The 86,880-nt window shown below is 50.1% G+C and carries 84 protein-coding genes, 1 tRNA gene and 1 pseudogene; 42 read left to right on the top strand and 44 right to left on the bottom strand.

Features of this window, described 5'->3' with window-relative positions; translation table 11 throughout:
• The first annotated feature begins 188 nt into the window (after positions 1-188).
• The 5 genes from CFERDRAFT_RS06050 (at position 189) to CFERDRAFT_RS06030 (ending at position 5,400) form a co-directional block, all read left to right on the top strand.
• Positions 189-1,421: a TRC40/GET3/ArsA family transport-energizing ATPase gene (locus CFERDRAFT_RS06050; RefSeq protein ID WP_006366304.1), complete on the top strand. Its 1,233-nt coding sequence runs from the start codon at positions 189-191 to the stop codon at positions 1,419-1,421.
• 123 nt (positions 1,422-1,544) lie between these two features.
• Complete coding sequence (locus CFERDRAFT_RS06045) at positions 1,545-1,964, top strand: chlorosome protein C (protein WP_006366303.1); 420 nt, start codon at positions 1,545-1,547, stop codon at positions 1,962-1,964.
• 143 nt (positions 1,965-2,107) lie between these two features.
• Entirely contained in the window at positions 2,108-2,350 is a 243-nt protein-coding gene (locus CFERDRAFT_RS06040; protein ID WP_006366302.1) for a bacteriochlorophyll c-binding family protein, read from the top strand.
• 276 nt (positions 2,351-2,626) lie between these two features.
• On the top strand, positions 2,627-4,177 hold the full coding sequence (locus tag CFERDRAFT_RS06035) for a hypothetical protein (protein WP_006366301.1): 1,551 nt from the start codon (positions 2,627-2,629) through the stop codon (positions 4,175-4,177).
• A gap of 68 nt (positions 4,178-4,245) precedes the next feature.
• A complete protein-coding gene (locus CFERDRAFT_RS06030) occupies positions 4,246-5,400 on the top strand; it encodes an ArsA family ATPase (protein ID WP_006366300.1) in 1,155 nt (384 codons plus the stop codon).
• A gap of 76 nt (positions 5,401-5,476) precedes the next feature.
• Here the strand turns inward: CFERDRAFT_RS06030 and folK are convergent, their stop codons facing one another.
• Both folK and folB read right to left on the bottom strand, forming a co-directional pair.
• The gene (gene folK, locus CFERDRAFT_RS06025; protein WP_040433289.1) at positions 5,477-5,983 is read right to left on the bottom strand and encodes a 2-amino-4-hydroxy-6-hydroxymethyldihydropteridine diphosphokinase; all 507 of its coding nucleotides are present in this window, start codon (positions 5,981-5,983) and stop codon (positions 5,477-5,479) included.
• A gap of 4 nt (positions 5,984-5,987) precedes the next feature.
• Positions 5,988-6,365, bottom strand: coding sequence for a dihydroneopterin aldolase (gene folB / locus CFERDRAFT_RS06020; RefSeq protein ID WP_006366298.1), 378 nt, complete (start codon positions 6,363-6,365; stop codon positions 5,988-5,990).
• Positions 6,366-6,619: 254 nt separating this feature from the next.
• Here folB and nadC point away from each other — a divergent pair, with 254 nt between their 5' ends.
• Both nadC and CFERDRAFT_RS06010 read left to right on the top strand, forming a co-directional pair.
• Positions 6,620-7,495, top strand: coding sequence for a carboxylating nicotinate-nucleotide diphosphorylase (nadC, locus tag CFERDRAFT_RS06015; RefSeq protein ID WP_006366297.1), 876 nt, complete (start codon positions 6,620-6,622; stop codon positions 7,493-7,495).
• Positions 7,496-7,507: 12 nt separating this feature from the next.
• Positions 7,508-7,870 carry a holo-[acyl-carrier-protein] synthase gene (locus tag CFERDRAFT_RS06010; RefSeq protein ID WP_040433304.1) on the top strand — a complete coding sequence of 121 codons (363 nt, stop codon included), beginning with the start codon at positions 7,508-7,510 and terminating at the stop codon, positions 7,868-7,870.
• 108 nt (positions 7,871-7,978) lie between these two features.
• Here the strand turns inward: CFERDRAFT_RS06010 and tig are convergent, their stop codons facing one another.
• Complete coding sequence (gene tig, locus CFERDRAFT_RS06005; RefSeq protein WP_006366295.1) at positions 7,979-9,262, bottom strand: trigger factor; 1,284 nt, start codon at positions 9,260-9,262, stop codon at positions 7,979-7,981.
• Between the two features lie 96 nt (positions 9,263-9,358).
• Entirely contained in the window at positions 9,359-10,624 is a 1,266-nt protein-coding gene (locus tag CFERDRAFT_RS06000) for a M16 family metallopeptidase (protein ID WP_006366294.1), read from the bottom strand.
• Between the two features lie 237 nt (positions 10,625-10,861).
• On the opposite strand from CFERDRAFT_RS06000, the gene CFERDRAFT_RS05995 reads away from it, so the two are divergent.
• Genes CFERDRAFT_RS05995 through CFERDRAFT_RS05980 form a run of 4 tightly spaced genes read left to right on the top strand, consistent with a single transcriptional unit; the run spans position 10,862 to position 15,035 of the window.
• Positions 10,862-11,851 carry an NAD-dependent epimerase/dehydratase family protein gene (locus tag CFERDRAFT_RS05995; protein ID WP_006366293.1) on the top strand — a complete coding sequence of 330 codons (990 nt, stop codon included), beginning with the start codon at positions 10,862-10,864 and terminating at the stop codon, positions 11,849-11,851.
• Positions 11,852-11,888: 37 nt separating this feature from the next.
• Positions 11,889-12,950: a recombinase RecA gene (gene recA, locus CFERDRAFT_RS05990; RefSeq protein ID WP_006366292.1), complete on the top strand. Its 1,062-nt coding sequence runs from the start codon at positions 11,889-11,891 to the stop codon at positions 12,948-12,950.
• Entirely contained in the window at positions 12,947-13,990 is a 1,044-nt protein-coding gene (gene dusB, locus CFERDRAFT_RS05985) for a tRNA dihydrouridine synthase DusB (RefSeq protein WP_006366291.1), read from the top strand. Before recA ends, dusB begins: the two co-directional genes overlap by 4 nt.
• Positions 13,991-14,012: 22 nt before the next feature.
• Positions 14,013-15,035, top strand: a complete 1,023-nt coding sequence (locus tag CFERDRAFT_RS05980) for an aspartate-semialdehyde dehydrogenase (RefSeq protein WP_006366290.1) — start codon at positions 14,013-14,015, stop codon at positions 15,033-15,035.
• 1 nt (position 15,036) lies between these two features.
• Here the strand turns inward: CFERDRAFT_RS05980 and CFERDRAFT_RS05975 are convergent, their stop codons facing one another.
• The 3 genes from CFERDRAFT_RS05975 to alr are packed head-to-tail and all read right to left on the bottom strand — an operon-like array spanning position 15,037 to position 17,603.
• On the bottom strand, positions 15,037-15,906 hold the full coding sequence (locus CFERDRAFT_RS05975; RefSeq protein WP_006366289.1) for a hypothetical protein: 870 nt from the start codon (positions 15,904-15,906) through the stop codon (positions 15,037-15,039).
• A complete protein-coding gene (locus CFERDRAFT_RS05970) occupies positions 15,906-16,421 on the bottom strand; it encodes a ComEA family DNA-binding protein (protein ID WP_006366288.1) in 516 nt (171 codons plus the stop codon). Before CFERDRAFT_RS05970 ends, CFERDRAFT_RS05975 begins: the two co-directional genes overlap by 1 nt.
• A 30-nt stretch (positions 16,422-16,451) precedes the next feature.
• Positions 16,452-17,603, bottom strand: coding sequence for an alanine racemase (gene alr, locus CFERDRAFT_RS05965; RefSeq protein ID WP_006366287.1), 1,152 nt, complete (start codon positions 17,601-17,603; stop codon positions 16,452-16,454).
• Between the two features lie 244 nt (positions 17,604-17,847).
• Between alr and CFERDRAFT_RS05960 the strand changes: the two genes are divergently transcribed.
• The 4 genes from CFERDRAFT_RS05960 to aroA all read left to right on the top strand — a co-directional run bounded on the left by CFERDRAFT_RS05960 (position 17,848) and on the right by aroA (position 21,600).
• A complete protein-coding gene (locus CFERDRAFT_RS05960) occupies positions 17,848-19,221 on the top strand; it encodes a pyridoxal-phosphate dependent enzyme (protein WP_040433298.1) in 1,374 nt (457 codons plus the stop codon).
• 214 nt (positions 19,222-19,435) lie between these two features.
• Complete coding sequence (locus CFERDRAFT_RS05955; RefSeq protein WP_006366285.1) at positions 19,436-19,996, top strand: hypothetical protein; 561 nt, start codon at positions 19,436-19,438, stop codon at positions 19,994-19,996.
• Positions 19,997-20,020: 24 nt separating this feature from the next.
• On the top strand, positions 20,021-20,218 hold the full coding sequence (gene rpsU / locus CFERDRAFT_RS05950; protein WP_006366284.1) for a 30S ribosomal protein S21: 198 nt from the start codon (positions 20,021-20,023) through the stop codon (positions 20,216-20,218).
• A gap of 80 nt (positions 20,219-20,298) precedes the next feature.
• Positions 20,299-21,600 carry a 3-phosphoshikimate 1-carboxyvinyltransferase gene (gene aroA, locus CFERDRAFT_RS05945; RefSeq protein WP_006366283.1) on the top strand — a complete coding sequence of 434 codons (1,302 nt, stop codon included), beginning with the start codon at positions 20,299-20,301 and terminating at the stop codon, positions 21,598-21,600.
• A gap of 99 nt (positions 21,601-21,699) precedes the next feature.
• Here aroA and CFERDRAFT_RS05940 read toward each other — a convergent pair whose 3' ends face one another.
• A complete protein-coding gene (locus tag CFERDRAFT_RS05940; protein WP_006366282.1) occupies positions 21,700-22,494 on the bottom strand; it encodes an alpha/beta fold hydrolase in 795 nt (264 codons plus the stop codon).
• 3 nt (positions 22,495-22,497) lie between these two features.
• Entirely contained in the window at positions 22,498-22,821 is a 324-nt protein-coding gene (locus tag CFERDRAFT_RS05935) for a YtxH domain-containing protein (RefSeq protein ID WP_040433286.1), read from the bottom strand.
• Between the two features lie 282 nt (positions 22,822-23,103).
• Here CFERDRAFT_RS05935 and CFERDRAFT_RS05930 point away from each other — a divergent pair, with 282 nt between their 5' ends.
• The gene (locus CFERDRAFT_RS05930; protein WP_040433297.1) at positions 23,104-23,295 is read left to right on the top strand and encodes a hypothetical protein; all 192 of its coding nucleotides are present in this window, start codon (positions 23,104-23,106) and stop codon (positions 23,293-23,295) included.
• Positions 23,296-23,365: 70 nt separating this feature from the next.
• Here the strand turns inward: CFERDRAFT_RS05930 and CFERDRAFT_RS05925 are convergent, their stop codons facing one another.
• The 6 genes from CFERDRAFT_RS05925 to CFERDRAFT_RS05900 all read right to left on the bottom strand — a co-directional run bounded on the left by CFERDRAFT_RS05925 (position 23,366) and on the right by CFERDRAFT_RS05900 (position 30,360).
• On the bottom strand, positions 23,366-24,811 hold the full coding sequence (locus CFERDRAFT_RS05925) for an HD domain-containing protein (RefSeq protein ID WP_006366280.1): 1,446 nt from the start codon (positions 24,809-24,811) through the stop codon (positions 23,366-23,368).
• Between the two features lie 216 nt (positions 24,812-25,027).
• A complete protein-coding gene (locus CFERDRAFT_RS05920) occupies positions 25,028-25,300 on the bottom strand; it encodes an RNA recognition motif domain-containing protein (protein WP_006366279.1) in 273 nt (90 codons plus the stop codon).
• 187 nt (positions 25,301-25,487) lie between these two features.
• A complete protein-coding gene (locus CFERDRAFT_RS05915; RefSeq protein ID WP_006366278.1) occupies positions 25,488-26,990 on the bottom strand; it encodes a B12-binding domain-containing radical SAM protein in 1,503 nt (500 codons plus the stop codon).
• Positions 26,991-27,308: 318 nt separating this feature from the next.
• Positions 27,309-28,043, bottom strand: a complete 735-nt coding sequence (lptB, locus tag CFERDRAFT_RS05910; protein WP_006366277.1) for an LPS export ABC transporter ATP-binding protein — start codon at positions 28,041-28,043, stop codon at positions 27,309-27,311.
• 150 nt (positions 28,044-28,193) lie between these two features.
• Entirely contained in the window at positions 28,194-28,445 is a 252-nt protein-coding gene (locus tag CFERDRAFT_RS05905; protein WP_006366276.1) for a bacteriochlorophyll c-binding family protein, read from the bottom strand.
• A 136-nt stretch (positions 28,446-28,581) separates the two neighbouring features.
• A complete protein-coding gene (locus tag CFERDRAFT_RS05900; RefSeq protein WP_006366275.1) occupies positions 28,582-30,360 on the bottom strand; it encodes a tetratricopeptide repeat protein in 1,779 nt (592 codons plus the stop codon).
• A 350-nt stretch (positions 30,361-30,710) separates the two neighbouring features.
• Here CFERDRAFT_RS05900 and CFERDRAFT_RS05895 point away from each other — a divergent pair, with 350 nt between their 5' ends.
• From CFERDRAFT_RS05895 to CFERDRAFT_RS05875, 5 genes are all read left to right on the top strand, one after another.
• A complete protein-coding gene (locus CFERDRAFT_RS05895; RefSeq protein WP_040433284.1) occupies positions 30,711-31,238 on the top strand; it encodes a gamma carbonic anhydrase family protein in 528 nt (175 codons plus the stop codon).
• A gap of 210 nt (positions 31,239-31,448) precedes the next feature.
• On the top strand, positions 31,449-32,645 hold the full coding sequence (locus tag CFERDRAFT_RS05890; RefSeq protein ID WP_006366273.1) for a protoporphyrinogen/coproporphyrinogen oxidase: 1,197 nt from the start codon (positions 31,449-31,451) through the stop codon (positions 32,643-32,645).
• A gap of 54 nt (positions 32,646-32,699) precedes the next feature.
• Positions 32,700-33,776 carry a mechanosensitive ion channel family protein gene (locus CFERDRAFT_RS05885; protein WP_006366272.1) on the top strand — a complete coding sequence of 359 codons (1,077 nt, stop codon included), beginning with the start codon at positions 32,700-32,702 and terminating at the stop codon, positions 33,774-33,776.
• A 230-nt stretch (positions 33,777-34,006) separates the two neighbouring features.
• Entirely contained in the window at positions 34,007-34,435 is a 429-nt protein-coding gene (locus CFERDRAFT_RS05880; RefSeq protein ID WP_006366271.1) for an FKBP-type peptidyl-prolyl cis-trans isomerase, read from the top strand.
• A gap of 244 nt (positions 34,436-34,679) precedes the next feature.
• A complete protein-coding gene (locus CFERDRAFT_RS05875) occupies positions 34,680-35,453 on the top strand; it encodes a four helix bundle suffix domain-containing protein (RefSeq protein ID WP_006366270.1) in 774 nt (257 codons plus the stop codon).
• Positions 35,454-35,502: 49 nt separating this feature from the next.
• Here the strand turns inward: CFERDRAFT_RS05875 and CFERDRAFT_RS05870 are convergent, their stop codons facing one another.
• The 10 genes from CFERDRAFT_RS05870 to ychF form a co-directional block, all read right to left on the bottom strand.
• Entirely contained in the window at positions 35,503-36,777 is a 1,275-nt protein-coding gene (locus CFERDRAFT_RS05870) for a Ni/Fe hydrogenase subunit alpha (protein ID WP_006366269.1), read from the bottom strand.
• Entirely contained in the window at positions 36,774-37,529 is a 756-nt protein-coding gene (locus CFERDRAFT_RS05865; RefSeq protein WP_006366268.1) for an NADH-quinone oxidoreductase subunit B family protein, read from the bottom strand. The genes CFERDRAFT_RS05870 and CFERDRAFT_RS05865 overlap by 4 nt, the downstream gene beginning before the upstream one ends.
• Positions 37,530-37,540: 11 nt before the next feature.
• Positions 37,541-38,365, bottom strand: a complete 825-nt coding sequence (locus CFERDRAFT_RS05860; protein ID WP_040433294.1) for an FAD/NAD(P)-binding protein — start codon at positions 38,363-38,365, stop codon at positions 37,541-37,543.
• A gap of 53 nt (positions 38,366-38,418) precedes the next feature.
• On the bottom strand, positions 38,419-39,498 hold the full coding sequence (locus CFERDRAFT_RS05855) for a 4Fe-4S dicluster domain-containing protein (RefSeq protein ID WP_006366266.1): 1,080 nt from the start codon (positions 39,496-39,498) through the stop codon (positions 38,419-38,421).
• Between the two features lie 194 nt (positions 39,499-39,692).
• The gene (locus CFERDRAFT_RS05850; RefSeq protein ID WP_040433281.1) at positions 39,693-39,917 is read right to left on the bottom strand and encodes an addiction module protein; all 225 of its coding nucleotides are present in this window, start codon (positions 39,915-39,917) and stop codon (positions 39,693-39,695) included.
• Positions 39,918-40,117: 200 nt separating this feature from the next.
• A complete protein-coding gene (locus CFERDRAFT_RS05845; protein ID WP_006366265.1) occupies positions 40,118-41,374 on the bottom strand; it encodes a peptidase U32 family protein in 1,257 nt (418 codons plus the stop codon).
• A 209-nt stretch (positions 41,375-41,583) separates the two neighbouring features.
• The gene (locus tag CFERDRAFT_RS05840; protein WP_040433279.1) at positions 41,584-43,548 is read right to left on the bottom strand and encodes an FAD-dependent oxidoreductase; all 1,965 of its coding nucleotides are present in this window, start codon (positions 43,546-43,548) and stop codon (positions 41,584-41,586) included.
• Between the two features lie 10 nt (positions 43,549-43,558).
• Positions 43,559-44,512 (bottom strand): 4-hydroxy-3-methylbut-2-enyl diphosphate reductase, encoded by a 954-nt coding sequence (locus tag CFERDRAFT_RS05835; RefSeq protein ID WP_040433292.1) that lies wholly within the window; start codon positions 44,510-44,512, stop codon positions 43,559-43,561.
• Between the two features lie 240 nt (positions 44,513-44,752).
• Positions 44,753-45,571 carry a glutamate racemase gene (gene murI / locus CFERDRAFT_RS05830; protein WP_006366262.1) on the bottom strand — a complete coding sequence of 273 codons (819 nt, stop codon included), beginning with the start codon at positions 45,569-45,571 and terminating at the stop codon, positions 44,753-44,755.
• Between the two features lie 96 nt (positions 45,572-45,667).
• On the bottom strand, positions 45,668-46,759 hold the full coding sequence (ychF, locus tag CFERDRAFT_RS05825; RefSeq protein ID WP_006366261.1) for a redox-regulated ATPase YchF: 1,092 nt from the start codon (positions 46,757-46,759) through the stop codon (positions 45,668-45,670).
• Between the two features lie 123 nt (positions 46,760-46,882).
• On the opposite strand from ychF, the gene cmk reads away from it, so the two are divergent.
• Both cmk and rpsA read left to right on the top strand, forming a co-directional pair.
• Positions 46,883-47,584 carry a (d)CMP kinase gene (gene cmk / locus CFERDRAFT_RS05820; protein WP_006366260.1) on the top strand — a complete coding sequence of 234 codons (702 nt, stop codon included), beginning with the start codon at positions 46,883-46,885 and terminating at the stop codon, positions 47,582-47,584.
• Between the two features lie 84 nt (positions 47,585-47,668).
• Positions 47,669-49,459: a 30S ribosomal protein S1 gene (rpsA, locus tag CFERDRAFT_RS05815; RefSeq protein ID WP_006366259.1), complete on the top strand. Its 1,791-nt coding sequence runs from the start codon at positions 47,669-47,671 to the stop codon at positions 49,457-49,459.
• 94 nt (positions 49,460-49,553) lie between these two features.
• On the opposite strand, the gene era is transcribed toward rpsA, so the two are convergent.
• Positions 49,554-50,471 carry a GTPase Era gene (gene era / locus CFERDRAFT_RS05810; RefSeq protein ID WP_006366258.1) on the bottom strand — a complete coding sequence of 306 codons (918 nt, stop codon included), beginning with the start codon at positions 50,469-50,471 and terminating at the stop codon, positions 49,554-49,556.
• Positions 50,472-50,563: 92 nt separating this feature from the next.
• Between era and rodA the strand changes: the two genes are divergently transcribed.
• Entirely contained in the window at positions 50,564-51,787 is a 1,224-nt protein-coding gene (gene rodA / locus CFERDRAFT_RS05805; RefSeq protein ID WP_006366256.1) for a rod shape-determining protein RodA, read from the top strand.
• A gap of 72 nt (positions 51,788-51,859) precedes the next feature.
• Here the strand turns inward: rodA and CFERDRAFT_RS05800 are convergent, their stop codons facing one another.
• Positions 51,860-52,315 carry a hypothetical protein gene (locus CFERDRAFT_RS05800; RefSeq protein WP_006366255.1) on the bottom strand — a complete coding sequence of 152 codons (456 nt, stop codon included), beginning with the start codon at positions 52,313-52,315 and terminating at the stop codon, positions 51,860-51,862.
• 178 nt (positions 52,316-52,493) lie between these two features.
• On the opposite strand from CFERDRAFT_RS05800, the gene mtaB reads away from it, so the two are divergent.
• Both mtaB and CFERDRAFT_RS05790 read left to right on the top strand, forming a co-directional pair.
• Complete coding sequence (mtaB, locus tag CFERDRAFT_RS05795) at positions 52,494-53,855, top strand: tRNA (N(6)-L-threonylcarbamoyladenosine(37)-C(2))-methylthiotransferase MtaB (protein ID WP_040433277.1); 1,362 nt, start codon at positions 52,494-52,496, stop codon at positions 53,853-53,855.
• A 58-nt stretch (positions 53,856-53,913) separates the two neighbouring features.
• Positions 53,914-54,447 (top strand): adenine phosphoribosyltransferase, encoded by a 534-nt coding sequence (locus CFERDRAFT_RS05790; protein WP_006366253.1) that lies wholly within the window; start codon positions 53,914-53,916, stop codon positions 54,445-54,447.
• A gap of 274 nt (positions 54,448-54,721) precedes the next feature.
• On the opposite strand, the gene CFERDRAFT_RS05785 is transcribed toward CFERDRAFT_RS05790, so the two are convergent.
• From CFERDRAFT_RS05785 to ftsH, 3 genes are read right to left on the bottom strand one after another with little or no spacing between them, the layout of a single operon-like run.
• Positions 54,722-55,030 (bottom strand): HU family DNA-binding protein, encoded by a 309-nt coding sequence (locus CFERDRAFT_RS05785; RefSeq protein ID WP_006366252.1) that lies wholly within the window; start codon positions 55,028-55,030, stop codon positions 54,722-54,724.
• Between the two features lie 36 nt (positions 55,031-55,066).
• Positions 55,067-55,471: a sulfite exporter TauE/SafE family protein gene (locus tag CFERDRAFT_RS05780; protein WP_269479152.1), complete on the bottom strand. Its 405-nt coding sequence runs from the start codon at positions 55,469-55,471 to the stop codon at positions 55,067-55,069.
• Complete coding sequence (ftsH, locus tag CFERDRAFT_RS05775) at positions 55,468-57,453, bottom strand: ATP-dependent zinc metalloprotease FtsH (protein ID WP_006366250.1); 1,986 nt, start codon at positions 57,451-57,453, stop codon at positions 55,468-55,470. The genes CFERDRAFT_RS05780 and ftsH overlap by 4 nt, the downstream gene beginning before the upstream one ends.
• Before the next feature lie 249 nt (positions 57,454-57,702).
• Here ftsH and gltX point away from each other — a divergent pair, with 249 nt between their 5' ends.
• The 5 genes from gltX (at position 57,703) to CFERDRAFT_RS05750 (ending at position 62,680) form a co-directional block, all read left to right on the top strand.
• Positions 57,703-59,223, top strand: a complete 1,521-nt coding sequence (gltX, locus tag CFERDRAFT_RS05770; RefSeq protein ID WP_006366249.1) for a glutamate--tRNA ligase — start codon at positions 57,703-57,705, stop codon at positions 59,221-59,223.
• 85 nt (positions 59,224-59,308) lie between these two features.
• Positions 59,309-59,381 (top strand) — tRNA-Phe (locus CFERDRAFT_RS05765).
• A 149-nt stretch (positions 59,382-59,530) separates the two neighbouring features.
• Positions 59,531-60,661: a carotenoid 1,2-hydratase gene (locus tag CFERDRAFT_RS05760; protein WP_006366248.1), complete on the top strand. Its 1,131-nt coding sequence runs from the start codon at positions 59,531-59,533 to the stop codon at positions 60,659-60,661.
• 174 nt (positions 60,662-60,835) lie between these two features.
• Positions 60,836-61,381, top strand: coding sequence for a QcrA and Rieske domain-containing protein (locus tag CFERDRAFT_RS05755; protein ID WP_006366247.1), 546 nt, complete (start codon positions 60,836-60,838; stop codon positions 61,379-61,381).
• A gap of 36 nt (positions 61,382-61,417) precedes the next feature.
• The gene (locus CFERDRAFT_RS05750; RefSeq protein ID WP_006366342.1) at positions 61,418-62,680 is read left to right on the top strand and encodes a cytochrome b; all 1,263 of its coding nucleotides are present in this window, start codon (positions 61,418-61,420) and stop codon (positions 62,678-62,680) included.
• Positions 62,681-62,785: 105 nt separating this feature from the next.
• On the opposite strand, the gene CFERDRAFT_RS05745 is transcribed toward CFERDRAFT_RS05750, so the two are convergent.
• From CFERDRAFT_RS05745 to CFERDRAFT_RS05725, 5 genes are all read right to left on the bottom strand, one after another.
• Entirely contained in the window at positions 62,786-66,295 is a 3,510-nt protein-coding gene (locus tag CFERDRAFT_RS05745) for an alpha-amylase family glycosyl hydrolase (RefSeq protein ID WP_040433275.1), read from the bottom strand.
• Between the two features lie 211 nt (positions 66,296-66,506).
• Positions 66,507-66,896 (bottom strand): hypothetical protein, encoded by a 390-nt coding sequence (locus CFERDRAFT_RS05740; protein ID WP_006366338.1) that lies wholly within the window; start codon positions 66,894-66,896, stop codon positions 66,507-66,509.
• The gene (locus CFERDRAFT_RS05735; protein ID WP_156778012.1) at positions 66,880-67,281 is read right to left on the bottom strand and encodes a phage holin family protein; all 402 of its coding nucleotides are present in this window, start codon (positions 67,279-67,281) and stop codon (positions 66,880-66,882) included. Before CFERDRAFT_RS05735 ends, CFERDRAFT_RS05740 begins: the two co-directional genes overlap by 17 nt.
• A 22-nt stretch (positions 67,282-67,303) precedes the next feature.
• Positions 67,304-67,579 (bottom strand): hypothetical protein, encoded by a 276-nt coding sequence (locus CFERDRAFT_RS05730; RefSeq protein WP_006366333.1) that lies wholly within the window; start codon positions 67,577-67,579, stop codon positions 67,304-67,306.
• A gap of 113 nt (positions 67,580-67,692) precedes the next feature.
• On the bottom strand, positions 67,693-68,430 hold the full coding sequence (locus CFERDRAFT_RS05725) for an SDR family NAD(P)-dependent oxidoreductase (RefSeq protein WP_006366331.1): 738 nt from the start codon (positions 68,428-68,430) through the stop codon (positions 67,693-67,695).
• Positions 68,431-68,743: 313 nt separating this feature from the next.
• Between CFERDRAFT_RS05725 and CFERDRAFT_RS05715 the strand changes: the two genes are divergently transcribed.
• From CFERDRAFT_RS05715 to CFERDRAFT_RS05695, 5 genes are read left to right on the top strand one after another with little or no spacing between them, the layout of a single operon-like run.
• Positions 68,744-69,469 (top strand): ABC transporter ATP-binding protein, encoded by a 726-nt coding sequence (locus tag CFERDRAFT_RS05715; RefSeq protein ID WP_006366329.1) that lies wholly within the window; start codon positions 68,744-68,746, stop codon positions 69,467-69,469.
• A 29-nt stretch (positions 69,470-69,498) separates the two neighbouring features.
• A complete protein-coding gene (locus tag CFERDRAFT_RS05710; protein WP_006366328.1) occupies positions 69,499-71,037 on the top strand; it encodes a hypothetical protein in 1,539 nt (512 codons plus the stop codon).
• A 13-nt stretch (positions 71,038-71,050) separates the two neighbouring features.
• Positions 71,051-73,075, top strand: coding sequence for an NAD-dependent DNA ligase LigA (gene ligA, locus CFERDRAFT_RS05705; RefSeq protein ID WP_006366326.1), 2,025 nt, complete (start codon positions 71,051-71,053; stop codon positions 73,073-73,075).
• Between the two features lie 18 nt (positions 73,076-73,093).
• Positions 73,094-73,720, top strand: coding sequence for an LOG family protein (locus tag CFERDRAFT_RS05700; protein WP_040433290.1), 627 nt, complete (start codon positions 73,094-73,096; stop codon positions 73,718-73,720).
• Positions 73,721-73,731: 11 nt separating this feature from the next.
• Positions 73,732-74,112: a VanZ family protein gene (locus tag CFERDRAFT_RS05695; RefSeq protein WP_232209767.1), complete on the top strand. Its 381-nt coding sequence runs from the start codon at positions 73,732-73,734 to the stop codon at positions 74,110-74,112.
• A 168-nt stretch (positions 74,113-74,280) separates the two neighbouring features.
• Here CFERDRAFT_RS05695 and ubiE read toward each other — a convergent pair whose 3' ends face one another.
• Positions 74,281-75,030 (bottom strand): bifunctional demethylmenaquinone methyltransferase/2-methoxy-6-polyprenyl-1,4-benzoquinol methylase UbiE, encoded by a 750-nt coding sequence (gene ubiE / locus CFERDRAFT_RS05690; RefSeq protein ID WP_006366320.1) that lies wholly within the window; start codon positions 75,028-75,030, stop codon positions 74,281-74,283.
• Entirely contained in the window at positions 75,014-75,427 is a 414-nt protein-coding gene (gene hisI / locus CFERDRAFT_RS05685) for a phosphoribosyl-AMP cyclohydrolase (protein WP_006366319.1), read from the bottom strand. Before hisI ends, ubiE begins: the two co-directional genes overlap by 17 nt.
• A gap of 165 nt (positions 75,428-75,592) precedes the next feature.
• Here hisI and CFERDRAFT_RS05680 point away from each other — a divergent pair, with 165 nt between their 5' ends.
• From CFERDRAFT_RS05680 to CFERDRAFT_RS05665, 4 genes are all read left to right on the top strand, one after another.
• Complete coding sequence (locus CFERDRAFT_RS05680) at positions 75,593-76,675, top strand: efflux RND transporter periplasmic adaptor subunit (protein ID WP_006366318.1); 1,083 nt, start codon at positions 75,593-75,595, stop codon at positions 76,673-76,675.
• A gap of 18 nt (positions 76,676-76,693) precedes the next feature.
• The gene (locus CFERDRAFT_RS05675; protein WP_006366317.1) at positions 76,694-77,713 is read left to right on the top strand and encodes a ferrochelatase; all 1,020 of its coding nucleotides are present in this window, start codon (positions 76,694-76,696) and stop codon (positions 77,711-77,713) included.
• A gap of 155 nt (positions 77,714-77,868) precedes the next feature.
• Positions 77,869-78,711, top strand: a complete 843-nt coding sequence (locus tag CFERDRAFT_RS05670) for an NYN domain-containing protein (protein WP_006366316.1) — start codon at positions 77,869-77,871, stop codon at positions 78,709-78,711.
• Positions 78,712-78,947: 236 nt separating this feature from the next.
• Positions 78,948-79,379, top strand: coding sequence for a DUF1499 domain-containing protein (locus CFERDRAFT_RS05665; protein ID WP_006366315.1), 432 nt, complete (start codon positions 78,948-78,950; stop codon positions 79,377-79,379).
• A 152-nt stretch (positions 79,380-79,531) separates the two neighbouring features.
• On the opposite strand, the gene CFERDRAFT_RS05660 is transcribed toward CFERDRAFT_RS05665, so the two are convergent.
• The 7 genes and pseudogenes from CFERDRAFT_RS05660 to CFERDRAFT_RS05630 all read right to left on the bottom strand — a co-directional run bounded on the left by CFERDRAFT_RS05660 (position 79,532) and on the right by CFERDRAFT_RS05630 (position 85,914).
• Positions 79,532-80,254: an energy-coupling factor ABC transporter ATP-binding protein gene (locus tag CFERDRAFT_RS05660; RefSeq protein ID WP_006366314.1), complete on the bottom strand. Its 723-nt coding sequence runs from the start codon at positions 80,252-80,254 to the stop codon at positions 79,532-79,534.
• Between the two features lie 11 nt (positions 80,255-80,265).
• Positions 80,266-81,033, bottom strand: a complete 768-nt coding sequence (locus CFERDRAFT_RS05655; RefSeq protein ID WP_006366313.1) for an energy-coupling factor transporter transmembrane component T — start codon at positions 81,031-81,033, stop codon at positions 80,266-80,268.
• On the bottom strand, positions 81,033-82,046 hold the full coding sequence (locus tag CFERDRAFT_RS05650) for an energy-coupling factor ABC transporter permease (protein WP_006366312.1): 1,014 nt from the start codon (positions 82,044-82,046) through the stop codon (positions 81,033-81,035). The genes CFERDRAFT_RS05655 and CFERDRAFT_RS05650 overlap by 1 nt, the downstream gene beginning before the upstream one ends.
• 100 nt (positions 82,047-82,146) lie before the next feature.
• Positions 82,147-82,920, bottom strand: coding sequence for a transporter (locus CFERDRAFT_RS05645; protein ID WP_006366311.1), 774 nt, complete (start codon positions 82,918-82,920; stop codon positions 82,147-82,149).
• Between the two features lie 126 nt (positions 82,921-83,046).
• A complete protein-coding gene (nikR, locus tag CFERDRAFT_RS05640; RefSeq protein ID WP_006366310.1) occupies positions 83,047-83,454 on the bottom strand; it encodes a nickel-responsive transcriptional regulator NikR in 408 nt (135 codons plus the stop codon).
• Positions 83,455-83,537: 83 nt separating this feature from the next.
• Positions 83,538-84,963: pseudogene (gltA, locus tag CFERDRAFT_RS05635) on the bottom strand (NADPH-dependent glutamate synthase).
• Between the two features lie 105 nt (positions 84,964-85,068).
• A complete protein-coding gene (locus CFERDRAFT_RS05630) occupies positions 85,069-85,914 on the bottom strand; it encodes a sulfide/dihydroorotate dehydrogenase-like FAD/NAD-binding protein (RefSeq protein WP_006366308.1) in 846 nt (281 codons plus the stop codon).
• A 159-nt stretch (positions 85,915-86,073) separates the two neighbouring features.
• Here CFERDRAFT_RS05630 and hisH point away from each other — a divergent pair, with 159 nt between their 5' ends.
• Complete coding sequence (gene hisH / locus CFERDRAFT_RS05625) at positions 86,074-86,679, top strand: imidazole glycerol phosphate synthase subunit HisH (RefSeq protein ID WP_006366307.1); 606 nt, start codon at positions 86,074-86,076, stop codon at positions 86,677-86,679.
• Between the two features lie 43 nt (positions 86,680-86,722).
• Positions 86,723-86,880, top strand: a 158-nt coding sequence (locus CFERDRAFT_RS05620; RefSeq protein WP_040433269.1) for a HisA/HisF-related TIM barrel protein, incomplete at its 3' end; no start/stop codon positions are given.

Below are 86,880 nucleotides of genomic sequence, written 5' to 3'. Positions count from 1 at the left end.
GTAGATTTACGCATAATGCACCATAAGTACTCTGTGCCGGCCGGACTTGATAAAACGGGTATAAAACAGCCGGAATAATATTTTTAAACATCGATTGAACTGTGTATGTTTGATCTTTTGCAGAATAAGCTCAGAGTTATATCTTGAACTCTCTGCCCGTATTCTTTAAATATTCCAAACTTCGGTTCATGCGTATTTTAACATTTACAGGTAAAGGCGGGGTAGGAAAAACCAGTGTATCTGCAGCTACGGCGGTCCGTTTGTCAGACATGGGTTATCGAACCCTGATTCTTTCGACCGATCCGGCGCACAGTCTCTCGGACTCCTTTAACCTTCCTCTTGGACCTGAACCGACAAAGATCCGGGAGAACCTGCATGCCATCGAGGTCAACCCCTATGTGGATCTCAAACAGAACTGGCAGTCCGTTCAGAAGTACTATGCAAAGGTGTTTATGGCCCAGGGTGTTTCAGGGGTCATGACCGATGAGATGACCATTCTTCCGGGTATGGAAGAGCTTTTTTCCCTTTTGAGAATAAAGCGCTATAAAGCCTCCGGCCTTTATGATGTACTGGTGCTTGATACGGCCCCGACCGGAGAGACCCTCCGGCTGCTCTCTCTTCCCGATACCCTTGCATGGGGAATGAAAGCCATCAAAAATGTCAATAAATATATAATCCGCCCGCTCAGCAAGCCGCTTTCAAAAATGTCCGACAAGATTGCGCACTTTGTACCTCCTGAAGATGCCATAGAGTCGGTTGACCAGGTTTTTGATGAACTTGAGGATATTCGCGACATCCTTACCGATAATGTGAAATCAACGGTGCGTCTTGTCATGAATGCGGAGAAGATGTCCATCAAGGAGACCATGAGGGCTCTGACCTATCTGAATCTTTACGGATTCAAGGTCGATATGGTGCTTGTCAACAGGTTGCTTGACACAGAAGAGGATAGTGGCTATCTTGAGAAGTGGAAAACTATTCAGCAGAAGTATCTGGGCGAGATTGAGGAGGGTTTTGCTCCGCTACCGGTTAAAAAACTCAGGATGTATGAACGGGAAATTGTCGGTCTGGAGGCGCTTGACCGCTTTGCCAGGGATATGTATGGTGATACTGATCCTTCGGACATGATGTATGATGAACCGCCGATCAAGTTTGTCAGAATCAAGGATGTGTATGAGGTTCAGCTGAAGCTGATGTTTGCCAATCCTGTTGATATTGATGTCTGGGTTACCGGTGATGAGCTCTATGTCCAGATCGGTAATCAGCGGAAAATCATCACGCTTCCAATCAGTCTTACCGGGCTTGAGCCGGGCAATGCTGTTTTCAAGGATAAATGGCTCCATATTCCTTTTGATCTTGACCGGAATGAGCAGAACCGTCTGCAAAATGAGTCTAAAAGTAATCACAATCAGCGTGCTTGACGGGGTAGTACGAGAGTGCTTGCTTCGGATGATTTTTATGTTTAACTTGTTTTCACATAATCTTGTTAGCTATATATCATAACAGGGGCTCAGCTTTGCGGCCTCATTTCCAAGGAGGGAAATATGTCGGAATCGTACCAGAAACTGCGTAAGGATTTCAAGGAACTTGAATTTACTGATCGCCTGACTTTTCTTGCCGAAAGTGTTCTCTTGACCGGACAGAGCGCAGTAGTGGGGGGGTTGAACCTTGCCGGAAGCCTTTTTGACACCGTAACCGGTACCGTTGGTGCTGTTATTGATGCTTCGGGCATTGGTAATCTGCTTGGCAATACCGGTGGAGTTGTCGGGGAGACTATTGACCGTGTAGCCATTACCGTCAAGGATGCCTCAAGAACAGCCAATGAACTTTACGCTAACGCCGTTGAAACGGTGGAGAATGCTACGAGCAATGCAGCAACTGCAGTTGGTGATGTAGGGGTTTCAGCCTCGACTGCAGTCAAGAATTTTACCGGCTCATTTCAGAAAGGACCGGTAAAAAAATAGAATCGTTTGATTGCTGATCAGATGATTGCGTTTTGGTCCCTGTAATTTTTTTTGTGTTTTTTCGTTTATTACTGTAAATTGATTACAGAATACTGTTTTAAATATCTGTTAACTTTCCAATAATTTAATTCCAAGGAGGAATTATGAGTGGTGGTGGCGTTTTTACTGATATCCTGGCTGCAGCCGGCCGCATTTTTGAAGTAATGGTTGAAGGCCATTGGGAAACCGTTGGTATGCTGTTTGATTCACTGGGCAAAGGCACCATGAGAATCAACCGCAATGCATATGGCAGCATGGGCGGAGGCACAAGCCTTCGTGGCGGATCACCTGAGGTTACAGGTTATGCTGTTCCTTCAAAAGAAGTTGCTTCAAAGTTTGCGAAGTAAGCAGATAAAGATCCTCTTTCTTCAAGGCAGTGAAAAGTTTAATGTTTCACTGCCTTTTTTTATTTGTGTCAAGCCTTAGCAGAAGCTGAAAACAAAGTCAGCTCTTTCCATGAGCTTTTTCCTGGCGGCTTTCCGGCCGTAAATCTCTTTTGAGTTCCATTACTGATCACGAGGGCTTACAGGCTCTGTGGATCAGTAATTTCTGTTTATTCTAAAATTTTAATAGATTTCGCTTCAACGTCCCATTAAGAGTTAAGTGAACGGGTAGAGGGGTTAATGGCTAATATATCTTTGTATGTTTCAGGGCAGACCGAGCAGAGTGATATAACCGAGTTTTTTCAGAAAGGCCTTATGAATGCAGGGGAGAATGCCATTGCATTTTTTGACGGGGTCTTTTATGAATCACATCAGGAACGTGTCGGTAATATTGCATTTCAGGACTATCTGATCTATACCGACAAGGCGGTTTATCTTTGGGCACGGGGTTCTGCAAAAGACTTCCTCGACAGATTTGATCTTGGTACGGTTTCAGTCAACAGCCGCAATAAAGATCATGATTTTGCAACGCTCAATCTGAAAATCCGCAGGGAGGACAAAGATCCTGTCTATGTGATTTTTGACATGGTTGAACTGCGTGAAGCCGAACAGATCTCAAAACTGCATACGGTGATTGAGTCGATCATTGAAGAGCATCTCGGCCTTAATTTCCGTAAAAACCTGCCGGACGAAGTTGCTGATGAAGTCCTGAGAGCAGCTCGCAGTGTTTGTATTCCCCAGATTATTACGCTTCGATTAGCAGCACCGGATCCGGCCCAGCAGGAGAGCCATATCGGCTATGGTCAGGATCTGCTTGAACAGTACAAGGCAAATATGGGTTATCCTCCCTCCGAGCGCGCTCAGCAGCCCGGAATGCCCCCTTTAGGTGTATCGCATGGTCAGGAACATGGGCAGGGAGGGTTTTCTCCGGCTGACGCACTCAAGGGGCTTGAAAACATTCTTCCCACGGATCCGGCTTCACTGAAACGAGTTGTTGAATCCCTGAAGGATCTGGTTGGAGATGCACCCTTCAAGCTTCGTGATCAGCTGCGCAGTGACCTGCAGCATGTGCCGGGAATGCTTTCGGCTATCACCGAACTGCTTACCAGTATATCGGATAATCCCCAGGCCGAGCGTTTCATCATGAATATCGTCAAGACAGCTGTCCGCAATGACGGCATGATCGGTTCGGTAAGCAAGCTTATGAAGCTCTCTTCCAGTTTTGGCGGTTCACCGAAGAAAAATTCTCAAAAGGGCAGTTCCAATTCTGGATCTTCCAGAGACTCTTCACGCTCAGATCGTCGCGATCCTTTTGATGATGACGAGGCAACCGGTCAAAGAAAGAAGATCAAGATCAGCAGTGAAGATGGTGCTACCCGGAATGATGACTGTTTCGGCCGGGACACTTCATCGGGAAAAGTAACTACCGTTTCATCAGCATCCGGCACCAAGAGCGGCCGCTCTTTTGCCGATCTCGATGATGATGATGCTATGCCGAAACGCAAGAGCATATCCATTCAAACTCTTGACGAAAACCAGCCGGCTATTGTCAGGCACATGTTGCATACCGATGACTCTGTTCAGGGAAACGCCACGCCTGAACGTGTTGCTCCAAAGCTTTCAGGAGAGAATGGTGCCGGTACGGCAAGAAAAAAAATCAGTATTGTTCCCGAAGAGGGGAAAAAAGAGGGGAAATCTCCGGAACAACCGGGCGCTGAAAATATGCCGGATCCTGATGAGATAGCCGCAGCTTTTGCTGCTATTCGCCTCCCTGATGAGGATGACGGGTAACAGAGGTCTGAACATCGATAACAAGCATTCAATCAAGATCAACTCCACTCAATAGTTTTATTACCAACATGAGAATTATTCTTTACTTGGGTAAAGGAGGGGTAGGGAAAACCACCGTTTCAGCCTCAACTGCGACTGCAATTGCCCGAAGAGGACAACGGGTTTTGATTATGAGCACCGATGTTGCTCACAGCCTTGCCGATGCGTTCAGTGTTGAGCTCTCCTCTACACCATTGGAAGTTGAAAAGAACCTCTTTGCCATGGAGGTTAATGTTCTTGCCGAAATCAGGGAGAACTGGAATGAACTCTACTCTTATTTCTCTTCTATTTTAATGCATGACGGTGCCAATGAGGTGGTCGCTGAAGAGCTTGCTATCATGCCTGGAATGGAGGAGATGATCAGTCTTCGTTATATCTGGAAGGCGGCCAAGTCAGGAGATTATGATGTTGTTGTTGTTGATGCTGCGCCGACTGGCGAGACCATGAGACTGCTTGGCATGCCGGAATCCTATGGCTGGTATTCCGACAAGATCGGCGGCTGGCACTCGAAGGCCATCGGTTTTGCCGCACCGCTTCTGAGCAAGTTTATGCCGAAGAAAAATATCTTCAAACTCATGCCTGAGGTAAACGAGCATATGAAAGAGCTTCATGCCATGCTTCAGGATAAGTCCATAACCACTTTTCGGGTTGTGCTTAATCCTGAAAATATGGTTATCAAGGAGGCCTTGCGTGTACAGACATACCTCAATCTTTTCGGTTACAAGCTTGATGCTGCTGTAGTCAACAAGATTCTTCCCTCAAGCTCCACAGACTCATACCTTCAGAGTCTGATTGACATCCAGACCAAATATCTCGGTGTGATCGATAACTGCTTCTATCCGGTGCCGATTTTCAAGGTGAAACAGTCTACAGCCGAAATTATCAATACCGACCGCCTTCATGTGCTGAGTCAGGAGATGTTCGGTGATAAAAATCCGGCGGATATTCTCTACTCCAATGAGAGAACCCAGGTTCTGGAGAAAGTCAATGGTAAATATGTGCTGAGTCTCTATCTGCCCAACGTGGAGGTAACGAAGCTCAATGTCAATATCAAGGGTGACGAGCTGCTGGTCGATATCAACAACTTCCGCAAGAGCATTATTCTTCCGAATGTTCTGGTCGGGCGCAAGACCGAAGGCGCTGATTTTGCAGGAGGCAACCTCAATATCACCTTTGCCAACTGAGAGCAGTTTCAGCTCTGTTCTCTGAAAAAGAGCGTTAGATAAGGACGGACGGCTTCTCGGCGGTCCGTCCTTTTTTTTACACTCTGATGGACTCTCTTACCCTTATCAGAACCGACCGGTCGATGCATCGGTCGAGAAGCTGCAGGGTGTTTTCACCGGTTGCAGGATAGAGGGGATTGGCGATATCGAGCATGGGTAGAAGTACGAACTTCCTGCAATGCAGTTCGGGGTGAGGAATGGTTAGTGCAGGTGTGCTGATCACCAGATCATCATAGAGCAGAATATCAAGGTCGATAACCCTCGGGCTCCAGCGTGGATAGGTTTCAGGCCGGCCGAGCTCCTGCTCGATAATTTTGCACTGCCGGCGAAGCTCTTCAGGTGCAAGGGCAGTGTCAAGAAGAACAACCCCGTTGTAAAACCGGTTCTGGCCGGCCTCTCCTACCGGTTCAGTCATATATACATGCGAGACTTTTACCACGGCTGTGTTCTCAAGAAGGCTCACCCGGTCAACCGCTTCCTGAAGATGGTGCAGACGATCTCCGATATTGGATCCGATTCCGATAAATACCTTGTGCGGCGTCATAGTATCAGTGACGGGATGTCGTGTAATCAGCCTCGGCATAGTCGCAGATACCGTCAACAGGCGGATTCCGCTTGCGTACCCTTATGGAGAGGCGTTCAATCACCGGAAAGTCGAGCAGGAGCTCGTGAGCAATCTCATAGGCGACAGCCTCGATGAGAAAGAATTTTCTGAGGGTCAGCGCTGCCCTGATTTTGCGGTAGACCGCACCGTAATCGATGGTTTTGGTGATATCGTCGTTTTTGGCTGCATCGGTATAGTCAAAAAAGAGTTCCGCATCGACTTCATATTTCGCACCGACCGTATGCTCTTCCCTGAGGACTCCGTGGTGTGCATAGAAGACCATGTTTACCAGCCGGACGCATGAGAGGGAGTGCTGTGTCATAAATAAGGTTCAGATGATCAATGTCATGCAAGCTAATAATGTTAATGACAAAACCCGTAAATCAAAACCTGAAAAAGTAAATTCTCCGCTCTTCCTCTCCGGAGTGTAAAGGGCGGGAAAACACCGGACGGAGATGACCGGATTGCAGGTGAGAGGGTCGTGGGCTCTCTGGTAAAAAAGTGTTACCTTTAAATCGCCCGGAGAGTCAGCCGGGGAGAGAACAATTATTTAATAATGTATCAGGTGCGGCAATTATGATGAAGGCGCGGAACGATTTTTATGAGGGATGCCGCTCAAGGGCCATTATGCTGGCCCTTGAGGAAGATCGCTATACCGGTGATATTACAACGCTTGCCACAATTGAGCCCGGCCAGGAGGGTAGTGCGCAGATAAAAGCTAAAGAGGATGGTATTATAGGTGGTGTTGACGTTGCCAGGCAGGTTTTTAACGCCTGTGATCCCGAACTGTCGGTTGTGCTGCATCGAAATGATGGTGAAGAGGTTCACCGTGGTGATCTGATATTTGAAATCAATGGGAAGGTTGCTCCATTGATGGTCGGTGAACGGACCGCACTTAATTTTATGCAGCGCATGTCGGGTATTGCGACCAGAACGAGAGCCTATGTTGACCGGATCAGCCATACGGCAGCCAGGATTCTCGACACACGAAAAACGGTGCCGGGTTTGCGCTATTTTGACAAGGAGGCGGTAAGAATAGGCGGAGGAGTTAACCACCGTTTCGGCCTGTTTGACATGATTCTTATCAAGGATAACCATATTGATGCTTCAGGCGGGATTGCCCAGGCAATTCGCCGGGCCCAGAAATACCGTGAAAAACAGAACCTTGAGGTAAAGATTGAAACCGAAGTGCGCAGTATGGATGAGTTGAGCCGGGCGCTGGTCTGTATGCCGGATATTATCCTGCTTGATAACTTTACTGCGGATCTTATGAAAGAGGCGGTTGATTATGTCAGGAGCGCATGCAGTACGGTTCAGCTTGAAGCATCGGGCAATATCGGCATGCTCAATGTTCTCGAGGTTGCCGAAACAGGTGTTGATTATATCTCTATCGGTGAACTGACCCACAGCGTCAGGGCTCTTGACCTTTCAATGACGATCAATCTGGCCTGAATGGAAGGGAAAATGGAGATTGGAGTGGACATAGTCGATCTGGAGCGGATCGAAAAGGTATACAGCCGGTATGGCATGAAGTTTCTCCGAAAGTTTCTTTCCGGGGAGGAGATCAATCTTTGCCTCCATAAACCGCAGGTTATTGCAAGTCTTGCCGGAAGATTTGCGGCTAAAGAGGCTGTTGTCAAAGCACTTGGTACAGGATTTTCAGGCAAAGTGCACTGGAAGAGCTTTGAAATTCTCAATGACCGTCGTGGCCGTCCTTTTGTGAGGCTTGTTGATTCCGATTGTTTTCCTGCAGGGTGTTCAATCAAAATCTCAATTGCCCATGATCGTCATGCTGCGGTAGCTACGGCGCTGCTTGAGCGCGCATAAGGGTTGTTCGGCGCCAGAGGTGAAGAAAACCGTGAACGGAGAGCAGAAACAAAAAAAGGCAGGAGTCCCTCCCGGAACTCCTGCCTTTTTTATGGTAATTGGTGCTGATCAGGCGTGGTGAACCGGAACTGGAGTTACTTCCTCGGTAATCGTTATTTTCGACTTGATGATCTCATAGATCTTCTCTTTGAGAATGGTGTCGGTGATGTAATCCCTGAACTCTGCCGAGAGGTAGGTGCCCAGCAGATCTTCAGCATTCATCGATGCATTTTTGCCTGCCTCTTTTTCTGCATAGGCCTTTATGTCATCGTCCGTCACGGTAAGCTTGTCAAGTTCGGCGATTTTCTGGCTGATAAGAAGCCATTGGGCATGTTTCTCCGCATTCGGCTTCATGGCCAGACGGAACTGGGCATCATCAAAGGATTTCGGGAAGTTTCCGCCCATCTGTCGTTTGGCGTTTTCAACCAGCATATTTGAAAACGATTCGACCATAGATTTGGGTGCAGGTACCGGATTCTCCTCAATCAGCTTTGCAGAGATTGATTCAAGCAGCTCCTCTTCGGATTTTGCTTCAAAGTGCTGCGTGAGCTGAATGCGGACATCGCCGGTAAAGTCGGTAACTGACTCAAACCGTCCACCGGTGATCTCTTTGACCAGTTCATCGGTCAGTTCAGGAAGTTCGAGGCGCTTGATTTCACTGATGGTTACCCGGAACCTGGTTGGCTCTATATCGGCATCCTTCTGATCGGCAGTAACCTCAACGACATCACCTGCCTTTTTCCCTGTCAGCTCTTTGCGGAAGGGGTTATCCTCGGGTAGATACTCAAGGTTGAAGTGATGGTTGTCGGTTTTCTGTTCTTCGTCGGGTTCGCCTGCTGCGTTGATATGGATGACATCACCGATTACGGTGTCAGTCGCTGCTGCGGGTTCATCCACGGTGATCATGGTGCCGTGACCCTTGAGAATGAGATTTATTTCACGCTGTACATCCTCATCGGTAATCGAGTAGCTTTTCCGGGTGAAGGGGTAGGCGCTGTAATCCTTGAGCTCAAATTCAGGATGGATATCATAGGAGAGCCGGATGGTCAGAAGATCAGGCGTAAAGGTGAAATCAATCAGCTGGGCGCGGCTTGCCGGCTTGATGTTTTCGGCTTCGACAATCTCACCGAAATGTTTTGATGCCAGTTTTTCAGCTATGTTTGCCTCAATCGACGGACCTGCGAGTTTTTTGATCAGGCTTGCAGGAGCATGTCCTTTTCTGAATCCCTTGATCTGGATGGTTCTTTTAGCTTCTTCCAGTTCCTGGTTATAATCGGCACCGAACTCTTCTGCGGAAAGGATTATTTCCACTTCCTGTTCGGTTTCGCTGACGTTCTTGATATTCTTTTGCAAGGCTCTCTGTGGTTAATTGGAATTGTGCAAAATGTAAAGTTCAGAAGATACGAATTATTCCTCTTTAATAAAAGAGAACCGCCGGTAGAGACCTGCTTACCGTTTCGGTTTATAGACCAGTGTCGACAGGGGCGGAGCGAGCAGTATTGCCGAGGCGGCATTTGCAATATCGTCAGCAGTTACCGCTTTGATCGATGCGGTTTTTTCTTCCGGACCAATAAATCGGCCAAAATAGGCGATGTCTGATGATGTTTGCGACATTCTTCGTGTCATCTTTTCCTGCCCCATGATATGAGCGCCAAGCAGTTTTGTTTTTGCCGCATCGACCTCTTCCGGGTCAGGATGCTTCAGCGCATCGCTTTGGAGCAGCTCCCTGATGAGCTCAATGGTGAGTTTTGTTTTGTTGCTCTCAGTTCCGGCATAGATGTTCAGAGCGGTCAGATCATCAAAAAAAGTCAGGGATGAATAGACATTATAGGCCAGCCCCCGTTTTTCACGAAGCTCCAGGTTGAGCAGGGAGCTCATGCCGTTACCAAGCATGGAGTTGAGCACCATAAGGCTGTAAAAGATCGGGTCGTGTCGCGCAACAGCGGTTCCAAGCACAATCTGTGCCTGAAAGAGTTGTTTTTTCAGAGTCAGCTCAAACGGTGTATAGTGCTCTGCGAGGAAAGGCTGGCGATGGTATTGCTCGCCTTTTGCCTCTCCAAGCTTGCCGAGAAAGCGTTCGGAGAGTCTCACGATATCGTCATGCGGAACGTTGCCGGTTGCGGTGAGCATCATATTTCGGGGGACATAGTGCTGGCGCATGAACTGCTTCAGGTCACTATCCGAAAATTCACTGACGCTTTTTTCGCTGCCGAGAATTGGTCTGCCGAGCGGATGCAGGGGAAAGGAGCGCAGATCAAACTCTTCGAAAATCAGCTCTTCCGGTGTATCGTTGACACTGCTTATCTCCTCGATGACCACCTCTTTTTCCTTCTCTATCTCTTCGGGGGGGAAGGTAGGGTCACAGACCAGATCGGCAAGCAGTTCAAAGGAGGGCTCAAGGTGTTCGCAAAGGCAGCGCAGGTAGATGCAGGTCTGTTCCTTTGTTGTATAAGCATCAAGGTAACCGCCATGCTTTTCAATATTTCGAGCGATATCAAGATAGCTTCGCTTTTTTGTTCCCTTGAACAGTGCATGTTCAATGAAGTGGGCCAGACCCGGAGCACTCTCCGGGTCATCGCGCGAGCCTGCATTGATCTGTATGCCGAGTGTAATGCTTTCAACGTGTGAAACTGAATCAGTAACAACCTGTAATCCGTTCGTCAGAAGCTCCTGCTGAACCGGTGCTGTCTGAAACAGCCTGTTTTCATTTGTCATTACCGAAATTTTTTCTGATGCTTATGAGCGGAATTGAATGCAATGTAGTTTTAATTCTTATTTTTATAAACAGTGAAGCTTTGCTGTCAAACTTACCCTGCCGGTCTGGGCGCATTTCTCAGGCAGTGAATATCGAGCAGATCGGACATTTTGCCCCGCTATCAGTAAAGAGGGTTGTTCCCGGAGTTTCACCGGGGGTAGGTAAGGGAGCAGAAAGAGGGAAATATTCAGCATTTCATGCCCAACTCATCAATTGTCATAACCGGGGCTACCGGCTATATCGGCTCCCAGATTCTTCTTGCGCTTCTCTCCCGGTTCTCCGGGCAGCTCAGCATCAGGGTAATAGCCCGCCAAAGCTCGGACTGCTCCTTTCTTGAATCACTTCCGGTTGACGTTGTCCGGGCGGATATTCTTGATCCTCTCGCGCTCAATGAAGCGTTCAGGGGTGCTGACACCGTTTTTCACTGCGCCGGACTGATCTCCTACACCGGTAATTTCCGTAACGCGCTTTATGAAAACAATGTCGTAGGAACCAGAAACGTAGTTAATGCATGCATTTTGAACAATGTGCGAAGGCTTGTACTGACCAGCTCCATCGCTGCTGTCGGTTCCACAGAGGACGGTTCGCCTGCCAGCGAGTTGACAACGTTTCAGGAGTGGCAGCGCAGGAATGGATACATGGAGGCAAAGCATCTGGCAGAGCTTGAGGGACTTCGCGGTGTGGCCGAAGGGCTTGATGTCGTGCTGGTCAATCCCGGAGTTGTTATCGGTGTTGATCAGAACAATTCGGCTTCTCTCAGCTCCTCAAACGAAGTACTTCGTCTGATATACCAGGGCCGGTTGCCGCTCTGTCCTTCAGGAGGTACCGGTTTTGTTGACGTTCGCGATGTGGCTGACGCGCATATTGCTGCATGGCAGAAAGGACGGACAGGTGAGCGATATCTGGTTGTCGGTCATAACCTGCTCTTCCGGGAGCTTTTCGATCGCATCGGCAGCCTTGCCGGTAGCAGTATGGGCCCGGTTTTCATGGTCCCCGACACCTTCGGGTTTCTGGCCGGTCTCGGAGGGGAGATCTGGTCGATTGTTACCAATTCGCCCTCATTTATCAGTCTGGAAAGCATACGTATTTCATCACGACCGCTCTCATACAGCAACAGCCGTTCAGTGCAGGAGTTGAACCTGCGTTACCGGGAACTTTCGGAAACGCTTATGACTATTGTAACCTGAAGGAGCCGCACTTCTCCAATTTTCTAACACTTGTACCATGGATACCCAAAAAATAGAACAGAGTGTGCCGCCGGTTGTCGATCCGGCAAAACTCAAACAACTCAATCTTGCTGTTGATGCTCTTGAAAAACAGTTCGGGAAGGGTGCTATCATGCGTCTCGGTGACAGTTCGGCGGTTATGCAGGTACTCTCCATTTCAACCGGATCGATGACCCTTGATTTTGCTCTCGGTGTCGGAGGCCTTCCCCGCGGCAGGGTTACAGAAATATATGGTCCTGAATCTTCAGGAAAAACCACCCTTGCCCTTCATGTGATTGCCGAGGCCCAGAAAGAGGGTGGCATTGCCGCACTTGTTGATGCTGAACATGCGTTTGATCCGAGCTATGCCCGCAGGCTCGGTGTTGATATCAACTCCATGCTCATCAGTCAGCCGGAGTCCGGTGAACAGGCCCTCTCCATTGTGGAGACACTCGTCAGAAGCGGTGCGGTTGATGTTGTCGTCGTTGATTCCGTTGCAGCGCTTGTTCCCCAGGCTGAACTTGAAGGGGAGATGGGTGACAGTGTTGTAGGTCTTCAGGCCCGGCTTATGAGCCAGGCCCTGCGCAAGTTGACCGGTGCCATTTCGAAATCAAGCTGTGTCTGTATCTTCATCAACCAGCTTCGGGATAAAATCGGTGTCATGTACGGCAGTCCTGAGACAACAACCGGCGGCAAGGCGCTGAAATTCTATTCCTCCATTCGTCTCGATATCCGCCGCATTGCCCAGCTCAAGGATGGCGATGAGATTATCGGCAACCGGACCAAGGTCAAGGTGGTTAAAAACAAGGTAGCTCCTCCCTTCAGGACTGCAGAGTTTGATATTCTTTACGGAGAGGGTATTTCGGTCATCGGTGAACTGATCGATCTGGCTGTTGAGTTCGGAGTTGTCAAAAAATCCGGATCATGGTTCAGTTACGGTCCGGACAAGCTCGGCCAGGGACGTGAAACCGTCAAGAAAGCGCTTCGTGAGGATCCGGTGCTGTTCAAAAAAATTCATGCACAGGTAAAAGAGTTGATGAAGGTGCCTGCGGAGATCGTCAAAGATAAAGAGCAGGCATGAAGATCGGACCGATAGCTATTGACCGTCCTGTTATTCTTGCGCCGATGGAAGATGTTACCGACAGGGCATTCAGACAGCTCTGCAAGCAGCATGGGGCGGATATTGTCTATACGGAGTTTATCAGTGCAGAGGCTTTGCGCAGGGGCGCGGAAAAGACCGTAAGGAAACTCAGGGCCGATACTGTTGAACGGCCGCTTGCCGTGCAGATTTTCGGCAGTACCGTCGAGTCGATGATTGAGGCTGCCGTTATTGCTGAAGAGTTCAGGCCGGACTATCTCGACATCAATTTCGGATGTCCGACCAAAAAGGTTGCCGGCAAGGGAGCCGGTGCGGCCCTGCTCAGGGAGCCGGAAAAGATGACCCTCATTGCCGAGGCGGTGGTGAAGGCGGTAAGCATTCCGGTAACAGCCAAAACAAGGATCGGGTGGGACCGGGAGTCAATCAACATCATTGATGTGCTGCACCGTCTTGAAGGTGCCGGCATTCAGGCGCTCGCCGTTCATGGACGCACACGGAGTGAGATGTACAAAGGCAGAGCGGACTGGAACTGGATACGTGAAGTCAAAGAGCAAGCCAGCATACCAATCATCGCCAATGGTGATATCTGGTCGGCTGAAGATGCTGTTCGTATGTTTGCCGAAACCGGAGCCGACGGGGTGATGATCGGCCGCGGTTCCATTGGCAATCCCTTTATCTTTGCTGCTGCAAAACAGCTGCTGCATACCGGAATCCCGCTTCCTCCACCGGACTTTCGCCAGAGGATCGATGCGGCTGTGGAGCACCTGAAACTATCCGTTGAGTTCAAGGGTGATAAGTACGGCGTGCTTGAGATGCGCCGGCACTACTCAACCTACCTCAAAGGGTTGCCGATGGTTTCACAGGTGCGCAACAAACTGGTTCGTGAGGATAACTGGGAGCTGGTTATTGATATGCTCTGCTCCTACAGCGAGGAGTGTGAAGGGTATGCAAGGGAGGGAAAGATTCGTGACCATGCGGAGTACCTCAACGATCATTCAAAAAAATTGATTTTAAATTATTAAACTAACAATATTACAACAAGATATGAGTAGTTCGGATTCCCGCTGCAGGGTCGCGGTACTGGGTGCAACCGGCCTTGTCGGCCGCACCATGATTCAGGTTCTCGAAGAGCGGAATTTTCCTGCCACAGAGATTATTCCCCTTGCCTCATCGCGGAGTGCCGGTCAGGTTGTCAAGTTTCAGGGCAAGGAGTTCATTACACAGCTGCCTTCAAGAGAGGTGTTCCGGGGTGTTGATATTGCACTTTTCTCTGCCGGTGCAACCGCCAGCAAGGAGTGGGCTAAAGTAGCTGCCGAAGAGGGCGCTATTGTCATTGACAACTCTTCGGCGTTTCGTATGGACCCCGAGGTTCCTCTCGTTGTGCCCGAGGTTAACCCTGAAGCCATTTTCAAAGCGGATGGTACTCCTGAACTCATTATAGCCAACCCCAACTGTTCAACCATCCAGATGGTTGTGGTGCTCAAGCCGCTTCATGACCGGTTCGGCCTGAAACGCGTTGTGGTCTCCACCTATCAGTCGGTTACCGGAAAAGGAAAGGCAGGGCGCGACGCCCTTGAGAGCGAGCTGGCCGGAGAGAAGCAGGAGAAGTTTACCCATTTTCACCAGATAGCCTTCAATGCCGTGCCGCAGATCGATGTTTTTACCGATAACGGCTATACCAAGGAGGAGATGAAGATGGTTAACGAGACCCGCAAGATCATGGGTGACGACACCATAAGCGTCTCTCCGACTACCGTACGCATTCCGGTTTATGGCGGTCATGGTGAGTCGCTCAATATCGAGCTTGATCGTGACTTTGAGATCGATGAGGTGCGTGAGCTTCTTCGTACTGCACCCGGTATTATTTTGCAGGACGATCCTTCGGCGAGCCTCTACCCGATGCCGCTCACCTCATACGAGCGTGACGAGGTCTTTGTCGGCCGGCTCCGCCGCGACTACTGGCACCCCCGGACCCTCAACATGTGGATTGTGGCCGACAACCTCCGCAAGGGCGCGGCCACCAATGCTGTGCAGATTGCTGAAGTGGTTATCGCCAAAAAAGGGTAGGTCATCTCTTGCCATCCAGAGCCATCAGTGCCGTGCTGATGGCTTTAACGGCAGAAGCGGAAGAGAAGCGGCATTTATCAGGATTACTGATGGAGATTGACGATGGAATGCCGAGCGGCTTCATGCTAACTGAGCTCTCTTTGCGGATCAGCTTTGTCATGGCCCTGTCGGCCAGTTTCCCTGTAACCTGAACCTCGGTTTCGCGGCAGACCGGGTTATCGACCAGCTCCTTCATCGAGAAGTATCTTGATTCCTCACGGTTTTTCACCTTCCGGTACGAAAATCTTTCCATTTGTCCACTCTTCGCGATGGCAAAGAGTATATGGTTCTCTTCAAGCTCAAGGATCACCTGTGTTTTGCCGGTAAGCTTTGAGAGGTAGAGAAGTGGGGGCTGCGTCGAACCGCTGAAGTTGATCGGGTGATTTGGCGCAAAATACCCGGTTACCTTGCGGCAGGGTTCTGCAGGGTAAAAGAGCAGCAGCTGTTTTGCAAGCGCTGCGTTGGTAATGTTCCCGTCAGCATAACCCGTAATGTCACAGAGATACTCTTCGGGGCGGGTTAAAAAGTACGCCGCCTCAATCCGGCAATACGCTCTTGCAGCTTCAGGGGTTGCTTCCAGCGGAAAGCTGGCGGGAAGAGGGAGATAGGCTTGAGGCTCAACAGAGAGCGCGAGATCTTCACCCGGCCACCTGGCCGCCTCTTCCGAGAGCTTTATCCAGAGCCGCTCGCTTTTCGGTGAAGCAAGCGTGTTACTGCCAAACGAAAAGGTTTTACACCCGCTGAGGCAGTATCCGTCACTGCCGGAGGTTTTCACTCTTACTATGGAGCACTCTTCCGGATCAATAGTACATGCTATCTGACTCTTGCTCATTATTCGAGGGTAAAATGTTTTTTCAGAACTTCCAGTTTTTTTTTGCCTATCCCTTTGACATCGAGAAAATCCTGAAACTGCGTTACTTTTCCCCCTTTTGAAGCTCTGAAGGCAATCAGGCGTCCGGCCATGACCGGACCTATTCCGGAGATTTTCTGCAACTCTGCTTTGCCGGCTTTATTGAAGGCGATCGTGCCGCTGAAGGTTTTTTTCCCTGCAGAGCGGTGCGCGGCAGGCTTTTCAGAAGACTCGTCACGCTCGGCATCCGTAACCTCCTGAAGTACATCCTCCCTGACGGTTGTCTGATCGATTGCTGCAAGCCGGATAAGGCTGTCAACTTCAGCTTCACGCAGTCGGGCCGTTTCAGCTTTTTTTACAAGCTGATCGGTCTCCTCCATTGACCGGAAATTTTTCAGGATTCCACCCAGCACGAGAAAGCCGAGAAGCATTGAGATCAGCGAAATCTCTGCTTTCGTCAGGCTGAGCTTTCGAGCAAGATTTTCCAGATGCTTCATGACAGGCGTTTGACTATTATTAATCCGTTTTTATATGAAAATACGCTTTACCCTCGACGAAACCGAACAGAGCGTCTCATAGCTTATGGTGCCGGCAATCTCTGAAAGCGCTTCAGCCGAAGGACCATCCCACCCGAACAGGGTTGCCCTGTCTCCTTTTTTGACATCATGTTCAGTGCCGAGATCAACCATAATCTGATCCATGGTGACCGTTCCGACCTGGGGATAGGGTTTGCCGTTGATCATTACCGTTGCCTTGCCGGAGAGTACTCTTGCATAACCGTCAGCATACCCTGCTGCTATGGTGGCGATAGAGCGGAGGGTCGGCGCACTCCATGTCCGGTTGTAGCTGAGAGTGGTTCCTGCCTCTACGGTTTTAATGAAAATGACTTTTGCCTCAACCTGCATGACCGGTTTCACTTCAAGTCGCAGGGGGGTGTGCTTCGCCGGGTGGTAACCATAGAGCAGAATTCCCGGGCGTACCATGTCGAGCCAGGATCCGGGTGCGGTAAGGATAGCTCCGCTGTTGGCTGCGTGTTTGCAGACAGTCCGCGATACAGCATGTTCGTATTCAGAGGTGAGCCTTTTGAACTCCGCAAGTTGCTGTGCGGTAAATCCTCCGGGTGAAGAGCTGTCGGCAAAGTGCGTATAGATTCCCTTGAGCTGCAGGTGCTCTGCATTTTCCATACAACGGAGCAACTCCATGGCCATTGAGGGGTGAGTGCCGAGCCGTCCCATCCCCGTATCGACCTTGAGCTGAACAGAGAGGGTTTTGTTGTGTGCCGCCGCGATCTCCTCCGCAGCTTGCAGGGTTTCGCTGTCACAGAGCGTCATGTCGATATCGTGTTGCAGGAAACACTCGATATGAGAGGTGAGCGGTGATGAAAAAGCGAGAATGGAGGCCGGATTTTTCAGCGCACCTCCTGTTTTAAGTTCAATGGCTTCATGGATATTAGCCACACCGAAATCCGTTATGCCAATTGTTTCAAGAGCTGCCGAGACCTTGTGGACGTTATGACCGTAAGCATTTGCCTTTACGATGCCCATGATACGGGGAGTTTCGCCGACCTGTTTTCGGATCAGGCGGGTATTCCACAAAAGGTGATCGATACAAACAAGGGCCTCCGTCATGTTTTCCGGCGGAGTGATTCCTGCACCGGAGCCCGGCTCTTTTTCAGTCATATCGGGTGAAGAATTTGAAGTTATAAGGTCGCAGCCTTAACACACCGCATAAATCCTGACGAATCGGGAAATTGCGCAACAAATATACGGGTGTCCTTCTGTTAAAGAACATATTTTACACCTGATTATCAAACCATCGATTGCTCATATTCAGCCGGTATCGTGAATTGTACAATTAATGTATATTTTCCCTTGAACAGGTGATCAGACGAACTTGCCACGTTAAACCATTTCAGCCATTATGATGCCGAACAACGATATATTCGGGCTTGCAGCAGAGACGCCGCTTATTCTGATCAAGCAAATGGCGCGCCATATCAGACCGAAAGTTATGGCTAAACTCGAATATATGAACCCGGCCTGTTCCCACTACTACAGGGTGGCATCAGCGATTGTAAGTGATGCTGAAAAGCGCGACCTGATTCATCCTGGAATGACCCTTGTTGACTGGACTTACGGCAACAGCGGCATTGCCCTTGCCATGGCCGGTGTCAGTCGTGGTTACAAGCTTCTGCTTGCCGCGCCTGATAAAATTTCGCGGGAGAAGCGCGATATGCTCAAGGCTATCGGTGCTGAACTGGTTATTACTCCTTCAGATGCCCTTCCGGGTGCTCCCCGCAGTTGCAAGAATGTGGCCGAGAGTCTGGTTAACAATATGTCCAATGCATTTTTTGCGGGGATGTATGAGAACCCTGTCAGTCTCAAGGTTCACTTTGAAGCTACCGGCAGCGAGATTTTCCGCCAAACGGATGGCAGGGTAACCCATGTTTTTGTGCCCATGATTTCCGGTGCAATGGTTTTCGGCCTTGGCCGTTACCTTAAAGCGAAGAATCCGGCAATTAAAGTGATCGGTGTGGAGCCGCAGGGCTCAATCTATGCTGCTCTTTTCAGAAATGGAAACCCTGGAGCACCTCAGTTTTCGGAGCTTGAGGAGATCGGTTCCCAGCACCCGTCAGCCTATTGGGATCCAACGGTAATCGATGATGTCATACAGGTAAGCGATTACGCTGCGTTCAACTGCGGCAGGGAGCTCCTGCGGATGGAGGCCGTTTTTGCCGGGGGAGCATCGGGAGCGGTTATGTCGGCTGCGCTGCAGAGCGGAGCAGGCTACACGGAGAGTGACTGCGTTGTTGTCATGATGAATGATTTCGGTGGTTACTATCTCAGCAAGATGTACCGGGACGAGTGGATGCGCAAGCGTGGATTTTACCGCAAGCAGAAATCAGCACTTGACCAGATTACCGCCGAGGATATTTTGCAGCTCAAAGCCCGCAGGGATCTTATTTTCGCCTATCCCGAAAATACCCTGGCCGAAGTGTTCGAGATGATGAAACAGAATGATGTGTCGCAGTTGCCGATTGTCTCCTACAACGCGCCGATTGGCAGTATCAGTGAAAACAAGATTCTTTCCATACTGATTGAAAACGATGAGGCGATGAATTCCAAGGTAGTCGGGTTCATGGAACAGCCGTTTCCGGTCTGCCCGCCGGATGCTGCAATCTCCGAATTATCCGAAAAATTGCAGCAAAGCGCTTCCGGGGTATTGATCAGCCTCTCCGATGGAAGGCTTCAACTGCTTACGAAATCTGATCTTATTGATGCATTGACCCACAAGTGAGTAGCCTCTAAATTATCCGGTTGTTTTTTTGGGTGGATTTTCTTAACTAAGCACTCTTGAAACATTCCTCTTTTTTTTTAAGTGCAGTAGACTATATTGCGCTTGCAGCAGGAAAAAATATCGGGAATCCACTTCAGTGGACCGTTACATTCAATTGGATAACAGAGTGAAGATCCCGACGGCTGATGAGCGGGTGAAAAACCAGCAATATACTATGAAGGTAGAGTCCAGAAAAAGGCAGTTCATTTTGGAAGGTAAGATCAAGGCTTGCTTCTGTGAAGGATGCGGCCAGACTACCGACAAGGTGTTTGTGGGTGAGTGGATGCCGAGCAACAAGCCGAAGGACGAAGAGTTTTTATCGACTGCACCAGTTAAAAAAGGGAAGGAGAGCAAGAATGGTGCGGCAGCACTCTCTCCGGCTGCTGAAAATCAGTACTGGATTCGCTGTGCAGCCTGCAATCAGGTCCATCTGCTCAAGGAGTGGCAGATACAGATTGACCGGGATATCAGTCCTGATGAACTGAATCCGGAAGAGTGCCAGGTATACTCACCGCACGGTATTTATGCCAAGGGTGATGCACTCTATCATCAGGCGCTTGGTGAGGTCGGCGTTGTCAGGGAGAAGCAGTCGACCGGAAGCGGTGCTTATGTTATTATTGTCGAGTTTTGTAAGAGTGGCAGAAAACAGCTTCTCGAAAATGTGCGCGTTACTCCTGCAAAGGAGAAGAGCGCCGAGAGCATTACGGATATTATTAAACTAAAACTAAGACGTTGATCTTTTAAAAGGGGGTGAATTTCATTGGTTAGTGTGCAGATAAATGATAACGAATCCATCGATAAAATGCTGAAGCGCTTCAAAAAGAAGTACGAACGTGCAGGTATTTTAAAGGAGTTTCGAAAAAACGCATACTTCGTTAAACCTTCGATTGATGGTCGCTTGAAACGTTCCAGAAGCAGGCGCAGAGCGCAGAGGGCAAACGAAGAACGCAATTCATGATCATCGTGATCAGAGTAGTTATGCAAAGCAGCTCCTTTACGGGAGTTGCTTTTTTTTTGTGAATACCAATCCACTGACTCATGAGAGTTTTCAAAGGGGAAGTTACCGCGTTACCGCCAGACAAGTCCATCTCTCACCGTGCAGCCCTTATCGGTGCCCTTTCAGAAGGGACAACGGAGATCACAAATTTTTCAGGAGGTTTTGACAACCAGTCAACCCTCAGCGTGCTTCAACGAGCAGGCATAGCACTTAGCCAGGAAGAGATCGTTCAGCTCAATGGCCGTACGCAGCGCAGGGTGGTTATCAAGTCAAGGGGATTATGGAGTTTTCAGCCCCCGGCGGAACCCTTGATGTGCAATAACTCCGGCAGTACCATGCGCATGTTTGCAGGTATTTTAGCCGCACAGCCATTTCGGAGTGAGTTGATCGGCGACAGTTCTCTGATGAAGCGTCCGATGAAACGGGTCGCTGACCCTTTGCGTTTGATGGGTGCCGATATTGAACTCTCTTCGTCCGGCACCGCCCCGATTCTTATCAACGGCACCAAAGCGCTGAAGCCGATAGCGTACCGTCTGCCGGTTCCTTCGGCGCAGGTGAAGTCACTGGTGGCTTTTGCCGCACTTCATGCTGACGGCGAATCAAGAATTATTGAGCAGGTTCGTTCCCGTGACCATACCGAAGTGATGCTCGGTCTTGAGAGTTTTGATCAGAATGGTGAACGGGTTATTGTGGTACCTGGCCGAAAACAAATTGAGGCCAGGCCCTTCTATATTCCGGCAGACCCTTCCGCCGCCTGTTTTATTGTTGCGCTTGGCCTGCTTGCCCGGGGATCGGAAATCATGATCAGGGATGTCTGTCTCAACCCGACAAGGGCGGCTTTTCTCGATATTCTGATGGCCGCAGGGGCGGGTTTACACATTGAAAACCTGAGAGTGATCGGAGGAGAGAGCATCGGTGATATTCTTGTCAGCTCTGCTTCCCGGATAGAACCGCTCTGTATCAGTGATCCGCAGCTTATCGCCATAGCCATTGATGAAATTCCCATGCTTGCCGTGTTATCGGCTTTTGCAACCGGGTGTTTCGAGCTCCACAACGCCGCAGAGCTCAGGACCAAGGAGAGCGACCGGATTGCTGCTCTTGTGGTTAATCTTGAGCGTCTCGGATTTGTTTGTGAGCAGTATCCCGACGGTTTTGTCGTTACCGGTCGTAAGCAAGCGCCTTCAGGGACGGTGGTGCTCGACAGTTTCGATGATCACCGCATAGCCATGAGCTTTGCCATTGCCGGTCGTGCGACAGGCGGCTCTTTCGACATTACCGATATTGACGTGGTAGGGGTCTCGTTTCCGAACTTTTTTGAACTGCTGGATTCCCTTGAAGCCTGAAGAGAATAGCAGGGGCGCTCCAGCATGATCGCCCCTGCTATTCTCTTCGTCGTTGTTGTCCTTGAAGTCCTTGTGGTCCTTGTAATATTCAGAAGGGATTTACAGTGATGCCATGAGATTTTCAATATGCTCAAGCAGTGCGTGCGTGAACTCTTCGGGCTGTTCAAGGTTTGAGAGGTGTCCGGCATCCGGAAGCACCAGGAGACGGGAGCCCGTAATTCGGTCGTGTATTGCAGCGGCAGTTGCTTTGGGGGTGACCCTGTCATCAGCACCGACAACCACCAGCACCGGGCAGCGGATTGCCGCAAGCATCGGAGTTGCGTCATTGCGCGTCATGATTGCCCGCATTGCGGCATTGATCACCGGCACCGACTGCTTTTCAATCATGGTACGCGTATCGATGACCAGTTGCGGTTTTGCCGTATAGGTAGATGGGGAAAAAAAGTTTGGTATCATCCGTTCTGCGGCTTCATGTGCTCCTTTCTGTTCTACAGCCCGGATAAACTCTTCGCGTCCTGCTCTTGCCTCAGGGGCATCGTTTTCAGCTTTCGTGTCGCAGAGTACCAGAGAGGTGATTTTATCGGGGTAGAGCCTGTAGAATTCAAAAGCCTGATAGCCTCCCATTGAAAGTCCGGCAACGGTGACCCGTTCAATACCAAGCGAATCCAGAAGTGCGGCAAGTTCATGGGCGTAATCGGTAAAGTTCCACCCCTCCTTCTCCTCCGAACCCTCAATACCATAAGCGTTGGGCGCAACTACGGTAAAGCCGGTTTCGCCGAGCGCGTCAATCTGTGGCTGCCACATGGCCGCAGAGAGCGGAAACGCGTGCAGAAGAAGCAATGCATGGCGGCTTCTGCTGCCTTCAGCAGTGTTTGCACTGCGCCAGGTCAGCATCACTCAGTTTTCCTGGGTTTTTGGATACCCCTTGATTTCGCGGATAATGCTGTTTGCCTCATTGAGGATGATTTTTGCTTCGTCCCTGGCTGTGTCAATGATCTCCTGTGAGCGTTTTTTTGCATCGTTATTGTAGGCAGCGTCATGCTCACTGCTTTCGTACAACTCGGAAGCCTTGTCAATAGCATGCTTAACCTTGCCGGAAATAATCTGCTGCGTTTCAGTTCCCTTGTGCGGAGCGAAGAGCAGTCCCATAATTGTTCCGGCTGCAGCTCCAAGCACGGCGCCGAAGAAAAGGCCTTTATAAAACTTGTCCTGCTGTTCCATAGTGCGGTTGGGTTTTGTTGTATCGTTACCATAAAGATAAAGTACAGCGTGGTGTTTTCCTCTCATTATTTATTCATCTGCCCCCAGCCTCTTCCGGGCACCACTTTGAATTGTCGGGATTTTCAGACTTTCGGGAGAACAAATAAATAGTGGCGGTGCATTTTTAAGCAAGGTTTAAGGGGCTCTTCATACTCTCTTAAGATTCGCGGGTGTACCTTATTCACTGTAGATCGAAAAGATCGGCACCATACATGCAAACAGATAATACTTATATACGTTACGATGCATACTAACACCAGATTTTCGGCAAGCCCTTTTGCAATCGGGGCATTTATCCTTTCGGCAATTACAGCTCTGCTTTTTGTCCTGACGGTTGTCACCGGCATGTTCCAGTCTGCGCAGTTGTGGCTCAGTGCTCTGCTCGTCATTGCCGTTGTGTTGCATACCGTAATCAACTGGAAGCAGTTTACCTGATCCGCTGTTACGTTGACCGGTTTTCCTGCTGGGCAGCCGCTACGAGAAAAGCCGTTAGTGTGGATTTTTTTTAGTGAGGAAGGCTGCCTGAACGAAACAGGTCAAGATCGTTGGCCATCAGACACATAATCTCTTCACGGAATGCCGCAATATGATCCCTCAGGTCAGGGCGGCAGAGGAGCCTGAATTTTTTTGTATACCGTTCAAAAGAGAGAATAAAGTCCGATTGGAACACTGATTCATTCAGGTCGTCAAATCGAACATACTCCGAATCAAGTTGCAGGGAGTAGTGGATGTGTTCCGATCGGGTCGGCAGTACTCTCAGCTCTTTCAGGTCAGCATAGTCGAAAATATCCTTTTTCGATGGGGGATCGATCAGCACCTCGTGGCCATGCAGGCCGAGATGGAGGCGTTTGTTTAAAAAATTGCAGATCTCCAGCTCCTTCTCCCGACGCACTTTGTTGTCGCTGTTATAGATAAACCAGCGCTCATCCTCCTGTGAAGAGTTTTTAATGTAAGGTTGAACGGTGATTGCTCTCTTGTATACCCTTCGCATGAGAATATCATCCAGCAACGCGCTGATCGGGTGCGTTTTATCGGGCATCAACTGTTTCAGTTCATGCAGCACCCGGTCGTCAGCATTGCCATAGAAGAGCTCTCGCAGGGTGCTGGCTGAGAGCATCCCTTCCCCGGCAATGTCCTGCAAAAGCCTGCGCAGCATTGCCGACAGCGCTCTGCTTGTATGGTGCCAGTAAACGTTGCGCATCATCATGTATTTTGCGAAAAGCAGGCTTTCAAGCGGCGCAATTCCTTTTTCGGTTATGGCAAACCGCTCACGCTGCGGGTCAGGCACAAACGACTCGATCAAACGCTCAATATCGATGCTTCCGTAAGGAATGTTGCAGTGGTGTGCATCGCGCATCAGGTAGTCCATCTTATCCGGATCAAGCGTTCCGCTGATCAGTTTCCCGAATCGGGTGCCGCTTCCACCCTTGATAAGCGTTATTACCTCCTCGGGATTGACCTGCCACTCCTCCTGCAGGATTTCAGCTATTGCCGGAATTCCCGGATGTTTCTCGTAAATGAAATGGCTGCAGAGATCCTCGTGGTGCGAAAATACCGGTTCACCATCGCAAACAGGAATCTGCTCTTCTATGATATGGGCATGCGGGAAGTGGCCGATATCATGCAGCAGACTTGCCGAGAGCAGTACCCTGCAGTTGTGATCATCGAATATGAACTCGCCATCCTGAAGCGTGAGCGCAAGCTTGCTTGTCAGCATCCGCTGCAGAATGAGTTTCATGAGATGATAGACCCCTATGGAGTGCTCAAACCGGGTATGCGTGGCTCCGGGATAGACCTGCTGGGAAAAGGAGAGCTGCCGGATACCCTTGAGGCGCAGGAACGAAGGGTGGGAGAGGATTTTTTTCAGCGGCCCGCTCAGCGGAATATGGCCCCAGATCGGAATGCGGATAAAGCCGCCGTCGGACTCGAAAAGCAGGTGTTCGGCTGTCATGAGGTTTTTTCTGTTGGAGGCGTAAAGAGTTATCAGTAAAGATACGCAACAAAGCGTGGCGGGCAAACTGACACATGAAAGAGATGAGATGCGCTTCCCGGTGTTTCCGGATTGATGAGGCGGGAATAAAGAAGGGCGTATTGAACTTTTAGAGAGGGCAAAAAAAAAGCTGCTGTTTTGCAACAGCAGCTTTTTTACTATCCGTAGTGGTAAGGCTTAATACCTTGAGCGGGATGCTGGACGCTCTTCACGGGGCTTTGCCTCGTTAACCTTGATGGTTCTGCCGTTCAGGTCACTGTCGTTGAGGTCAGCGATTGCAGAAGCAGCTTCTGCATCATTTGCCATCTCAACAAAACCAAAACCCTTTGAACGGCCGGTGAATTTGTCGTTGATGACACTTGCGCTTGAAACTTCGCCGAATTCGCCGAAAGTCTCACGAAGATCAGCTTCAGTTACGCTGTAATCAAGATTGCCAATGTAAATATTCATAATTTCATATAGTAGTTCGTGCCTTGATCAAAAAGAGACACTGTCAAATAACCAAAAGCACAAATCACTTGAAAGTTTTCAGACCAACCGTTGGTCTTGCTTCCAAGAGTACGCTTTATTTCTTCAAGAAGCAAGGGAAATTAAAATATTATATAGATGCACTCTATACAATGCCGTGCATGAACGCTTATCCTGGGGTTCTTCGAACCTCTTTCAGATGCAGCTGACACACCTTTCGAAAATGGTGGCCGTAAATGGCCAGCGTTACGGCCAGCGGCAGGGAGTTCTGGCGATTGAAAAAAGTCCAGATCAGCATCTTCCAGTACTGGAACCGTTCCCGTCCGACAACACCGAGCAGGACGGTTGAGCGGGCAAAGGCCAGCATGTCGTCAAAGCGGACCCTTCTTTTTAAGCGAGGTGCCCGGTATTCACTCAGCAGTGTCCGGATACGCCGGTAGTAATATTTTGGAGCATAGAGCTGGTTCATCATGTCGGTATACCCTTTTCGAAGCAGTTCAAGGTCCATTACCGGCACAAAGTTGGTATTGCTGTCGGCATTATCGCCGCTTGAGTTATGCAGCAGTCGTCCCTCCTTCTGCATGCGGTCGTAGAGTCTGGTGCCGGGGAGAGCCTGGAGGATGCCGACCATAGCCGTAACGATGCCGCTCTTCTGGATGAATTCGATCTGTTTCTGGAAAATAGAGGGGGTGTCACTGTCAAAACCGACAATAAAGCCACCCTGTACCTCCATGCCGGACTGCTGAATCTTTCTGATGTTGGAGAGCATGTCCCTTGAAGTGTTGTGCTGCTTGCCGCAGGCATGCAGTGCGGCATCATCGGGGGTTTCAATGCCGATAAAGACCATTCCGAATCCTGCCTCAACCATGAGCGACATCAGCTCCTGATCATCAGCCAGGTTGATCGAACACTCTGTGTAAAACCGGATGGTTCTGCTGTAGCCTTTCTGCCACGCTATCAAGCGTGGAAGCAGCTCTTTTTTCAGATATGTTTTGTGCGCAATGAAGTTGTCATCGACAAAAAAGATGCTGTCCTGCCATCCAAGCCGGCGAAGAGCGTCAAGTTCCGTAATGATCTGGTCGCTGGTTTTTGTGCGGATTTTATGACCGAGAAGAGCGGTGACATTGCAGAAGTCGCATTTGTAGGGGCACCCCCTGGAAAATTGCAAAGCCATCGATGCATATTTATTCATGTCGAGCAGCTTCCACTGGGGTGTCGGGGTCCGGCTGATGTCCGCAAAGAGATCGGTGGAATAGAGTTTTTTCGGACTACCGTTCAGAAGGTCATCAAGAAAGGGTTGAAGGGTCAACTCGGCTTCGTTCAGCACAAAATGGTCAACCGACGGAAAATCTTCATGTTCGGAAGTAAAGAGAGGGCCTCCGGCAACTATGGTCAATCCGGCGGTATTGCAGAGTTCGATGACCTTTCGGGCTGATTCCTGCTGGACAGCCATTGCGCTGATAAATGCCATGTCTGCCCAGGCAATATCATCAGCCCGGAGAAGAGCGGTATTGAGGTCAACCAGTTTTTTCTCCCAGCTTTCAGGCAGCATTGCGGCTACCGTCAGGAGGCCGAGGGGAGGAAGCGATGCTTTTTTATTGACAAATTTCAGGGCATGTTTGAAACTCCAGAAAGTATCAGGGAATTCGGGATAGATCAGAAGAATATTCATCGTGCACTTGCCTCCGGTTAATCGGTTTGGATGTTTTCGATCAAATCAGGGAGAGGAGCTATGGTTACGACTGCTATGCACTTATAAGAACACCGGCTTTATCTATTAAAGTTTCCTGAGGCGCGGAGAAATTGCTTTCGGCCTGCTTTCAATTTGCTTCGGAAGACGTTATCAGTCACAAAGTGCATACAGCTCGACCCGTGCCGATCAGCAAGAGTGCAGGCGGATAGGCTGTTATTGTGCTGGTTGTATTTATGGGAGGTTGAGCCTGAACGGGTTGCGCATGTTCCTTTTCGGTACCGCTCACAGAGGGAGGGCTCAGTATCGGTCGAGGCTGAATTTTTCGCCAAGGTACATTTTTCTGACCTCCGGGTTGTCGGCGATCTCTTCAGGTGTTCCCTGCATAAAGATGCTTCCGTCAAAGAGCAGGTAGGCATGGCTGGTTATGGAGAGCGTTTCATGCACATTATGATCGGTGATGAGGACGCCGATGTCGCGCCGGACAAGCCCTTCAACAATCTGCTGGATATCCTCCACGGCAATTGGGTCCACACCGGCAAACGGTTCATCAAGCAGAATGAATTTCGGGTCAAGAGCCAGTGCCCTTGCGATCTCTGTTCGACGGCGTTCGCCACCCGACAGGGTGTAGCCCATGTTTTTGCGTATCGCCGTGATGTTCAGATCCTCAAGCATCCGGTCGGTTTTTTCCTGCCGTTCCGGTTTTGAAAGGGAGGTGAATTCGAGTACGCTCAGGATATTCTCTTCAACGGTGAGGTTTCGGAATACGGAGGCTTCCTGGGGGAGATAACCGATACCGAGACGGGCCCGCTTGTACATCGGTATGCGGGTAATGTTCAGTGAATCAAGAAAAACATCTCCGCCATCCGGTCGGACAAGCCCGACAATCATGTAGAACGTTGTTGTTTTACCGGCTCCGTTCGGCCCGAGCAGACCCACAATCTGACCCTGCTTAACCTCTATGGATGAGCTTTTGACAACTTCCCGTTTGTTATAGATCTTTTTTAACCTGTTGCAGCTGAGTGTTGCTTTCATGCCCGTAGAGAAATAGTGATATCCGACTGCTTATGCACTCCTGTCGTTCTAATGTACAATTTATATGAAACGAGCGGGAGAAAAGAGGGGGAAATAAAAAACGGAGCCGAAGCTCCGTCTTTTCAATATTGTGCAGGTCTCCGCAAAATCTTAATCAAACCGTTTTGCGATTTCCTTGCAGGGTTTTGCATAACCGGCCTTTACCGGTGATGATCCTCTCAACCCTGATGAAGCTGAACCGCCATAAAGATGCGGATAAGCATTCGCTCCAAGTCTTTTGGTGGTTTTGCCTACATTTTCGAGGGCATCACCAACAACCCACCAGTGACCATCAATGAAGACCTCCAGAAACCGTCCATAAGTTTCAGCTGCGTTTGTAAATGCTCCTGATATGTTGCTCATGTCCGCTTGTTTTTGATGTTAGTCACTACTATTAGAGGAATTTAAGAAATAGACGGATGATTAAAAAATTATTTTCTGCCCGATAACAACGCGCAACTTTTTCAACCATAACTTTTTGTGTTCAACCAGGCCCGCCTTAATGCGGGATGTTCGGGTAAAAAAGATGATTGAAATCAGTGAAGAAAATCCGGGCAAGCTCAGGTTCTGCTACCTTGAGGCGTGAATAGACCTCCAGGCTTTTACTTTGATGGCCATGCTCAAGATAATCATGACCGAGGTTGAAGAGGGCGATATTGTTTTCCGGATTGATGCGCAATGCCTCCTGATAGGCGGCCAGCTCTTCAGCTTCGTTCAATGCCGTTCCATGGGCAACACCAAGGCAGACCCATGCATTTGAATTTTGGGGATTGATGCGCACTGCCTGCTTATAGGAATCAAGAGCCTTGGTGAACTGACACATATCCCGATAGGAAAAGCCCAGTTTAAGCCAGCCGTCGGAGTTTTCCGGATTGATGCGCAAAGCTTGCTTGAACGCCTCAATTGCCTTGGCGAACTGACCTGTTTTTTGATAGGCTGATCCCAGATTGAGCCACGCATTGCTATAGTCCGAATTGATACGTACAGCTTTCTGGAACGACTCAATCTGCTTATCCTGCCGGCCAATCCGGCCATATATAATACCCAGTTGAGTCCATGAACCGGCGTTATCCGGAGATATTCGAAGCGCCTGTTGATAAGCATTAAGGGACTTTTCACTGTTTCCGTTCTCGTTATACGCTATGCCAAGATTGATCCAGCTGTTTTCCAGATCAGGATCAAGAGAGACCGCCTGCTGATAGGCTTCAATCTTTTTTGTCTGCTGACCCGCACGTCCATAGGCCGCTCCAAGATCAGACCAATAATGAGCATTGGCGGGATTGATCCGGACAGCTTCCTGATAGGCAGGAATAGCCTTTGACAACTCTCCATTCTGGATATAGGCATACCCCAGATATCTCCATGATGAACAGTTTTGTGGCTGTGCTGTTGACCAGCGCTGGCAGATATCAAGCAGAGAGATCCAGTCCTGCTGCTCCACTTCGGCATTTACTTTATTCACCCATTCGGTTGCAAGTTCATTTGTTTTGGTTTGAGCCGCATGCCTGTTGGGCAGATCGATAATCCACTCGACAGGCAGTGCGAAATTCAGCTGCTGACCCTGATTGAGAAAATAGGTGGGTAAACCGATCAGACGGCCATTTTCATCAAACAGCCCGCCTCCGCTCGATCCAAGTGAAATAGGGGCAGTAGTCTGGATGTAAAACCCTTTTTCCACTTCACGCAAGCGGGAGACCAGCCCGTCAGAAAAGGTTAGTTCCAGCCCCTTTGGAGAGCCTATGGCATAGACTTTTGCTCCAACGCTGAGTGTTCTGGTATTGCCCAATCTTACATGTAAAGCTTGAAGGCCGGGTGTGTCAAGTGAGCATAGATCCCTGAAGCGGTCAATATATCTGGGTTTTGCCGGATACTCTTTTCCCTGATAGATCACCGTTATCCTGCCGGCTTTTTCTATGACATGATAATTGGTCGCCACATCCCCTGATGGCAGCACAATACCGCTACCCAGACTTTGCAGGTTACCGTTGTCACCATAATTGTAGATAGCGACTACGCTTTTTGAGGCTTGCCGGAAGACGTCAACAGCATTTTGCGGCTCTGATTGATAGCTTGATTTTGTACGGAGATGTTGCCTTGAGCTGACGTGTCTCCCATGTCTTGATTTTGCCTGTGCATCATAGGGTATTGCCGCTGAAACAACAAGAGCACAGAGCACAGTAAGGCAGAGTTGCCGAAGATAGATGCGCAACCGGTATCGTTCTGCAGGATCAGAGCAAAGGACTCGCGATACGCATGAGTTACCGTTTTTTTTCATCATGGCGCGCACTGCGGTTCAAAGGGAGTTAAACTGAATGCAATAACTTAATATTCATCAAACTTTTTAATATTACCAAGAGGCAAAGTGTGACATTAATGTGAAAAGATTTTTGTTAAATTCGCCTGTTTTTCAGCATACTATTCTGGTTTATCGATTGGTTTTCCCTGCGCATTGCTGGTAATGGCTCTGCTTTTATATATTTATAACCAAAGGGTATGGCCGGTGTGAGCAGAAAATCAGGGCTGAAAATCGGTCGATAGTTTCGGCTGCAATTTATTTTTCAGGGTTATTTCTCTTGCATCTGTTTTTTATAGTTGTGTTGTTTTTTTAAGTCAATTCTTTTTTTGTGCATGGGAAAAGTAATGCCTTACAAGGGTGTATGGCCGACGTTACATGAGACGGTTTTTATGACCGAAGGCTCATTTGTTATCGGTGATGTTGAGATCGGTGCGCTTTCAAGTATCTGGTTCAATGCTGTAGTGCGGGGCGATGTCTGCCCGATCCGTATAGGCGAGAAAACCAGTGTACAGGATAATGTAACCCTTCATGTTACCCATGATACCGGTCCACTGAACATAGGAAACTGTGTGACGATAGGTCACGGTGCGGTACTGCATGCCTGTACGGTCAGGGATTATGTGCTCATCGGCATGGGTGCGGTTCTGCTTGATGACTGCGTTGTTGAGCCCTGGTCTATTGTTGCCGCAGGTTCGCTCGTCCGGCAGGGCTTTACGGTGCCATCCGGAATGCTGGTTGCCGGTGTTCCGGCAAAGGTTATGAGGCCGATAACAGAAGCGGAGCGTCGAAATATCGAGGAGTCACCGGAGAACTATGTGCGTTATTCGCAGAACTATCGTGATGACGAACAGCAGGCGTGAGGGGACCAAGAAACCTGTCAGGATCTGTTTTTTGCCTCCTCTGCTGCCGGGAACATGGTCAATGCTCAATTTTTTCAGCGGTGATCTTCACTGTTTTCGCTAAATTGCTACCGAAAATGTTGTATAGTTAGTGGCGAGAGGCGGGGATTCTTTTTTTATCCGGCCGCGCCTGTTTTGTTAACTCCTTTACCCTGAAATACTTTGGCATTTATGATGCAAAACGATGTCGTTGTTGTCGGCGGCGGAATCAGTGGACTGAGCCTTGCCTACTATTGTGTGAAGGCCGGCCTGAAAACGACGCTGCTCGAAAAAAACGACACAACCGGAGGTTCTTTCGCTTCCCACCAGTACCATGCAAACGGGAAGAAATTCTGGCTGGAACTTGGAGCCCACACCTGCTACAGCTCATACCAGAATCTGCTTGATATTGTTGAAGAGAGCGGAATCATGAATACGATCATTCCCCGTGAAAAGGTTCCTTTCTCCCTCTATATTGACGGCAAAGTCAAATCGATTGTCTCCCAGCTCAATATTCCGGAACTGCTTTTTGCTGCTCCAAATCTCTTCAAACTGAAGAAAACCGGCCAGAGTGTCAGGTCCTACTATTCAAAAATTGTAGGGGAGAAGAACTATAATGAGGTGATCAGCCATTTTTTTAATGCGGTTCCCTCCCAGCCAACCGACGATTTTCCTGCCGACATGATGTTCAAAAGCAGGGAGAAACGCAAGGATGTGCTTAAAAACTATACCTTTACTCACGGACTCCAGAGCGTGGCAAAGGTGATTGCTGCAACCAACGGTCTGAACATCTTTACAAGCCGCGAGGTGAGTTCGATCGAGTATGTTGATGGCCGCTATATTATCCGGGGCGGCGATGATGGCGGTGCATATTCTGCAAAAACACTGGTTCTTGCTACACCTTCCGCAGTCTCTGCATCACTGTTGCGGGATATTAACCCGGATATAGCCACACATCTCGGTCAGCTCAAAGCTGCTGAGGTCGATTCTGTCGGCGTGATTGTACAAAAGGCAAATATCTCACTCAAACCGGTCGCTGCGCTGATCTCTCCGAATGATATCTTCTATTCGGTCGTGTCACGTGATACGGTGGCTGATGAGAATTTTCGTGGTTTTACCTTTCATTTCAAGCCGGGCCTTGACGACAAGACCAAAAGAGCACGGATTACCGAGGTACTTGGCGTCAGCATGTCGAAAATCGAGCACACGGAGGCAAAAATCAACACCGTACCGACGCTTCGTCTTGGCCACCACCAGTGGCTCGACAGGATGGAGAGCATGCTTGCCGCCAAAAAGAATCTGCTTTTGACCGGCAACTATTTCGGCGGTATGGCTATTGAGGATTGTGTGAGCCGCTCGAAGAGTGAATTTGCACGGCTGAAGGGTTAAGCAAACAGCATATCCGGGCTGCCAGGCCCGGTATCAGCCAATAGTTTTGTGCCTATGGACAGTGTAGCGGAATTCAGGAGTTTGTTACAGGGCCCATACATCATTCCTGCAGTTATTTTTCTGCTTGCCACTCTTTTTTATCTGGCAGCGAACACGCTTTTCCGGAAAGTCATTGCCGCTGTCCGCCTCTCACTCAAGGGGATCACGGTTCCCTATGAGCTGATGGCATGGCCGTTCAGGATGCTCGTTACCCTCATTGGTCTCTCCGCACTGCTGCACTCCATTGCACTCCCCCCGGAGCTGCATGAAATTCTGCGCCACGCTTTGCTCATCGTTGCCGTTATTGCCGTCGCATGGTTTATGATGCGCCTCTTCAGGGTCTTTGAACACATTGTTTTGCAGCACTATTCCTCCAGAGTCCGGGAAAATGAGGCGGCCAGGAAAATCTCCACCCATGTCAGCCTTGCGCGCAAGATTCTCAATGTGCTGATTGTTCTTCTCGGTGTATCTTCGGTGCTGATGACCTTTGATACGGTTCGTCAGGTCGGGCTGAGCATTCTTGCTTCGGCTGGTATTGCCGGTGTCATCCTCGGTTTTGCCGCCCAGAAGAGTCTTGCTACCCTCGTGGCGGGGATACAGATTGCCATAACCCAGCCGATCAGCATCGGTGATGTTGTGGTTGTTGAAAATGAGTGGGGCCGTATCGATGAGATCACCCTTACCTATGTGGTTGTGCAGCTCTGGGATCAGCGCCGTCTGATTGTTCCCATCACCTGGTTTATCGACCGTCCCTTTCAGAACTGGACCCGCACTTCGCCGGAGCTGCTTGGTACGGTGCTCTTTTCCATGGACTACCTCATCCCGCCTGATACAATACGAACAGAGCTTGAGCGCATTGTCGCTTTGACGCCGCTCTGGGACAGGCGGGTAGTCAAGCTGCATGTGACCAATACCACGGAGAGATCGGTTCAGATGCGGGCGCTTGTCAGTGCGGCCAACTCTTCGGATCTCTGGGAGCTGCGCTGCTTTGTGCGTGAAGCGCTTATCGAGTTTCTGCGGGCCAATTTCCCGGAAGGTTTGCCGAAACTGAGGATGGAGATGGAGCGGAATATGCCGCCGGGTGAAGCATAGGCAACCGCTATAAATCTATTCCGCGATTCGATTGCTTCGTTGGGCAGTGCCAGTAGTGGTGTCAGAAAAAAATGTGGATTTTTTGTTTTTTTCCCTTAGTTTCGCTGACCATTCTGATCGTTGCCTGTGCCGGGCCATCTCTTTCTCCTCAGCGGGAAAGGTGAGAGCCTGCCGGCAGAGGTCCGGGTTGCATAAGGTAAATATTTCGATCAGTTTAAAAAGGAGGACGCATGGCTAAAGCCAAAGAGGGAGATATTGTAAAAGTACACTATACCGGAACACTGGATGACGGCACCATGTTCGACACATCGGCTGATCGTGAGCCGCTTGAGTTTACCATCGGTGGAGGACAGGTTATACGCGGTTTCGACATCGCCGTGATGGATATGGCTCCCGGAGAGATCAGGGTATCGGTTATCGCACCCGAGGATGCCTACGGAGTGCACAGCAGGGAGCTGGTCACCGCCGTTGACCGCGAACGCTTTCCTGCCGATATGGAGCTTGAAATCGGTCAGCAGCTACAGGTCGGGCTTACCGACGGCCAGCAGGCTATTGTGATGGTGGTCGATCTCAGCGACACCTCGGTTACGCTTGATGCCAACCATCCGCTTGCCGGTCAGACCCTCACCTTCGAGATCGAACTGGTTGAGATCGTCTGATTTATCAGAACATCCGGATCGGACAGATCTGACCGATCCGGATGTTCTGTGTTGTTGTTATGAGACCGTGGATTTTAATATTTTGAAAATAACGCGTATTTTGTAACATAAAAATGCGTGTTTTTCCGCCGACTTTTCCTGGATCAGACAAATCAGACAGATCAGACAGATCAGTCTGATTGTATTCGAACTGCGGAACAAATTGATAGAAGAGCTGTCCTAAAGACATTCTCATTATCTCAGCATGAACCGGACCAAAAAGCTTCGACCGAGCGGCGGTTATCGTAAGACCGCCGGTTTTCAGACGGCCACTCTGATCTACGATGCTACGTACTGGTTTTGCGAGAAGTTCATTGATTCGAGATCGCGGACGCTGGATCAGATGATCCAGGCAGCCCGTTCAGGACGGCAGAACATAGCTGAAGGTAGCCGTGCTGCGGCAACCTCTTCCCAGACAGAACTGCGGCTGATCAATGTTGCCCGGGCCAGCCTTGAGGAGCTTCTGCTTGATTTTGAGGACTATCTGCGCCACCGGCATCTGATGCAATGGCCTCCTTCGGGCGAAGAAGCGCACACCGTTCGCGATCTGCCGAAACGGTTCAGGAGCGATCAGTCGGATCAGTCGGATCTGACTGATCTGACTGATCTGACTGATCAGGAACGGTGGGAGCTCTATGCCCCCTGGCTGGAGCATGAAAGTCCTGAGGTTCGGGCCAATGCGATTATCTGCCTTATCCATCAGGCGAATTACCTGCTCGACCGGCAGATTGCCGCGCTGGAGGCGGCCTTCGTTGAAGGGGGAGGTTACAGTGAGCAACTTGCTGCAGCCCGTCTGGTCGAGCGGGCTCGCAAGCGTGAGGACCTTCAGCGGGAGTCGGAATCCGGCGATTCCATTCCCCCGTGTCCGCAATGTGGCAAGCCCATGGTGTTGCGGACGGCCAGGGCCGGAATAAACGATGGTAAACAGTTTTGGGGCTGCAGCGGCTACCCCGGGTGCAGAGGGGTTGTGAAGGTTTGATTGATCAGTCGGATCGGTCAGATTGGAAGGATCCGACCGATCAGGAAGTTCAGTGCACCGAGCATGAAATACACGGGTCGTATGAACGTACCACCATTTCGCAGAGCTTTTCAATTTCCCGGTCATTTTTTCCTTTTTCGAGCGCCCACTCCGCTATAGCCTTCAGGTCAAGGTCGATGTTGGCGTTGTTCTGCGTGGTGGGGATGATACAGTCAGCCCTGACAACCCTGCCTTCTGAATCGGTCTCCATGTGGTGGTAGAGGATGCCCCGCGGCGCTTCCACGGCGCCGGTGGCTGAACCTGCCTGTGGATTCCAGGGTGTTTTGACTGCCGTCAGCTCCGAGTCGAGGAGTGAATCGATCAGCAGTTCGGCATCCTCAAGAATATGCACGCACTCGACAAGCTGCGCAATATTGTTCATGAAGGGGTTGTGGCATACCGGCCTGAGGCCGAAGCTTTCAGCCGCCTTCAGTGCTTCAGGGTGCAGAAAGGCGCTGCTGTTGTTGAAGCGTGCAAGCGCTCCTGCCGCAGAGGTTTCACGGCTGAGCCGGGTGAATTTCGAGGTTGAAAACTCCTTTGTGTACTCGTTGGTCATCAACAGATAGTCGTTTTCGTCCCTCTCAACGCCGTCGCTTGAAACGAGATGACCGCCGATCGAAGGGTAGCTTACGCCGTTGGCGAGTGAAATAAACTCGGTTTCGCGGCTGAAATCCGGAATGGCAAGCGTCCGGAAAAAGGCACAGGCGGTTTCAAGCAGCGGTTTTCTCTCCCGGATCATCTTTTGCAGTGCCGCCAGTTGTGTTTTATCAGGAGCTTTACTGAGCCCGCCAACCACAAGGCTGACCGGATGGGTGCAGCGACCGGTGGTGACGCGGCTGATTTCGTTGCCAAGCTCCTTGAGCTGGAGCCCCGCTCTGACGATGTCAGGGTGCGACTCCATGAGCGGCAGAATGCTTGCGGTACCGGCAAAGTCGGGCGCGGCAAGAAAGAAGAGGTGGAGCGCATGGCTCTGCAGGGTTTCGCCGTGCATGGCCAGCAGCCTTGTTTTTTCCGCCACTGCCGGAGGCAGAATATGCATGGCCCGCTCAAGCGCCCTGATACTGGCAAGTGCGTGGCTGATCGAGCAGATTCCGCAGATTCTTGAGGTCAGAAAAGGGACCCGTTCGGCACTCATCCCCTTGAGCATCACTTCAAAAAATCTTGGTGTTTCAACAACAGCCCATCGGGCCTCCATCAGTTGGCCATCCCTGACGGTGATAGTGATGTTTGCATGTCCTTCAACTCTCGTGAGGTGATGGATAGCAATAGTGTAGTCCCGCTTCATGGGGTGAATGCGTCAAAGGCGTTGTAAAAAGCAAGTTTTTCCTGCAGGTCGCTCCGGCTGAGCCCCCTCTCTTTGACCAGATGGAGGAATGCCTCCATGTTGATCTCCTCTGCCGGGCCACGGCATCCGAGGCAGGGGGTTTTGCCGGTTGTGCATACCGCATGGCATCCGGCACGGGTGATGGGGCCGAGGCAGATTTCGCCCAGCTCAAAAAGGCAGGTGTTGAGCGCGGCCTTGCACTCAACGCAGACCGGATATTTCGGGAGTGTCACCAGTGAGCCGGTCACCAGACTTATGATAATGCGCTCCACCTCCTCTTTTGCAACCGGACATCCGGGTATGGAGAGATCAACCTTGACCACCTCGCTGATTCTGCGTACCGGGAGGGTTTCGACCTTGATCTCCCCATAGACTTCGCTTACGGCGGCTTCTCCGGAAACCCGGTTTTTCAGGCTGTTGACTCCTCCGAAACAGGCGCATGTGCCGAAGGCTACGAGCACTTTTGCCTGGCGGCGGATTGCCAGAAGCCGCTCAACCTCGTCACTTCGGCTGATGCTCCCTTCGATAAGTGCGATGTCGTAATCATCATGCTGCTCGGAGGAGATCTCCCTGAAGTTTCTGATGTCGATCAGCCTGAGAAAGTCGGCAAGCGTTGACTCCCGGTTGGCGAGCTGCAACTGGCACCCTTCACAGCAGGTAAAGTCAAAGGAGGCTATTTTCAGCTTTTCAAAGCGTAATCCCTGTTGATTCATGCTCTACAGTGCTAAATGGCTTCCTTGAGATTCATGACCGACCAGTAGTCAAAGACCGGCCCGTCAATACAGGTAAAGGTGGATCCGACCATGCAGCGGCAGCATTTGCCCATACCGCAGTGCATTCGCCGTTCAAGAGAGACAAACATCCGGTTCATCGGTATGCCGAGCCCGTCGAGCCAGCCGCAGACAAACTTGAACATCACCGGCGGCCCGCAGACAATGGCGTATGTTGTTGCCGGATCAATGGAAATATCATTAAAGAGATCGGTGATCATGCCGGTTTTGCCTGTCCACTCTTCGGAACCATGCTCGACAATGGTGTGCAGTCCGATATGGCTGATCATGTCCCACTCGTTGAACTGCCAGGTGAAGAGCAGTTGTGACGGATCTTTTGCCCCGTAGAGCAGGCTGACATCAAGAAAGCGGTTGCGGTGCTCGTTTATCCAGAAGAGCGGCGCGCGAAGCGGCGCAATGCCGAGTCCTCCGGCGATCAGCAGGACGTTATGACCGGCCATCTCATCCATGGGAAACGATGATCCGAAGGGGCCCCGTATGGCTACACGGGCTCCCTCACCGGCATTGAAGAGTGCTGTGGTCACACTGCCGGCCTTGCGGATACAGAGTTCGAGAAACTCATGGTTGGTGCTTGAGCTGGATATGGAGATAGGTACCTCTCCGTAACCTGGGAGTTCCAGCATCAGAAACTGGCCCGGCCGGAACCTGAACAGCGCCCTCTCCACCGGATCGATAATGCGGATCTGGAAGAGTTTTTCCTGTCGGGTGAGCCGGACAATATTGGTGACGGTGCATTTATAGCCCATGTCGGTATTCATCACCTCCGAGCGGCGGTTGAAGTCCGGCACCGATGATGCAAAATCCTCCCGGTTCAGCTCCTGGCGGGGGATGACGAAACGCTGGTCGTGCATGTATCCTTCTCCAGTCTTAGGTCGTTGATGACATCCTTCGGGTTGATTCCCGCAAGACATGCTTTCCCGCACCGGTTGCATCCAACGCAGATCTGCTGGTTGGCATTTTCGGCAAACCCCCGGTGCTGATGGTAGTAGCGGTATTTGAGCCGGTCACCGTTCTTTGGACGGAAGTTGTGTCCGCCCGCGACAGCGGCAAAGTCGACAAGGTTGCATGAGTAGAGTCTTTTCTGGCGTGAGGAGCTTTGCAGGTCGGACTCGAATGACTCCTCAACCGAGTAGCAGTAGCAGGTCGGGCAGACCATGGCGCAGGTTCCGCAGCTGAGGCATTTGTCGCCCCATTTTTTCCAGACCGGGGAGTCAAACTCGATATCGAGAATTGCCGGAAGTCCGGTGACATCAATCTCGGTTCGAAAACTGCTGCTGATAAGCTTTCGGCGTTCAGCCAGACGGCAGTTTTCATCGTATTGAGGATCCCGGGTTTCGAACTCCCTAAGGAAATTGAAGGCTTTGGAGGAGTTGATGGCCAGATAGTACTCATCTCCGATATCGGAACAGAAGAGGTTGAATCCGGTCGGAACGGTGTGATGGTTCATCGACTTGCAGAAACAGTCGGGAAGCGGCAGGTGATCCATGCCGATCACAAAGGTGTTCTTGCGTTTTGCAAGATAGTATGCTGAAGGGAAGTGGCCGTTGAGCAGAACATCATCAAGAATATTCAGTGCGCTGATGTCGCACGCTCTGAGACCGAAAAGCACCACGGGATCGGCTTCATAGGATACCTTCTGATCCCAGTCGTCATCGTGAAAGTGAAAGCGCGACAGCTCCTGGCGAAAGGGGAGAAAAAAATGCTTGGCAGAGGAGGCTGTTCGGGTGTAGTCGAACGCTATCTCGTCAACCGAAGAGACCGGCTGAAACTGGTAGACCGCCTCACCCCTGCTGTCGGTATCGACCATGCGCGGCCCGAATGAGCTGTTGCTCCTGACCAGTGCATCAATAAAGCGTTTGAACTCGGCTTTGGATATGATTTTGTAGATCATCGTCCTGCTCTCCTTGCCTTGTGCAGTCCTGAATGAGAATGCTTGTGAACTATACTGAAAGGTACACAAAAGCGTTCAGCAAGAGAAAAGGCTCTTTTTTTGAGCAATGGGGGAAAAGGACTAAAAGGGTTTATTTGCGTTGAGCCCAGTATCCAGGTCGCCGCATGTGATGTGCCACAGCCAGGTAACGAGCTTCACTTCAGTGCAGCACGAACTTTTGCAAGTGCATCAGAGAGTGGGATGAGTTGTACCACTCCATTTTCAATGTCCGCTATTCTTCTCGCAGTTTCGATATCCCAGGAATCTTCAATCCCGGTATCTTCATCAAGACTGGAGAGCAACAATTGGGCGAGAGCAGCTCTATCACCAGCGGATAGTTTCAGTGCTTCAGCTTCGAGCAATTCGAGTTGACTTCCCATGACTAATGTTTCAGTTGAGTTTATACAATAAACGTAAGCCATTTAATGCAAATGTACACCAAACCGTTCACCAGGAGAATAGGGTTTTTTTGTGTTGAGTAAGTAAACTGCCAGGAGACCGAAAGACAGCAGGGACAAACAATACAATTGATTTATCGCTCCGGAGGAGCGAAATATTGGTAGATATGAGGAGGGAGGCTTCAGCGTCTTTTTTCCAGAAGGTAGACCTTGTCGTTTTTACGAACCTTTGCACATTTGAGAGTGACGTTGTCCCCTTTATGGGCATCGTTATCGGGCAGGTCGTTGGTGAGAAAGGAGTCGGCCATGATGGTGACCACTCCGGTTTTCGGCCCCTGGATCGAGAGTTTTTCCCCCTGTTTGAGGCCGCGGGCGAGAATGATAATCTCGGCAACGCCTGCTTTCGGGTAGTATTTTTTGATATCGCCGATAAAGGTTTTTTTCTCCTTCGCGAGTGAACCGTACTCCTGGACCCAGGCGTCAAGCGGTTTGCCGAAATAAAACCCTTTTGAAAATCCCCGGTTGTAGACGGTGGCAAGATCCTCCTTCAGCTTTGTCGTCAGTTCACTGTACTCCTCTCTGAACTGTGGATCATTGCGACGGTTTATACAGAAGTCGATTGCCGTGCGATAGGCAGCTGTTGCCGTATGCACATATTCAGGGCTGCGGCTGCGCCCCTCAATCTTGAAGGCGCTGATGCCAGCGTCAATCAGCACATCAATAAACTCAATGGTGCAGAGGTCCTGGGGACTCATGACATAATCGGTGCCAAGCGCAAGCTCCTTGTTCTCCTCCGGATCGGTAATGATGTACTCCCTTCTGCAGGGCTGAACGCATTGACCGCGGTTGGCCGAACGTCCGAAAATATCCTGCGACATAAAACAGCGCCCCGACACGGCAACGCACATGGCACCATGCACAAAGCACTCAATCTTCACGCCGAGCCCGTCATCCTTTATTTTGTCGGTAATATGGCGAACCTGTTCAATGGTAAGCTCTCTGGCCAATACAATCATCTTTGCCCCGAGCGAGGCATAGAATTTTACCGCACTGTAGCTGCTGACCGATGCCTGTGTCGAGATATGAAACGCCATATCGGCGTTCCGGCACGCTTCAATAACGGCCATATCCGAGCAGATTATGGCATCGAATCCTGCTTTTTTTGCTGCTGTCACGGTCTGCTTCATCCTTTTCAGCTCACCGTCATAGACAATGGTGTTCAGCGCCAGGTACCCCTTGGCATGGTACTCCTGGCAGAGGGCCTTGATTGCCGGAAAGTCCGCAGGGGTGAAGTTGCTGCTTCCGGCCCGCATATTGTAGCCTTCAGCTCCAAAATAGACCGCATCAGCCCCTGCTTTCAGCGCAGTGAGCAGCCCGGTCATGTCGCCCGCAGGCGCAATCAGTTCAACAGAGTGTGCAGGAATCTTTGTCACAAGCATGGGGTTCAATTATCCGCTACCCTTCAGAATAACAATCTGGCGGCAATTATGAATAGAAAAGAGGAGTTTTTTTGTCGGCAGGAGGGTGTGGGGGTGAATGCTCTCTTGAAATAGGACAGCAAGGACGAAGAGAAATATTTTCGCGCCCCCTCAATTCAATAGGGCAAACACACAGGTTTGCCCCTACAAATCCAAAATCCAGAATTTCTTCAACCAGGCAATGATAGCGCGCCGGTGGGGCAGCTTTCGGTCATGATGGTGAGGTCGATGGCGGTGCCGTGAAGCTGTTCGATCATGCGCACACAGATGCCGCAATCCACGCACTTTTCGCGCTCCATGCTGATTTCAGCACTTTCTGCCTTGTAGAATCCGGGATGGTCGTGCTGCACGGTTATCCGGGAGGGGAGGTAGCGGGAGGCGAGTTCGCGCAGGCGGCAATCAGCAATGGCGTTGCAGCGGCACTGGAGGCAGCGCAGAGCCTCTTCCCGGGCAGATTCAGCGGTGTAGCCGGTTACAACTTCATCAAAACATGTTGTGCGCACTTCGGGGGTCAGCTCCGGAACCGGCACTCTCCCGGCAGGAGATTTCTTCTGGTAGAATGCTTCCGGTGCTTCATCGCGTGCTCCAAAGGAGGAGTTGAAAGCGGGTTTTTCTGCCACAACTGGTTTACCGCTGAGGAAGAGATCAATGGAGTGAGCGGCCCTTTTTCCCTGGGCTACGGCCTGGATTGCAAGGTCAGCTCCGCTCACGCAGTCACCACCGGCAAAAATCCAGGGGGTTTCACTCTGGAGGGTTTCGGGATCTACCAGCAGTTCTCCGCCACTTCCGCTCTCTATCGCTGCCGCTCCGGCGGCTGCTGAATCGACCTTCTGGCCGATGGCGGAGATGATGGTATCGGCCTTAACCGTGAATTCCGAGCCCGGAACCGGTACCGGTCTTCTCCGGCCGCTCTCATCCGGCTCTCCCTGCTCCATTTTGATGGCGGTTATTTCAAGCAGGTCGTTGAGTGAGCGGATGAGTGTTGGCGCGACCCGTTCGACAATGGTGACTCCTTCGGCAAGAGCCTCCTCTATTTCGGCACGGTTGGCCGGCATATCCTTGATGGTTCGACGGTAGAGTATCGTGACGCTGGATGCCCCGAGCCGTATGGCTGTTCTTGCCGCGTCAATGGCCGTATTGCCGCCACCTGTCACTACCACGCGTGCTCCGGGTAGCATTTGAGGAGCAAAAGCAGATTTACGCAAAAAAGAGATACCGCTCACAACTCCAGGAATATCTTCACCGGGAATGTTCATGGTTGAAGCTTTCTGTGCTCCGACGGCAAGAAAGAGGGCGTCAAACTCACTCTTTACGGCGTTCAGTGTGACCGCTGTGCCGAATTCGGAGTTGAAACGGAACTCGATACCCATATCCCGGAGGGTCGCAAGGTCACTTTCGATGACCGATTCGGGCAGCCGGAAGCGGGGGATACCGTAGCGCATCATGCCTCCGGCTTCAGTGCCGGATTCAAGAACGGTTACAGCGTGGCCCTTGCGGCGAAGAAAGAAAGCCGCGGTAAGACCGGCCGGTCCGCTGCCGACTATGGCAACCTTTTTGCCGCTGTTTTCCGGGAGTTCAGGCAGATATCGCTCACTCGACTGTGCATCGCTGTCTGCGGCATAGCGCTTCAGGGCGCAGATCGAGACGGGGTTGTCGATTCCGTGTCTTCTGCACTCATCCTCACAGGGTGCAGGGCAGATCCGGCCGAGAATTCCGGCGAGGGGGATACTCTCCTTGATGATTTTTATGGCCTCCCGCTCATCATGGCGGGCAATGGCATCAATAAAGTCGGGGATATCGCATCCGGCAGGACAGGTGAGCTCGCAGGGGCCCATGCAGTCTCCGCTATGCTGTTCAATGATGCGTTCAATCGACTGCCGCCTCATTGAGCTGAGCGCCTCGTTTTCAGTTTCAACCACCATTCCCTCCATCACCAGTGTGTCGCAGGCAGGCACAAAACGGTTTTTCCCCTTGAGTTCCACAATGCACATCCAGCATGAACCGGTTGCATCAAGCGACTTGTTGAAACAGAGTGTCGGGATTTCGATTCCTGCGCCCGTGGCGGCGTCAAGAATTGTTGCGCCGGGAGCCACCGTAACAGGCCGTCCGTTGATGGTCAGAGAGAGTTCATTCATGTCGGTATCTTCAGGAGAAGTTGCTTTCGATATAGTTTGCCACCTTTTCAAGGAGCCACATCGGTGTTGAGGTTGCGCCGCAGATACCGGCACTGGCAACACCGCTGCCGTTAAGGGAGAGGAGCCACTCCGGCTGAATCTCCTCGACATCCTCGATGAAGTAGCTCCGGGGATTTGCATCCCTGCAGATATTGTAGAGCACCTGGCCGTTGGAACTTTTTTTACCGGCAACAAAGATGATCACTTCATTGGCAAGTGCAAAATCGTGCAGCTTTTGGTTGCGGCTTGACACCTGCCGGCAGATGGTATCCTTGAAGATATGGCGTGGCATGGGGCGGACACCGGTCATTTCGGCCGTAATATCAATGTCGCGTATTGCCATCCACTCAGAGGGTGAGTCGGGAGAGAATCGTGCTTCAAGATTCCGCTTGAGTTCATAAAATCCCGGAACATCCATCGTGGTCTGGCTGATGAGCGCGGTTTTTTTTGCTGCGTCAAGTGCCTTTGTCTCTTCCGGGTCGCTGAGGTCGGCATGCTTGATGATAATGGCGCTGTTTGCACACTGACCGTTGATGCCGATAACTTCAGGATGGGTCGGTTTGCCGTAAATGATGATCTGGTAGCCCAGTTCATGCAGCGCTCTGGTTGTTCGCTGAAGCCGGGAGACGACAGGGCAGGTGGTATCGGTAACTTCAAGATTGTTCGCTTCGGCAATTTTGTAGGTCGATGGGGGCTCCCCGTGAGCCCTGATGAGGACTTTGGCGTTTTTAAGCTCCCTGAATGCGGCTTCATCAATCGTGACAAGTCCGAGCGCTTCCAGCCGTTTTACCTCGGCCTCATTGTGGACGACATCGCCGAGCGAGAATAATCCCTGGGGGTCCTGGAGTTTTTCTTCAGCGACATGGATGGTGCCCTGCACTCCTATGCAGAAACCTGATGAAGTACGGTCGAGGTTTACTTTCACGCTGTAGAGATTAAGGTCAATAGGAAAAGTCAAAAGTAACAACTGTGACGGCAAAAGGCAAAGGTGAAAAAGAGGGGAGTGGCTCTTTCCGGTATTAGGGCACCTCTATTTATTGTCGTGAGAAGCCCGAGAACAAGGCGGATGGAGCACAGAAACCGGAGTGTACAGGTTGTACATGAGGATTTCGTGCACCACCCAACGCAGTAATCGGGTTTCGGAATAAATAAATAGAGGTGCCCATTATACCTCAACCAATTCAACATCCGGCAGCTCCGAACCCATAAAAAGCTGGTAGAGCTGGCTGAATTTCTGAGGCAGATCGCTCACCAGCAGGTGAGGAACTGACGGGGTTGCAGCAGCGTTGAGCAGAGCGGACTCGGTGAGAAGCTCTTTTGTTTTGAGGGCAACCGCTTCTGCCGAGTCGATTATGCGGATGCCGGGTCCGACAATGTCAGCAATCACCCGCTTAAGGATCGGGTAGTGTGTGCAGCCGAGTACCAGGGTATCGATATCATGCTTGCGGATCTCTGCCAGATACTCCCCGGCAATGAGTTTTGTGGCAGGGTGGTCAATAAAGCCCTCTTCGGCGAGCGGAACAAAGAGCGGGCAGGCTTTTGAAACCACAGCACTCTCCTCATTCAGCAGGTTGATCTCCCGTGCGTAGGCGTTCGAGCAGACCGTCGCCTGGGTTCCTATAACCCCGATGCGGTTGTTTCCGGTCACCTGCACAGCCAGTTCAGCGCCGGCTTTCAGAACGCCGATAACCGGGATGCCGCTGCACGATTTTTCAACCACATCAAGAGCAAGGGCAGAAACGGTGTTGCAGGCAACAATAATCAGTTTTGGCTGATAGCGCATGAGTATGGCGGTGTCGTCAGCGGCGTACTTGCGGATGGTAATCTGGGATTTCGGTCCGTAGGGAACGCGAGCCGTATCGCCGAAGTAGATAAGCCGTTCGGAAGGGAGTGCTGCACGTATGGCCTTGACCACGGTCAGCCCTCCGATACCGGAGTCAAAAATGCCTATCGGACTTTCAGGGGTGACTTTATGGTGCAGCATGGTTTAAACGATATAGTGCGCCGTAAAAAGTGATCTTTTAATCTTTATGGGACCCATAAGTCCTATAAGTCCTATAAGTCCCATAGGTCCTATTCTTCAAACATTGAATCGGAAGACTATAACATCCCCATCCTTAACAATATACTCCTTTCCTTCGGAACGGAGCTTGCCGGCCTCCTTGACCTTCTGCTCCGAACCGAGTTCAATCAGGTCATGGTAGAACATCACTTCGGCACGGATGAACCCCTTTTCAAAATCCGAGTGAATGGCAGCAGCAGCTTCTGGCGCGGCGGCACCCTTGCGGATGGTCCAGGCATGAACCTCCTTGACACCTGCGGTAAAATAGGTTTGCAGGCCGAGCAGGTCATAGGCGGTCTGGATCAGGCGGTCGAGACCCGACATCTTCAGTCCGAGGCTTTCAAGAAATTCCGGGCGATCCTCTTCGGGGAGTTCGGCAATATCGGCTTCTGTCTTTGCGCTGATAATGAGCATTTTCGAGCCTGATGCCGCGGCAATCTCGGCAACTTTCCTGGTATAGGCGTTTCCGTCAACAATATCATTTTCGGCTACATTGGCGGCAAAAAGGATCGGCTTGGTCGAGAGCAGGAAGAACTGTTTGGCCATCTCCTTCTCTTCATCCGTTTCAATCAGCTTGCGGGCAGGAATGCCTTCACTGAGGCCGCTGATGATCTTTTCAGCCAGGTCAACCTGCAGGAGCAGCTCCTTCTCCTTTTTGGCGTTTTTCCGCAGTCGCTCGATTCTGCGTTCCATACTGTCAAGATCGGCCAGCATCAGCTCCGTTTCAATGGTGATGATGTCATCTGCCGGGTCAATCCTGCCTTCAACATGGATAATGTTCTCGTCATCAAAACAGCGTACGACATGCACAATGGCATCAACCTCCCTGATATGAGAGAGGAACTGGTTGCCGAGTCCCTCGCCTTTGCTTGCACCTTTTACCAGTCCGGCAATGTCGACGATTTCAAGCGTGGTCGGCACCAGTGTCGGGGTTTTAACCACATTGGCGATCAACTGCATCCGCTCGTCCGGAACAAGGACTGTTCCTACATTGGGCTCAATGGTACAGAACGGGTAGTTGGCGGCTTCAGCCTGTTTGGCCGTGATGGCGTTGAAAAGCGTAGACTTTCCGACATTTGGCAGTCCTACAATGCCGCAGCGAAGTGACATAACAGAATAAGTTTATTGAATAGAGAGACCATTGCATTATGCGCATGGCTTTAACATGTAACCATTATGTTTGGAAAAAGCAAATATATTTTATAAAATGACAGGCCAAATTGGAATTTTACAGTGAAACAGGAAATCGGGAAAAAGCGTATCATTATCGCCATAGACGGGCCGGCTGCATCCGGAAAAAGTACGACAGCCAGAAAGGTAGCAGAGAAGCTCGGATACACTTATATCGATACCGGTGCAATGTACCGGGCAGTAACCTTCAAGGCACTCAGAGAGGGCGTTCTTGAAGGATTGCGACGCTCTCCCGGGAGCGTTTCCGGTTTGCTTGATACGATTTCCATAGAGTTCAGGGGCGACCGTGTCATTCTTGACGGCAGTGATGTTACTGCCGAGATCCGCGATAACCGGGTGAGCCGTGAGGTGAGTTTTATCAGTTCACTCAAACCTGTTCGTGACCGGCTCCGTCGGATGCAGCAGGATCTTGGCCGACAGCGCGCAGTGGTCATGGATGGTCGCGACATCGGAACGGTTGTGTTTCCCGATGCTGAACTGAAGATATTTCTTGTTGCTGATGCCCGCGAAAGGGCAAAGCGGCGGTATGCCGAGCTGCTTCTGAAGTCTCCGGAAGGCGCGGAACTGCCGGATCTTGATCTGCTTGAGGATGAAATAAAGCAGCGTGATGAGGAAGATACCCTGCGGGAGCACGCTCCGCTGAAAAAACATCCTGATGCCGTTGAAATTGATACATCGGATTTAACTATAGAGAGTCAGGTAGAGAGAGTATACACGCTTGCTCTTGCTGCCGGGACGAAGTGACGTTATTTTTCATCAACCATAAAACCACATGCTGTAATCTCTCGCGGCAAGCTGGCTAATTCAAAGAGAGGAAGGAAAAAATTAATGGCAGAAGCATTTACATCACAGGACAAAAAGGTCAAGGAAAGACCCGCAAGGAAAAAAATCAAGGTTTTTGCACACTACGAAGCCGCTGAACTTGCACAGATGGAGCAGCTCTATTCGAGCACGCTGAATGAAATTACCGAAGACGAGATTGTAAAGGGAAGAATCGTTTCGATATCCAACAAGGATGTCACGATTGATGTCGGCTTCAAGTCGGAAGGCATCGTCTCCCTGCTTGAGTTCCGCGATGACGATGAGGTCAAGGTAGGCGATGATGTTGAAGTGTACCTTGAGAACATTGAGGACAAGATGGGCCAGCTCATTCTTTCAAAGAAGAAAGCTGACGTCCTGAGAATCTGGGACAAGATCTATGATTCAATTGAAAATGATACCATCATCAACGGAAAGATCATCAACCGCGTCAAGGGCGGTATGACCGTCTCTCTCTCCGGTGTTGAGGCATTCCTTCCCGGTTCGCAGATCGATGTCAAGCCGGTTCGTGACTTTGATGCGCTTGTCGGTCAGACCATGGACTTCAGGGTTGTCAAGATCAATCCGGTTACACAGAATATTGTTGTCAGTCATAAAGTTATCCTCGAAGAGGAGTACGCTGCACGTCGTGAAGAGATGCTTGCCAATATCAAGGTGGGTATGGTGCTTGAGGGTACAGTCAAGAACATTACCGACTTCGGTATCTTCGTCGATCTCGGCGGTCTTGACGGCCTGGTGCACATCACCGATATCACCTGGGGCAGAATCAATCATCCTTCAGAGGTTGTTGATCTTGATCAGCCGATCAAGGTTGTTGTTGTCGGCTTTGACGAGAACACCAAGAGAGTCTCTCTCGGTATGAAGCAGCTTGAGTCACATCCGTGGGAAAATATCGAGCTCAAGTATCCTGTCGGTTCAAAAGCACAGGGTCGTGTTGTATCCATTACCGATTACGGCGCTTTTGTCGAAATCGAGAAGGGTATCGAAGGTCTTGTTCACATCTCCGAGATGAGCTGGACACAGCACATCAAGCATCCGGGTCAGTTCGTTACTCTTGGTCAGGAAGTGGAGTGTGTAATCCTCAATATCGACAAGGATCATACCAAGCTTTCGCTCTCCATGAAGCGTGTCAACGAAGATCCATGGATTGCGCTTTCCGAGAAGTATATCGAGAACTCCCTGCATAAGGGAACAGTCAGCAATATCACCGATTTCGGTGTCTTTGTCGAGCTTGAGCCCGGAGTTGACGGTCTGGTTCACATTTCCGACCTCTCCTGGACCAAGAAGATCCGCCACCCAAGTGAACTGGTCAAAAAGAACCAGGAGCTTGAGGTCAAGGTGCTCAAGTTTGACGTACACGCACGTCGTATTGCTCTCGGTCACAAGCAGATCAATCAGGATCCGTGGGACGAATTCGAACAGAAGTATGCTGTCGGAGCCGAAACCCCCGGTGAGATTTCACAGATCATTGAGAAGGGCGTTATCGTCATCCTCCCTGGTGATGTGGACGGATTTGTTCCGGTATCACACCTCCTTCAGGGCGGAGTGAAGGATATTCACTCTTCGTTCAAGATTGGTGACGGGCTGCCGCTTCGGGTCATTGAGTTTGACAAGGAGAACAAGCGCATCATTCTTTCAGCTCTTGAGTATTTCAAGGACAAGAGCAAGGAAGAGATCGAAGCCTACCTGCTGGCTCATCCGAATGAGAAAAAGGAGATTGAGGCGGCAACTGCCGAGCTTGAGCCCCCGATCAAATCGGCTGACAAAAAAGCCGCAGAACCGAAACCGGCAGAGAACTAAGGTTCACTGCTGATTACACAGTACATGAGAAAAGCCCCGCAAGTCGGGGCTTTTCTCATTCAGGCACTTTTTTTTGTGGTGCCTTTTTATTTTTTTAGTATCCGTAGCTTTTCAGATAGTTCTGATTCTTCCTCCAGTCCGGGCGGACCTTGATGAAGAGTTCAAGGAAGACCGGCCTTCCGAGCAGCTCCTCGATATCCTTTCTTGCGGTCTGACCGAGTTTTTTCAGGGCAGCCCCCTTGCTGCCGATCAGGATCTGTTTCTGGGTCTCACGCTCAACAATCACCGAACAGCGGATCAGATCCTTTCTTTTCGGATCATCTTCATGCTGCTCGCGGAACTCATCAATGACCACCTCGGTGGAGTAGGGAACCTCACGGCCATAGAGCAGAAATATCTTTTCACGGATGATTTCGCTAACAAAAAACCGTTCCGGAGCAGTGCTGAGTGTGTCTTCCGGATAGAGCGGGTAGTTGAGCGGGAGATATGGCTGAATGGTGTCAATGAGGGCGGGGAGGTTACTCCCTTTCAGGGCTGAAACCGAGAGGACGGCAGCAGGGTTCCAGGTTTTCCGGACAAACGCTTCAGCTTCCCGCTGACGCTCCTCGGTGACAAGGTCACTTTTGTTGAGCACGGCAATAATCTTTTTTCCCGCAGGCTTCAGCCAGCTGCTGAAGAGCTCTTCAGCGAACTCCCGGTCAAAAAACTCCTTTTTGCCGGAGTAGGGAAGAAGGGCGATCACGATATCGGCATCTTTGAGGGTTTCGCGGATGATGCCGAGCATGGACTCGTGCAGTTTCTGCTGCGGCTTCATGATTCCCGGTGTATCAAGAAAGATAATCTGGCACTTGTCGTTGTGATAGATACCGGTGATTTTCTTTCTTGTTGTTTGCGGCTTGGGTGTTACAATAGAGAGTTTATAGTCGAGCAATTCGTTGAGCAGGGTGGATTTGCCGGCATTGGGCGGACCGATGATAATGGCGAAACCGCAGGAAAACTTTGTGGCAGTCATGTTTTTTTTATGAAGTGTTCAATCGCTTTACACAATACTATACTAAATTATAGTCTCTGAAGATAATGCAAACAGGGCAATACAACTGATCAATGCAAAAACAAAGCGAGCTTGATAAATGGCTTTTGCTTCCCATGGCCGGACTGATTGTTCTCGGCTTGATGGCGGTTTTCAGTGCAACACATGGCAGCGGTGATCCGACACTCTTTTACCGGCAGTTTGTATGGTGCATTATCGGTGTTGCTGCGCTGGCGTTTGTCTACTATAATGATGTGCGTGTTATAAGGGATAACTCCTATCTCTTTTACATGATCGGCATTCTCCTTCTGGTGGTGGTGCTGATTTTCGGAAAAAAAATTGCCGGCCAGACCAGTTGGGTGAGAATCGGATTTTTCAGCTTTCAACCCTCTGAAATAGCCAAAATGGCCACTATTCTTGCCTTGTCACGATTTCTTTCCGATGATGATACCGATATTCTCTCCATACCCCACCTCATGATTGCACTCGGCATTCCGCTCCTTCCCGCCCTGCTTATCATGATGCAGCCCGATATGGGTACGACGCTTACCTGTCTCTCTTTTATTGCACCGATGATAATTATGGCCGGCTTTGATATCTATATTCTTATGCTGCTTGTTTTTCCTGTTCTGCTTATGCTGACCGGTTTTATCAATATCTATGCCGTTATTGTTCTTTTTCTTTTGCTCTTTGCTCTGCTGGTTTTTGTCAGGAAGAAATATCAGATGCATCAGTTGTTTGTTTTTCTGTCAGGTCTTGTTGCCGGAATATTTACCAACCGGTTTGCAGCTGAAATACTGAAGCCGCATCAGATGAAAAGGATTCAGACTTTTCTTGATCCCATGTCTGATCCCCAGGGAGCCGGATACAATGTTCTTCAGGCAAAAATAGCAATAAGTTCGGGCGGGCTTTTAGGTAAAGGATTTCTGCATGGAACACAGACACAGCTCCGTTTTATTCCTGCTCAATGGACAGATTTTATTTTTTGTGTTATTGCTGAAGAGTTGGGATTTCTTGGTGCAGCGATTTTGATTGCCTGTTATCTTGTACTGATTCTCAGATTGATATGGGCAATCTTCTCAATTAAAAACAGGTTTGTCGAACTGACGCTTGCCGGTTTTGTTTCATTGTTGTTTATCCATGTTGTCATCAATATCGGCATGACCATCGGTCTTATACCGGTTATCGGCGTTCCTCTGCCTTTTGTCTCCTACGGCGGTTCTTCGCTTGTGGGTAATATGATTATGGTTGGACTTGCCCTGAATTTTTTCAGGAACAAAAGAAATCTGGGGTATTAAACGAAAAGATTATAACAGAAAACGCACCGGGGTGCGTTTTCTGTTTCTGGCTTCTGCGGGTGGTTTTGTGTGTTACTTTATCTTGTAAACAAATCGTTTGCCATCCTTTCCGGCAGGTACCCGGTCGATTTCAGGGTCGTTTACTCCATATTTGTTGAACCAGAGACTGACCGTTGTGCCTTTGGTATTGAGGCCTTCGGCTATCTCTCGCGGTTTAAAGGTTTTTTGAGGATTGGCGCGGAGCAGATCCTTGATTGACATACCCAGCTGGCCCCGGCTGAATTTTGCCGTGCCCGCCGGTTGCGGTACACCCCCTTCAAGTTTTGAGAGATTTGCCTCAAGCTTCTTTATAATACCGGCAAGTTCCTCTTCCAGTGGCCTTATTTTTTCCTGATATTCCTGTTGAATAAAGGTGATTTTAGCCTGAAGATTCTTTTTTTCTTCAACGAGTGACTGGAAGTGGTCTATTCTTCGAATGAAAATATCATATTTATCAGGTGACCCTGAATCCTTTTTGAGGGTGCTCATCGTACTATATAGTTATGTTTGAAAGAGTAGTATAAGAGATCGGTTTTATCAATTCATAAAAATATAGAATAATATATTTTTGCCTGCAAGATGTGCTCATTGTGATTTGTATTTTTATGCCGGTTATATTTTTTTGGCCAATATGCGTTTTTTGCCCTCATATTGATGCATGAGTTATATGAGTGATTATCCTATGAAAAGAGTTGCCGCTGTTACCCTTGGATGCAAGTTGAACTATGCTGAAACATCATCCATACTTGAGAGCTTATGCAGTCAGGGCTGGAAGCAATCATCAATCGAAGAGGGTGCTGAACTTATTATTATTCATACTTGTGCAGTTACGGCACAGGCTGAAAAGAAATGCCGTCAGAAAATCAGAGGGATCATACGGAATAATCCTGACAGCAGAATAGCCGTTATAGGATGTTATGCACAGTTGAATCCGGATGCGCTTTCAGCAATAAAAGGTATTGATGCAATTCTTGGAAGCAAAGAGAAGTTTGCTATAAAATGGTATGACGATATTATGGCCGGTGCCGTATCGCTTCCATTGGTAAAGGTGTCACAACATGGGCTGAAGGATGCTGTCTACCCCGGTTACTCTTCAACTTCTGTAGAGGGGCATGACAGAACAAGAGCATTTCTGAAAATACAGGATGGATGTGATTCTGGTTGTTCCTACTGTACGATTCCACTGATCAGGGGGCGATCAAGATCGCTTCCGCCGGATGAGATCGTTGCCCGGGCCATGATACTTGCTTCGTCCGGATACCGTGAGATTGTGCTGACCGGGGTTAATATCGGTGATTATCTGGAGAACGGAATCGGGCTCCCGGAGCTGCTACGCCGCCTTGAAAAGGTTCCTGTCAGCCGTATTCGCATCAGTTCCATAGAGCCTGATGTTGTGGACAGCGAGTTCATAGAACTGGTTGCGAACTCGAAAACCATTGTTCCTCATCTGCATATTCCTCTTCAGAGCGGTTCTGATCGCATTCTCAAAGCTATGCGTCGCCGCTATGATACAGCGCTATACCGGGAGAGAGTAAGCGGGGTTGCAGCGCATATCTCCGATTGTTCGATCGGAGCGGATGTGATGGTTGGCTTTCCCGGTGAGAGCGAGGAGGATTTTCTTCAGATCTGCCGGTTTATTGAAGAACTTCCACTTGCCTATCTGCACGTATTCAGTTGTTCCATTCGACCCGGAACCGCTCTTGCGCGTCAGACAGCGAGCCGGGAGCTTATTGCGGTTGCTCCGGCAGAAATTGCCCGGAGAAGCAGGGTGCTGAATGATCTTGGACGCCGCAAGGAGGCGGCATTCAAGGAGCGCTATATCGGGACGAAGTGTATGGTGCTTTTTGAAGAGTGCCGGCAGGAGATCAATGGCATCCCGCAATCCTGCGGATACAGCCGTAACTATCTTCGGGTGCTGGTCGACAGAGCCGGCAGAGGAGAGGAGTACTCTCTTGTCGGAAAGGAGCTGCCGGTGCTGATTGAGAGGCTGGATGAGGATTTGAATTTACAGGGGAGACTGTTATCTTGACTTTTAATTTTTTTACTGGCCTCACCAAGCTGTCATCAACAATTAAATCCTGCAATCCATGCCTATTAAATCCCGTATCCGTTCGATTCCCGATTATCCGAAAAAAGGGATTCTCTTTCGTGATATTACCACCCTCATCAAGGACCCGGTGGGTTTCAGGCTGGTTATCGATAATCTGACACAGCACTATCTGCTGAACGGTGTTGATTTTGATGTGATTGTGGGCATTGAGGCACGGGGTTTTATTATCGGCGGAGCACTCTCCTATACGCTCGGCAAGGGGTTTGTGCCGGTCAGAAAACCGGGTAAGCTTCCTGCAGATGTTGTCTCCCAGGAGTATGAACTTGAATATGGTACCGACAAGATTGAAATTCATGTGGATGCTCTCAAGCCCGGCCAGAAGGTTCTGCTCGTAGATGATCTGCTTGCTACCGGAGGAACAGCTCTTGCTGCGGCAGCTCTGGTTGAAAAGGTCGGTGGTGTTGTTGCTGAAATGGCTTTTATCGTGAACCTTCCCGATATCGGAGGGGAGCGAAAAATTCTTGAAAAAGGATACAGTGTCTACTCGCTTACCGATTTTGAGGGAGAGTAACGATTGCGGTGAGTGGTAACGCGAGTGCAACCACTCCTGCTTTCCGGTCAATAAAGGGTCATTTTCGGGAACCTGGCAGAGCACTTTTTAGAAGCTGAACATCATGAAACGGCAGTTCAGGCTGCCGTTCATTTTTTACACTTGCCGGATTGCCGGGTAGCGTATCGTCTTGTTTGGGTCAAGAAGCGTACCGATCAGAAATAAAAAACCCTAAGCCCTCTGTGTTGAGCCCGAAGTGCTGTATGGTTAATACGGAGCAGTTTCTCTCTTGAAACTATTCGCTACCGGATTTCAGACTCTCGCTTACAGCATGCTTGAACTCTTTTGAAATCTTGAACGTCGGTACGTTTTTCGGATCAACCGTCACTTTTTCACCCGTTCTCGGGTTGCGTGCCTGCCGCAAATTCTTGTACCTGATGTTGAAAGAGCCGAACCCCCTGATTTCAATCCGTTTTCCGGATTTCAGTGAGTCAATGATGCTCTCAAACAGGCAGTCAACGACAGATTCTGTTTCGTTTTTCGTCAGACCTGTTCTGTGGGCAATAACATTGACCAGATCAGCTTTTGTGGTTGTGTTTCCCATAGTGATAAATGGCTTAGGTTATTGTTATGTATCAGCTTATTTAAACCACATTTGAAGAGCAACAATTCCCATAAAAATTGCAAAGGCTTTCCGGAGTATATCGCCCGGCATCTGTGCGGCTATTTTTGCGCCGAAAAAAGCACCGGCAAAAAGCCCGGCAGCTACAATCAGCCCTATCCAGATGTTCTCCGCTGAAATTTTCCCGGCACGATAATACTCTATGACGCCGAGCACTCCGACCGGGAGCAGCAGAGCAATCAGTGACGTTCCGACAGCACTCTGCTGCGTCATACCGAAGAGCAGTACCATTGCCGGTACAATGATCACGCCACCGCCGACTCCGAACATTCCGGAGAGCAGTCCTGCAAAAGTTCCGATAGCAAGCAGAGCAACAAGCTGCATACGTTTCTCTTCTCCCGATTTCCCTTTTTGGTGGCTTATGATGTTGCCAGGCCCACAGCACGCTCTGTATGGCCTATAATTTCCGCGATCTCCTTCGCATTGAGCGACTCTTTTTCAATGAGGAGTCCGGCAAGCCGATGGAGAATATCCCGGTTTTCACTGAGAATCTTTCTGGCATTTTCCATGCACGACATAATGATGTTACGGACTTCCACATCAATCTGAAGGGCGGTCTCTTCACTGTATTCGCGTATATGGGAGTAATCCTTGCCGAGAAAAACCTCCTTGTGACTGTCGCCATAGTTAATCGGACCGAGCTTGTCGCTCATTCCCCACTGCCGCACCATTCTGCGGGCGATATCGGTGGCTTTCTCAATATCGTTTGCCGCGCCGGTGGTGCTCTCCTGAAAAACAAGCTCCTCTGCCACTCTTCCTCCGAGGGCATAGGTGATCATGGCTTGCAGGTACTCGCGGTTATGGGTGTAGCGGTCCTCAAGTGGCAGATAAGCCGTCAGGCCGAGACTGCGGCCTCTTGGAATGATCGTCACCTTGTGAATGGGATCTGATCCCCTGGTATAGCTCGCAACAAGAACATGACCGGCTTCATGATATGCGGTAAGTTTTTTCTGCTCGTCCGAAATAATCATGCTTTTTCTTTCGGGTCCCATAAGAATCTTGTCGCGAGCCTGCTCGAAATTATCAGCGGAAATAAGATCCTGTCCGTTGCGTGCGGCCAGAAGTGCAGCTTCATTAACAAGATTTGCCAGGTCGGCTCCTGAAAATCCCGGAGTGCTTTTAGCCTGGACGCTGATATCGACATTTTCTCCAAGAGGTGTATTTCGGGTATGGATTTTCAGGATGGCTTCACGCCCCCGTATATCGGGTTTGTCTATGGTGATCTGGCGGTCAAAGCGTCCCGGTCGAAGCAGGGCAGTGTCAAGCACATCAGGGCGGTTTGTTGCGGCAATAAGGATCACATTCTCGCTTGTGGTAAATCCGTCCATCTCAACAAGGAGCTGGTTCAGAGTCTGCTCCCGCTCATCATGACCTCCTCCGAGACCTGCGCCACGGCTTCTGCCAACAGCATCAATTTCATCAATAAAAATGATGCAGGGCGAATTTTTCTTTGCCTGTTCAAACAGGTCACGTACCCTTGCTGCGCCAACGCCAACAAACATTTCCACAAAATCAGCTCCGGAGATCGAGAAAAACGGAACCTTTGCCTCTCCGGCAATGGCTTTGGCCAGAAGCGTTTTTCCTGTGCCGGGAGGGCCGAGCAGGAGTACACCTTTTGGGATTTTCCCGCCGATTTTCTGAAATTTTTCAGGATTTGTCAGAAACTCAACTGTCTCCTGCAGCTCTTCAACCGCTTCGTCAACCCCGGCAACATCCTTGAAGGTGGTTTTTACATCAAATTCGCTTACAAGTTTTGCCCGGCTCTTGCTGAAGCTGAAAATGTTTTTGGCCTGGGCGCCGTTTTGACTGTTCATGCGCCTCATGAGGAGAAAATAGATCACTCCAAAGATGATCCAGGGGGCAAAGAGGACGAGAAAGGTATTCAGGCTGCCGGAACCGTTCTCTACATTGAGTCTGATGCCCTGGTCAGTGAGGAGGTCGGCCTGTTCGGTAGTGAATGAGGGAACCCGTACGGAAAAACGGTCGCTTTGCAGCGATGTTCTGTTGGCAAGCGTCAGTTGGATTGAGTTTTTCAGCTTTACATTCAGCAGAGCCGACTTATCCTCCATGGTCTTGACGGTCACCTCGCTTACCAGGGTTCTTGACAGAACGGAACGGTATTCGTTATAGGTGATTTCCGGGCCTTCGCTGCCTGAGAAAAATCGCTGGAAAACAAAGAGCATTATCAGTGCAACCATCATAAAGAGGAGAAAACGGGGGAACTTCCCCTGCGGGCTTTCGCCTTTTCCCTGAAACCATCCGGGATTGCGATCTTCATCGTTCACCGGCTTGAATCTGTTTCGGGAATCATCTTTTCCTGACTTCTTAACAGGATTTTCAGCCATAAAGTGGTGGAGTTATGATATAAAATCTAACTTACTACAGTTAAAGTAATTAAAAGAAGAACTGCAATGGAAAACAAAAAGTTTATTTAAACAGCCATTCCTGAGATCGATTTGCCGCTCATCACTCTGCTTCAGGCATTTCGGGTTAATCTTTTATCATTCAGTCTGAAAAAAGCAGCTACTTTTTCTTAAATTCATTGCTCTTGCGATAGTTCACTGTCAATTAACAATAACAGTACGACGCTCATTATGGTTGTTAAAAGGGTCAGGACCAGGTTTGCACCTTCTCCCACAGGATATTTACATGTAGGCGGACTCAGAACCGCACTCTACAACTACCTGTTTGCAAAAAAAATGGATGGGGACTTCATTATCAGAATTGAAGATACCGATCAAACCAGAAAGGTTGAGGGCGCAGAGAAGAATCTTATCAGGATGCTTGAATGGGCAGGCATAATTGCTGATGAAAGCCCTGAACGCGGCGGAAATTTTGGCCCATACGTCCAGTCCGAGCGGCTTGACATCTATAAGAGCTATTGCGACCAGTTACTTGAAGACAACCATGCCTACTACTGTTTTGCAACTTCTGAAGAGCTTGAAGAGAACCGGCAGCTTCAACTGAAACAGGGACTTCAGCCTAAATACAACAGAAAATGGCTTCCTGAAGAGCTTGGAGGTTCAGTACCGGCAAGTGAAATCCGGAAGAAACTGGACGCAGGTGATCCCTATGTCATCAGGATGAAAGTGCCTGACTATGTCTCGGTATGGTTTGAAGATATTATCCGCGGCCCGATAGAATTCGATTCTGCTACGATTGATGACCAGGTGCTGATGAAGTCGGATGGGTTCCCGACCTATCACTTTGCCAGTGTCATTGATGATCATCTGATGGAGTTTACCCACATCATCAGGGGAGAGGAGTGGCTTCCATCCATGCCGAAGCATCTTCTTCTCTATGAATTTTTCGGTTGGGAGCCTCCGAAGGTTGCCCATCTCCCCCTCCTGCTCAACCCTGACCGATCCAAGCTCAGCAAGCGACAGGGTGATGTTGCTGTAGAGGACTATGTCCGCAAGGGTTACAGCAGTGATGCGATTATCAATTTTGTGGCCATGCTCGGATGGAACGAGGGAGAGGGAAGTGAGCAGGAAGTATACAGTATGCAGGATCTTATTGAGAAGTTTTCACTTGAGCGGGTTGGCAAAGCCGGTGCGGTATTTAATGTTGACAAGCTCAACTGGCTTGAAAAGCAGTATATCAAGCAGCGTCCTGCTGAGAAGATTCTCGGAGTTATCAAGCCTATTCTGGCGGCGGAACTTGAACAGAGAGTCTCGCTGATGCCGCTGGAGGTCATCACCGGTGATGAGTATCTGAAAAAAGTGATTGAGCTGATGCGTGAGCGGGTCGGATTTGAGCATGAATTCGTGACCTTCTCTCCCTACTTCTTTTTTGAACCGGACTCCTATGATGAAGAGGCGGTCAAAAAAAGGTGGACGGCGGATACCAATGAGCTGTTACGGGAATTTACCGATATACTCTATGCTCTTGAATCGTTCAGCGCAGAGAATATCGAGGTAAAGCTCAAGGAGTTCGTTGCTCCGAAAGGGCTGAAAGCTGCGGCACTTATCCATCCGTTGAGAATTCTTGCCTCCGGTGTCAGTTTCGGCCCGAGCCTCTATCATATGCTTGAAGTACTTGGCAAGGAGACGGTACTGCGCCGTATTCTGAAAGGGATTGAACTGATTACGTTTTCAGAATTGCCCCTGGAGTAACCGTGCTTGCAGAGGCTGCTTCCGGGTTTTTGTTTTTTCTTTTGGTGAAAAAAAATTTATTTCTATATTTTGCCTCTTGTTGGATGGACAGGTAGCTCAGTTGGTAGAGCAAAGGACTGAAAATCCTTGTGTCGGGGGTTCGATTCCCTCTCTGTCCACATCGGTTAACCGTTGTTTCACTGATACTGCTCCGCTGCGACTATTCAATGTCCTCTTCTTTCTCCCTGCTTTGTCCAATTCCATGTCGTGCCGTGTCACGCAAGGCATTCTGCAATGTATCATGGTCTGAACACTATCAGCATGCAGTATGAACATTACCACTGAATCAAGTCAGGAACTCTGGCATGACATGCAGGAGCCGGGGGCTTACGAGTGGTGGTATTTTGATGCTGAAGACCGAGAGAGCGGTCTCTCCTTTGTGCTTATCTGGTTTTCCGGTTTCCCCTTTTCCCCATACTATACCACTCATTACGAAAACTGGAAAAATCGTTTAACCACCGAACTTCCCCTGGCGTCCGACTATGCCGGTTTCAGTTTTCAGTTGTATGAACATGGAGTGGAAACCCTGAATTTTATCAGGGAAGGGCGTGCCGGACTGTTTGAGAGCAGCCGATCGGATATCGGTGTCCGGTTCGAAAAGAACCGGTTTTCCTTTAATCCCCTGACTGACGAGTACCTGCTTGATATCGATTTCCTCTTTCCCGCCCGAAGAAAAGCAGTGAAAGCCTCACTGCTCTTCAAAGCGTCCCGAAGAGTTGTCTATGAAAAAAAAGACAGCAACAATCACGGAAAAGTACCGCTCCACCAATGGCTTTTAAGTGTGCCGAAGGCTGACGTTCAGGGGTCAATCGCCATTACGGAACTGCAAAGCGGCAAGCTGAGCACGATCCCGGTCAGAGCAACCGGATATCATGATCATAACTTCGGCGCCGTTCCGATGCAGGAGTATATTTCCCGATGGTACTGGGGCCGTGCCTTTTCCGATGCCTTTGACCTCATCTATTATGCTATCTATTTCAGGAACAACGAGTATCAGCCTCTTACCCTGCTGCTTCTGCATGATAACGAACGTGAAACGGCAACTATTTATGACACCGTTAAAATCTGTGAAAGCAATTTCAGAAAAGGCTTTTTTTCACCGCGTCACAGCATGAATCTTGCGCTGAAGGATGAGCAGGTTTTTCTGAACATCCATAACGACAGGGTTCTGGACGCAGGACCGTTTTACCTGAGGTTTTCCTCGAAGCTATCGTTGCAGATTGACGGACGGATGATTGATGGAATAAGCGGAATATCGGAGTTTCTTGACCCGGTTCGTCTTCAGTCTAAATTTATGCGTTTTTTCACCAGAAGCCGGATATGGAGGGATGGAGAGTATTCGGTGATGTACAGGACCTATAATGGTTTTAAACGGTTTATTGATTGGAATAATAAGTGAAAAAATTATAAATTCACACATCATTCAGGCCCGCCGAGTCAGGCCTGAACTCTGCTTTTTTACCGTATATCGGTATATTGGCCGGGCAGAGAGAGCCGGATATTAATGAAACTGCCGGGCGGTTTTTACCTTTTTGATTTTATAACAATACTCTTAATAAGGAGATAGATCGTAATGGCACAACAAGGTAATTTCAAGAGCCCGACAAGGCTGGGCACACTTGGAGATGGTGCTCCACTCTCATCACCCGGATCAATTTCCGCCGGCAAGCCGCGTGAAGAGGGATTGAAAGGAGTCGACTTCGAACGTCGCAGTTTTCTCGGAAAAGTGGTTGGTGGCATCGGTGCCGCCGTAGCTGTTTCGACACTCTATCCTGTAGTAAAATATCTTATTCCGCCAGTATCCACAGTTGCAAGCAAGAATGAAATTGTTGTTGGCAAAGCCTCCGATGTTCCGGTCAACAGCGGTAAAATCTATCAGTTCAACAAGGACAAGGTTCTCGTTGTCAACAATAATGGAACCCTGACGGCAACAAGCGCCGTTTGCACGCATCTCGGATGTCTTGTGCATTGGGACAGTGCCGCCAATATTATTGCCTGCCCCTGTCACGGTGCAAAATACAAAGAGACCGGTGAAATCATTTCCGGCCCGCAGCCTCTGCCACTGCCTCAGTTCAAGGTCAGGGTTGAGGGTGAAGATCTGATTGTCACGAAAGCGTAACTTTTTAATTATTGAAAACCAACGGAGTCAGGAAATATGGCTGAAAACAATGAGAACGCTTTGGCAGGAAATGCTCCGGCCAAACCGAAACCCGCTGCTCCGGGTGCCGCAAAGCCGGCAGTTCCAGGCGCAGCCAAACCCGCTGCTCCGGTCGCCGCAAAGCCGGAAGCCCCGAAAGGCGGAGTCTACAAACCACCGGTAGAACGTCCGGATCCAAACCCATACAAGGATTCACGCTGCTGCTCTTTCAATGCATGGTTTGCCGAGCGATTCCAGGTTCTTGTCCCGGTTATTGATTACCTGAAGAAAAAAGAGGTTCCCAAGCACCGTCACTCGTTCTGGTACTATTTCGGCGGCCTTACTCTATTCTTCTTCCTTCTCCAGATCATTACCGGTCTGCTGCTCTTGCAGTACTACAAGCCGACTGAAGCGGAAGCCTATGCTTCATTTGTCTTTATCCAGAAAGAGGTCTCCTATGGCTGGCTTATCCGCCAGGTTCATGCATGGTCGGCCAATCTTATGGTGTTCTCGGTATTTATTCACATGTTCAGTACCTTCTTCCTGAAGTCCTACCGTAAACCCCGTGAGTTGATGTGGCTGAGCGGATCAGTGCTTTTTGTGCTCACCCTCGGTTTCGGATTTACCGGGTATCTGCTTCCATGGAATGAGATCGCCTACTTTGCCACACAGGTTGGTACTGAAGTACCCAAAGTGGTTCCCGGCGGTGCATTTTTTGTCGATATTCTTCGTGGCGGCGAACAGGTTACCGGTGAAACCCTTACCCGTATGTTCTCGCTGCACGTTGTGCTGCTTCCGGGTCTGTTGCTGCTTCTGCTTTCAGCCCATCTGCTTCTCGTTCAGGTGTTTGGTACCTCAGCTCCGATCGGTTACAAGGAGTCCGGACGTATCAAAGGCTATGAGAAGTTTTTCCCGACCTTTCTTGCCAAGGATGCAATCGGCTGGATTCTCGGTTTTGTTCTGATTATTTATCTTGCCGTGGTTTTCCCGGGAGAGATTGGTCTGAAAGCCGATCCGCTCTCACCGGCACCTCTTGGTATCAAGCCTGAGTGGTATTTCTGGGCTCAGTTCCTGCTCCTGAAAGATTTCAGCTTTGAGAACGGAGAGTTCTATGCCATCATCTTCTTCACGGTAGGAGCTATTTTCTGGGCACTTGTTCCCTTTATTGACAAGCGCGCATCACGCGAAGAGAAAAGCCCGGTCTTTACCATCATCGGTATTCTCTACCTTGCAGCTCTGCTTATCAACACCTATCGTGTTTTTGCCGAGTATGGCCTGTAAGTGAACGCTATTCTCTATACCAAAGCGAAAAGCCCGGATCAACCGGGCTTTTCGCTTTTTGCCAACTATCTATCGAGAAGCGTGTGAGGGAGAGAGGCGCAATGCTCAGTGCTTCTCCCGCAGCAGTTCCCCCATCTCATATCCTGCAAGGAATGCCTGCATCTCAAGGCGTTCTTCTGCTTCTACCCACACGGTAATCGAACCTGCGGTACGCTCTTCCGGTGCAGCCTCAGCCGGGAGATCCGGTTCCTGCAGCAGTGTCAGCAGCGCGAACCATGCGGTGAGCACACTGAAGCGGTGTTCACGGAACCACTGCTTTCCATGCCGCTCGTCAAACTGGAGCATCCGGCCAAAATGGCTGTTGTCAGTTGATGCAAGTTTTTTCAGCATGATAAAGAAGCAGGCCTCAGGATCTTTCAGGTCAAGCTCGGGCAGCGGTGTGAGCAGGCAGCAGAGCAGGTCGGGCAGGTTATCACCGGGAATCCCGATAACTCCTTTTTCAGGATAGAGTGCAGCAAGGGCATCGCTTATCAGGAGGTCGTCGATAATGTTCGCCCGCAATACTCCGGCTGATTGCAGCATCTCCTGCAGAGCATTGAGCAGAATCCAGTGACGGATTACGGTGTAGTATCCTGATTCATTCTCTTCAATCAGAGCCAGTGCCGTCCGGATTTTCCTTGACTCTGCCTGCAGGGGCAACCGGGTTGCAAGATCCAGCGCTTTGCGGTAGAGAAGTGTTGCCTGTGCAGCAAGCTTTTCAGAATCGCCGATGACGGGTATTTCCATAAGTTCGCTGAACTGAACCGAAACCGTTGTAAGCAGTGCTGTGAGGTTTTTTTCAAACACCGCAATTGTCTCTTCAGAGAGTTGTGCTTCTTTCCGGGGGATAAACTGTTCATCAGCAAGATCTGCCGTGATGATCCTGTGCAGAGGAGTGAGGCTCATGGTGAGTGCTGCACGATCAATTGATTCCACTCCCGCGCCGTTCAGTTCAAGCGACACTCTGTCGTAGGGCATCAGTTTTGACGGGCGAACCTCCCTGAAGTCAACGAATACATTGTATTTGTATCCGCTAAGAGCAACCATAAGCCCCTGCCCGGCAATCTCCCTGTTTGAACGGATGAACTCCATGCCGCTGGCATGGTCTCTGAAAATAACAAAGGTTCCTTCCTCATGGCTGAGAAGAAGACCCTCAGCCAGTGAGCTTTGGCGGATCTCGTCATGCTGGCGGTAGCCGACCGATCTGTTGACCCACCCTGTTGCCTGTTCAAAGCAGTTGTTGAATATCACCAGAGCCTTTTCACTGCCAAGGCGATTGGAATAGGCAAAAATATTTTCATTGACCGATCCTTCAGGCGAGTAGACATCATAAAGGAAAAAGTTGCACACTTCTGCAAAAAGCGGCCGCTTTTTCATGATGGGAAATATCTCCCTGTAGTGACGGTTGACAAGGTTTTCGTCCGGCTGTTCGTCGTAATAAGCTTTGGCGTACTCCATCCCGTATTTTTCGGTAAAACCTTCAACCTGTCCGTGACCGAACATCGGCAGACCGGGCATGGTGAGCATCATCACGCATACTCCGAAATATTTATCCCCCCGGCCGAACTGTGCAATTGCGGTATCCTCGTCAGGATTATTCATGAAGTTGACATAGCGCTTGAGGATCTCTGCGTCAAATTCGAGAGTATTCTTGATCAGATAACGGTAACTGGCATTATCCTCTTTTTTCAGCATGTGCATGAAGGCGCTGTTATAGACCCTGTGCATGCCGAGCGTACGGACAAAATAGCCTTCAAGCATCCAGAAGGCCTCTGCAAGCAGAAGGGTGTCGGGTACTTCACGCTGGATGCGGTCAACTACTTCCCTCCAGAACTCTTCGGGTATGGCTGCATCAAACTCAGCCATGCTCATGGAGTTGGAGGAGCGCGATGGAACACCGGCACTGTGTCCGTGAAGGGGAAACCAGAGGCGCTGTATATGCCGTTTTGCCAGCACCATGGCGGCATCAAAACGGATAATGGGAAACATCCTTGCAACGTGGAGGATCTGCTGAATAACACCCTCTCGAACCTCCGGGCTGAGAAAGTTAAGCTGGGCAGTATCATTCCATGGCATATTGGTACCGTCATTGCCATGGTAAATATATCGGGTATCGCCGCTCAGATAATCAACACGCTTGAAGGTTACAGCCGCATCGGTTCGGTTCCAGTAGCCATCTTCAAGGTAGATGCCGTAACGTGAGTCGCTGCTTAGGTTAGGCCCGTTGTAGGAGTAATTGTAATAGGGTGGTGTATCGGCCGAAAGAAACCAGTCCGGCGAGTTGCGCACCAGTTCGGAATCCATTCCTGTATGATTGGGAACCATATCGCTGGCAAGACGAATGCCGCGGCTGCGGGCTCTGTTTCGGAGGTTCAGATACCCTTCATAGCCGCCTATATCGTCGGAAATATCATATTTTTCAAGAGCATAGGCCGATGCTTTCGCTTCCGGGTTGCCATGCAGCTGTTTGATTTTCTGTGAAGCATGGCTTCGCTGCCAGAGTCCGATAAGCCAGAGAGCTGTAAACCCCCGGTCAGCCATAGCGTCAAGCTCGGCGTCAGGAATATCCTGCAGGCGGTGGATCGGCTGGTGGTAGATTTTGCTGAGCTGGTCGAGCCAGACATAGGTGCTTTTTGCAAGCATCACCACCTCCGGCATCCATGAGGAGTCAGTGGAATAATTTGCCGGCGCATCATCAAGAGAGTCGTAGCTCGGAATGTGTGCCTCTTTTTCAAACGAGTACTCCTCCCTTCCTGCTTCACGCTCTTTGGCTATCTGCTCGAAAAAGAGATATTTATCCTCATCCTCGATAAAATCTATGGCACCGTCAAGCAACTCCCAGAACGGGGAGTCTCCAAGCAGTTCGCCCCAGTTGAGCCTTATATAGCGAAGCTGTTCAAGGATGGATGCGGGTGAATGCCGTATCGGCTGGGTAAGGAGTTCAGCGAGATCCATATTATCAGGTCCAACCGGCCCCATGGCTTTCATTGAGCTCTGCATGGTCACAATCAACGTCCGGTAGGCCTGTTCACGCATCAGTGCACGGTCGGTTAACAGCTCGGAAAACTGGTCAAGTGCAGGATTCTGGTTATTGAGCCAGACAAGGAAGGACTCTTCAAGAACCCCGGCCCTGTTTCCCGGACGGTTCAGCCACTCCGAGGGAGTTTCGAATGCATCGTATATCTCCCGTGTAGGAAACGCGCTGACAAAGCGGGTCAGGTACTCTTCCGATTGTGTTCTGGAGAGTTCCGCCTCAAGGTTGTTGTATACCTTTTCCAGAAGGTCCGGCTGTCGGGCCGCCATCGCTCTTGTCATAACATAGTGAAACAGCTCATGCAGCAGTTTCATGCCATGAAGCTGGGCGGGCAGAACAGGTTTTAGACCATCACCGCTCTTTTTTTTTAGGAAATCATTGATGATTGCCGCCTGTTTCTCGGCTTTGATAAAACTCTCCCTGCCGCCTGCAGGCAGCGAGAGAAACTCGGGATCGGTCAGATGAAAAAGGTCTCTGGCATTCCGGTTGACATAAAAGTGCTCTTTATTCTGAAACAAGGGAGGATTCTGCTTGATTGTCATAATTGGAAAGCAATGCCAAAGCATTAAGCCGGGTTAAGAGATAGCGCAGCTTTGTGGTTTTGAAAAGCCGGTACGGCAATACAGAAGGTACGGAATTTCTGAAATAAAAGTCATGCTCTCGTGCTGAAGCTCTGCAAGGCAGAGCTTTTTGTGAGGAGAAGAACTCTTGGCGGAGAGGTGAGCCTGGAGAGGAAACCCATTGATGATGAGGTTATCTGATTTTCTTGTCGATGTATCGCTGCAGGTAGGTAAATCCAAGATCCTTCGCGGAGCGAAGAATGTCCAGTCCTATTGCTGCCAGCGCGCTGCTATTCTGCGATGAAGATGACTCCTGTGCAACACAGGAGTCGGCCGGCAGCGTTTTCCGGGGGTTTCTCGGGCCCTTGAGAGCGCGTGTAACCAAAAAACCTGCAATAAAGGTCGTTGCGACAGCCTTGAGGGGATAGCGTCGGACCAGTTCAACAGGTGAAAGCTCGGCTTCCAGATCATCCTTGAACTGACGGCTTCTCGCTTTTATCTTTGCTTCCTTTTCAGTAATCGTGTTCTGAAGCTCTTCTATGCGTGCCTGAATGCCGGAGAGATGTTCATTTTTTGTAGTCATGGACCGATAGGAGAATGTTCTGGATCATGTTTCTTAAAAGCAGAGGCTTGATTTTTGCAAAAAACAGAAAGGATGAAAGGAAAATAAAGCTTACCAGCAGATAGCCCAGCCAGGTATGCCCGAGGAGTTCTCCTGCCAGAAGAGCCAGGGTTGTGATCAGATAGGCAAGGCCGATCAGCAGCACGACGCTGAGAATGACAACAGCGGAGAGCAGCGAAATTTTATCGGTCAGTTCAATCTTGACCAGTTCAATTTTTGCCTCGACAATATCAATGATATCTTCATAAGTTGATACTGCCGTCTCATTCAGGAGCTTATGTATTCCGGTGTTTTTGCGCGTCACCTGCGTGCTCTCTTTATGCTTTCCTCCCTCATGGTTCATCATATCCCTTCAGTTCAATGTCCTGTTATCGCTTTTTTCTGATGAGAAGCCCGAAAAAGGCACCTGCTCCCAAGGTATAGAGCAGTGCTTTTGCCGGGTATTTTCTGACATACTCCTTTGCTGTCTCAACACCCTCAAGAAGTTTGTCGTAGGATTCGCTCTCCCTGAGTCGGGCAAATATTTCAGAGAGGGTTTCACCGATCTCTTTTACCTGATCCGGAATACTTGTCTCCTGCTGCGATGTTTTTGCCGGTTCTTTCGGTTCACCGCTCTGTATGATCACCGGGACTTCCTGTTCCATAATTGTCTACAATCAGTTGATAAATTCCATTACAACGAGGTCTAAAGCAATATATAAAAACTCTGCGGTCTTTGCACGGCACTCTATCGTTCAGGAGGAGCGGGCTCTGCAGGCTACTGCAAAAGGCGCCCGCCGTCAACCGTGATGGTCTGGCCGGTGATATAGTCGTTTTCAAGAAGAAAGATGATGGTTCTGACAATCTCAAGCGGATCACCGAGCCGCTTGAGCGGTATTTTTCTGATCATCTCCTCTGCGGTGTCCATATCCCTGTCGGGGTTTATGGTCACCGTCCCTGGTGCTATAGCGTTGACCAGAATACCGGGAGCAAATGTTTTTGCAAAGATTCTGGTCAGATGGCGGATTCCTGCTTTTGATACCGTATAGGGGGCGAAATTTTTCCAGACCAGCTCGGCCGAGATATCGGTCATGGCTATGATGCGCGAAACAAAAGGCTGTTTCTGCATAATTTTTACCGCCTCCTGCATGGTGAAGAACGTACCCTTCAGATTGGTATCGACCAGACTGTCCCACTCTGCTTCGGTCACATCAGGCAACGGGGTACTGAAAAAATTTGAAGCACTGGTAATGAGCAGATCAAGCCGGTCGAACTGCTCGCGGAATGTTGCAAAAGCACTGGTGATCTCTCCGGTTTTTGCCATGTGGCACTGCACCATTCCCGATTCCGGACTTATCCAGCGGATCTTTTCAAGCAGCCCGGCAGCGGCCGCTTCAGAGGAGTGCCAGGTAAAGAAAACAGAGTAACCCTGCCCTGCAACCGAGAGCGCAATTTCACTGCCGAGTCGTCCGGATGCTCCGGTCATAAAGCATACTTTTCTGCCTGAGGTTGCCATCTTTATTCTGTTTAATCGCTGTTTCCGTAACACGCTCTTTCAGAGAGACGTGTCGACAGGCTCTCTCCGAATTTCGTTTACCATACTATAAATGTCGCAAAAATTGCGGCAACTTTTTTCAGGTATTTGCATGAATGAAATTTCTCTTCGTCGCTGAACTCCCAGAAGTCACTGATCTCCTTGTAGTCCTTTTCTTTAAGAGAGCAGCCTGTTTCGGAGGCTTTTTTGTTATTATATTATTCTTTGTATATCTGCTGAGTTGCATGGTTGCAACAGCTCGACCGGTAATCCAGAACAATGAAGGTGACATCTGATGGCTGAAACCATACTCCGGCTTGAAAACATCCGCCGGGAACTCGAACTCTCCAAAGATATTCGCCAGACCATCATTCCAAACCTTTCGCTTGAGATTCTGAAGGGAGAGTTTATTGCTATCACCGGTCCATCGGGTTCCGGCAAATCGACACTGCTCTATATGATGGGCGGGCTTGACAAACCGACACTCGGTACAGTCTGGCTTGACGGGGAGGAGATAACCGAAAAAAACGAGTCGGAGATGACCCGCATCCGCAATGAAAAGATAGGGTTTATCTACCAGTTTCATTTTCTTCTGCCCGAGTTCAATGCCGTTGAAAATGTGAGTCTTCCGATGATGATCAATGGACGGCGCAGCCGCAAGGAGATCAGGGAGCGGGCAATGCACCTGCTTGACATGGTGGAACTTCAGAACAAATATACCAACAAGCCAAGCCAGCTCTCAGGCGGTCAACAGCAGCGGGTTGCCATTGCAAGGGCTCTGGCCAACGAGCCAAAAGTGCTTCTTGGTGATGAACCGACCGGTAACCTTGATTCCCGATCAGCAGACAATGTCTACCAGCTTTTCGACCGGTTGAACCGGGAGTTAAGTCAGACCATTATTGTTGTGACCCACGATGAGGAGTTTGCCAACCGTGCAGGGCGGCGGATTCATCTTGTTGACGGAAAAATCGATAGTGACCGTCTGCTCAGAGCGTCAGCCGGGAAGCCGATTCAGGTGTGATCAATCAGACCCTTTTACAAACGTATGCTATGCCGTTGTCACTCGATCAAATAAAGCTTACCCATCCCCATCTCCACCGGGCATTTTCATTGCTTGATGATGGTGAGCAGCATCTTCAGCGGATCAGTGAACTCGACCGGTACTGGTCGCTTGTGAAGCATCCTGTCAGAGAGGTGATTTTGCCTGCAGAGCGGCTTCCCGCCGATGCGCGTATAAGCGGTGAATATGACCTCATCTATGCAGGCGGGACACTTGGTCTCCTGCATGCTGCCGTGATGGCAGGAACCTATGGCCGGAAGGTTATGGTTTTTGATCGCCGTCTGCCGGCAAAATCGACACGGGACTGGAATATTTCACGCCAGGAGTTGCTTAATCTCTCCACAACAGGCCTTTTTACCGAACAGGAGGTTGATTCCGTCATTGTCCGGAGCTACAAAACTGGATGGGTAGGGTTTTACAAGCCCGACGGCAGTCAGAAGCGGCTCTATATGGAAAATGTGCTTGATTGTGCGGTTGATGCCAACCGGCTGCTCGGCATGGCCGAGGCCAAAGTACAGGCCTTTCCGGGATGCAGGGTGGTTGCGGAGCGGTCGTTTATCGGTTGCTACCGGTTTGATGATCATATTGTTGTCGAGGTTGAGGATAACCAGGGAAAGAGCCTTTTCTACAGGGCGAAGGTGCTGGTCGATGTGATGGGCATCCTCTCTCCCGTTGCCATGCAGTTGAATGAGGGGATGCCCCAGACCCATGTATGCCCGACAGTCGGCACCATTGCAAGCGGTTTTGAAAATGCGGATTTCGATACCGGTGAAATTCTTGTCAGTACCGCGCCGGCCGATACCACTTCGGGAACCGGGAGGCAGCTTATCTGGGAAGGGTTCCCTGCAGAAGCAAGGCAGTATATCACCTATCTTTTTTTCTATGATGAGGTTGACTCCCCGAACGATAAATCACTTCTCGGGCTGTTTGAAACCTACTTCCGTACACTGCCTGAGTATAAAAAGCCCGGAAAGGATTTTGCGGTTCTCCGCCCGGTTTACGGTATCATTCCCGCCTACTATCATGATGGCTTTAACCGGACCAGAGAGATTGCTGATGACCGGATTATTCTCTTCGGGGATGCCGCTTCACTCGGCTCTCCGCTCACCTTCTGCGGCTTCGGATCCATGGTGCGCAACCTTTCTCATCTGACCGCCGACCTTGACCGGGCTCTCAGTGACAACAATCTCTCGAAAAGGCATCTCGAAAAGATCAGCGCCTATGAGCCAAATGTTGCATCGATGGCCAATCTTATGAAATATATGTGTTTTAACTCCGCCACCGATGAACCGAACTTTGTCAATGACATGATGAACGAGGTTATGATTGTGCTTGATGAACTGCCCCAGCACTATCGCCAGGCGATGTTTCGTGATGAAATGAAGATCGAGGAGCTTATTCATGTGATGCTTCGTGTGGCCTGGCGCTACCCCAGGGTACTGACGGCGACCTGGGAGAAACTCGGTATACAGGGCTCGCTTGGTTTTCTGAAAAATCTGGCCGGATGGGCCTGGTCTCCAGTCAGATAACCACTTGTCATCAATGACCGATATCATCAGTGCCAGTGAGGAGATTCTGCGGCTTCGCAGAGAGATTGAACGCCACAACCGGCTCTATTATCAGGAGGCAAAACCCGAAATCTCCGATTACGATTTTGACCTGCTTCTTGAGCAGCTTGTTGCGCTTGAGCAGCAGTTCCCCGATCTTGTAACTCCCGACAGCCCCTCGCAGCGGGTTGGCGGTACCATTACGAAGGAGTTCACGGCTGTCCGGCACCGGGAGCCGATGCTGAGCCTCTCCAACACCTACTCGCCTGAGGAGGTTGAGGAGTTCTGCAACCGGCTGAGAAAGCTTCTTCTGCTTGAAGGGGTGCAGGAGCAGGAGATGGTAGCCGAGTTGAAGTTTGACGGTGTTGCCGTCACGCTTCTCTATCGGGACGCTCTTCTTGTTCAGGGGGCGACACGTGGTGACGGAGTTCAGGGTGACAATATTACGGTCAATCTCAAAACCATCGCAACAATCCCTCTGCGGCTTGAGGGTTCTCTTGCCGGTGAACTTCAGGGGGAGGGGAGGGAGATTGAGGTACGGGGAGAGGTCTATATGCCGAAGCTGGATTTTGAACACCTTAACGAAACCCGCCCCGAAGAGGACCGCTTTGCCAACCCCCGCAATGCCACCGCCGGGACCCTCAAGCTTCAGGACTCTGCTGAAGTAGCCAGACGCAGACTCTCTTTTGTTGCATACTATCTCAAAGGTCTCGGTGATGAAACCGCTTCGCATTTCTCAAGACTGAAGATGCTCGAACGTCTGGGATTTCATACCGGCGGTCACTACCGGCTTTGCCGTGAGCAGAACGAGATCAACCGCTTTATTGAAGAGTGGACCGAGAGGCGCTGGAAGCTGCCATACGAGACTGACGGTGTGGTGCTGAAGCTCAATGATGTCCGGCTCTGGGACAAGATAGGGGCGACAGCCAAAAGCCCCCGCTGGGCAATTGCCTACAAGTATCCTGCTCAGCAGGCGGCAACGGAGCTGCTTGATGTGCTCTTCCAGGTGGGCCGGCTTGGAACCATCACTCCGGTAGCAGAACTCAAGCCGGTTTTGCTTGCCGGTTCAACCGTATCGCGCTCGACCCTGCATAACTTCGATGAGATTGAGCGGCTCGGTCTTATGGTGCATGACCGTGTGGTTATCGAGAAAGCCGGAGAGGTGATTCCAAAGGTTATCAGTGTCGTACTTGCGGAGCGCCCGGTAGATGCGGAGCCGATTGCCGTTCCTGTTGTCTGTCCGGAGTGCAATACCCCTCTCGAAAAGCCTGAGAACGAGGTGAGCTGGTACTGCCCCAATGAAGCGGAGTGCCCGGCTCAAATCAGGGGAAGGCTGCTTCACTTTGCTTCGCGCAACGCCATGGATATCAAGACACTCGGCAAGGCTCTGGTCGATCAGCTGGTCGGGATGAAGCTTGTTCGCGATGTGGGAGATCTCTACCTGCTCCAGGAGCCGCAACTTGAAAATCTGGAGCGCATGGGCCGCAAGTCCGCGCAGAATCTTGTTCGGGCTCTTGCCGAGAGCCGTGAAAAAAGTTATGAGAGGCTGCTCTACGCACTCGGTATCCGTCATGTCGGTCGTGCAACCGCCCGTGAGCTTTCGGCTGCATACCCTTCGCTTGATCTTCTGCGGCAGGCCAGTGAGGAGGAACTTTCAACGGTGCCCGATGTCGGTCCGATTGTGGCACGCAGCATCGTTGACTTTTTTGCAAAGCCTTCATCGGCCGCTCTCTTTGAAACGCTGCGTGAAGCGGGAGTTCAGGTAAGTGCTGCCGGAAAGCCCGAGCAGGTCAACCGGAATTTTGAGGGCATCAGCGTTATTTTTACCGGCGGGCTTGAGCGTTATGACCGTCAGAAAGCCACCGAGCTGGTGATTGAGCGGGGTGGCAGGGTGGTCGGTTCAGTCAGTAAAAAAACCGGTCTTGTTGTTGCCGGCCATGATCCCGGCAGCAAGCTTGAAAAGGCGTTGAAGCTCGGGGTGAGGGTGGTTACAGAGGATGAGTTTGATGCGATGTTATAAATCTGATCCAGTATGGCAATGACACCACATTACCGGGTGGCGATCTTCGGGTCTGCAAGACTTCATGAGGGAGAGCGGGATTATCAGGATGTTTTTTCGATAGCCAGAGGGCTGGCTGAAGAGGGGTTTGATATTGTGACCGGCGGTGGACCCGGGCTTATGCAGGCGGCAAATGCCGGTTCCCGAAGTGCCCGGTCAGAGAGCCGCTCAATAGGGCTGAACATCCGGCTTCCCCGTGAGCAGGAGCCGAATCCGTTTCTCGATATCAAGGAGGAGTTCCCCCTTTTCAGCAGTCGGCTCGACAACTTTATGGCACTTTCCGATGCCGTAGTGGTTGCCCCCGGAGGAATAGGTACACTGCTTGAACTCTTTTACGCCTGGCAGCTTGTCCAGGTGGAGCGAATCTGCGAAACGCCGATCATTCTGTATGGTGCGATCTGGAGTGATCTTCTGAGCTGGCTGAAGCGTGAGGTGATGGAGCGCGGGCTTTTCAGTAAAGGCGATATGCACATGATTTTTCATGTGATGGAGCCGGAGCAGGTAGTAGAGCTGATTAAAAAAATCCAAAGTGATCGCTTTAAGCAGGAGCATGCATGCAGGAACTTCTCGAAATATCGCAATGAGCTTGATGCACACAATCAGTAACGATGCACGCAATGAAAGAGAAAAAAAGGTATATGATGATCCTCTCCCGGCTGATGCTGACCGCTGCGGTGGTACTTATAAGCTGGCAGGCAACGGTTCGGAGCGGAGTCGATCTGCATGTCGAAAACGGTGACAAGCTGCTTCACTTTCTGGCTTTTGCTGTGCTTGCCGTGCTTGTGGATTTTGCTTTTCCGAAGAGCCGCTTCGGGATGTTCAAGATCATTCCGCTCATTCTTTATGGCCTTGCCATTGAGTATGTGCAGTCATTTCTGCCCTGCCGTTCAGCCTCGCTGGCCGATCTGCTTGTCGATATTGTCGGTATAGGCAGTTACCTTGTTTCCATTCCGATGCTTCAGCGTCTCCCTCTGCTTCAGGCAAGGTGGGTGGTGTAAAAAAAGAAAAGGACCAAAGGGAGTTCAAGGAGTGCAACGGTGAAGAGAAAATTCGCCCCCACAGTCAATTCAAAATTCAGAATTCAAAAACCATAATCTCTTCATCTTGTCCACCATGTCCACTATCGTCCACCATGTTTTCGTCCACTCAAGTCCACTTTCTTCCTCTTACTTCTGCGCAACGTAGAGAATAGAGGTTTCAAAGGTCATGGGGAAATAGTCCGCCTTGCTGAATCCTGCTTTTTTGAGAATAGCCGTAAATGCTTCAGCCTGTGGAAACTTTTCAACCGAGTGGGGCAGGTAGTCGTAGGCAAAGGTGGATTTGCTGAACAGGCCTGCTATTTTCGGCAGTACCTTTTTGAAGTAGATGAGGTAAAGCTTTTTCATCACGTCGTTTCTCGGTATCATCGGCTCAATAATGAGGGTGTGACCCCCCGGTTTGAGCACCCGGTGGAACTCCTGCATTCCTTTTTCAAGGTCTTCGAAATTTCTTACGCCGAACCCCGCGCTGACAATATCGAAACTTGCATCATTGAAGGGCAGTTTTTCTGCATACCCTTCAAGAAACGTTATATCCGGATATTTTTTTCTTGCGAGCACCAGCATTTCAGGCGAAAGATCAAGCGCAGTAACCTTTGCCCCCGCTATTTTAGCCATGGAGGCAGCCAGGTCACCGGTGCCGGTTGCGACATCAAGAATTCGAGGCAGAGGGGTGTTCTGCAACAGTTTTTTTGCCCTGCCGGTGGCGTTTGCCCGCCAGTAATTGTCTATTCCGAGACTCAAGAGGTGATTTAAAAAATCATAGGTCGGAGCAACCTCATCAAACATCTGCTGAATGGAGGCTCTCGATTTGGTCCGGTTCAGGGATTTGGCGTTCTCTTTGGATTGATTTGCCATTGGTTCAGCTTTTTTTACCATATACCTCTTCCGGATTAAACATCAGCGTATCGCAGATATCCATGGTCATATCACTGTTTGCCTTGCGATAAAAGCATGAGTGGTAGCCAACGTGACAGGCACCCCCTGTCTGGGAGACTTTCAGGAGCAGGGTATCGCCGTCGCAATCGATAAGAATTTCATGAACATCCTGCATGTTGCCGGATGATTCCCCTTTCAGCCAGAGCTCCTTGCGGCTTCGGCTCCAGTAGCAGGCTTTCTTTCTGTCGAAGGTCATTTGAAGGCTCTCACGGTTCATCCATGCCATCATGAGAACCTTGCCGGTTTCATGATCCTGGACAATTGCCGGTACCAGTCCTTTTTCATCGAACTTTACGGTGTCAAGAAAGCTTTTCCTGTTATCTTGATTATCGCCCATTGATACTGTAGATTAAGTGTTTTTTATACCCCGGTCCCTTTATTGGCGGCAGGAATCGAAAATGTTTTTAAAGATTGATAAAATTATGGAAAAACCAAGGTCGGAATGGAGAAATAGTGCAAAACATGTAACTTCCCAAAGCTGAATTATCCAGATAAGCTATAAATGAATACCCTACAGAAAGTTTTCCCAAAATATTCCATAGCCCTTGGTGTTCTGTTTGTTATAACGGTGTTTTTCCTGATTACAAGAGGAAATACCGTTGATATTGAGGCCGGAGAGGTGACCAATGCTGAACTTGTCCAGGCGATCTATGCTACAGGGTTTGTTGAGGCGGAGTCGATAGCCAACCTCAATACAGAATTTTCCGGAACCGTCAGTCATATTGGCGCAAAGGAGGGCGAGTCGGTCAAAAGAGGCCAGAACATCATCTCCTTCGACAGTCCCCAGCCCCAGTTTGCCGTCAGTGAAGCGCGTTCATCAGTTGCCGAGCAGGATGCCCAGGCACGGGAGAGCAGGGCGCAACTGAAGAGAAAGAGAAATCTCTACCATGAAGGAGCGATCTCCCGCCAGGATCTTGATGAAGCCGAAAAGAAGAGCGTTCAGGCTGATGAGCTGCTGCAGCAGAAGGCATTACAGTTGAAGATGCGCCAGGATGATCTCAACAAGCTCTCCGTGAAGGCACCTTTCGACGGGGTATTGACCTTGCAGAACGTCAAGCAGGGTGATTATCTCCCTGCCGGTACTCTTGTGGCCAGGGTGGTTGATCCTGCGGGCTATCTGATCAGTGTTGAGGTCGATGAACTTGATATTCCGCGTATCCGCAATGGTCAGAAGGCCACGGTTGTGTTTGATGCCTACCCTGATCAGAGGCTTTCAGCAGTTGTTTCGCGCATTGTGCCGCAGACGGACAAAATCACCAAAACCTCCAAGATCTATCTGACCATTGACAAGCCGGCGGGTACTATTCAGGCTGGTATGACAGCGACAGCAAACATTATCTACAACGTCCGCCAAAATGCCCTGCTGGTCAGAAAAAGTTCGGTTTTTGAAGAAAACCATCAGAACTACGTCTGGAAAATCGAAAAGGGTCGCCTGAAAAAGCAGCCGATTCGCCAGGGAGCCAGTGACCTGACCTTTGTTGAAGTTCTGCAGGGGCTAAAAAAAGGGGATAAAGTGGCTCTTGTTCCCGACAAGGGACTTCATGAAGGGATGGATGTCAGAATTGTTCGAGCAGGGAAATCCTGAGATATTGATTGCCGCCGAATGCCGTCAAAAGAGAAAATAGCCGTTATTCTTGCCGCTCATGGTGAGGCAGAGACCAACCTTTTTACGGAAAACTATCGTGTAACCCGTCAAACACTTGCTCACGCATCACTTGTGATGCCGATTCCAGCTCTTCTGCAGCGCACGATAGCCGTATCCTCTTCGCTGAAAAAAATTATTCGTGCCCGTACCGATCCCCGCTGTTCCCCCCAGAACCGGATTACCCGTGACCAGGCCGCAGCCCTGCAGCACTATCTGGATATATCTGCATTTCAGGATCTTCCGGATTTTGAGGTGCATGCTGCTTTTTCAGCCTCACCGCCCTATGCAGAGAGCGTCATTGAAGAGACCCGTGACTGTTCCGGGCAGATAATTATCTCAATGGCACCTGTTGACTCAAGCCTCTCCTGCGGTCTGCTCTGTTCCTGGCTGAAATCTTCGCGCAGCCCGGGGGAGCTCGGAAACGTCAGAGTGTTAAGCAGGTTCTGGGCGGATGAGCAGCTGCACAGGCTTTATCTTGATCACCTGTTTCAATCCGGCGGTGAGAAGCTGAAAGATCAACCGGTTTTGAGGGATGAAGAGCGGATTCTGCTGCTTCTTTTTCACGGTACACTGGTTAGTAACGAAAAAGGTGAAGTTCCTCCGTTTCAGACCGGCCTTGAAGGCACCCTGGGTTTTGCCGAACGGCTCGGAAATCTGATTCCCGGTGACCGCCGCAATCCATACGGCAGGATCATGACGGGATACCTCAATCATGATGTTGGCGGGAGCTGGACCACCCCCTCTTTTTCTGAAATCTGTTCGCAGCTTCAAAAAGAGAGCTCTGTACGTGTTGATCTGTTTGCCTGCGGATATTTTTCCGACGGAAATGAGACCATTCGTCGTGCTGATGAGCTCAGATCCTCAACGTCGGTACAAGATGCTGTACTTATTCCCTGCCTCAACACTTCCCCCGAGTTTATAGCCTATCTTGGTGATCGCGTGATCCGGGCGGCAAGGCAGATAACCCGCTTAGGCTAACCCTCTCCGGCTTTCAGCACCGGGCACTGCTGACCAATGGTGCGTTTACTTGCACTCTTCCCAAAGATCGGACTGAATGGTTAACACCCCGCTGTTGTTCCAATAGTTTGAGCGGATGCATATTGATGCTGAAAAAATGAAGAGGAGCTGATATTATGGGTCGAGCGGCTGTTTTTATTGACGGCGCAAATCTGTTTTATACGCAGCGCCATCTCGGGTGGCAGATAGATTTTTCACGGCTGATGGCTTTTTTTATGACAGGATATGCTTCGGTAGAGGCCAATTACTACGTTCCGGCATCCGAGCCGGTATCGGAAGAAAATGCGGCATTTACAAGGGTACTGACTGCTCATGGTTACCGGATCATCTCCAAACCGGTCAAAAAAATTGTCAACAAGGAGACCGGAGAGGTTATCATGAAGGGCAATCTTGATGTCGAGCTTGTTGTCGATGCTTTAATCGGCAGTGAACACTATGATACCTTTATTCTTTTCAGTGGCGACAGTGATTTTCTTCCTCTGCTCAGAGCGCTGAAAGAGAAGGGAAAAGAGGTTATTGTCTACTCCACCCAGGGATTAAGTGCAAGGGAACTGCTTGCAGAACCAAATGTCACCTATTTTGACCTTTCACTGCTCAGAGATCGTATCGGGCATCTGCGCAGCGGAGATACTCCTCGTACTGATTCCGCTTCAGCCCTTGCTCATGGCGGGTTTCCGGCTCGACTGCCCGATGTCGGGGAGCATTTTACCGGCACAGTCCTGAAGGTGAAGCCCTACGGAGTTTTTCTGAGCAACCCCTACCATGTCAAATGTCTTCTCCCCCTGAGTTTTCTCGGGGTTAGCCACTATATCAGGGATTTAACGGCGATTGTGCGGATGAGTGATGTTTTTGAGGTGACGGTTTTCCATGTGAATAAAGCAAAGGAGATTCCTGAAATCACCGTCAAGCTCATCGATAACGTGATGGTTGAAGAACTCGCTTCGCGAATTGCGGGGTGAAGAGGAAGAGCGTGGACTCCCGTGGAGGATGAGATGGTGGACAGAAGTGGACAAGATGAAGAGATTATGGATTTTGAATTCTGGATTTTGGATTGAAAGAAGGAAGATGAAAGAGGAAGGGATTGTCCGCGAACAGGATGTAGGGGCAAACCTGTGTGTTTGCCCTGCTCTTCGTCGTTGCTGCCCCTGATCTCTTCTACGTTCTTTTTTAAACAATAATAAAACCGGATCATATTATGAGTGATATTTTCAGTGATGCAATCGGGGCGGTAACCGCTCAGCTCTCCGGGTTATGGCCGCAGCCCGAGGTGAGCCCTCAGCTTGTGAATGGAAAACTCAGGCCCTGCCCCCCGACACCAAACTGTGTAAGCAGTGAGAGCAGCGACCTGATTCACCGGATCGACCCGCTGCCATTTTCGGGGTCACCTGAAGAGGCTATGGCGCGCTTGAAAAAAGTGATTACGGAGAAGGGCGGAACCGTGCAGCATGAAGAGCAGTGGTATATCTGGTCAACATTTACGGTTCCGGTAATCGGTTTTATCGATGATGTCGAGTTCAGACTCAGTCCTGAAGAGCGTGTTATTCATGTTCGATCCTCCTCAAGGCTCGGATTTTCCGATCTCGGTGTAAATCGCGCAAGGGTCGAAGAGCTGAGGAAAGCCTATTGATCACGAAACAGACGCAATCACACGAATTGGTGTAGGGGCGATCCTGTGTGATCGCCCGCTATGGTGATATTTCTTTTCGTCCTTGCTGTCCCTGAAGTCCCTGAGGTCCTTTTTTTGATTTTCTTTGCAATCCAAAATTCAGCATTCAAAATTTATAATTGCTGCAAGCGCAGCGGAAGCTCGAGATTGTTGGCTTCAAGCAGTGTTCTGTCGGAGAGAATTTCTCTCGTCTGACCGTCGGCAGCAATGCATCCGTTGTTCATGATGCATACCCGATCGCAGGTGTCCCAGATAAAATCGAGGTCATGTGAAACCGTGATTTTTGTTATTCCAAGCGAATTTACCAGGTTGATCAGTTTTCTCCGGTTTTTTGGATCAAGATCCGACGTCGGTTCATCCATGACAATCACATCCGGCTTCATGACCAGCACGGTGGCAAAGGAGGCAAACCGCTTCTGACCCTGCGAGAGGTGAGCCGGAGGTTTATCGCGCAGCTCCCAGAGATTCAGTTCCCGGAGCACCTTTTCCGCCAGGATGGCGATATCCGCACGATTCATGCCGAGATTCTCCGGTCCGAAGGCCACATCATCGTAAAGCCTTGCCGTAAAGAGCTGGTCATCCGGGTTTTGAAAAAGCAGGCCCACCAGTTTATGGATCCGGTCAAGATTTTTTCTGCACACCTTGATGCCGCCAATCGAAATGGAGCCCGCCCCTGGAAGGTAGTAGCCGTTCAGGTGATTGACCAGTGTCGATTTCCCTGCCCCGTTTGCTCCTACAATACCGACGGCACTCCCTTCGGTTACGTCAAGGGTTACGTTGTCGATTGCTTTTGTTCCGTCAGGGTAGGAAAAAGAGAGTCCTTCAATGGAGATCATTCAGGTGATAATTAAAAGATCAGGCGAAGCGCCAGGAAAAAGAGCGTCCAGAGTCCAACGGTTTTCCACTCTTGAGGGCTCATGTTCGCAGGAGAGCGGCTTGCGAGCCGTCCATTGAAACCTCTGGCACTCATGCTGCGGTAAAGCCTTTCGGCACGGTCTGTTGTTCTCAATAGCAATGATCCAAGGAGAGGAGCTGTTCGAAAGAGCCCTTTTCCTCTCCTGCCGAACGAGCGGATATCCCTTGCCTTCTGCATTGCCTGAGCCTCTTTATGCAAAACGGAGCTGTAGCGCTCGAGCAGTATAAGCTGTGTTATCAGGAGATCTGGAACATGAAGTGATTCAAGCGCGCAGCAGATACGATAAAACGGAATGCAGAGGGTAACGGTGAGGAGACCGGCAACGGAAATGATTGTTTTTGCTACAATAACCGTACCGGAAATCATGCCTCCGCTGAGGGTTATACCGGAGATAGTCATGACGGGGTTCCGGTCCAGCACGAGATTTCCGGCAGCCATAAAGAGCACGAAGGGGGAGATCTGCAACAGTCGTTTCACAATGATGTTCACGTCAAGCCTTGTCGCAAACATGAGAAATAGCGGAAAGGTCCCGAAAGCAATTACTCCCGGAAGGTTGAATTTCGGAACCGAAAGCAGTGAGAAAACAAAGAGAACCGTCACGATTAGGGCAGAGCGGTCACTCCCGAGGAATAGAGAGACCGGAGTTGCTTTTTCATGCCCGGTACTGCCAGAGTCATCTGAGTGGAGTCGGGAGCGCATCACTGGCGTTCCGCTTCAGTTCGTTTTCTGCCCAGTAGCAGGCCTATGGTTCCGGCTGCAGCAAGGACGGAAAGACTTCCGACGATACCGGACAGAGTTGTGCCCGCATTTACAGGTGATTCCGGGTTCCTGAGGGATTCCGTGGTGGACTTGAAGCCGTAATCGGGCAGGAATGCGACCTTCTGCTGCAGAGCAGCAAGGGTCTCATGCAGAGGTTCGCTGGCCGGGCGGAACTCTGAGGAACCCGATACTTTCGCTATTGACCATTCAAGGCCGTCGGGTTGCGGGGAGGCATACCAGGAGAGTACCCCTCCGACGAGGAGCGCAAGAACAGCAAAGAGTGCGAAAGTCGAACGGGGATGAACGGCGGCTCCGGAGGGAACGAGCAGAGACGGCTCTGTTCGTGCAATGAAAACGAGTACTCCCCAGGTAACCAGACCCTCTACAATACCGATAGCAAGATGGACCGGCAGCATGAAAAGCAGAAAAGTGCTGAACGGTAACTCAGTTATTCCCGATAAAACCGTTTGCAGCACAACGGAGAGTGCACCCATCAAAAGAGCCGCTGTGGCGGCCATTAAGCTGCCGAAAGCAAGTTTTTCCGGTGATGCAGAACCACCGGCGACAACACGATAGATAAACGGAAATGCAATAAATGCAGGGAAAAATGCCAGGTTGAAGATATTGCAGCCAAGGGCCAGGAGGCCTCCATCCGCAAAAAAGAGGCACTGAATGATGAGTACCGAGGCCAGCGTAATAAATGCCCGGTATGGGCCCAGCAGAACCGCAAGCAGCAGTCCCCCGCCAAGATGACCGCTTGAACCGGTGCCGGGAATGGTGAAGTTGATCATCTGTGCAGCAAAAACAAATGCTCCGAGTACACCCATGAACGCTGTTTTGCTGTTGTCGTTCTCTTCGGTGATTTTTTTTGCCGAATAGCCGATGAGCGCCCCGCTTGCAATCCAGAATGTGCCGCCGACAACCGGTGAGAGTAGCGCGTCAGACATGTGCATGATGATAGTTCCTCCAGGTTGTTGATCTTCGTGCTATGAAATTAATAATTGTGTCACCAAACTGCAATGAGCGGATTTGTTGAAAACAGATTTCCGACCGTTAAAACCGGGCGGCCAGTCCGGCAAGAAAAGCTGTATCGGTTTCAGCTTCATTGAGTCCGTATTTGAGGCCGAAATCAAGATCAAGACTCTCTGCAACAGCGCAAATGACTCCCCCGAGAAGAAACGCAGGATGCTTTTTTGACGCCTTTGCTTCATTCGTTTCAATTCCTGAGTTCAGAACGGCACGAAGATCTCCCGTTACATTGATTTCGGTTCCGATAGAAGCATGCCAGATATGGTTTCTTGCATTATCATCACCCTTTTCGATACGGCTGTAGCCGAGATTGCAGTGCACGGCTCCGAGACGGGCTGCACGGGTTGCAATGAGTAGCAAGCTCTCCTGGAATAGATCGCTTCCCAGCCCTTTTTGGGCATTGCCTGTTGGTATGGTGATGCCCGGTTTCAGGGCAAAGCTTAAACCGGTTGTTTCATCATCAAAAAAACGCCATTTCATTTCGATTGTCATATCCCCGATGCCGCTTGCATCCTGTGACGTAATGCCATTAGATTTTATCGACAGCCATTTTTCGGGCAGAGCTGTGACGAGGTCAATATTGTCGGCAATGCCCCAGGAGAGAGCCGCTGCAGCCTCTCCGCTGTGCTCTTTTTCTGTGCCACCGTCCCGGCTGTCGCTTGCGAACTCACTGTTGATTTCAATCTGGAATTTTCCCTTTCCCTGGGTACCGGTATCATCAGTTACGAGCGGATGGGTCGCGTAGGCGTTTGTTGATACCAGAAGGGTGAAAATGAAAACAGCGCTTTTTTTCAGCATGGGGATCAAGGTTCGCGGGATTAATTTTAAAGCTGATCGGGTTTACTGATAGCACTAAAATAATAATCGTGTTACTTTATTCAAAAAAAAATGCACCGCTGCTCAATACATGCCGTTTTTTTTGATTCAGCCGGCGGATGAAGAGATGCTCAGGCTCAGATGCTTGACTCCGACCTGGACCTTGAGGGTTGTGGCAAGTTTTTCAACATCGGAGGCACGGCCTTTTACGGCAATAATTTCAAGGCAGTGGTGATGGTCGAGGTGAACGTGCTGGGTTGAAATGATGGTCTCCTGAAAGTCATGCTGGATATCAAGGAGCAGGTTGACCAGTTCACGCTTGTGATGGTCATAGGTCATGACAATGGCCCCGGCAACCGTGCCCCCTTCGGTCCACTGCTTTCTGATGAGCTCTTCACGGATAAGATCCCGCAATGCTTCCGAGCGGCTCTTGTAATGCTGTGCTTCAATATGGCGGTCGAACGCGTCGATCAGTGTCTTTTCAAGGGAGATACCGAATCTGTAAAGTTCGCTCATTTCTGGTCACGGGATTGGTTCCAAGAATGAGAGAGGACTTTCCTCTCTCATTCTGCTGTGTAAGGGCATTTTCAGGTATTACCTCAGGCGGTAAGCTTTTCGTGAATGGCTTTGGCGGCAGTCCGTCCTGCGCCCATGGCAAGGATGACGGTCGCTCCGCCGGTTACAATGTCCCCGCCGGCATAGACATTCTCCTTTGAGGTTGCCATCGTGTTGATATCGACAACAATGGTATCCCGCTTGCTGACAGCGATATCCGGTGTGGTCTGATTGATCAGCGGATTGGAGCCGTTGCCGATCGAGATAATTGCCATATCAATCGGGAGAATGAACTCGGAATCCTTTATCGGTACCGGTTTGCGCCTTCCTGATTCGTCTGGTTCACCCAGCTCCATTTTAAGGCATTTTGCTCCCGTCAGCCACTGCTGCTCATTGCCGATAAACTCCAGAGGGTTCATGAGCAGCAGGAACTCTATGCCCTCTTCCTTTGCATGATGGATCTCCTCTTTACGGGCGGGCATTTCCGCTTCCGAGCGGCGGTAGACGATGTAGGCGTGCTCAGCGCCAAGCCGTTTGGCGGTGCGTACGGCATCCATGGCGGTATTTCCGCCACCGAAAACGGCAACATTTTTCCCCTTGCAGTTGAATACCGGGGTGTCATTGTCCGGGAACTGATAGGACTTCATCAGGTTGACCCTGGTGAGGAACTCATTGGCGGAATAGACTCCGAGCAGATTTTCACCGGGAATACCCATGAACCATGGCAGACCGGCACCTACACCGATAAAAATCGCATCAAAATCCTCATCTTTCAAAAGCTCGTCAATGGTAACGGTACGGCCTGCAACGGTATTGGTTACAAAATTCACACCGAGTTTTTTGAGCCCTTCAAGTTCACCCTGTACAATTGATTTGGGAAGGCGGAATTCGGGAATGCCGTACATCAGCACCCCGCCCAGTTCATGCAGTGCTTCAAAAACTGTTACGGCATGACCAAGCTGTATGAGGTCATTGGCGCAGCTCAGACCGGCAGGCCCGCTTCCGATAACTGCGATTTTTTTACCGGTTGCCGGCTGTACTTTCGGCAGCTCCACACTTCCGCTCTCACGCTCGTAATCGGCAGCAAAGCGTTCAAGGTTGCCGATGGCGACAGGTTTGTTTTTTCTGCCGACAACGCACTCTTTCTCGCACTGATCCTCCTGGGGGCAGACTCTTCCGCAGATAGCGGGAAGAACATTATCCTCCTTGATCTTTCGGGCCGCACCGGTGAAATCACCTTCGGCGATCAGTTTGATGAACTGATCAATCTTGATGTTGACCGGGGCACCCCTTGATACAGGGGGCATCCTTGCACTGAATACATCGGAGCGCCTCCTCCTGAGCCAGTTCAGCGGTATAGCCAAGATTGACCTCCCTGAAATTTTTGTTGCGAACGTCCGGATTCTGCGCCGGCATCTCCTGACGGGGGATTGCCATGCGTTCTTTTTTAGTGATATGCTGTGCGTCCATAGTAATCCTTCTGAAAAAGAGAGTTTGTTGATACTGCGATAGCTCTCCCTTTATGACAAGGGGAGTCACTTTTCAGGCCAATAAAACGGGATGAACGGTTTGAAATCAGCCCAGCTTGTTGAGATTGCACTGGTGGGCAAACGTTTCAGCCGACTGCTTCTCTTCCGGCAGGTAGAGCTTGTTGCGGTCCGTAAGATTTTTAAAATCGACCAGATGGGCATCAAATTCGGGGCCGTCAACACAGGCAAACTTGATCTCGTTGCCGATTGTAACCCTGCATCCGCCGCACATGCCGGTGCCGTCAACCATAATAGGGTTAAGGCTCACCATGGTCTTGATGTTGTAGGGACGGGTAACTTCAGCAATTGCCCGCATCATCGGAATCGGTCCAATTGCAAGCACATAATCAATTTTTTTACCCGAGTCAATAAGCTGCTGGAGTTTCTGGGTAACAAAGCCGTGAAAGCCGTATGAGCCGTCATCGGTTGTAATGTATGCTTCATCACTTACCGCCTTCATCTCCTCTTCAAGGATGACCAGATCTTTTGAACGTGCACCGTTGATGGTGATGACATAATTGCCTCCCTCCTTGAGTGCTACTGCTGTCGGATAGGCAATGGCGGTGCCTACACCTCCGCCGATGCTGACGGCAGTACCGAATTTCTCGATATGCGACGGTGTGCCGAGTGGTCCGACGATATCACTGATGGTATCTCCGGCCTCCTTGCTGTTCAGCTCTCTGGTGGATTTACCCATTCCCTGGACAATGATGGTAATGGTTCCTTTTTCAGGATCAGAGCCCGCAATGGTCAGAGGCACTCTTTCACCGGTCTGGCCGACTCTGATCATGACGAACTGACCGGCTTTTCTTTTTTTGGCGATCCGAGGGGCCTCTATTTCAATTTTTTTGATATTTTCCGCTAAAAAAACTGAGGAGATGATTGTATACATTGGCTCTTCGATTTCGTATGATAGTGGAGACTTTTCGGTAAGGTGCAAAAGTTTTTATTATAAGAATTAAATACACAATAAAAAAATCGTGCAGAAGGGAGAGGTCGTGCGGTTGCGGCTGTTTACCTGCATATTGCGAGTAATCTTAACGTTTTTTTCATGCTTTTTATTGCCGATTACGGTGCAGGTAACCTTCGCTCTGTCCAGAAGGCATTTGATTTTCTCGGAGTCAGGGCCATGGTCAGCAGTGATCCCTGCAAGCTTGCCGGCTGCAGCAAGGTTGTTCTTCCCGGTGTCGGTGCGTTTGGCCAGGCGATAGAGACACTCAACAGGAGCGGTTTCAGTGAAGCAATTCTGGAGCATGTAGACAAAGGGGGTCAGCTTCTCGGCATCTGCCTGGGCATGCAGCTTCTCCTTTCAGACAGTGAGGAGATGGGTGCATACAGGGGTTTGAACCTTGTTCCCGGCAGGGTGCTGCATTTCAGGAGCGAAACCGATAAAATCCCTCAGATTGGATGGAACTCCGTCGATCAGCAGAAGGAGAGTGTGCTGTTCCGGGGAGTTGCTGACCATGCATTTTTCTACTTTGTTCACTCGTTCTACTGTGAGCCGCATAGTACGGATGCAATTGCTGCGACAACCTGGTATGCCGGAAAAAATTTTTGTTCGGCCATAGAAAAAAATGGTATTTTTGCTGTTCAGTTTCATCCGGAAAAAAGTTCCGATGCCGGCTTGCAGGTGCTGAAAAACTTTGCCGAATGCTAAAACAGTTTTTTGATTCTTTCCTGGGCACATCTATTAATACCTTATGTTGATCATTCCAGCCATAGATATAAAAGAGGGCAAGTGTGTCCGGCTTACCCGCGGTGACTTCAACCAGAAAAAGATCTATCTCGACAATCCCCGCGACATGGCAATCATCTGGCGCAAGCAGAATGCCAAGATGCTCCATATCGTCGATCTTGA

Source organism: Chlorobium ferrooxidans DSM 13031, assembly GCF_000168715.1.
In the GTDB taxonomy this organism is placed as follows: Bacteria; Bacteroidota; Chlorobiia; order Chlorobiales; family Chlorobiaceae; genus Chlorobium; species Chlorobium ferrooxidans.
This window is presented reverse-complemented; position numbering and strand designations above follow the sequence as displayed.

Bases quoted from the DNA above. Each gene is read 5' to 3' on its own strand.
- CFERDRAFT_RS06050 (WP_006366304.1), top strand. From the start codon at position 189: ATGCGTATTTTAACATTTACAGGTAAAGGCGGGGTAGGAAAAACCAGT.
- CFERDRAFT_RS06045 (WP_006366303.1), top strand. From the start codon at position 1,545: ATGTCGGAATCGTACCAGAAACTGCGTAAGGATTTCAAGGAACTTGAA.
- CFERDRAFT_RS06040 (WP_006366302.1), top strand. From the start codon at position 2,108: ATGAGTGGTGGTGGCGTTTTTACTGATATCCTGGCTGCAGCCGGCCGC.
- CFERDRAFT_RS06035 (WP_006366301.1), top strand. From the start codon at position 2,627: ATGGCTAATATATCTTTGTATGTTTCAGGGCAGACCGAGCAGAGTGAT.
- CFERDRAFT_RS06030 (WP_006366300.1), top strand. From the start codon at position 4,246: ATGAGAATTATTCTTTACTTGGGTAAAGGAGGGGTAGGGAAAACCACC.
- folK (WP_040433289.1), bottom strand. From the start codon at position 5,983: ATGACGCCGCACAAGGTATTTATCGGAATCGGATCCAATATCGGAGAT.
- folB (WP_006366298.1), bottom strand. From the start codon at position 6,365: ATGACACAGCACTCCCTCTCATGCGTCCGGCTGGTAAACATGGTCTTC.
- nadC (WP_006366297.1), top strand. From the start codon at position 6,620: ATGATGAAGGCGCGGAACGATTTTTATGAGGGATGCCGCTCAAGGGCC.
- CFERDRAFT_RS06010 (WP_040433304.1), top strand. From the start codon at position 7,508: ATGGAGATTGGAGTGGACATAGTCGATCTGGAGCGGATCGAAAAGGTA.
- CFERDRAFT_RS06000 (WP_006366294.1), bottom strand. From the start codon at position 10,624: ATGACAAATGAAAACAGGCTGTTTCAGACAGCACCGGTTCAGCAGGAG.
- CFERDRAFT_RS05995 (WP_006366293.1), top strand. From the start codon at position 10,862: ATGCCCAACTCATCAATTGTCATAACCGGGGCTACCGGCTATATCGGC.
- recA (WP_006366292.1), top strand. From the start codon at position 11,889: ATGGATACCCAAAAAATAGAACAGAGTGTGCCGCCGGTTGTCGATCCG.
- dusB (WP_006366291.1), top strand. From the start codon at position 12,947: ATGAAGATCGGACCGATAGCTATTGACCGTCCTGTTATTCTTGCGCCG.
- CFERDRAFT_RS05980 (WP_006366290.1), top strand. From the start codon at position 14,013: ATGAGTAGTTCGGATTCCCGCTGCAGGGTCGCGGTACTGGGTGCAACC.
- CFERDRAFT_RS05975 (WP_006366289.1), bottom strand. From the start codon at position 15,906: ATGAGCAAGAGTCAGATAGCATGTACTATTGATCCGGAAGAGTGCTCC.
- CFERDRAFT_RS05970 (WP_006366288.1), bottom strand. From the start codon at position 16,421: ATGAAGCATCTGGAAAATCTTGCTCGAAAGCTCAGCCTGACGAAAGCA.
- alr (WP_006366287.1), bottom strand. From the start codon at position 17,603: ATGACTGAAAAAGAGCCGGGCTCCGGTGCAGGAATCACTCCGCCGGAA.
- CFERDRAFT_RS05960 (WP_040433298.1), top strand. From the start codon at position 17,848: ATGCCGAACAACGATATATTCGGGCTTGCAGCAGAGACGCCGCTTATT.
- CFERDRAFT_RS05955 (WP_006366285.1), top strand. From the start codon at position 19,436: ATGAAGGTAGAGTCCAGAAAAAGGCAGTTCATTTTGGAAGGTAAGATC.
- aroA (WP_006366283.1), top strand. From the start codon at position 20,299: ATGAGAGTTTTCAAAGGGGAAGTTACCGCGTTACCGCCAGACAAGTCC.
- CFERDRAFT_RS05940 (WP_006366282.1), bottom strand. From the start codon at position 22,494: ATGCTGACCTGGCGCAGTGCAAACACTGCTGAAGGCAGCAGAAGCCGC.
- CFERDRAFT_RS05935 (WP_040433286.1), bottom strand. From the start codon at position 22,821: ATGGAACAGCAGGACAAGTTTTATAAAGGCCTTTTCTTCGGCGCCGTG.
- CFERDRAFT_RS05930 (WP_040433297.1), top strand. From the start codon at position 23,104: ATGCATACTAACACCAGATTTTCGGCAAGCCCTTTTGCAATCGGGGCA.
- CFERDRAFT_RS05925 (WP_006366280.1), bottom strand. From the start codon at position 24,811: ATGACAGCCGAACACCTGCTTTTCGAGTCCGACGGCGGCTTTATCCGC.
- CFERDRAFT_RS05920 (WP_006366279.1), bottom strand. From the start codon at position 25,300: ATGAATATTTACATTGGCAATCTTGATTACAGCGTAACTGAAGCTGAT.
- CFERDRAFT_RS05915 (WP_006366278.1), bottom strand. From the start codon at position 26,990: ATGAATATTCTTCTGATCTATCCCGAATTCCCTGATACTTTCTGGAGT.
- lptB (WP_006366277.1), bottom strand. From the start codon at position 28,043: ATGAAAGCAACACTCAGCTGCAACAGGTTAAAAAAGATCTATAACAAA.
- CFERDRAFT_RS05905 (WP_006366276.1), bottom strand. From the start codon at position 28,445: ATGAGCAACATATCAGGAGCATTTACAAACGCAGCTGAAACTTATGGA.
- CFERDRAFT_RS05900 (WP_006366275.1), bottom strand. From the start codon at position 30,360: ATGATGAAAAAAAACGGTAACTCATGCGTATCGCGAGTCCTTTGCTCT.
- CFERDRAFT_RS05895 (WP_040433284.1), top strand. From the start codon at position 30,711: ATGGGAAAAGTAATGCCTTACAAGGGTGTATGGCCGACGTTACATGAG.
- CFERDRAFT_RS05890 (WP_006366273.1), top strand. From the start codon at position 31,449: ATGATGCAAAACGATGTCGTTGTTGTCGGCGGCGGAATCAGTGGACTG.
- CFERDRAFT_RS05885 (WP_006366272.1), top strand. From the start codon at position 32,700: ATGGACAGTGTAGCGGAATTCAGGAGTTTGTTACAGGGCCCATACATC.
- CFERDRAFT_RS05880 (WP_006366271.1), top strand. From the start codon at position 34,007: ATGGCTAAAGCCAAAGAGGGAGATATTGTAAAAGTACACTATACCGGA.
- CFERDRAFT_RS05875 (WP_006366270.1), top strand. From the start codon at position 34,680: ATGAACCGGACCAAAAAGCTTCGACCGAGCGGCGGTTATCGTAAGACC.
- CFERDRAFT_RS05870 (WP_006366269.1), bottom strand. From the start codon at position 36,777: ATGAAGCGGGACTACACTATTGCTATCCATCACCTCACGAGAGTTGAA.
- CFERDRAFT_RS05865 (WP_006366268.1), bottom strand. From the start codon at position 37,529: ATGAATCAACAGGGATTACGCTTTGAAAAGCTGAAAATAGCCTCCTTT.
- CFERDRAFT_RS05860 (WP_040433294.1), bottom strand. From the start codon at position 38,365: ATGAATACCGACATGGGCTATAAATGCACCGTCACCAATATTGTCCGG.
- CFERDRAFT_RS05855 (WP_006366266.1), bottom strand. From the start codon at position 39,498: ATGATCTACAAAATCATATCCAAAGCCGAGTTCAAACGCTTTATTGAT.
- CFERDRAFT_RS05850 (WP_040433281.1), bottom strand. From the start codon at position 39,917: ATGGGAAGTCAACTCGAATTGCTCGAAGCTGAAGCACTGAAACTATCC.
- CFERDRAFT_RS05845 (WP_006366265.1), bottom strand. From the start codon at position 41,374: ATGCTTGTGACAAAGATTCCTGCACACTCTGTTGAACTGATTGCGCCT.
- CFERDRAFT_RS05840 (WP_040433279.1), bottom strand. From the start codon at position 43,548: ATGAATGAACTCTCTCTGACCATCAACGGACGGCCTGTTACGGTGGCT.
- murI (WP_006366262.1), bottom strand. From the start codon at position 45,571: ATGCTGCACCATAAAGTCACCCCTGAAAGTCCGATAGGCATTTTTGAC.
- ychF (WP_006366261.1), bottom strand. From the start codon at position 46,759: ATGTCACTTCGCTGCGGCATTGTAGGACTGCCAAATGTCGGAAAGTCT.
- rpsA (WP_006366259.1), top strand. From the start codon at position 47,669: ATGGCAGAAGCATTTACATCACAGGACAAAAAGGTCAAGGAAAGACCC.
- era (WP_006366258.1), bottom strand. From the start codon at position 50,471: ATGACTGCCACAAAGTTTTCCTGCGGTTTCGCCATTATCATCGGTCCG.
- rodA (WP_006366256.1), top strand. From the start codon at position 50,564: ATGCAAAAACAAAGCGAGCTTGATAAATGGCTTTTGCTTCCCATGGCC.
- CFERDRAFT_RS05800 (WP_006366255.1), bottom strand. From the start codon at position 52,315: ATGAGCACCCTCAAAAAGGATTCAGGGTCACCTGATAAATATGATATT.
- mtaB (WP_040433277.1), top strand. From the start codon at position 52,494: ATGAGTGATTATCCTATGAAAAGAGTTGCCGCTGTTACCCTTGGATGC.
- CFERDRAFT_RS05790 (WP_006366253.1), top strand. From the start codon at position 53,914: ATGCCTATTAAATCCCGTATCCGTTCGATTCCCGATTATCCGAAAAAA.
- CFERDRAFT_RS05785 (WP_006366252.1), bottom strand. From the start codon at position 55,030: ATGGGAAACACAACCACAAAAGCTGATCTGGTCAATGTTATTGCCCAC.
- ftsH (WP_006366250.1), bottom strand. From the start codon at position 57,453: ATGGCTGAAAATCCTGTTAAGAAGTCAGGAAAAGATGATTCCCGAAAC.
- gltX (WP_006366249.1), top strand. From the start codon at position 57,703: ATGGTTGTTAAAAGGGTCAGGACCAGGTTTGCACCTTCTCCCACAGGA.
- CFERDRAFT_RS05760 (WP_006366248.1), top strand. From the start codon at position 59,531: ATGAACATTACCACTGAATCAAGTCAGGAACTCTGGCATGACATGCAG.
- CFERDRAFT_RS05755 (WP_006366247.1), top strand. From the start codon at position 60,836: ATGGCACAACAAGGTAATTTCAAGAGCCCGACAAGGCTGGGCACACTT.
- CFERDRAFT_RS05750 (WP_006366342.1), top strand. From the start codon at position 61,418: ATGGCTGAAAACAATGAGAACGCTTTGGCAGGAAATGCTCCGGCCAAA.
- CFERDRAFT_RS05745 (WP_040433275.1), bottom strand. From the start codon at position 66,295: ATGACAATCAAGCAGAATCCTCCCTTGTTTCAGAATAAAGAGCACTTT.
- CFERDRAFT_RS05740 (WP_006366338.1), bottom strand. From the start codon at position 66,896: ATGACTACAAAAAATGAACATCTCTCCGGCATTCAGGCACGCATAGAA.
- CFERDRAFT_RS05735 (WP_156778012.1), bottom strand. From the start codon at position 67,281: ATGATGAACCATGAGGGAGGAAAGCATAAAGAGAGCACGCAGGTGACG.
- CFERDRAFT_RS05730 (WP_006366333.1), bottom strand. From the start codon at position 67,579: ATGGAACAGGAAGTCCCGGTGATCATACAGAGCGGTGAACCGAAAGAA.
- CFERDRAFT_RS05725 (WP_006366331.1), bottom strand. From the start codon at position 68,430: ATGGCAACCTCAGGCAGAAAAGTATGCTTTATGACCGGAGCATCCGGA.
- CFERDRAFT_RS05715 (WP_006366329.1), top strand. From the start codon at position 68,744: ATGGCTGAAACCATACTCCGGCTTGAAAACATCCGCCGGGAACTCGAA.
- CFERDRAFT_RS05710 (WP_006366328.1), top strand. From the start codon at position 69,499: ATGCCGTTGTCACTCGATCAAATAAAGCTTACCCATCCCCATCTCCAC.
- ligA (WP_006366326.1), top strand. From the start codon at position 71,051: ATGACCGATATCATCAGTGCCAGTGAGGAGATTCTGCGGCTTCGCAGA.
- CFERDRAFT_RS05700 (WP_040433290.1), top strand. From the start codon at position 73,094: ATGACACCACATTACCGGGTGGCGATCTTCGGGTCTGCAAGACTTCAT.
- CFERDRAFT_RS05695 (WP_232209767.1), top strand. From the start codon at position 73,732: ATGAAAGAGAAAAAAAGGTATATGATGATCCTCTCCCGGCTGATGCTG.
- ubiE (WP_006366320.1), bottom strand. From the start codon at position 75,030: ATGGTAAAAAAAGCTGAACCAATGGCAAATCAATCCAAAGAGAACGCC.
- hisI (WP_006366319.1), bottom strand. From the start codon at position 75,427: ATGGGCGATAATCAAGATAACAGGAAAAGCTTTCTTGACACCGTAAAG.
- CFERDRAFT_RS05680 (WP_006366318.1), top strand. From the start codon at position 75,593: ATGAATACCCTACAGAAAGTTTTCCCAAAATATTCCATAGCCCTTGGT.
- CFERDRAFT_RS05675 (WP_006366317.1), top strand. From the start codon at position 76,694: ATGCCGTCAAAAGAGAAAATAGCCGTTATTCTTGCCGCTCATGGTGAG.
- CFERDRAFT_RS05670 (WP_006366316.1), top strand. From the start codon at position 77,869: ATGGGTCGAGCGGCTGTTTTTATTGACGGCGCAAATCTGTTTTATACG.
- CFERDRAFT_RS05665 (WP_006366315.1), top strand. From the start codon at position 78,948: ATGAGTGATATTTTCAGTGATGCAATCGGGGCGGTAACCGCTCAGCTC.
- CFERDRAFT_RS05660 (WP_006366314.1), bottom strand. From the start codon at position 80,254: ATGATCTCCATTGAAGGACTCTCTTTTTCCTACCCTGACGGAACAAAA.
- CFERDRAFT_RS05655 (WP_006366313.1), bottom strand. From the start codon at position 81,033: ATGCGCTCCCGACTCCACTCAGATGACTCTGGCAGTACCGGGCATGAA.
- CFERDRAFT_RS05650 (WP_006366312.1), bottom strand. From the start codon at position 82,046: ATGCACATGTCTGACGCGCTACTCTCACCGGTTGTCGGCGGCACATTC.
- CFERDRAFT_RS05645 (WP_006366311.1), bottom strand. From the start codon at position 82,920: ATGCTGAAAAAAAGCGCTGTTTTCATTTTCACCCTTCTGGTATCAACA.
- nikR (WP_006366310.1), bottom strand. From the start codon at position 83,454: ATGAGCGAACTTTACAGATTCGGTATCTCCCTTGAAAAGACACTGATC.
- CFERDRAFT_RS05630 (WP_006366308.1), bottom strand. From the start codon at position 85,914: ATGTATACAATCATCTCCTCAGTTTTTTTAGCGGAAAATATCAAAAAA.
- hisH (WP_006366307.1), top strand. From the start codon at position 86,074: ATGCTTTTTATTGCCGATTACGGTGCAGGTAACCTTCGCTCTGTCCAG.